This is a genomic window from Arthrobacter zhaoguopingii (genome assembly GCF_009828605.1).
Classification (GTDB): Bacteria; Actinomycetota; Actinomycetes; order Actinomycetales; family Micrococcaceae; genus Arthrobacter_D; species Arthrobacter_D zhaoguopingii.
In genome coordinates, this window is record NZ_WIAE01000009.1 from 57,672 (window position 1) to 147,201 (window position 89,530).

The following is an 89,530-nucleotide window of genomic DNA, read 5'->3' on the forward strand; positions in this document are numbered from 1 at the left end:
CCCCTACCTGGCGTTTGCGGCCCAGCTGATGGCGGGCCTCGACGGGATCAAGAACCGGATCGAACCGGCCGACCCCATCGACAAGGACCTCTACGAGCTGCCCGCCGAGGAGGCCAAGGACATCCAGAAGGCCCCCGGCTCCCTTGAGGAGGCGCTGCTCGCCCTCGAGGCGGACAACGAGTTCCTGCAGGCCGGCGGGGTCTTCACCCAGGACCTCATCGAGACCTGGATCGCGTACAAGCGCGAGGTGGAGATCTTCCCGCTGTCGCTGCGCCCGAACCCCTACGAGTTCGAGCTCTACTACGGCGTCTAGCCCGGCCCCAGGGACGCAGCGGGTGTTTACCCATAGACCGTCCTGACGACCTGGCACCGGCGCCTCACGCTGGCCGCCCGGAAGGCCCCTCCACCCGATCCGGGCGGAGGGGCCTTCTGCGTTCGCCCGCCGAAACTGCACCTCACCACGCTTCACCGCGTGCAGAACGTGGTGAGCTGCAGTTTCGAGGGGGTGAGGTGCGTTGAAGGGATTCCCCGGGATCGGCTGGGACCTGTTCAAACTTCCGGTTCGGCGCAACAATCGACCATGGAGAAAACTTATGAGGTCGAAGTTGAACTGGATCCCGGTGCTGAGGTTGAGGACAGCAAGGTCTTCGCGGTGGGGGCAGCGCAGATCCAGACGCTCGCCGCTGCCGACGGCCACACCCTGACCGATGAGGAGGTCCTTCAGGGCCTCCGCGCGGAGCGGGTCGCACCCGGCAGCAACAAATGCAGGGTCTCAAAGACCATCCAGATCTGACTCCGTCACCGCGCCGCAGCCCCGGTCCGCCCGCCGGGTAGACGGCGAAGCGGGCCGGCCCCCGGACTACCGGGCGCGAGCCCCCGCACCGGACACGGACACGCACACCCAAGCACGCAGGACACATGCGCGCGGCGGCACCAGCACGATGGCACACGGGCGCGGACAGGCCGGGATCAGCGCAGCACCGCGACACAAGATTCCCGCACTGAAGCGGCGCCCTGACACAGCGCGGCCGGGACCGCCACCAAAAACTGGGTCGCCACCGCGCGGTTCGCCGATGAAAAAATGGGCCGGTGCCCGTCGGCTGGACGGTGAATGTCCAGCGTCACCTAATTGGGGAAAATCCTCAGCACCCTTATAATTTCCCGAGCGCCGAAAAACGAACAGTTCGACGGATCGAGGTGTCAGAGAATGAGCAACGCCGTGCGCACGATGACGCCTCCACGCCGCGCCAGTACGCCGGCCAAAGAGGTCCGCAAGGATGTGCAGGGCCTCCGGGCCATCGCGGTGCTGCTCGTGGTGATCGCCCATCTCTGGCCTGCATGGCTGCCCGGTGGATATGTCGGAGTGGACGTGTTTTTCGTCATCTCGGGCTTCCTGATGACGAAGCACCTGCTCTCAGAGCTCGGTCGCACCGGCGGCGTCCGGCTTGGGGTCTTTTACCTCCGCCGCATCAAGCGTCTGTTGCCCGCCGCGCTCACCGTGGCCCTGGTTTCCCTCGCCGCGGCGTGGGCCTTCCTGCCCTTCCCGCGATGGGCCTCCCTCGCCTGGGAGACCATCGCCGCGACCGTCTATATCGAGAACTGGGTCCTTGCTGACAAGTCCCTTGACTACTCGGCGGACAACGCGGCGCCCTCGACCGTCCAGCACTACTGGTCGCTGTCGGTCGAGGAACAGTTCTACCTCGTCTGGCCGCTGTTCCTGCTGGGGCTCTTCCTGCTCGCCTCCCGGTGGAGGCTCCCCTCCGTTCAGGTGGTCCGCGGTGGCCTGGCCGCCGCCGGGGTGCTCTCCCTGTTCGTCTGCATTCACCTGACCTACACCAGCCCCAGCGAAGCCTACTTCGTGACACAGACAAGGGTCTGGGAATTTGCCGCCGGCGGACTCATCGCGACCGTCCTTACGCTCCCCCGCTCCCGCGCCGGGGCAGGGTTGCTGGTGAGCGGAGCCGCTCAGTGGGCCGGACTCGGCCTGATCCTGTTCGCCGCGGTCAGTTTCAACGACGAAACTCCCTTCCCCGGCGCGGCCGCGCTCGTGCCCGTGGTCGGCACCCTGCTCGTCCTGGTGTCGGGGCCGCACCACCCCAGGTGTTCCCCGAATACGCTCCTGGCGGCACCGCCGGCCCAGTTCATCGGAGACATCTCCTACTCCCTCTACCTGTGGCACTGGCCGCTGATCGTCCTGGCTCCCAGCATCCTGAACCGTGACCCCGCTCTCGGTGACGAGGTGCTGCTGCTCGCCGTTGCGGTGGCCCTGGCCGCGCTCACCAAGTCCCTGATTGAGGATCCGGGGCGCTCGGTCCTCTTGGCCGGTGCTTCATTCGGCCGGGTCCTCTCCGCAACGGCCGCTTCGATGGCCGTGGTCACCGCGGTGGCCGCTGCAATGATCATCAGCGTCGACAGCGCCGAGCGTAACCACAGCGCCGTCCTCAAGGATGCGTCGCGGAGCGCCTGCTTCGGCGCCGGCGGCCTCCAGCCCGACCGGCTCTGCCCGGATCCCCTTGGGCCGCCCGCCACGGAGGTAGTGACCGCCGCCGAATCCTACGACACCTCCCCTCCCGAATGCGGGCGGGCCGCCGACCCCCTCTGGATCAAGAAGGCGAACCGGCTGATCGAATGCGACTTCGCCAGCGGAGCCGATCCGGCAGCCACCGTATGGCTGGTTGGGGATTCCCACGCCGAGCAATGGCAGGCGGCAATCTTCGAACTTGCCCGGCAGAACCGCTGGATGGTCAAGAAGAGCGTCGTGGACGGTTGCCCGGTCGTCGACGTGCCCCGGGTGGCGTTCAAGGGCAAGCCGACCACCAGCGAGGCGTACCGGAAGAAGTGCCTGAAGTGGAGCGGCGCCGTCTCCGAGCGGATCACGGCCGAGAAACCCGAACTCGTCTTCGTCTCCTCCTTCGGCGTGGTGGAGAAAATCGACGACGGAAGCGGCCGCTCACAGCCCGAGCAGTACCGCGACGGATTCGCCCGCCGGGCCCTGCCCTGGGCCGAGGCAGGCATCGAGGTGTTCGTCCTGCGCGACACGCCCCTGACCATCGAACGTACCACCGCCGAGTGCCTGGCGCAGAACCCCACCGCGCCGCGCGCCTGTTCCAACGACGGCGCTGACGCGCTTCCCGCCGATCCCCTCGCCGAAGCCGCGAAGGCGGCGCGATCGGACCGGATCAAGGTCCTTGACCTGTCGGACCATTTCTGCCCGGACGGGCGGTGCTACGCCTCCATTGGCGGAGCAAACGTGTACTACGACGATAACCATGTGACCTCCACCTACATGCGCTCCCTCGCCCCGGCCCTGGCGGCCGATCTCGAGGCCAGCCGCGCAGGCTGAGCCCTCCACTTCGGATCCGGTGGACCGGCCCAGCTGCCGGGAAGCAACCAGTGCCCCCATAAAAACGCTGCCGCCCACCGGGAACGGTGGGCGGCAGCGTTCATACGCACCGAACGGTTCAGCAGCGGTTGCGCCGCTGTTCGGCCGTCGCGGGATTCTTGTAGCAGGTCTGGCCGGTGGTGCGGGTGTCGGTTGTGACGATCGGAGCACCCGGAGCCTCGGTCTCGACAACGAGAGGATCAATCTCCTCACGGGTCACCGTGACGGTGGGCTCCGCGGGGACCGTCGCCGTCTCCACGTCCTCCCTCGTGTCACCGTCGGCTCTGGTGATCACCGGAGCGGTCGGTGTGCAGACAACGTCCGATTCCGGCTCGCCGGGCCGGGTTCCGGTGGTGACGACCGGAGTACCCGGGACGTCCGCCGTGGTGATGATTGAGTCACCCGCGGCAGAGGAGGTCGATATCGCCGGAGTGCCGGTGGGGGTAGGTATGTCGGTGCCGCGCGGGAAGTTGAATGCGGTCTTCGTCGTGGTCGTCGTGCGTGTCGTCGGCTGGGTGGTGGTCGCCGTGCGCTCGGTCTGCTGCGTGGTCGCCGTCGCGATCTGCGTCTGGAAGGTCGTGGTGGTGCACGACTCCCGCGGCTGCGTGGTGGTGAACACCTCGGTGACCGGCGTGGTCGTGGTGACCAGCGTCTCCCGTGGCTGCGTGGTGGTGGTGACCCGCTCCTGGGGGGTGGTCGTCGTGGTGACGACCGTGGTGGGTGTCGTCCTGGTGGTCAGGACGGCGCGGTCGCACTTCTCGACGGGCTTTGCCGACCGCTCGTCATTGACCCTGCGGCAGTTGGTGGTCGTCGGCTGCTCGGTGGTCGTGGTCGTGCCGCGTTCGGTGCGGGTGGTGGACGTCGGGGCGCCGGCGACGACGACGTCCTCACTGGTGTCCTCACCGGCATCGCGCTCCTCCTCGGTGACGACGGGGGTGCCGGCGCGCTCGGTGCGGACGACGGTTGCCTCGCCGGTATCGCGTTCCTCAGTGGACATAGTGGGGTTCGGCTGGCGCACCGGCCGGGAGGTGTCCACGGTGACCGGATCGCCCACCGGGCGGTCCTCGCTGAAGGTGGTCGTCGCGGTGCCCGACGGAACATCGGGGCTAACGACCACCGTGGTGACGGTGCAGGTCTGATTGTTGCCGCTTCCGCTCAGCGTTCCGCCCAGCGCAGTGCAGTTGGCCTGCCGTTCGGCGGGCCCGGCGAGGACGGGTCCGGCTGGTGCCAGTGCGACGACGAGTCCAAGCGTCGTCGCGGCTACCAATGAAGAAAAACGCATAATGAACTCTCTGGTCGGGGCGCACCCGCGCGTGCGGGATGCCCCGACCGTAAGGCTACTGATCAATTCGCGGCAACGAAACCGGGCCCGACTTGGAAGGGTCGGGTAGCGCATGGACACGAAACAGGTAATTGCCTTGAGCACCGAGTGCCGAGGGGCGTGGTCCTACAGGCAGCCGGGCCCGCGGATGGGAGTAGCTGCCGGCGCCTCCGGACGGACCAGCAGAAGCAGGGCGGAACGTCAGGTTCCGTAGAAGTTGCGCTCGAAGATGGCCCGGCTCCGGCGGGTCAGACGGAGATAGTCCTCCTCCAGCTCTGCGCCCTTTCCGGGCCCGTAGCCGCACCAGCGGGCCACCGCCTCGAGGTCGCGTCGGGAGGAGGGCAGCAGGTCGGAGCTGCGCCCGCTCCAGATGACGTTGGCCGCACGGAGCCTGCTGGCCAGCAGCCAGCTGCGCCGCAGGGTTTCCACTTCGGCGGCCGGCAGCAGCCCGGCGGCCTCCACGGCGTCCATCGCCTCAAGCGTGGAGGCGCTGCGCAGTTCGGGCACCCGGGCGGCGTGGCGGAGCTGCAGCAGCTGGATCAGCCATTCGACGTCGCTGAGGGCGCCCCGGCCCAGCTTGAGGTGCCGGGAGGGGTCGGCCCCGCGCGGGAGGCGTTCGGCCTCCATCCGTGCCTTGATCCGGCGGATCTCCCGCTCGTCGGTCTCCGACAGTGAAGACGGGTAGCGGATCGGGTCGATGAGCTCGAGGAAGGCGGCCGCCAGGGCGTCGCTGCCCGCCATTGGCCGGGCCCTCAGCAGCGCCTGGGCCTCCCAGATCAGTGACCACCGCTTGTAGTACTCGCGGAATGAGTCAAGGGAGCGCACCATCGGCCCCTGCCTGCCCTCCGGACGCAGGGCGGCGTCGATCTCAAGGACCCGCTCCGCTCGAACCGGCGGCTTGGACGGCTGGGTGAGGTTGGCGGCCAGCTGTGACACGACCTTCTCCGCCTGCCGCTGGGCGGCGGCCGGATCGGCTCCGGGCAGCGGCCGGTGGACGTAGAGCACATCGGCGTCGGAGCCGTAGGTGATCTCCCGGCCGCCCTGACGTCCCATGGCGATCACGACGACGTCGGTGATGCGGGGCTCGGACGCATGGATGGAATTCTCCGCAACGTGGAGGGCGCCGAGCACGGCGGCCCGGTCGGCGTCGGCGAGCGCGTTTCCCACCGCGGGCTGTGTGAGGAGCCCGGCGCTGTCGGCGATGGCGATGCGGAGCAGTTCCCGGCGGCGGATGAGGCGGATCAGCCGCATCGCGTCCTGGGGCTGCGGGTGTCGCGACATCTTCGACCGGATTTCCTGCCACTGCGACTCGAAGGTGTCGGGGACCAGCTCGGGGTCCGAGCCCAGCCACTTCGTCGATTCCGGCGAGACTTCGAGCAGGTCGGTGATGAACCTGCTCGAAGAGAGCACGTTGCACAGCCGTTCCGCCGCGGCCTTCGAGTCCCGCAGCATCCCGAGGTACCAGTGGCTCTCCCCCAGCGACTCGCTGAGGCGGCGGAAGCCCAGCAGCCCGGCGTCGGGGTCAACTCCGTCGGCGAACCACGCCAGCAGGATCGGCAGGAGCTGACGCTGCAGCACAGCCCGGCGCCGGATGCCGCCGGTGAGGGCCTCGATGTGGCGCATCGCGCCTTTCGGGTCGGAGTAGCCAAGGGCCGCCAGCCGCGCCTGGGCCGCCTCCGGGGTGAGCTTGGCGTCTTCGAGGCTGAGGTTCGCCGCGGTGTTGAGCAGCGGCCGGTAGAAGATGCTCTCGTGGAGGCGCTCCACCAGCCGGCGGGTCCGCTGCCACTTCTCGACCATGCTTCGTGCGGTGGGGCGCACGCCGACCATCGCACCCTCGGTGGAGCGCGCCAGCGCGTGCCGGGCGGCGTCGCCGTCGGGCATCAGGTGGGTGCGGCGCAGCTGCGTCAGCTGGATGCGGTGCTCAAGGAGGCGCAGGTACCGGTAGGCGTAGTCGAGGTCAGCGGCGTCGGCCCGGCCGATGTACCCGGCGGCGCTGAGGGCCGCGATCGCCGAGACGGTGTCCCTGACCCTCAGGCTTTCATCGGCCCGCCCGTGCACCAGCTGCAGCAGCTGCACGGTGAACTCGACGTCGCGCAGCCCGCCGCTGCCGAGCTTGAGCTGTTTCGGCCCCTCGTGCCGCGGGATGTTCTCGGTGACCCGCCGGCGCATCGCCCGGACGGACTCCACGAAGCCCTCCCGCTCCGACGAGGTCCACACCAGCGGTGCCACCGCCTCCTCGTAGCGGCGCCCCAGCTCCGGGTCCCCGGCCACCGCCCGCGCCTTGAGCAGCGCCTGGAACTCCCAGGTGGAGGCCCACCGGGAGTAGTAGGTCAGGTGCGATTCGAGGGTGCGCACCAGCGGACCGTCGCGGCCCTCCGGCCGGAGGTTGGCGTCGACCTCCCAGAGCGCCGGTTCGGGCCCCGGGGAGTAGACCCCGCGGGAGATGCCGGTGGCCAGGGCGGTGCCGATGCGGCTCGCGAGGGCCTCGTCGAGGGACGGGGCGTCGATCACGTAGATGACATCGACGTCGGAGATGTAGTTCAGTTCCCTCGCTCCGCACTTGCCCATCCCGATGACGGCGAGCCGGACGGCGGCGATGTCGTCGGCGGAATAGCTTTCGGCGAGGTCCGCACGGGCCACGGCGAGGGAGGCCTCGAGCGCGGCCGCGGCCAGATCCGCCAGTTCGCGGGCCGCGGTGGGCAGGTAGTCGACGGGAGAGGGATGGGAGAGGTCGCGCACCGCCAGTTCGGTCAGGTGGCGGCGGTACGCCGCGCGCAGGCACTGGTGGGCGCCCGTCCCGGTCTTCCCGGCGACGGGGTTCTCCACCGCCGGGTCGGCGTCGACCGCGGCCAGCAGGGAGGCGCGGAGCTGCTCGGGAGCCACGGCGGGTGCCGCCCGAGCCGGGGGCCGGACCGCGTCGAGGTGCGCGGGGTGGCGCATGAGGAACTCCCCCAGCGCCTCGGAGGCACCGAGGAGGCGGAAGAGCGCCGTGGCCCGGTCCGGTTCCCGCGTGAACAGGTCCGCCACTGCCGGTTCGACGGCCAGCAGGCGCACGTACGACTGGAGGGCGAGGTCCGGGCTGGCGGCGTGGCCCAGGGCGGCGAAGAGCAGCTCCGCGTCAATGCCGGCCAGTTCGGGGGCCTCGAGGAACCGCGTGCTTTTCTCGAGGTCGGTGAAACCGGCGCTGATGAGCCGTCCCGCCAGGCTCATCGGGCACCAGCGGCCCGGCAGGTGCCGTTACAGGATGCCCAGGTTGCGGCGCAGCTCATAGGGGGTGACCTCGATACGGTAGTCGTGCCATTCGGCGCGCTTGTTGCGCAGGAAATTCTCGAAGACCTGCTCGCCGAGGATCTCGGCGACGAGTTCGGAGTCCTCCATGGCGCGGACCGCATCGTGGAGGCTCGCCGGCAGCGGATCGTGGCCCATGGCGCGCCGCTCTGCGGCGGTGAGGCTCCAGACGTCGTCCTCGGCTCCCAGGGGCAGTTCGTAGCCCTCCTCGACGCCCTTCAGCCCGGCGCCGAGCAGGACGGCGTAGGCGAGGTAGGGGTTCGCGGCGGAGTCGATGCCCCGGTATTCGATCCGGGCGGACTGGCCCTTGTTCGGCTTGTACAGGGGGATGCGCACCAGCGCCGAGCGGTTGTTGTGGCCCCAGGAGATGTAGCTGGGCGCCTCGCCCCCGCCCCAGAGCCGCTTGTACGAATTCACGAACTGGTTGGTCACCGCGGTGAACTCGGGGGCGTGCCGCAGGATGCCGGCGATGAACTGGCGGGCGGTCTTGGAGAGCTGGAACTCGGCGCCCGCTTCGAAGAACGCGTTCGAGTCACCCTCGAAGAGCGAGAAGTGTGTGTGCATGCCCGAGCCGGGGTGGTCGGAGAACGGCTTGGGCATGAACGTCGCGTAGCTGTCCTGGGTGAGCGCCACCTCCTTGATGACGGTCCGGAAAGTCATGATGTTGTCGGCGGTCTGCAGCGCGTCGGCGTAGCGCAGGTCGATCTCGTTCTGCCCCGGCCCGCCCTCGTGGTGGCTGAACTCGACGCTGATGCCCACCGACTCGAGCATGGCGACGGCGGTCCGCCGGAAGTCCTGGGCGACGCCGCCGGGCACGTGGTCGAAGTAGCCGGCCTGGTCCACGGGCACCGGGCGGCCGTCGGTGCCGAGTTCGGCGGACTTCAGCAGGTAGAACTCGATCTCGGGGTGCGTGTAGCAGGTGAAGCCCATGTCCGCGGCCTTGGCGAGGGTCCGCTTCAGCACGCTGCGCGGATCGGCGGCCGACGGCTGTCCGTCCGGGGTAAGGATGTCGCAGAACATCCGTGAGGTCTGCTCCTTGTCCCCACGCCAGGGCAGGATCTGGAACGTCGACGGGTCCGGCTGGGCGAGCATGTCGGATTCGAAGACCCGGGCCAGGCCCTCGATGGAGGAGCCGTCAAACCCGAGGCCCTCCTCGAAGGCCCCCTCCACCTCGGCCGGGGCCAGGGCGACGGACTTGAGCGAGCCGACGACGTCGGTGAACCACAGCCGGACGAAACGGACGTCACGCTCCTCGATCGTCCGCAGTACGAATTCCTGCTGCCGGTTCATTCCTACCCTCTTTCCTGCCGCGTCTGCGCTGCGCCGAGCCGTTCCCTGCCCGCGCCGGTTGGCCGGCTGAGCCGGAATCTCTCCATACTCTACTGACCCGGACGCCGGAATCGCGTCCGCCGGTGCCTGCCCAGTATGGCGCGGCGAAGTTACAGGCCGGTTACCGGGCGGCGGGGGCGCGGCTCAGGGAAGCCCGGGGCCGTGAAGTAGGCTCGGAACCATGACTTCCGCCGAAATGCCCGCCCCGTACGGCACCGGAGCTTCCACCCCGGAAGAACCCCGCCCGGCCCCGCGCCCGGCCAGGATTCGAACCCACCACCTGCAGCAGGCCAAGGCGGAGGGCCGGCGCTTCGCCATGCTGACGGCCTACGACCAGTACACGGCGCAGATCTTCGACGAGGCCGGCATCGAGGTGCTCCTGGTAGGCGACTCCGCCGCCAACAACGTGCTGGGGCACGCCACGACCCTGCCCATCACGCTCAATGAGATGGTGCTGTTCACCCGTGCCGTGAGCAGTGCGGCACGCCGTCCGCTCATCGTTGCCGATCTCCCCTTCGGCAGCTACGAGGTTTCGACCGCCCGGGCCGTTGAGTCCTCGGTGCGGCTCCTGAAGGAGGGCGGGGCACATGCGGTGAAGCTTGAAGGCGGCGCGCAGTTCGCCGACACCGTGCGCGCGCTGGTGCGGGCCGGGATCCCGGTGATGGCGCATGTCGGCTTCACCCCGCAGAGCGAACACGCCCTCGGCGGCTACCGGGTGCAGGGCCGTGGGGACACCGGCCGGAGGGTCATTGACGATGCCCTGGCCCTCGAGGCGGCGGGTGCATTCTGCGTCCTCATGGAGATGGTGCCGGCCGAGGTCGCGGCGAAGGTGGATGCCGCGGTGCAGGTGCCGACCATCGGCATCGGTGCCGGCGCCTCGACGACGGGCCAGGTGCTCGTCTGGCAGGACATGGCCGGCCTGCGCGGCGGGAAGCAGCCGAAGTTTGTCAAGCAGTTCGCCGAGGTCCGCTCGGTGCTGGCCGATGCCGCCACCCGTTACGCCGAAGAGGTCCGCAGCGGAAGCTTCCCCGGCCCGGAGCACTCCTTCTAGCCGGGGCGCGGGCGTTCAGTCCTCGTCCTCGGCGTCCCACGCCTTGTTGCGCTGCTGGACCTTCTCAAGGGCCCGCTCGGCCTCCGCGCGGGTCTCGTAGGGACCGATGAGCTGCTTCCAGTCGGACTGCGCGTCAACCTCGACCTCATGGGTCCGAACATTGAACCAGTACTGCGGCATCGTCTTCTCCTCCTGCGTCGTCGATGGCGGCCGCCTCCGGTGCCGGCCTTCCGGCAGCCGTCCGCGGCCTTCTGGGCGGCGCTTTCAGCTCTGAACCCCGCCGCCTATAAGATCAAGGGTATGCCCCACAATCCTGGCACCGCACCCGTTGGCACGCTCCAGCGCGGCATGGTCAGTCCCCGGCTCCCCGTCCCGTCCGGAATCGCCCGCCCCGAATACGTCGGCCGCAAGGCCCCGGCGCCCTTCACCGGCTCCGAGGTGAAGACCGCCGAAACCATCGAGAAAATCCGCAAGGCCGGCAGGCTGGCCGCCCAGGCCGTCGAGGAGGTGGGGCGCCACGCCCAGCCCGGCGTCACGACCGACGCCCTCGACCGGATCGGCCACGAATTCCTCATCGACCACGGCGCCTACCCGTCGACGCTCGGCTACCGCGGCTTCCCCAAATCGATCTGCTCCTCAGTCAATGAGGTGATCTGCCACGGCATCCCGGACAGCACCGTCCTCCAGGACGGGGACATCCTCAACATCGACATCACCGCCTACCTCGACGGCGTCCACGGCGACACGAACTCCACCTTCCTCGTCGGCGACGTCGACGAGGAATCCCGGCTGCTGGTGGAGCGGACGAAGGAGGCGCTGAGCCGCGCCATCCGGGCCGTCGCCCCAGGCCGGGAGATCAATGTGATCGGCCGCGCCATCGAGTCCTACGCCCGCCGCTTCGGCTACGGCGTGGTGCGCGACTTCACCGGCCACGGCGTGGGCGAGGCGTTCCACACCGGCCTGATCATCCCGCACTACGACGCCGCCCCCGCGTACAACCGGGTGATTGAAACCGGAATGGTGTTCACCATCGAACCGATGCTGACCCTTGGCACCATCGAGTGGGACATGTGGGCCGACGACTGGACCGTGGTGACCCGCGACGCCAAACGCACCGCGCAGTTCGAACACACCCTGGTCGTCACCGACACCGGCGCCGAGATCCTCACCCTGCCCTGACCCGCTGACCGGCGGTCAGGGAACACCGACCACCCCCTCGAAACGGCCCGGGACGGGCGAACCGCCCACCCGGCCACGAATATCACCTGGAGAATCATGCCCAAGGACGTCGACAAGAAGAAGCCCGGCCGGAAGCTGCCGGCCACCGTCATCGGTGTCGATATCGGCGGCACCGGAATCAAGGGCGGCATTGTCGACCTGGCCAAGGGCGAAATCGTCGGTGAGCGCTACCGGATTCCGACCCCCCAGCCCGCCACCCCGGAGGCGGTCGCCGGCGTCGTTGCCGAAATCGTCACTGAGCTCTCCTCGCGGCCGGGCGGTCCGGCCGCCGATGTGCCGGTGGGTGTGACCTTCCCGGCCATCATTCAGCACGGCGTCGCCCGCTCGGCGGCGAATGTCGACAAGAGCTGGGTCGACACCGACGTCGACGCCCTCTTCACGCGGGTGCTCGGGCGGAGCGTCCACGTCATCAACGACGCCGACGCCGCCGGCCTGGCCGAGGTCCGCTACGGCGCCGGCAAGGGCGTCGCCGGGACGGTCCTGGTGATCACCCTGGGCACCGGCATCGGTTCCGCGTTCATCTTTAACGGGCAGCTTGTGCCCAACGCTGAACTGGGGCACCTCGAGATCGACGGGCACGACGCCGAGTCCAAGGCGTCGGCGGTGGCACGTGAGCGGGACGGGATCGACTGGGACGAGTACGCGGTGCGGCTCCAGCGGTACTTCTCCCACGTCGAGTTCCTCTTCTCCCCCGAACTGTTCATCGTCGGCGGCGGGATCTCCAAACGCAGCGCCGAATACCTTCCCTCACTGAACCTGCGCACCCGAATCGTCCCGGCCCAGTTGAAGAACCAGGCGGGCATTGTCGGCGGGGCGCTGCAGGCGGCGCTTCTGCTGTCCCCCTCAAGCACCAAGTAGCCCACGCACCAAGCGGCCCAGGGACGGGCAGCGCACGAAAAAGACCCGTGCCTTCCGGCAGCACCGGAGGGCACGGGTCTTTTGTGCGTTGACCGAGGGAAGAGCCGGACATTCGATCCGGTGGAACGTGGTACCGGTGGTGGCGCCGGCTTCCCCTCCGCCGCCACCACCGGGGTCTCAAGGCGCACCTATTGCGCGGACAGGGGCCGCTGCGCCCCCGAGGGTACCTTCGCGTTCTCGGATGACTGCAGCCGAAGGGTGGCGATCGCCTCTTCGAAGTCCTCAAGGGATTCAAAGCCCTGGTACACGCTGGCGAAGCGCAGGTAGGCGATCTGGTCGAGCTTCCGCAGGGGGCCGAGGATCGCCAGTCCAACTTCGTGGGCGTCGATCTCGGCGACGCCGCTGGCGCGCACTGATTCTTCGACTTCCTGGGCCAGGAGGGCGAGGTCGTCCTCGGTCACGGGCCGGCCCTGGCAGGCCTTCCGCACACCGTTGATCACCTTGCCGCGGCTGAAGGGCTCACCCGCACCCGAGCGCTTGATGACGCTGAGGCTCGTCGTCTCCACCGTGGTGAACCTGCGCCCGCAGGCGTGGCACTGCCGGCGCCGGCGGATCGCCGAACCGTCGTCGGCCAGCCGGCTGTCAACGACCCGCGAGTCGGAGTTGCGGCAGTAGGGGCAGTGCACTGCGTACTCCTGTCTCCGCTCGGGCCGGATGGGCGGGTACCGGACCGCTGGGCGCTCCGAATGGTTCAAGTGTAGAACCAGATGTAGGGAAACTACAAGCGTGCAATTACCACATCTAGTGGTTATTGCCGGGGAAGCGCGCCCGGACGGCGTCGCCGTGGGCGGGCAGGTTCTCCGCCTCGGACAGCGCCAGGATGGGCGCGCTGACCTCCGAAAGCGCATCCCGTGAGTACTCCACCACCTGCTGCGCCCGCAGGAAGGTTGTCGTGTTGAGCCCGGATGCGAAGGAGGCGGTCCCCCCGGTGGGCAGGACGTGGTTGGAGCCGGCGCAGTAGTCGCCAAGGCTTACAGGGCTGTACGGCCCGACGAAGACCGCGCCCGCATTGCGGACCCGGGCGGCGGCGGCCGCGGCGTCGGCGGTGTGGATCTCGAGGTGCTCGGCGGCGTAGGCGTTGCAGACCTCAAGGCCGGAGTCGAGGTCGTCGACCAGGATCACCCCCGACTGCGGGCCGGACAGGGCCGTGAGGACCCGTTCGCGGTGCCGGGTGGCGTCCGCCTGCCGGCCGAGTTCGATGCGCACCGCGTCGGCGAGGGCGGGGGCATCCGTAATGAGCACCGAGGCGGCCTGCGGGTCGTGCTCGGCCTGGCTGACCAGGTCCGCGGCGACGAGGACGGGGTCGGCGCCGGCGTCGGCCAGCACCGCGATCTCGGTGGTGCCCGCCTCCGAGTCGATGCCGACGACGCCGCGGACGAGCCGTTTGGCCGTGGCAACGAAGACGTTCCCGGGCCCGGTGACGACGTCGACCGGCTCAAGGGAGGGGTGGCCGTCGGCCTCCTCGAGGCCGTAGGCGAAGGCGGCCACCGCCTGGGCGCCGCCAATCGCATACACCTCGGTGATTCCCAGCAGGGCCGCCGCCGCCAGGATGACCGGGTGCGGCCAGCCACCCTCCTCCTTCTGCGGCGGGGAGGCGAGGGCGATCGAGGCGACGCCGGCCGCCTGCGCGGGAACGACGTTCATCACCACCGACGAGGGGTAGACCGCCAGGCCGCCGGGCACGTAGAGGCCCACCCGGTCGACGGGAACCCACCGGGACACGAGCCGCGCCCCCGGGGCGGGTCGAACCTCCACCTCGGCCGGCACCTGCGCCGCGGCGAACAAGCGGGCGCGGGTGATCGCCTCGTCCAGGGCCTCACGGACCTGCGGATCGAGGTTCTCCAGGGCGCTGCGCAGGACACCGGCGGGCACCCGGGGGTGGTCCTGCTCGACGCCGTCGAAGCGGCGGGCGAGTTCCCTCAGGGCCGGCAGGCCCCGGTTCCGCACGTCCTCGAGGATCCGGCCGACCGCCTCTTCGGGCGGATGCTCCCCCACCAGCGGCCGGGGCAGTACGCGCTTCAGCTCACGCCGGCTGAGGGAGAGACCCCTGAGGTCGATGGTTCGGAAGCCCTCGCGGGCCGGGGCGGCAGCTGGATTTTCCACTCGATTAGTCTACCGGCGCCCGGGACACCGGCCCGCGGTCAGGGACGGCCGCGCCGCAGCCAGTCGAACAGGGCGGCGGCGAACACAATGAGGGCTGCGGCCGCCGGCCAGATGGCGGCGGCGCCCGGCGAGTGCAGCCCGAAGCCCGACCCGGGGATCTCGGGACTGCCGTGCGGGCCGATCCAGGCGCCGAGCGCGGTGCCGATCAGGACGGCGAGCAGGGACCCGAGGATTGAGCCGCCGACCGCGGCGAGGAGGCGCCTCAGCCCGCCGGGCCGCCCGAGGCGCCGCGCCAGCACCGTTCCCACGGCCACGCCCGCCACGAGTTCAAGCCCCGCGAGGGACAGGTCGCGCAGCAGCCAGGTGCCGGGGAGGCGTCCGTCACCGTAGAGGATTCCGCCCGGGGCGCCGAGCCACCAGAACACGCCCAGGACGATACCGAGCACCGCCGTCGAGCCCGCCCACCACAGCAGGCCCACGGGAGGGGCCGCCGCGCGGTTCGGGGCCGGGGCGTACACCGGGGGCGGGTAGGAGCCGGCGTCGTGCGGGCGGGAGGGGTGCATGACTTCTACATTAACAAAAGCACGCCCCCGCCGCCCGGCTCGCCTAGGGTTGAGGGATTGCCGGAGCCGCCGGCGGCCGCCCCCGCACGCGGGGTGCGGATCGCGATCGTTGAAGGAGGAGCCATGGAGGGAAACCTGGTGAAGGACAGTCCTGCCGCCGCCGATCCGGGCCCGGGATCGGCATTCCGCGGAGTTTTCCGGCGCCACGCGGCCGGGGTAGCCATCATTACCGCGTCGTACCAGGGCAGGCCCTTCGGGTTCACCGCCACGTCCGTGGCGTCCCTGTCGGCCGACCCGGCCCGTTTCACCTTCAATATGTCGCGGGGATCCTCCTCCTGGCCCGCGGTCGCCAACACCAGCTACGTTGGCGTTCACATGCTGGGCCTGAACAACCAGGCCCTCGCGGACCGGTTCGCCCGCACCTCGGACCGCTTCGGCGGGGACCACTGGAGCCCCGGCTCCCACGGGGTCCCGCTGCTGCACGGGGTGGCCGGCTGGCTGATCGGGCGCATCACTCTGAGGCTGTCCTTCGAGAACAATGCGGTGGTCGTCGCCGAGGTGACCGAGGGGGGCACCGGGGCCGACGGCGCGCCGCTGCTGTACCACGGGGGCGGCTATGCCGCGCCCACCGACTACATCATCTGAGGCATCAGCCGAGGAGTGCAGCCTGAAGTCTCACGCGCCCGGCAGTGCCACGCGCCCGGCAGTCCCACGCGCCCGGCAGTCCCACGCGCCCGGCAGTCCCACGCGCCCGGCAGTCCCACGCGCCCGGCAGTCCCACGCGCCCGGCAGTCCCACGCGCCCGGCAGTCCCACGCGCCCGGCAGTCTCACGCGTCAAGGCAGTCTCACGCGTCAAGGCAGGCGGGGCCGAGCAGCACCTTCAGGTCGCCGAACAGCGACGGGGTGGGGTTCACCCGCAGGTCCACGCCGAGCTTCATCACCTCGACCTTGCGGTTGCCGTTGAGCCGGATCTGCACCTCGCTGGTGCCCGGATGGGTGCGCAGCACCTCGCCCAGGGCCGTCACCGCCGCCTCGGTGGCCTTGTGCTGGGCCATGGAGATGACGACGGGCCCGGAGTGGCCCTCGCTGAGGTCGGGCACCGAGAGTTCCTGCGCGTTGAGCATCACCGCGCCGTCGTCCCGGCGCTGCAGCCGGCCGCGCACCACGACGATGAGGTCCTCGGCGAGCACCCCCGAGATCGGCCCGTACACCTGCCCGAAGAACATGACCTCCATCGATCCGGCGAGGTCCTCTACCTCCGCGCGGGCGTAGGCGTTGCCGCTGTTCTTGGCGATCCGCCGCTGCAGTGAGGTGATCATGCCCGCGATGGTGACGATGGCGCCGTCTGCCGGGCCCTCGTCGCTGATCACCGAGGGAATCGTCAGGTCGGCGTGCTGGCTGAGGATCCCCTCGAGGCCCTGGAGCGGGTGGTCCGAGACGTAGAGGCCCAGCATGTCGCGTTCGAAGGAGAGCTTGTCCTTCTTCTCCCATTCGGGCAGGTCCGGCACCTCGACCGAGAGGCTGCTGCCGGCGCCCGGGTCGTCGAAGGCGCTGAACAGGTCGAACTGGTTCGCGGCCTCGTTGCGCTTGAGCACGATGACCGAGTCGACGGCCTCCTCATGGATCATCGCCAGCGCCCGGCGGGGGTGCTTGAGCGAGTCGAAGGCCCCTGCCTTGATCAGGGATTCGATGGTGCGCTTGTTGCAGACGACGGCGGGGACCTTCTGCAGGAAGTCGCTGAAGGAGGTGAAGTCGCCCTTCTCCTCGCGGGCGGTGACCATCGCCCCGACGACGTTCGCGCCGACGTTGCGGATGGCGCCCATGCCGAAGCGGATGTCCTTGCCGACCGGGGTGAAGTTCACGCTCGACTCGTTGACGTCCGGCGGCAGGACGGTGATGCCCATCCGGCGGCACTCGTTGAGGTAGATGGCCAGCTTGTCCTTGTCGTCGCCGACGCTGGTGAGCAGGGCGGCCATGTATTCAGCCGGGTAGTGGGCCTTGAGGTAGGCCGTCCAGTAGGAGATCAGCCCGTACGCGGCGGTGTGGGCCTTGTTGAACGCGTAGTCCGAGAAGGATTCGAGGACGGTCCACAGCTTGTCCATGGCGGCCTGGGAGTAGCCGTTTTCCTTCATACCGGCGAAGAAGTCGGCCTGCTGCTTGTCCAGCTCCGACTTCTTCTTCTTGCCCATGGCGCGCCGGAGCATGTCCGCCTGGCCGAGGGTGAAGTTCGCCAGCTTCTGGGCCGCGGACATCACCTGCTCCTGGTAGACGATCAGGCCGTAGGTGCCGCCCAGGATCTCCTCGAGCGGGCCTTCGAGCTCGGGGTGGATCGGCTCGATCTCCTGGAGCCCGTTCTTGCGCAGGGCGTAGTTCGTGTGGGAGTTCACGCCCATCGGCCCGGGGCGGTAGAGCGCCAGCACCGCGGAAATGTCTTCGAAGTTGTCGGGGCGCATGAGCTTGAGCAGGGAGCGCATGGGCCCGCCGTCGAGCTGGAACACGCCCAGGGTGTCGCCGCGGGCCAGCAGCTCGTAGGAGGCCTTGTCGTCGAGCTCGAGGTCCTCGAGCACCAGGTCGATGCCCTGGTTCGCGGTGATGTTCTCCACGGCGTCGGTGATGATGGTGAGGTTCCGCAGCCCCAGAAAGTCCATCTTGATCAGTCCGAGCCCCTCGCAGGTGGGGTAGTCGAACTGGGTGATGATCTGGCCGTCCTGGTCGCGGCGCATGATCGGGATGATGTCGATCAGCGGGTCCGAGGACATGATGACGCCGGCGGCGTGGACGCCCCACTGGCGCTTCAGCCCCTCGAGGCCGAGCGCCGTCTCGAACACCTTGGCGGAGTCGGGGTCGGTCTTGAGCAGTTCACGCAGCTCGTCGGCCTCGGAGTAGCGCTTGGCGTCCTTGTTGTGCACGTCGGCCAGGGCCAGGCCCTTGCCCATGACGTCCGGCGGCATGGCCTTGGTAAGGCGCTCCCCCGTGGAGAACGGGTAGCCCATCACGCGCGAGGAGTCCTTCAGGGCCTGCTTGGCCTTGATGGTGCCGTAGGTGACGATCATGGCGACGCGCTCGTCGCCGTACTTTTCGGTGACGTAGCGGATCACCTCGGAGCGGCGCCGATCATCGAAGTCGACGTCGAAGTCGGGCATGGAGACGCGCTCGGGGTTCAGGAACCGCTCGAAGATCAGGCCGTGCTTGAGCGGGTCGAGGTCGGTGATGCGCATGGCGTAGGCCACCATGGAGCCGGCGCCGGAACCGCGGCCCGGGCCGACCCGGATGCCGTTGTTCTTGGCCCAGTTGATGAAGTCGGCCACCACGAGGAAGTACCCGGGGAAGCCCATCTGGGTGATGACGCCGACCTCGAACTCGGCCTGCTTGCGCACATCGTCGGGCACGCCGGCGGGGTAGCGGTAGGCCAGGCCGGTCTCGACCTCCTTGACGAACCAGGACTGCTCGTTCTCCCCCTCGGGCACCGGGAACCGGGGCATGTAGTTGGCCTTGGTGTTGAATTCGACGTCGCAGCGCTCGGCGATGAGCAGCGTGTTGTCGCAGGCCTCGGGGTAGTCGCGGAAGATGGCCCGCATCTCGGCGGGCGACTTGAGGTAGAACTCGTCGGCGTCGAACTTGAAGCGCTTGGGGTCCGCCAGGGTGGAGCCGGACTGGACGCACAGCAGGGCCGCGTGGGCCTTGGAGTCCTCGGCGTGGGTGTAGTGGAGGTCGTTGGTGGCGACCAGCGGCAGGCCCAGTTCCCGGGCGAGCTTGATCAGGTCGGCCTGGACATTGCGTTCGATGTCGAGCCCATGGTCCATCAGCTCGCAGAAGTAGTTTTCGGCGCCGAAGATGTCCCGGAAATCCGACGCCGCCTGCTTCGCCTCCTGGTAGAGCCCCAGCCGCAGCTTGGTCTGCACCTCGCCCGAGGGGCAGCCGGTGCTGGCGATCAGGCCCTTGCCGTAGGTCTGCAGCAGGTCCCGGTCCATGCGGGGTTTGTAGAGGTAGCCCTCGAGGGAGGCCAGCGAGGACATCCGGAACAGGTTGTGCATGCCCTCGGTGGACTCCGACCAGAGGGTCATGTGGGTGTAGGCGCCGGCGCCCGAGACGTCGTCGCGGCCTCCCCCGCCCCACTGGACGCGGGTGCGGTCGGAGCGGGCGGTGCCCGGGGTCAGGTACGCCTCCACCCCGATGATCGGCTTGATGCCGGCGCTGCGGGCTTTGCTCCAGAAGTCGAAGGCCCCGAACACGAACCCGTGGTCGGTGGTGGCCAGCGCATTCATGCCGAGCTCTTCGGTGTGGCTGAAGAGGTCGGTCAGCTTCGCGGCCCCGTCGAGCATCGAGTACTCGGTGTGATTGTGAAGGTGGACGAAGGACTCACGGGACGCTGCTGTTGAAACCACTCGACCATTCTAGGCCCGCCGTTCCGTCCCCGGGCCCCACCCCGGCGACCGCAGGCGTGTTAGGCCCGGTCCCCCGACAGGGCGCCCAGGGCGTACTCGAGGTCCAGCGGGTAGGGACTCACAGCTCGAACCGGCTCGCCGGTGCGCGGATTCTCGAAGCCCAGGCGGTGGGCGTGGAGCCACTGCCGGGTCAGGCCCAGCTCCGCCGCAAGCCGCGGGTCGGCCCCGTAGGTGAGATCGCCCACGCACGGGTGGCGCAGCGCCGAGAAGTGGACGCGGATCTGGTGGGTGCGGCCGGTTTCGAGGTGGACCTCGACGAGGCTGGCACGGCCGAACGCCTCGATGACCTCGTAGTGGGTCACGGAGGGCCGTCCGTCCTCCAGCACGGCGAACCGCCAGTCGTGGGCCGGGTGGCGCCCGATGGGCGCGTCGATGGTTCCCTCAAGCGGGTCGGGCAGGCCCTGCACGACGGCGTGGTACACCTTGTCCACGGTGCGCTCCTTGAAGGCCCGCTTCAGGGCCGTGTAGGCCCGTTCGGTCTTGGCGACGACCATGGCTCCGGAGGTGCCGACGTCGAGCCGGTGCACGATGCCGGCCCGTTCGGGGGCGCCGGAGGTGGAGATCCGGTAGCCGGCCGCGGCGAGGGCGCCCACCACGGTGGGGCCCACCCAGCCCGGGGAGGGATGGGCGGCGACGCCGACGGGCTTGTCGATGACCACGAAGTCCTCGTCATCGATGAGGATGCCCATGCCTTCGACGGCCTCGGGGATCACCCGCAGCGGGTCGGCGGCATCGGGGACCACCACGAGCAGTTCGGTGCCGGCCTGCACGCGGTCGGCCTTGGCCAGGACCGTGCCGCCGCGGCTGACCCTGCCGTCGGCGCACCAGGCGGCGGCCACCGACCGGGAGACCCCGGCCAGCTGCGCCAGCGCGGCGTCGGCGCGGGACCCGCCGAGGTCCTCGGGCACCGTGAAGGCGGTCGGGGTGCCCACCTTGGCGGCCCCGCTCACGAGGCGTTGCCCTCCGGCCGGGGCGTGTCCGGACCGGTTCCTGCGGCGCTTTCGCCGGGGGCGCTTTCCCCTGGGGCGCTTTCCCCGGCCGTACTTTCCTCGGCTGGACTGTCGCTGCTGCGCCGCCCATCCATGCCGATGCCGCGCAGGGTCATCAGGCACACGAGGATGACGCCGCTGACGACGGCGGAGTCGGCGATGTTGAAGATCGCGAAGTTGGGCAGGGCGATGAAGTCGACGACGTGACCCTGCCCGAAGGACGGTTCACGGAAGAGGCGGTCGGTGAGGTTGCCCAGCGCGCCGCCGAGCACGAGTCCCAGGGCGGCAGCCCAGCCCCAGGAGGCGACCTTGCGGATCTGGGTCAGGATGGCCAGGGAGACCAGCGCCTGGATGATGGTGAAGATCCACGTGACGTTGGTGCCGATCGAGAAGGCCGCCCCGGGGTTCCGGATGAAGTGCCAGTTCAGCAGCGGGGGCAGCACCGGCGTGACCTGGCCTTCGGTCATGGTGGAGACCACCCAGGCCTTGGTGACCTGGTCCAGGACGTAGGCGGCGAGCATGCAGACCAGCAGCAGGACGGCGTACCGCGCCCGGACCCGCTTGCTGTGACCGGGCCCGTCGGTCCGTTTCGTTTCCGCGGGGGTTTGCTCTGCCGGTGGATTCTCGCTCATAACGCTTTCATGCCGGGTGCATACGCTTCCGCACGGCGGCAGAGGTATGGAACAGGTGGATCGGACTGTCGTGGGGCGACTCCTCAAGGGTACGGCAAAGGCCGGCCCCTTTTCCGGGGCCGGCCTCAATCCGGTACTGCGCTGCGGTGCCCTGCCGGGCACCTCCGCGCGGTGCGCCCGAGGGGCTTTTAGGCGTCGGCAGTCTCCGAGGCGACCGACCCGCGGGAGTCGAGGTCGCGCAGCTGGCCCTCGATGTAGGCCTTGAGGCGTGAACGGTAGTCGCGCTCGAAGCTGCGGAGCTGTTCGACCTTGCGCTCCAGCACGCTCTTCTGCTGCTCGAGGGCGCCGAGGACCTTGCGGCTCTTGTCCTGGGCGTCGTTGACGAGGCTGCTTGCCTCGATCTGCGCTTCGGCGATGATCTTGTCGCGCTGCTCAACGCCCGCGTTGACGTACTCGTCGTGAAGCTTCTGGGCCATGGCGAGGACGCCGGCGGCGGACTCGGCGCTGGCAGCTGCGGGAACGGCGGCAGGCGAGACGGTCTCTACGCGGGGCTCGGGCTTTGCGGGCTCGGGCCGCTTCTCCTCCTCGCGGACCTCTTCGGTCTTGGTGCTGGCGGCAACCGGGGCGGGGACCGTGCCGGTCGAGGCGGTGCCTGCGGGAGCGTCCGAGAGCCGGCGGCGCAGCTCCTCGTTTTCCTGGTTCAGACGGCGCAGTTCGACGACGATCTCGTCGAGGAAGTCATCCACCTCGTCCTGGTCGTAGCCCTCGCGGAACTTCGTCGGCTGGAACCTCTTATTGACAACATCTTCTGGCGTCAGGGCCATCTGGTCACCTCGTAGTGTTAAAGACCTGCCTGCCCGGGGGCGGACCTGCCTGCGGTACCGAATTGTGGACGTGAAGAACTGGATTCACATCAGAATGGAATTCAGCTTATATCTATTGGGACTCGAAAACTAAACCGGACCTATGCCGTGGCGAAACCCCGTGACACACCCATCAGGATCACCACGGCGAAAAACAACACAAGAAAAGCCAGGTCGAGAGAAACTCCCCCAATTCGCAGCGGCGGAATCACGCGACGCAAAGCTTTGATCGGCGGATCGGTCACTGCATAAATACCGGAAGCAACGACCAGCGCAATTTTCTGGGGACGCCAGCTTCGGGCGAAAATCTGGACGGCGTCGTAAATAATCCTGATGATCAGCGCAAGCTGGAACAACATCAGAACGAGGTAAATCAGGGCAAATACCAAACTCACGGAGCGGTTCCAGTCCTTAGGGCCTTACAGGGGGCGGCAGGCACGGACAGCCGGCCGGCTTCAGCTCTGGTTGAAGAAGCTGGTCTGAGCTTCGCTGGCCTTCTGATCCTCACCCAGAACTTCAATATACGACGGCGAGAGCAGGAACACCTTATTGGTGACCCTTTCGATGCTTCCGTGCAGGCCGAAGACCAGCCCCGCGGAGAAGTCGACGAGGCGCTTGGCATCGGATTCGCCCATATCGGTGACGTTCATGATGACCGGGATGCCGTCGCGGAAACTCTCGCCGATCAGCTTCGCATCGTTGTAGGAGCGGGGGTGGACTGTGGTGATCTGCCGCAGCGCGGAGTCGTCGCGGGTCGACTGCACGCGCTTGATCGGTGTCACCGGGGCCCGGTACTCCTCGCTGGGGACGCTTCGTGGGACGGAGGCGGGTTCGGGACGGCGTTCGTCACGGTCATAATCCACTGCGTAATCCTCGTTCCTGCTGTGGGCGCTCTTCGCCTCGGGCTCGTAGTGCTCGTCACCATCGGCGAGCCCAAGGTAAATCATTGTCTTGCGCAGTGCGCCAGCCATGGTAACTCCTGTCATTGAGAGAGTGGATAGTTCGCTTCGTCCCGGTGCCGAAACCGCGCGCTGCGGGTCTCACTGCCGTCCCGGTGCAGACGCTACCGCAACGGTGGGCGGGGACCGAGCACATCTGAGCCAACCCGCAGGTGTGTCGCGCCCGCCTGGATGGCGGCCTCGAGGTCCCCGCTCATGCCGGCCGAGACGGCAGAGGCGCCGGGGTGGTCTGACCGCAGGTCGGCGGAGATGCCGGCCAGGCGCTGGAAGGCGGTCAGCGGGTCGGCGCCCAGCGGCGCCACCGCCATGACGCCCTCAAGGTGCAGTCCGTGCGCCCCGGCGAGCCGGGCGGCGATCTCCGGGACTTCCGCTGCCGCCGCCCCTCCCCGTCCGCCGGCGCGGGCGTTGGGGTCGAGGCTGACCTGGATGAAGCAGCGCAGGTCGGGCCGTTGGGGAAGGCCGGCACCGGACCGGCGTTCGGCCTCGGTGCCCGCGGCCTTCGCCAGGGCCTCCGCCGCCGAGGGCCGGTCCACGGAGTGCACCGCGGCGGCGTAGCGGAGCACCGAGCGGGCCTTGTTGCTCTGCAGCTGGCCGATGAAGTGCCAGCGCAGGTCGAGGTCGGCGCTCTCGGCGGCCTTGGCGGCGGCCTCCTGGTCGCGGTTCTCTCCCACGTCCCGCACGCCGAGCCCGGAGAGCAGCCGTACGTCCGCGGCGGGGAAAAACTTCGTCACCACGATCAGCGCGGGCGCGTCGGTCCGTCCAGCGGCGGCGCAGGCCGCCGCGATCCGCTCGCGTACCGCTCCCAGCCGTTCGGCGAGTTCCTGCCGGCGCGCGCCGGCGTCCGCCGTCAGGTCCGTGCCGTTCACGTGCGCCAGACCAGGCCGGCGAGCCGGCCGGCACCGGGTTCCCTGCGGTGCGAGAACAGCCGCGGGTTTTCGAGCGTGCACGCCGAAGATCCCGACGGCACCGCCGCCACGACGACACCGGCATCGCGCAGCTGCTGCCGCACGGCGGCCGGCAGGTCCAGCGCCGGGGTGCCCTGCCGTGTCTGCGCATAGGAGGCCGGCACGGCGGCGGCCACCTCGTCCCTCATTTCGGCCGGCACCTCGTAGCATCGCCCGCACACCGAGGGGCCGATCCAGGCGGTGAGCTCCCGGGCGCCGTGGGCGCGCAGGCCGGCGACGGCGTTGGGCACGATGCCGGTCAGCACACCCCTGCGTCCGGCATGGACGACACCGGTCGCCGGGCCGGAGCGGTCGGCCAGGACAATGGGGACGCAGTCCGCCACGAGCACGGCCAGCGCCTGGCTCCCGTCCGGGCTGAGCAGGGCGTCGGCCTCCGGCGGACTCCAGTGGGCGGACCCGGCCGGCACCTCGGCCACCGTACTCGAGTGCATCTGGGTCATAAACCGCAGGGAACCGGGGGCCACGCCCATCGCCGTCTCCACCCGTGCCCGGTTGCCGGCCGCCGTCGAGGGCCGCCCGAGGTTGAGTGCGAGGTTGCCGGCAGCGGAATCGGTAAAGGCGGCGTGCAGCCCGGGCTGCACGCCGCCTTGCCAGAAAAACATCCGCAGAAGATCCCGGTTACTTCAGGAAGTCGGGCACGTCGAGGTCGTCCGAGCGGCCCGAGGAGAGGTCCGGCTCCACCACGGCGGGCAGGTCGACGTCGAAGCCGGCGTCGGCCGGCACCGTGTTGGACTGGGAGAAGCGCTGCTGGGACCACGCACCGAGGCCCGCGGAGGCCGGAGCGGCGGCACGGGCGGTGTCCCCGCCGACCGTGGGTGCCGAGGCGGGCTTGACCGCAGGTACGGCAGGCTGCGAGGTCGCATCGACCTGGTCGAAGCCGGCGGCGATCACGGTGACGCGGGCCTCGTCGCCGAGGGCGTCGTCGATCACCGCACCGAAGATGATGTTGGCCTCCGGGTGGGCGACCTCCTGCACCAGCCGGGCCGCCTCGTTGATTTCGAAGAGGCCGAGGTCGGAGCCGCCCTGGATGGACAGCAGCACGCCGTGCGCGCCGTCGATCGATGCCTCGAGCAGCGGCGAGGCGATCGCGAGTTCGGCGGCCTTCACGGCCCGGTCCTCGCCGCGCGCGGAGCCGATGCCCATGAGGGCCGAGCCCGCACCCTGCATGACCGACTTGACGTCGGCGAAGTCGAGGTTGATCAGGCCGGGGGTGGTGATCAGGTCGGTGATGCCCTGCACACCGGAGAGGAGCACCTGGTCCGCGGACCGGAAGGCGTCGAGCATCGACACATTGCGGTCGCTGATCGAGAGCAGGCGGTCGTTCGGGATGACGATGAGGGTGTCGACCTCGTCGCGCAGGGTGTCGATGCCCGACTCGGCCTGGTTGGACCGGCGGCGGCCCTCGAAGGTGAACGGCCGGGTGACGACGCCGATGGTCAGCGCGCCGAGTGAACGGGCGATGCGTGCCACGACGGGCGCACCGCCGGTGCCCGTGCCGCCGCCCTCACCGGCGGTGACGAAGACCATGTCGGCCCCGCGCAGCACCTCTTCGATCTCCTCGGAGTGGTCCTCGGCCGCCCTGCGGCCGACCTCCGGGTCCGCGCCGGCGCCGAGCCCGCGCGTCAGTTCCCGTCCGACGTCGAGCTTCACGTCGGCGTCGCTCATCAGCAGCGCCTGCGCGTCGGTGTTGATGGCGATGAACTCCACCCCACGGAGCCCCACCTCGATCATCCGGTTGATGGCGTTTACGCCGCCCCCGCCGATGCCGACGACCTTGATGACGGCCAAGTAATTCTGCGGTGCTGCCACGTCCTGTGTCCCTTGTTCGAATCTGTGCGCTGTTGTCTGGGGTTACACCCGGCCGGAACCGGCTTCAACCTTCACCCGGCATAACGTTAACTCTCAGGTTGAGGGTTAATGTTATGTCAAGTAACTTCTATCTGAGACGCTATGGGCACCGGGAGTCTTCTGCAATGACCGGTGCCGCGTGTCGCCTTGTTTCTTTGAAATCCCGCTCACCGGGTAACCGGACGGTCGGGGGTGCTGACGTCATATTCCTTCACCGGTGGATCCGATGCCGGGACCTTCAGCAGGGCCGAGAGGACCTTCGCCTTGGCGGTGTTGCGCTCCGCGCTCCCCCAGAAGATTTTCTGGTTGCCGGTGAGCGAAAGCGAAACCGAGTCCACGCTTCGGGCGGAGGCGTGGTTGAGGCGGGACAGGATGTCCGGGGGCAGGTCGGCCAGCACCGCGGTGATCGAGCGGAAGACCTCCGAGTTGACCGCCTCCGTGCCGCCGTCGATCAGCGGAAGCTTCACCGCCTTCCGGTCCGCGACGGTCTTGAGCTGCCGGCCCTCCGAGTCGATCAGGATGAACTGCTTGTCCTTCTGCACGATGGCCACCGGCACCCGTTCGCGGATGGTGACCACGAGGGTTGACGGCGGCTCGGCCGCCACGCGCACCGACTCGATCGGCGCCTTGTCCCGCAGGAGGCCTTCGACCTTCTCGTCCGGGAGCCGGGTGAGCGAGGTGCCAAGGAGCGGCTTGAGCGCCGTGGTGACCTCCTCGGTGGAGACCAGCGTGTTGCCCTCGACCCGCAGGTGCTTCAGCGCCAGGACCGGAGAGAAGATCAGGTACGCGAGCAGGCCGCCCACCACCAGGACCAGACCCAGGAGGGTCCACAGCAGCACCCGCCGCCGGCGCCGGGACGGCGGTTCCGGGAATTCAAGGACCGTCGCTCCGGCCGGCTCCGCGTCCTCCCGGGGCAGCACGGAAACCTTGCCCGAGTTGGCCCGCGCACCGGCGGCGGCGCCGGTCCCGGCTCCGGCCAGACCGGTTGGCTTCCTAGGCTTCATCGTCCGCCGTTCCGGTGCTTTCCCGGCCGCGGAGGGCCTCAACCAGCCCGGAGGCAAGGTGCGTGACGTCCCCGGCACCGACGGTGAGGATGATGTCGCCGGCGGAGGCGCGGGCGGCCACCTCACGGACGGCGGCCTGCTGATCCTGGACGTATCCCCCGGGCCGGGTGAGCTTCGCGGCGATCAGGTCGCTGGTGACGCCCGGGATCGGGTCCTCGCGGGCCGGGTAGATGGGGAGCAGCGTCGCCGAGTCCGCGGAATCGAGGGCGCCGGCGAACCCGTCGGCGAACTCCCGCGTCCGGGAGAAGAGGTGGGGCTGGAACAGCACGTGCACCGCATGCCCGGCGGCGACGGTGCGGGCGGCCGCCAGGGCCGCAGCGACTTCCGTGGGGTGGTGTGCGTAGTCGTCGAAGACCCGTACCCCGGCGCCCTCGCCGCGGGCCTCGAAGCGCCGGGCTGCCCCGGAGAACGAGGCGAGGCCTTCGGCCGCGACCGCCGGGTCCACGCCGAGTTCGAGGCCGACGGTGAATGCGGCCGCGGCGTTGAGGATGTTGTGGGCCCCCGGCACGCTCAGCTGGAGTTCCTGCTGGGCGTCGAGTCCGTCGACGGCGAAGGAGAGCACGCTGTTGGAGGTGCTGCCCAGGGCACGGGTGGAGCCCAGCTGGATGTCGGCGGTCGGCGAGTACCCGTAGGTGCGCACCCGGCGGGTGGCGGCGGCAGCGGCGGCCAGGGCGGCCGCTCCGGGATCGTCGGCGCAGGCGACGAGCACGCCGTCCTCGGGCAGGAGCCCGACGAACTGCTCGAAAACCGCGGTGACGGCGGCCGCCGTGCCGTAGTGGTCGAGGTGGTCGGCTTCGACGTTGGTCACCACGGCGATCTGCGGGCTGTAGTTCAGGAATGAGCCGTCCGACTCGTCGGCTTCCGCAACGAACACGTTCCCGCCGGACCAGCGCGCGTTGACGCCGAGCGCCGCGACGTCCCCGCCGATGGCGAAGGAGGGCTCGCGCCCGGCCGCCTGCAGCAGTACGGTGATCATCGCCGTTGTCGTGGTCTTTCCGTGGGTTCCGGCGACGGCGATGACCAGCTGGCCGGCCATGGCCGCGGCGAGGGCCTCGGAGCGGTGCTGGATGGAGATCCCGCGGTGGCGTGCCTCGAGCAGTTCGGGGTTGTCGGGCCGGATGGCCGAGGAGATGACCACCTGGCCGGCGCCGGTGACGTTCTCGGCGCGGTGGCCGACGTGGACCTCGGCGCCGAGGGCGGCAAGGGCCTTCAGGGCCTTGGAGTCCGCGCCGTCCGAGCCGGAGACGGGGATGCCCTGGCCGAGCAGGACCCGGGCGACAGCCGACATGCCGGCGCCGCCGAGACCGATGAAGTGGACGCGCCCGGCGGTTGGGCCCCCCGGCTGACGCTCGGGGGCGGAGTCCTGTGGAATGCCGGTCATGAGGAGGCTCCTGCCGCGTCGAGGACGAGTTTGGCCATGGTCCGGTCGGCGTCGCGGATGCCCTGCGCCGCGGCGGCAGAGGCCATCCGGTCAAGGGCGGCGGGGTCCTTCAGCAGGGCGAGGGCCTCCGAGCGCAGCCGCGACGGGGTGAGGTCGGAATCTGAAATCAGCACCGCTCCCCCGTCGGCGGTGAGGGCTGCGGCGTTGAGGGCCTGCTCGCCGTTACCGTGGGCGAGCGGCACGAGGATCGAGGGCAGCCCGACGGCGCTGATCTCGCAGACGGTGGCGGCACCGGCCCGGGCCACGAGCAGGTCGGCCGCTGCGTACACGGCGTCCATGTCGTCGACGTACTCGAGCTGGTGGTAGCCCGGCAGCGAGAGCGGGGAGCCGTCTGCGGCGGTGATGGTCTTGCCCCGGCCGGTGATGTGGAGGATCTGGATCCCCTCGGCGCACAGGCCGGGAGCGGCCGCGGCGGCTGCGCGGTTGATGCTCAGGGCCCCGGAGGAGCCGCCGGTGATGATGAGGGTCGGGCGTGCCGGGTCGAGCCCCAGGGCCCGCCGGGCGGACTCCCGTGCGGTTGCCCGGTCCAGTCCGGCGATGGTGCGGCGCATGGGCATGCCCACCCACTGGGCCTTAGGCAGCCGGGTGTCCCGGAACGCCACGGCGACGGTCCCGGCGATGCGGGCGCCCAGCCGGTTGGCGATGCCGGGGCGGGCGTTGGCCTCGTGGATGACCAGGGGCACGCGCCGCAGGAACGCCGCGAGGTAGAGCGGCGCAGCGACGTAACCGCCCACGCCGACGACCACGGAGGGCTTGACCGTGTCAAGGATGCGCAGCGCCTGCCGGACGGCGGCGGCCAGGCGGTAGGGCAGCTTTAACAGGTCGGTGGAGGGCCGGCGCGGCAGCGGCACCCGGTCGATGGTCTCCAGGTCATAACCGGCGGCGGGGACCAGCCGGGTCTCCATCCCGGACTCCGTCCCGACGGCCGTGATCCGGGCGCCGGGGGCGAGGTCGGTGATGGCGTCGGCGATGGCCAGCAGTGGGCTGATGTGGCCGGCGGTACCGCCGCCGGCCAGGACGACGGACACGGGTGTCGGGGAGTTCATGACGCTGCGGTTTCGCTTTCGGTCTTGATGAAGGTCGCGGGCATGCGCCGGGCGAAGGAGAGCAGGACGCCCACCGCGGCGAGGGTGAAGGTCAGCGCCGACCCGCCGTAGGAAATGAAGGGCAGCGGGACGCCGATCACCGGCAGCAGGCCGGTCACCATGCCGACGTTGACGAAGGCCTGGCCGATCAGCCACACCAGGATGGACCCCATCAGGATACGCACGAAGGGGTCGCTGTAGCGCATGGCCACCTGGATGGTGGCCACCGCGAGAATCCCGAACAGGGCGACGACGACGATCGCGCCGACGAGGCCGAACTCCTCGCCGATGATGGCGAAGATGAAGTCGTTGTGCGCCTCGGGGATCCAGTTCCATTTCTGGCGGCTTTGGCCGATGCCCACGCCGAACCATCCGCCCGAGGCCATGGCGAACAGCCCGTTGTCGGACTGCAGGCACAGGTCGGCGCCGTCCTCGCAGTTCAACCGCAGCCACGCGCTGATGCGCCCGCCGCGGTTGGCGCTGGTGGCCACCATGAGGGTTCCGATGAGCGCAGAGCCGGCGCCGGCGAGGAGGAACATCTTCAGCGGTGCCCCGGCGAAGAACAGGGCCGCCGCGAGGATCATCATCAGGATCATGCCTGTGCCGAGGTCGCCTCCGAGCAGCACCAGGCCGATGGGCAGCCCACCCAGGGGCAGGGCGGGAATCAGGGCGTGCTTCCAGTCCCGGATCAGGCCCTTTTTGCGCTCCAGGACCGTGGCGCACCACAGGGCCAGGGCGAGTTTGGCCGGTTCGGAGGGCTGGAAGGACTGGCTGCCGATCATGATCCAGTTCTTGTTGCCGTTGATGCTGACCCCGATGACCAGCACGAGGATCAGGAGCACCACCGCAATGCCGAGCCCGGGCCAGGCCAGGGCCTTGTAGAGCCGCGGACCGACGCGGGAGAGGATGAACATGAGCACCACGCCACCGCCGGCCCACACGGCCTGCTTGAGGAAGAGGTCGAACTCCTCCTTGCCCTCGGAGATCGCCTCGACGGAGGACGCCGACAGCACCATGAGCAGGCCGATGGCCGTCAGGGCGAGGGCTGCGCCGAGGATCAGGTAGTAGCTCGAGCCGCTCGGGCTCCGGCCGGTTCCCTCGAGGAAGCGCCAGCCCCGCGCCGCGGCTGCCCTGAGCCCGCCGCGCGGCGCCGGGGCGGTGGAGCCCGGAGTCTGCGTGGTGCCGCTGGCACGCCCTGCCGGCGCTCCGGCGGTGCGGCCGGCCGCGCCGGCGGTGCGGGCGCCCGCGGGCCTGCGCCCGGGGTGCCGGGTGGGGGTGGTAACCATCTAGAGCTCCTTCGCGGTTGGTGCCTGCCCCTCCACCAGCGCTCGAACCGCCGTGGCAAAGGCATCACCCCGGTGGGCGTATGAGGAGAACTGATCCATTGAGGCGGCGGCCGGTGCGAGCAGGACAGTGTCGCCCTCCCCGGCGAGGCGGGCCGCCTCGGAGACCGCCCATTCCATCACCTGTGCACCCTCTTCCCCGCCCTCGGGGTGTCCGTTTCCAGTGTGACTGGTGTGCCAGCCGATGATCGGCACATCGGGAGCGTGTCGGTGCAGGGCCTCCTGCAGTGCCGTGCTGCCGGCTCCGATCAGCACCACGGCCCGCAGGCGGGCGGCGTGGGTGCGGACGAGGTCGTCGTACGCGACGCCCTTGGACAGGCCGCCCGCGATCCAGACCACCGAGGTGAAGGCGGCCAGCGAGGCCGAGGCGGCATGCGGATTGGTGGCCTTCGAGTCGTTGATCCAGAGCACTCCCCCGGCGGACGCGATGGCCTCGATGCGGTGCGCGCCCGGGGAGTAGGTGCGGATCCCCTCCCGGACGGCGGCCGGGGAGATGCCCGCTGCCCGCACCAGGGCGGCGGCCGCCAGCGCGTTGGCCACAAGGTGGCGCGGCACGACGTCCCCGAGTTCGCGGACCGACGCCAGTTCGGCGGCGGAGTCCCTGCGCTGTTCAATGAAGGCCCGGTCGACGAGGAGGTCCTCAACGACGCCCATCATGCTCACCGCGGGCGTGCCGGTGGTGAATCCGACCGCCCGGCAGCCTTCGATCACGTCGGCTTCCTCGACCATTACCTCGGTCTCGTGCTGTTCGGCGTTGTAGATGCAGGCGATGCGGGTGCGATCGTAGATCTTGGCCTTCGCCGCGGCGTAGGCCTCGTAGCTGCCGTGCCAGTCGACGTGGTCCTCGGCGATATTGAGGCACACGCTGGCCAGCGCCGAGATGGACTCGCTCCAGTGGAGCTGGAAGCTGGAGAGCTCCACGGCGAGGAAGTCGAACCCCTGCGGGTCGCGGATCACATCGAGGATGGGCGTGCCGACGTTCCCGGCGGCCACGGCGCGCTTCCCGGCGGCCAGCAGCATCGACTCGGTCAGGCCGACCGTGGTCGTCTTGCCGTTCGTGCCGGTGATGGTGAGCCATTCGGCGGTGGGCCGGCCCTCGCGGATGCGCACCCGCCAGGCCAGCTCGACGTCGCCCCAGATGGGGATGCCCGCCCCGGCGGCGGCCGCCAGCAGGGGCTGGGCCGGGCTCCAGCCGGGCGAGGCGATGATCAGCTCGGGCGCCTGTCCGTCGACCAGGGGGATGCCGGTGGTGGAGCCTGCGCCAAGGAGCACCTCGCGGACGCCGACGATCCGCAGCGTGTCGGCCTTGGCCCGGTTGTCCTCCGAGTCGGAGCCGTCGACGACGACGACGGCCGCGCCAAGCTCCACGAGGGTGTCGGCGGCGGAGAAACCCGAGGCGCCGATGCCGGCGACGACGACGCGCAGCCCCCGCCAGTCGGCGTCCCAGCTCGTGAGCCCCGCCAGCCGTCCGGCCGCATCCGATTCCGAAATGTCCGTCAACCCACTACCCAATCCGCATAGAAAATACCGAGTGCCACGGCCACGAAGAGGCCTCCGAGGATCCAGAACCGCACCACGACCGTGACCTCCTGCCAGCCCTTCAGCTCGAAGTGGTGCTGCAGCGGCGCCATCTTGAAGACGCGCTTTCCCCCGGTGGCCTTGAAGTAGCCGACCTGGATGATCACCGAGAGGGTGATCATCACGAACAGGCCCGCCATGACCACGAGCAGGAGCTGGGTCCGGGAGAGGATCGCGAAGCCGGCGATCGCGCCGCCGATCGCGAGGGAGCCGGTGTCGCCCATGAAGATCTTCGCCGGCGAGGTGTTCCACCAGAGGAAGCCCACCAGCGCGCCGGCCATCGATCCGGCGATGAGCGCCAGGTCCAGCGGGTCGCGCACCTCGTAACAGACGTTCACGGGGACCTGCAGGGAGCCGCAGCTCTGGTTGGACTGCCAGATGCCCATCAGCATGTACGCGGCGAAGACGAGGATGGAGGCGCCCGCGGCGAGCCCGTCGAGCCCGTCGGCGAGGTTCACGCCATTGGTGGCGGCGGTCATGATCAGGTTCGACCAGAGGACGAACAGGATCGCCCCGACCAGGGTGCCCGCGAAGGCAAGGTCCACCGAGGTGTCCCGAAGGAAGGAGATGGCCGTCGAGGCCGGTGTGCGGCCCCTCTCGTCCGGGAACTGGAGGGCCAGCACCGCGAAGAGGATGCCGACGAAACTCTGCCCGGCGATCTTCGCGCCGGCGCTGAGCCCGAGGCTGCGCTGCTTGGAGATCTTGATGTAGTCGTCGAAGAAGCCCACGGCGCCCATCCCGGTCGTCACCAGGAGCAGCAGCAGGCCCGAGACGCTCGGCCCGGTTGAGGCGCCGAGCAGCGCCATCACGCCGTGGGTGAGGAAGTAGGCGAGCAGCACCGAGCCGACGATCACCGCCCCGCCCATGGTGGGGGTGCCGCGCTTGGTGTGGTGCGCCGTCGGGCCGTCGTCGCGGATGAACTGGCCGTAGCTTTTCCGGACTAGGAGTCGAATGAACAGCGGAGTGCCGACAAGTGCGAAGAACAGCGCCGACGCCGAACCGATCAGGAGGGCGATCACGGCTGCGGGCTCCTTCGAGGGGCAGTGCCGTCCGGGCTGGCGGCAGGAGGCTGAATGGGGTTCGCGGGGTGCGGTGGCACTGAATCCGGCGAGCCGGCAGCATCAGGGGCCAATGCTATCCGATCCCCCAGGAACCTCAGGCCCGCCCCGTTGGAGGACTTGAACAGCACGATGTCACCGGGCCGCAGCTCGGACCGCAGCAACCGTTCGGCCGCCTCGGCATCGGGCACCTGCTGGATCTCGTCGCCCCAGGAGCCTTCGAGCAGGGCGCCGTTGAACAGGGCGCGGACGTTGTCGCCGCCGACGACGACGAGCTTGGAAATGTTCAGCCGGACGACGACGCGCCCGAGGAGGTCGTGCTCCTCGATGGAGGACTCCCCCAGTTCGAGCATTTCACCCAGCACCGCCCAGGTGCGGCGCCGGCCGGCTCCGAGTTCGGCCAGGGTGCGCAGGGCCGCCCGCATCGACTCCGGGTTGGCGTTGTAGGCGTCATTGATGACGGTGACTCCGTCGGCCCGTTCGGTGAGTTCCATCCGCCAGCGGCTCGCCGCGGCCTGCGTGCGCAGGGCGGAGGCGATGCGCTCTCCGGGCACGCCGAGGGCCCAGCCCACGGAGGCGGCCGCGAGCAGGTTGGCCGTGTGGTGGAGGCCCAGCAGCGGGGACACCACCGGGTGGGAGGTCCCGTCGGGGAGCCCGAGGTCGAAGGCGGGGTGGCCCTCGGGGGTGGTGGTGCTCCCGGCCGCGGTGAGGATGTCGCCGTCGGCGGCCTCGAAGTCGCCGGAGGAGGTGAAGTAGACGCGCCGGGCGCCGGTGCGTGAGCGCATGGCCAGCACCCGCTCGTCGTCGGCGTTGATCACGGCCGTCGCCCCGGGGCCCAGGGCGGCGAACAGTTCGCCCTTGGCGCGGGCAATGGCCTCCACCCCGCCGAACTCGCCCACGTGGGCGGACCCGACGCCGAGCACGACGCCGACGTCCGGCCGAACCATGTCCGCGAGGTAGGTGATGTTGCCGGCTTTGGTGGCGCCCATTTCGATGATGAGGTAGCGCGTTCCGTAGTCGGCACGGAACACCGTCAGCGGCACCCCGACCTCGCCGTTGTAGGACCCGGTGGGGGCCACGGTGGGGCCTTCTGCGCCCAGCATGCCGGCCAGGAGGTCCTTGGTGGTGGTCTTCCCTGCCGACCCGGTGATGCCCACGACGGTCAGCGGCCCGCTGGCGCGGAGCCGGCGCACGGCCTCGGCGGCGAGGACCCCCATGGCGAGCACCGCGTCGGGCACGATCACGGCGGGCAGGTCGGATCCGTCGGCTCCGCTGACCGGGCGCTCGGCGAGGGCCAGCACGGCGCCCGCGCCGAAGGCCTGGGCCGCAAAGTGGTGGCCGTCGGTGACCTCGCCGGGTTTGGCGATGAACAGGCCCCCCGGGAGGACCTCGCGCGAGTCGGTGGCCGCGGAGGTGACGGTGAGGGTGGGGTTTTGGCCGGCACCCTGTGAAAGGTGGCCGCCGGTGAGTGCCGCGATGTCGGCTGCGCTGAATTCAATCATGACGGTCTAGGACTCTATCGCCACAGGCGTGCGCACAGAGAATCCGTGCCTTGTCAACGAGGCGGCGAGCTCCACGCGGTCGTCGAGGGCGTGATTCACGCCCTTGATCTCCTGCCAGACCTCGTGGCCGCGGCCCGCGACCAGGACGGTGTCCCGCTCCCCCGCCATCGCCACGGCCGCCTCGATGGCCTCCGCCCGGGGGAACACCTCGAGCACCTCGCAGGCAAGGTTTTCGGCCCGCACCGCGGCCAGCGCGCCGTCAAGGACGCCGCGCCGGATCTGCGCCTCGTCCTCGTCGTGCGGGTCGTCATCGGTGACGATGACCACGTCGGCGAGCCGCGCCGCGGCCGCCCCCATGATGGGCCGTTTGGTCTCATCGCGCTGGCCGGTGGCGCCGAAGACGATGATGACCCGGGAGCCGGGATCGGGGCGCCGCACCGCGGCGAGGGTGCGCACCAGGGCGTCGGGGTTATGGGCGAAGTCCACAATGCCCGTCGGGGCGTCGCTGATGAGCTGCATCCGCCCCGGCACCTGCACCGTGAAGGGATCGTGTGCGGCGGCGGCCCGCTGCAGGTCCTCCGGGTCCACCCCCGAGGCGAGCACCATCACCGCGGCGAGGGCCGCGTTGGAGACGTTGAACGTGCCCGGAAGGCCCGTGGATAGCGCCAGGGCCGTCCCGCCGGGCCCGCGCAGGGTGAACCGGTGGCCCAGGCCCGCCGGTTCGATCGCCTCGACCGTCCAGTCCGCGGGCGCTTCCGGCGCATCCGGGTCGGTGCGCAGGGTGACCACCGGCCCGGTGGCGGCCGCGGCCATCCGCGTGCCCCACTCGTCGTCGACGGTGACGACGCCGACGCCGGAGCGTGCGGCGCCGAAGAGCGAGGCCTTGACGGCGAAGTAGGACTCCATGTCGCCGTGCAGGTCGAGGTGGTCCTGGGTCAGGTTGGTGAACCCGGCGACGTCGAACACCACGCCGTCGACCCGGCCGTATTCGAGGGCATGGGAGGAGACCTCCATGGCGGCCGCGCCGAGTCCGCGTTCGCGCATCAGGGCCAGAAGGGAGTGGACCTGCGGCGATTCGGGGGTGGTGAGGGTGCTTGGGATGGCTTCGGCTCCGGCGAGGATCTCGATGGTGCCGATCAGCCCCGTGGTGCGGCCCAGGGCCCGCAGGAGGGCGTTGATGAAGTAAGTGGTGGTGGTCTTGCCGTTGGTGCCGGTCACCCCGAAGAGCGCCGGCCGCGCCGCGTCGGCGGGCTGGCTGGCGAACACGGCGGCCGACAGCGGGCCGACGAGCAGCCGGGGCCGCTCCGCCACGAGGACGGGGAGCGCGGAGGGGTGGGGGCCCGCCCCGATCAGGGCGGCGCCGTCGGCGTCCGTCAGCACGGCGACGGCCCCGCCGGCGGCCGCCTGCGCGGTGAACTCGGCCCCGTGGCGCTGCGCTCCGGGCACGGCGATGTAGAGGTCGCCGGGCGCTGCGTCCCGGGAGTCCACGGCCACTCCGGTCACCTGCAGTGAGGCCACCGCTGAGTCCCCCACCGGCGCCCCGTCCACGGTGATGGCGGGCAGGGCGGCGTCGAGCCCGCCGAGGGCAGCGGCAAGGGACACCGGCTGGACACGGCGGGGCCTCATTCCAAGGCCTGCGGCGCTTGGAGGGGTGCGAATTGACACGGAGCTTTTACTTTCGGATCAGTACTCGACGGGGTAAGCCTCGGGCTTACCCGCCGACGGTGGAACGTTCGATGCGTTGAGGACCTGCTTCATCACCTTTTGGAACGACTCGCCCGGCACCAGGTAGTAGAGGTCGCCCTGCGGTCGCTGCAGGGTCACCACCACAACATATTCGGGGTCCTCGATCGGGGCGATCCCGGCATACGACAGAGTGTAGCCGTCGTATCCGCCGTTGGGCCCGGGCGCTTCGGCCGTGCCGGTCTTCGAACCGACCCGGTACTGCTCGAGGGCGCCGGACTTGCCCGAGCCTTCGACCGTGACCGTCTCAAGGAGCTTCTGCAGCTTTTTGGCCGTCGGTTCCGAGACGACTTCGGTGCCATCGCCCTGGGGCACCTTGTGCTCGGTGCCATCCGGGTCGATGTAGGCGTCGATCAGGCGGGGCGGGAGCCGGACGCCGTCATTGGCGACCGTCTGGAACACCATGGCGGTGTGGAGGGCGGTCTGGGCCAGACCCTGCCCGAAGAGGACCGTGTACTGCTGGCGGTCGTCCCAGGTTTCCGGCTGGGGCAGGAGCCCGCGGGTTTCGCCGTTGAGCCCCGTGTTCAGCTCCTCGCCGATCCCGAACTTCTTCAGCCAGTCGTAGCGCTGCTGCTTGGTGAGCTGCTCGCCGATCTTGACGGTGCCCGTGTTGAGCGACTTGGCGAAGATGCCGGCCACCGTGCGGAGCTCCTCGCCGTGCGCGTAGGCGTCCTTGAACGTCTGGTTCCCCACGGTGTACAGCGGGGGGATCTCGAACCGGGTGGTCGGCTCGATGATGCCTTCCTCGAGGCCGGCGGCGAGGGTGATCAGCTTGGTGGTCGAGCCGGGTTCGAAGGCCGCGGTCACCGACAGCGGGCTGCGGAATTCCGGCGGGGTGGCCCCGGGGTTGTTCGGGTCCGGCGTCGTCGATTCGGCGAGGGCCTTGATGGCCCCGGTCTTGGCCTCGACGACGACGATATTGCCCCACTCGGCGTTGTAGTCCTTCACCTGCGAGGCGATGGTCTGCTGGGCGAACCACTGGAGGTCCTGGTCGATGGTCAGCCGCACGGACTGGCCGTCCTTGGCGGGCACGTCCTCATTGGTGGCGTAGGGGATGCGGATCCCGTCGCCGCCGATCTCGTAGGTCTTGCTGCCGGCCTTGCCTGTCAGCTTGTCGGTCAGGGACAGCTCGAGGCCCTCGCGGGGCTCCCCGTCCGGGCCGACATAGCCGATGATCGACCCGGCCACCGAGCCGGCCGGGTAGGTGCGCACGCTCGTCTTGTCCGCGTACACGCCCGGCAGGCCGACGGCCAGGGCGCGGTTCTTGACCTCGGGGGTGACGGTGCGGGCCACGTAGTTGAAGCTCTTGTCCCCCTGGATGGAGGCGCGCAGGGTTTCCGCGTCGATGCCGAGCACGGCGGAGAGTTCCTGGAAGCCCTGCTCGATCGGCAGGTCGAGCTCCCGCTCACCCAGCTCCTCGTTGTACCGGTCGAAGGTTTCGCCGCCGCTGAGGCGCTGGTCGACGACGATGTCGAAGCGTTCGACGCTGCGGGCGAAGTACTTCCCGTTGGAGTCAACGATGGACCCACGCACCGGCTGCACCGCAGTGGTGGTGAGCCGCTTGGAAAGCCCAGCCTGGGCCAGCCCGTTCAGGTCGAGGGCCTGTAGCTGGAACAGCCGGACGCCGAGGACCAGCAGCAGGACCAGGACGAAGGCAAGCCCGACGCGCAGACGCCGTGATCCGAGCGCTACGCGGAGGGCGTCCTGGCTGCCGGGGTTGGGGTGTGCCACGTGGGGTCCTTGGTGATCGCGGGGAGTTTCTGGGCGAAGGCGGTGGCCCGGCGGGGCCGGGGTTGCTAGCGGGAGCTGGGGAGCTGTGCAGGGCCGGGGATGGTGCCGCCGGCGGGGCGCTCGGGTGCCGCACCCTGCCCGGGCGCACTGCGTGCCTGCTCCGGCAGCTCCACGGCCGCGCCGCGGGGCGCGGGCTCCTCGGCGGCCTGCCCTTCGGCGGCGTCGGCCGGCGCCGGGGCGGGCGCGGCCTCGGCGGGTGCCGGGGCGGGCGCGGCCTCGGCGGGTGCCGGGGCGGGCTGCGGCTCCGCGGCGGCCTCCGGTGCCGCGCGCGGGGCGGGAACAGGGGCGTCCTGGGCCGTGACGACCTCGGGTGCGGCAATGAGCGCCTCGGGGGCGCTGCCCTCCTTGGCCGGCTCGGGGGTGCCGGTGACCTTTCCAATCTCAAGGTCGATGGAGCCGAACGTCGGGGAGGACACCATGCCGAGCTTGGTCGCCGCGGCCGCCAGGTTCTGCGGCGCGCCGCGGTCTTCGAGCCGCTGGACGAGGGCTTCGTTCTCCTGGCTCAGCGCCACCTGCTGCCCGCGCAGCTGGACCAGCTCGTACTGGGTGCTCGAGACGGAGATGTTAAGGATCAGCACGGCCACCAGCGCGGCGACCAGCAGTGCGCAGCTGAACACGGCGAAGGGCACGCGGCGGCGCGAGGCGCGCGCCGGAACCACCGAGAGCGGTGTCCGGGGACGCTGGGGCGTTTCGGGCGAGGGCCTTCCACGGCGGACGGGATGAGAGGCAAGGGCGCTGCTGCCGGAAGTCGCGGGTGGCCGGGTGTGCGCACTCAATGCCTGGCTCATGATGTTTTCCTGTCCTTGGGACCTCGTGTGATTTTTTCGACAGCCCTGAGCTTCGCCGACGCCGCCCTGGGGTTTTCCTGTATCTCCTGTTCCGTCGGAGCCTCGGTGCCCCGGGTGAGAAGTCGGAGATATGGCTTGTGCTCCTCGAGTTCCACAGGGAACCCGACCGGAGCCGAAGACTTGCTTCCGGCCGCGAAGGCGCTCTTCACGATCCGGTCCTCGAGGGAGTGGTAGGACAGCGCGACGATCCGGCCATCGACATTCAGCGCATCAATCGCGGCCGGCACGGCCCGTTCGAGCACTGTCAGCTCTTCATTGACCTCGATCCGCAGCGCCTGGAAGGTGCGCTTCGCGGGATGGCCGCCGGTGCGGGCGGCCGAGGCCGGCACGACCGAGCGGATGACTTCGACGAGGCGGCCCGTGGTCGTGATGGGAGCGGCGGCGCGTGCCTCGACGATGGCGGAGGAGATCCGTCCGGCGAACTTCTCCTCGCCCCAGGAGCGGATGATCCGCAGGAGGTCCTCGCGGGAGTAGGTGTTGACGATCGTGGCGGCGGTGGGCCCCCGGCTGGTGTCCATCCGCATGTCGAGCGGCGCGTCGTAGGAGTAGGCGAATCCCCGCTCGCGTTCGTCGAGCTGCAGCGAGGAGACGCCGAGGTCGAAGAGGACGGCGTCGACTCCAGGAATCCCGAGATCGGCAAGGGCCTCACCGATCTCGTCGTAGACGGCGTGGACGAGGTCGAGCCGATCCTCGAACCGGCTGAGGCGGGCACCGGCGAGGCTCAGGGCCTGGGGGTCGCGGTCGATGCCGACGAGGTGCGCCGTCGGGAAGGCCTCGAGCATGGTTTCGGAGTGGCCGCCCATGCCGAGGGTCGCATCGACGATGACGGGCCGGCGGCCTGCCGCGGCGGCGGCCTCGACTGCGGGAGCCAGGAGGGTGACGGAGCGTTCGCGCAGAACCGGGATGTGCCGATCGCCGGTCGGGCGCTCATCGCTCATGCACTGACTCCTTCCTGAGTGTGGCTGTCCACCCGCACCACTTAAGCGGTGTTGGTGCGGTCGGTTGGTACGAATGGTCCACGCGTCGGGAGGTGTCCTTGAATCAGATCCCCATCCGGCCGGCCGTCCGTCCGCCTGGCTCCGGGGAAGTGAAGCCAGGTGATTCAGGGCGTCCGGCGGCTGGAGATCTCATCCAAGAAATTCACGCCGCAATGGTTTTGTGCAGTTGTTCCGGACCGGGCGGTCTGGTCTTTTCGGTGGTTCCGGCAGGGTCGCCGGTGCCGCCTAGAAGATTCCCGGCAGTCCCTCATCATCCGTTTCGGAGAAGGCTGTTTCCTTCTCTTCCAGATAGCTGTTCCAGGCTTCCGCGTCCCAGATCTCGGCCCGGCTTCCCGCGCCGATCACTGCGAGCTCTCGGTCCAATCCGGCATACGAGCGAAGCGCCGGCGGAATGGTTATCCGGCCCTGCTTATCCGGTACTTCATCCGAAGCCCCGGAGAGGAAAACCCGAATGTAATCCCGTGCCTGACGGGAAGAAATCGGAGCCGACCTCATTTGCTCGTGAACCTTTTCGAATTCGCTCTGGCTAAAAACGTAAATGCAACGTTCCTGCCCCCTGGTCAACACCAAACCGGACGAAAGTTCCTCCCGGAACTTCGCCGGCAGGATCAACCTGCCCTTCTCATCGAGACGGGGGGTATGGGTCCCGAGGAACATCCCCCACCGCCTGTTCTGACTCGGGCGAAGGCCGGTTCGTTACCGATTCGCTCTTATATTCCCCACTTTACTCCACAACGCTCCACAGTCAATCCACCGACACCACCAGTCCCTCCACTTTTATTTCAGGCGCGCCGGAAGCATTTTTGGTACGCATATGAAAGCGCCGCAGCACCCTGGCGGGGAGGGGCGGAAGGCAGGAAAGCTTCGGGGGGCGGCCCCCGGACGCACGCCGGCCGGGGCCTTAAACCACGAAAGACCCGCAGCTGCGGGTCTTTCGGAAAGTTCAGTTCGGGGCTGGTCCGCTCACCGGGGGCGGGCCGTCAACGGCGGGATCAGGGTTGATCCCGCTTCCGCTCCTCCCACTTATCTTCGAGGCTGCTCATGAAGCCGCTCCTGCCGGCGGAGGCAGGTTTGGAGGGAATCCCCGCGGTGTGCCCTGTCTCGACGGTCTTGGCCTTCGTCGTCGCGAAGTAGACGCCGGCGCCCATCACGATGAAGCCGGCCACCCCCACCACGATGAGCTGGGATCCGATGCCCGCAAGGAGGACCAGGATTCCGGCGATGGTGACAAGCGAGCCGATAACGAGCCTTCGGGTTGACATCGACCGGCGTGTACTTGACGCCATCGAGTGTGCGAATTTCGGATCGTCGGCGTGAAGCTGCTGTTCGAGCTGGTCGAGCAACCTCTGCTCGTGTTCCGAGAGTGCCATCACGGCCTCCTTGATGTAAGTGCCAACGTTCCTTCATCCAACCAACGAGTCCGGCCCCGGGATGGTTCCCGGCTGGGCCCGCCGTTCCGGTCTGCGCCGCGCGGCCGTGGGGGCTGCGTGGCGCGGGTGCCGGAGATCGATTGACCTACACCAAGAGTAGTTCTCACCACGGTAACTTGAAAGTCACAATGTAGCGTTACCGGGCGTATTTCCGCCCCGGGCCGTCCGGGGCGCCGGAGGGCCCAGCAGACCCGCCGGCCGCACGCCGGCGGCGCCGAATTTCCGGTTCACCGCATCAAGGGCAACCTCGGCCGTCCGCCAGTTGTCATCCTGCCTGTCGATCGTCAGTTGGTGCGCCCCTGCTCCCCCGGATCCAAGCTGGTCGGCCCGCAGCCCGATCAGCCGCACGGCCAGTGGACGCTCACCGAGCGCGGTCAGCAGGGCCGTCGCTGCGCCGTAGATCGCGTGAGCGCTGTCGACGGGCTCGGCCAGCTTTTTCGATCGGGTCAGGGTTGAGAAGTCGGCATAGCGGAGCTTGAGGGAGACGCCCTGCGCCGACAGGCCCGCCGCGCGCAGCCGGGTGGCGGTCCGGTGGGCGAGCCGCAGGAGTTCCCGGTGCAGGACGGCGGTGTCGGTGACATCCTGCGCGAAGGTCTCCTCCGCCCCGATGCTCTTCTCGGCGCGGGAGACGACAACCTTCCGTGGATCCCTGCCCCAGGCCAGTTCGTGGACGTGCCGGCCGGAGGTGCCGAGGAGCTTGGTGAGCGCCGAAACCGGAGTGGAGGCGAGGTCCTCCACCGTCCGGATGCCCAGGCGGGCAAGGGTCTCCTGGGTCTTGGCACCCACTCCCCACAGCACGGAGACCGGCTGGGCGTGGAGGAAGGCGACGGTGTCGCTGCCTGGCACCAGCAGGAGTCCATCGGGTTTGGACTGGGTCGAGGCGATCTTCGCGACGAATTTGGTGGTGGCGGCCCCCACGCTCGCCGTGATGCCGAGGCTCCTGCTGATCTCCGCGCGGATCTGCTCCCCGATCTCCCGGGGATGCCCCAGCCGGCGCGTGGCTCCGGCGACATCGAGGAAGGCCTCATCGACGCTGAGCTGTTCAACCAGCGGGGTGACCGATCGGAAGATTGCCATCACCGCCGCCGACACCTCCGCATAGCGGTCGTGGTGGGGCTCAAGGACCACCGCCACCGGGCAGCGCCGCATCGCCACGGCCATCGGCATGGCTGAGCGGACGCCGAACCGGCGGGCTTCGTAGGAGGCGGAGAGGACGACCGAGCGGCCCGACGGGCTGCCGACGATGACCGGCACGCCCCGGAGTTCGGGCCGGTTCATCAGTTCGACCGATACATAGAAGGCGTCCATGTCGATGTGCAGGATGGTGCACTCCGCGCCTACCGGCAGCTGGTCCCGAGTCCCGTTCACCACGGAGCCATCGTATCCGAGGTCCCCGACACCGCAGGCCGGGCCCGGACCCGGCTGGGGGCCCCGGCCGAGGGGGTTTAGAGTTGGATCCGTTCACGCCTGCCTAGCCGTACGGGGAATTCATGCAGTCCGCCACCCGACCCGCCGACCCGGACAACCGCCTCACTGACTCGGTCCGCCGGGACCAGGGCGCCTTCCTCTCGTCCATGTCCGAGGAGACCGGAGCGTTCCTCGCAGCGCAGGAGGAACTCCTCGCGGAGATCTCCCCCGAGTCGCTGTCACTGCTGTCCGCCATCCGCGGGCTGACTTCCGGGGGGAAACGGATCCGCGCCCTTCTCTGCTTCTGGGGCTGGCGTGCTGCCGGCGGAACGGGCGACCTGCAGCCGGTGGCACGGGCGGGAGCGGCGCTTGAGTTCTTTCAGGCCGCGGCGCTCATGCACGACGACGTCATCGACCGGTCGGAGACGCGCCGCGGGGCCCCCAGCATCCACCGGCAGTTCAGGCAGCAGCACCTGGACGCCGGGTGGCACCTCGACGCCGACCGCTTCGGCACGTCGTCGGCGATCCTCGCCGGAGATCTGTGCCTCGCTTTCAGCGAAGAGCTGTTCACCGGGGCGTGCGTCGGGGCCGGGGCGTCCTCCGCCCGGGCCATCTTCAACCGGATGCGTACCGAGGTGATGGCCGGCCAGTACCTCGATCTCCTGGAGGAGGCCGTGGGTCCGGACCTGCCGCCGGCCACCGCGGCCGATCGCGCCCTCAACATCCTCCGGTACAAGTCGGCGAAATACTCGATCGAGCGCCCGGTGATGCTCGGTGGCGCGCTGGCGGGCGCGGACGCGGCCACGCTGGCGCGGTTCTCAGCGTTTGCGCTGCCGCTCGGCGAGGCCTTCCAGCTGCGCGACGACGTCCTCGGGGTCTTCGGCGACCCGGCGGTGACCGGGAAGCCCGCCGGAGACGACCTCCGGGAAGGCAAGCGTACCTACCTCGTGGCCCGCACCCTGGCCGGCAGCAGCCCGCATGATCAGGGCGTGCTCAACTCGCTGCTGGGCGATCCGGCCCTGGACGACGAAGGAGTCTCCCGGCTGCGCGAGCTCATTACCGCCAGCGGGGCCCTGCGGGATACCGAAAAGCTGATCCAGGACCGCTCGGCCGAAGCCTTCGCCGCCCTTGGCGGCCTTGGGACCGATGAGGTGTCGGCGGTTGCCCTGGGCCTCCTGGCGGAAGCGGCAGTGACCCGGACCTTCTAAATCGTCCACACGCCGGGCGGACCCGCCTGCGCACGACGTGGGCGCCGGCGGGCGCCCGAAGGACGGCTGTCCACCAGCCACCCTCTACCCTGCTCTGGCTACCAGGCCGCAGCCTGCGCCCGGCGCCGAATCTCGGTCTTGCGGCCTCCGCGGAGGGCGTCGATAGGACGGCCCGGCAGCGAGTCGTCCTCGGTGTAGAGCCAGCGGATGATGTCCTCATCCCCGAACCCGGAGTCCGAGAGGACCACGACGGTGCCCTTGAGGCTGTCGAGGACCGCCCCGTCGACAAGGAATTCCTCGGGGACGCTCCGGATCTTTCGGTCGGTGATCCTCAGGGCGACCAGTGCGCGCTCATCGAGCAGCGCATGGACCTTCGTGATGGGGACGCCAAGCAGTTCGGCGACCTCCGGGAGATTTCTCCAGTGGGGCACAAGTTCTTCGATTTCAGTCACCTTCTAAGGGTGCCACGACCCGGCACACACGCTCTACACGCCGCCTGCAGGGGAACCGACACGCCGTACGGGCTCCTGATGTGGAGTTCCCACCTGTTGTGATACGCCCACCATCGTGTACATTCACTACAGTCACACATGTAACTGGAGTCACAGAAGACCCATTGCTTAACACTTACACCTTGGCTTGCCGGGACAGGAGAACGATTGCTCCCGGTGGTCCGACGACCGTGCGGCTCCGGCCGCCCATAGATGAGGAAATGCCCATGACTGCCCAGCCACCGTCTACACCCCTGAGCGGAGCCTCCCGGCGCGCCGCCGCAGGCACCTCCTCCTCCCGGCGGCGGAACCTGGCCGTGTCCACGGCCGCCATCCCGGCCGTCATCCTGTCCTCGGTGGCTCTGGCGGAATCGGCAGCCGCCCACCAGCCCTCCCCTGCCACCTCGGTGCGGCAACACGTGCCTACCGTGCAGGCCTCCCCTGCCCGCACCCTCATTCCGGCCGCCGAGGTCGCCGCCCGGGTTCCCGCCCTGAAGGTTCCAGCCGTGACAACGCCGGCGGCCTACACGATCAAGGCCGGCGAGACCATGGGCGCCATCGCCCGCAAGCACGGAATCGAGCTCGGCGCCCTGCTCAAGCTCAACCGGATGAGCGCCGCCACGGTGATCTACCCGGGACAGAAGATCCGGCTGGTGGCCGGATCATCCCCTGCACCCGCCGCTCCTGCGGCGGTCCGCGCCCAGACCACGGGCAGCTATGTCGTCAAGCCCGGTGACACCCTCGGCGCGATCGCCTCACGCCACGGCGTCAGCCTCGACAGCGTGCTCAAGGCCAACAACCTCTCGATGACCTCGATCATCTACCCGGGCCAGAAACTCGCCCTGGGCGGACAGGCCGCCGTCAAGCCGTCGGCTCCGGCCCCGGCCAAGCCCGCTCCCGCCGCCCCGGCCGCTCCGGCCGGCAGCTACGTCGTCAAGCCCGGAGACACCCTCGGCGCCATCGCCTCACGCCACGGCGTCAGCCTCGACAGCGTACTCAAGGCCAACAACCTTTCGATGAGTTCGGTCATCTACCCGGGCCAGAAGCTGGTCCTCGGTGGGAAGCCGGCAGCCCCTGCGGCTCCGTCTGCGCCGACCGCACCGTCCGCGCCCACCGCGCCCGCCGCCCCGGCGGGAAGCTACACGATCAAGGCCGGAGACACTTTGGGCGCCATCGCGGCCCGCCACGGTGTGAGCCTTGCCGCGCTGCTCCAGGCGAACAACCTGCAGGCGTCGACGGTGATCTACCCGGGCAAGAAGCTCACGATTCCCACCGGCAACGGCGGCTCCCCCACGACACCGCCCCCGACCAACCTCGTCCCCTCGACCTTCCTTGGGGTCACCTACCCCCAGGCGGTCGTCGCGGACGCGAACCGCAACAAGCAGATCCTCAACTCGCTGCCGGTCCCGAGCTCGGCCGAGATGCGTACGATCGTGGCAAACACCGCACGGTCGATGGGCGTCGATCCCAGCCTCGCCATGGCCTTCGCCTACCAGGAATCGGGCTTCAACCAGCGCGCGGTCTCCCCGGCCAACGCCATCGGCACCATGCAGGTCATCCCGATGTCCGGCCAGTGGGCCAGCGACCTGGTCGGGCGCAAGCTCAACCTCCTCAACCCGCAGGACAACGTGACGGCCGGCGTGGCGATCATCCGCTCGCTGCTCGCCACGAGCCCCTCGCAGGACATCGCGATCGCGTCCTACTACCAGGGCGCGTATTCCGTGAAGACCCATGGAATGTTCAGCGACACCAAGAACTACGTCGCCGCCATCAAGGCCCACCAGAAGAACTTCCGGTAGGAACGGTGGAGGGCGGGGCCGGGTGTTGATCCTGCCCTCCACCGCAGCCAGGACTTAGTATCAATAGGTGCACCAACGGCTGAACGACCCCCTGATCGGCGAACTTGTCGATGGGCGCTACCTCGTCGAGTCGCGCATCGCGCGCGGAGGAATGTCCACGGTCTACCTCGCCCTCGACCGCAGGCTGGACCGCAGGGTTGCGTTGAAGGTCCTGTTCACGCACCTCGCCGAAGACCGCACCTTCCTGGACCGGTTCGAGCAGGAAGCGAAATCGGCCGCCCGCCTCTCCCACCCGCACGTTGTGGGTGTCCTTGACCAGGGCGTCGACGAGACGGCCGAACGCAGCACCGCCTATCTCGTGATGGAGTACGTTCCCGGACGCACGCTTCGGGATCTGATCCGCGAACGCGGACGGCTCACCCCGCGGCTGGCCCTCGCCCTGATCGACCCCGTCATCGAGGGCCTCGCCGCCGCCCATGAGGCGGGGCTGGTGCACCGCGACGTCAAGCCGGAAAATGTGCTCCTGTCCAGCAGCGGGCAGATCAAGATCGCCGACTTCGGGCTCGCGCGCGCCGTCACCGCAACCACCGGCACCGCCACGCTTGTCGGCACCGCGGCCTACCTCCCGCCCGAACTTGTCACCGGCTCGCCGGCCGACGCCCGCAGCGACATCTACTCCGCGGGCATCATGCTCTTTGAACTCCTGACGGGGCGGCAGCCCTTCACCGGCGATGCCCCGGTCCAGATCGCCTTCCAGCACGCCTACGAGCATGTACCGGCGGCATCGGAGTTCCTGCCGGGGCTGGCCGAGGACATCGACGAACTGGTGCAGTGGTGCACCTCGCGGGATCCCGAGGACCGGCCCGTCGACGGCACCGCCCTGCTCGGCGAACTCCGCCATGTCCGCACGACGCTCACGGGCGCCGACCTCGATTACTGCCCGCCGTCGCCGGTGGGGCGCGTCGACCGCGGAGCCGGAAACGCCGGCTCACCGGGGACCGGCGGGATGCCGGAGGGCGGCGGTACGACCATGGTGCTGGGCGCCCCCGCAGGCAGCCCCACTGAAGTGATCGGCAGCCCCATCGATGGAATGGGCATCGGCAGCCCCACCGAAGTAATCGGCACCGGCATCCACGCAGCCAATCCCACCGAAGTGTTCGGTGAAGGGCGCTCGGGGGCGACCGCGCTTCCGCCCGGACCGGCGGACTCGCCAACGGTGGTCCTGCCGGCCCATTCGGGCAGCCCGAACGCCACGACCCGGATCTTTCCGCCGGAGCCCCAGGTCCGGCCGGCCGGTCCGGGCAGGGACAACGCCACCCGCGTCCTCGGCGAGGCGGTCCAGCGGAGCGCCGCTCCGCCTCCTGCCGTCCAGCCCCGCGCCCAGCCTCATCCCGCGCAGGTCCATCCGCCGCAGTCCCAGCCTCCGCATTCGGCGCAGCCCGCCCCCAAGGTGGGCCGGTCCCAGCAGCGCAAACAGGCACGCGCCGCGCAGCGGCCGGTCAAGCGGCTGCGCACCCGGCGCGCGGCGCAGTGGCAGGCCGTGCTGGTCCTGCTGCTGGTCCTGCTGGCCTTCCTGGCCGCGTCCGCGGGCTGGCTGCTGGGGATCAGCCAGCCCGGTGCCGGCGTTCCCGTGGGGGCCGGGCTGCCCAGCCCCGCGGCGTCCGGCTGCGAAGCGGATCAGTTCTTGGAGAGCGCCCCGGCCACGAGGAAGGCCATCTCGAGCGACTGCATGTGATTGAGCCGCGGGTCGCACACGGATTCGTAGCGCTCGAGGAAGGATTCCTGGTCCACCGGGTCAGCCCCGCCGAGGCACTCGGCGACGTCGTCGCCGGTCATCTCGACATGCAGCCCACCGGGGAACGTCCCGAGGGCCTTGTGGACCTCGAAGAATCCACGGACCTCGTCCATGACATCGTCGAAGTTCCGGGTTTTGTACCCGTTCGGCGAGGTCACAGTGTTCCCGTGCATCGGGTCGGTCACCCACAGAACCTGTGCGCCGGAGGCCGTAACCTTCGCGACGAGCTGCGGCAGCTTCTCGCGGATGTTCCGGGCACCCATCCGGGTGATGAACGTCAGGCGGCCGGGCTCGCGGTTGGGATCGAGCTTGTCGATGAGGGCGAGCGCGTCGTCACCGGAGGTGGTGGGGCCAAGCTTCACCCCGATGGGATTGCGGACCCGGGAGAGGAAGTCGACATGGGCGCCGTCGAGGTCGCGGGTACGCTCCCCGATCCAGAGGAAGTGCGCCGAGGTGTCGTAGGGCAGATTGGTGCGCGAGTCGATGCGGGTGAGCGCCCGCTCGTAGTCCAGGAGGAGCGCCTCGTGGCTGGCGAAGAACTCGACGCGCTTCAGCGCTTCGAAGTCGGCGCCGCAGGCGTCCATGAAGCGCACCGCCCGATCGATCTCCCGGGCGAGCGACTCGTAGCGTGAGTGCGCCGGATTGGCGGTGAAGCCCTTGTTCCAGTGGTGCACCAGGCGCAGGTCGGCGAACCCGCCCTGGGTGAACGCCCGGATCAGGTTCAGGGTGGAGGCCGAGGTGTGGTACGCCTTGACCATGCGGGAGGCGTCGTGGCCGCGGCTTTCGGGGGTGAAATCGTAGCCGTTGACCATGTCGCCGCGGTAGGCAGGGAGGGTGACGCCGTCGCGGGTCTCGTCGTTTGAGGAACGGGGTTTGGCGAACTGGCCGGCCATCCGGCCCATCTTGATCACCGGCAGGGACGCACCATAGGTGAGGACGACGGCCATCTGGAGGATCGTCTTGACCCGGGCGCTGATCCGGTCGGCGGTCGCGCCCTCGAAGGTTTCGGCGCAGTCGCCGCCCTGGAGCAGGAATGCCTTGCCCTGGGCCGCCGCGGCCAGCCGTTCCCTCAGGACATCCACTTCACCGGCGAACACCAGCGGCGGAAGCGACGAGAGTTCCTTGATGGAGGAGGTGTGGACCGCGGGGTCCTGCCACTGGGGCTGCTGCGAAATGGGAAGGCTCCGCCAGTGGTCGAGCCCTGCTGTACCGGCGGCGGGGAGCGGAAAAGGAGGCAATAACGCTGAGGCTGCAGTATCGGTCACCCCTCAAGCCTAATGGCTTCGACACCGCGGTTCGTCGCCGCCCGTCACGTAGCCGCCCGGCTGTGTCACATAGGCCACATCAAGCCCACCACCCCGCCGGCGGGCCGGAAAAACACCTCAGGCGGTGTCCTTCTTCCGCCCCTTGGGCGGCTGGGCCTTGCCCACTTCGGTCACGGCCCCCGGTGCCGGTGCCGGTGCCTGCGGAACCTCCGGCGGCGGCATCCGCACCGCGGCCCTGCGGGTGTCGGCACCGGGGCGGTGGTGCTTCCTGCCGGCGGCTTTCTCCGCTGCCAGCTTTTCCTTGACGCTGCTGGCGTAGGCGTCGACGTACTCCTGACCCGAAAGGCGCATCAGTTCGTACATGATCTCGTCGGTGACCGAGCGCTGGATGAACCGGTCATCGGCCATGCCCTCGTACCGACTGAAGTCGAGGGGCTCCCCCACGATGATGCCGACCCTGCGGATGTTCGGGATCCGCCGCCCGATGGGCTGGACCTTGTCGGTGCCGATCATGGCGACGGGAATGACGGGAACCCCCGTGGCCAGGACCAGCTTGGCGACGCCGGTCTTACCGCGGTAGAGGCGTCCGTCGGGGCTGCGGGTGCCCTCGGGGTAGATGCCCAGGAGGCCTCCGCCGTTGAGGATGTCCATGCCGGCCGTCAGCGAGGAGGAGGACGCGGCGCCGCCGGAGCGGTCCATCGGCAGCTGGTTCGAGAGCCGGAAGAACATGGCCGTCAGCCTGCCCTTGAGGCCCTTGCCGTTGAAGTACTCCGATTTGGCCAGGAACACCACGGGCCGGGGCGCCGCCACGGGGAGGAAGATCGAGTCCGAAAAGGAAAGGTGGTTGCTGACGAGGACGGCCGGCCCCTCCGCGGGAATGTTGTCGAGGCCCTTGACCCAGGGCCGGAAGAGCACTCTCAGAATCGGACCGACGATGATCCTCTTCATGACCCAATAGAACACGCTGCCAGCCTTCCCTGCAGGGACCGTCCGGCTCCCGCCGGACGGCACGCTTTTTCCTTTTGTGACATTACTCTAAGGATCCCGCCGGCTGGTACGGCGCGGTGAACGGGTGCGACCATTGACCCATGACATCGATTCCCGGGGCGGTTGCCTTCTCCCACGACGGCACCGGAGAGGCGGGCCGGACCGGCGTGCTGCTCAGCCATGGATTCACCAGTTCGCCGGCGAGCGTCCGGGCGTGGGCGGAACACCTTTCGGGGCAGGGGTTCTCGGTGCGGCTGCCGCTGCTGCCCGGGCACGGCACCTCCTGGGAGGAGCTGGCGCGCACGCCCTGGCGGGCCTGGTACGGCGAGTACGAGCAGGCCTACGAGGACCTGGCACGAAACACCGACAGGATTGTCGCCGCCGGGCTCTCGATGGGAGGTGCGCTGGCGCTGCGCCTTGCCGCCCAGCACGACGTCGCGGGGGTGGTCGTCGTCAATCCCGGACTGACCTTCGGGGATCCGCGCGCCCGGTACGCGGGGTTCCTTAAGTACGTGATGCGCTCGGTTCCGGCGATCGGCAACAGCATCCGGCTCGAGGGCCAGGACGAGGGCGCCTACCTGCGGACTCCGGTCGCCGCCGTGCACCAGCTGGCCGGGCTGTTCCGCGATACGACGGCCCTGCTGCCACGGGTCACGGCACCGACCCTCGTCTTCCGGTCAGACACCGACCCGGTGGTTCCCGAAACCAGCATCGAGGTCCTGCGGCAGCACCTGGGCAGCGCCGACCTGGAGATTATCCGGTTGACGAACAGCTACCATGTGGCCACGATGGACCATGATGCACCCTTCATTTTTGACCGGTCCGCGGACTTCATCAGGCACGTGAGCGCAGGTACCAGCGTATGACCCCCCGAGAGCCGAATGAGTCCACCGACGACGCCGTCTGGCGGGACCTCGTGGCACGGTTGGAAAGCACCCCCGGCGGCCCGGAGGCCGAGGCATCCGACGACCCGGAGCTCAGCGACCGGGACCGCGTCGAGGCGATTTTCAGGAACCAGCCGCTGCGTCCGGCCGGCCCGAGGGACTACGAGGAACCCGAGGACGACGAGGGCTTCGACGGCGGGGCGGGATACGAGCCCCCCGAACCTCCTCCGCTCGGCATGGGAGACCCCCTGGTGGTGCTGGCCTGGCTCGGCGCTGCGGGCGGGCCCGTCCTCCTGCTGCTCTTCGCCATGTTCTGGCGGGACGCGCCGACGGCGGTGACCCTGGGTGTACTCGCCGGGTTCCTGGCCGGCGTGGCGTTCCTGGTGCTGCGCCTGCCGCGTCAGCGCGACGACGACGGCGCGGAGGTCTGATCCTGCTCCCCCCGGCGCGGGAGGCTTCCTAGCGGCCGCGCGGCAGCGAGCGGGAAAGGTCCGCCGCCCCGATCAGGCCGGCCGACGGTCCCAGGGCAGCCGCCTCGATGGCGGCGGCCGGCCGGAAACCCCTCCCGGTGAGGTTGCGGGCGAAAGCCCGGCGGGCCGGTCCGAGGAGGAGCCCGCCGGCCTCGCTCAGTCCGCCGCCGATGACGAAGGTGCCCGGGTCCAGTGCCGCCGCGAGGTTGGCAAGTCCCAGCCCGAGCCACTGCCCCACCTCCTCGACCAGCTCCTGGCAGGCAGGATCCCCGTCGAGGGCAAGCCGCGTCACCAGCGCCCCGGTGATAGCCTGGACATCCCCACCGACTGCCGCTCGGAGCGACTGCGCCACGGGCGAGTTCGCCGCCGCCAGCTCCCGTGCCTCCCGGCCCAGCGCGTTGCCCGACGCGTACTGCTCCCAGCAGCCCCGGTTGCCGCACTCGCAGCGGTGGCCGCCCGGCACTATGACCTGGTGACCGAACTCCCCGGCCACGCCGTGACGGCCGCGCTCCACCCGCCCGTCAAGGATCATGGCCCCGCCGATGCCGGTCCCAAGCGTCACGCACACCAGCCGGGGCTCGCCGCGGCCGGCGCCGAACCGCCATTCCGCCCACGCGGCAGCGTCGGCGTCGTTGACAACGGTCACGCGCCGCCGGAGCAGTTCCTCGAGATTGCTGCGCAGCGGCTCGTTGCGCCACGCCAGGTGGGGACTGAAAAGCACGGTCCCGTTCGAGAGGTCCATCCAGCCGGCGGCGCCGATGCCGATCGAGCGGATCCGGTGCCCCCGGCCCAGTTCAGCCACGAGGTCGACGATGACGGCCTCCACCTCGCGGGCATCGCTTCCCGGTGTGGACCGGCGGGCCTGCGCGAGGAGGCGTCCGGAGCCGTCGACGACGCCCGCGGCGACCTTGGTCCCACCGACGTCAATGCCGATGGCGAGTCCGCGCCGGGCCGCGGGAAGCCCGGCGCGTCCGGCCCGGCCGGGCAGTCCGGCCCGGCGGACCGACCGCGGCTGCCCTGCCGCCCAGGGCGGTGCGCCGCGGCGCCGCGGGTAGGACGACGCCGGCTCCGCTCCAGCTGCCATCTCGTCCTCCTTCAGGATCCCGCGGCGGGAGCCGGTGCGCATTTTCCTCCACCGTTATCAATTCGTACATTACTGGACAGTAACGGGGACTGCGGCACCCTATAGTCTATGAAAATGCCTGTAGTCGTCGGCGATATCAAAGGAGCTATTGTGCGCGAAATCAGCGTTCCCGTCCTAGTGGACGTCCCCCGCAACAGCAACACTACCGACCTCGTGGTGCGGCAGGCGGAAAAGGCGTCGAACCCGGCCCTGTTCTCCGTCCAGGACGCAGCAGGCCAGTGGCGGGACATTCGCGCCACCGAGTTCCGCGAGCAGGTCGAGGCCGTCGCCAAGGGCCTGATCGCCTCGAACGTCAATCCGGGTGACCGGGTGGCAATCATGGCCCGCACCCGCTACGAGTGGGCCCTTGCCGACTTCGCCATCTGGTTCGCCGGCGCCGTCCCGGTTCCGGTCTACGAGACCTCCTCGCCGGCACAGGTCGCGTGGATCCTCTCCGACTCGGGCGCCGTGGCCGCCTTCGTTGAGTCGGCCCGGCACGAGAACGTCGTCCGTGAAGCCGCCGCCTCCGAGAGCACGACCGCCCTGACCCACGTGTGGCAGTTCGACGGCAACGGACTCGAAACCCTCCGGACCGCGGGAACCCTCGTCGAGGACTCGACCCTCGCGGACCGCCGGTCGCTGGCGAACCTCGACGACATCGCGACCATCATCTACACATCCGGCACCACGGGGCGCCCCAAGGGGTGCGAGCTTACCCACGCCAACTTCGTCGAGCTCTCCGAAAACGCCGCCGCCGCGCTGTCCGAGGTCGCCCACGAGGGTGCGCGCACCATCATGTTCCTGCCGCTGGCGCACGTCTTCGCCCGGTTCATCTCGGTGCTGTGCGTCGCTGCCGGAGCGACGGTCGCCCACACGGCGGACGTCAAGAACCTGCTGCCGGACCTGCAGAGCTACCAGCCAAGCTTCATCCTGGCCGTGCCCCGGGTCTTCGAGAAGGTGTATAACAACTCGATGCTCAAGGCCGAGGACGGCGGCAAGGGCAAGATCTTCCACGCCGGCGCCGACGTCGCCATCGCCTGGTCGAAGGCCGACCAGGCCGGGAAGGTCCCGCTGGCGCTGCGCGCCAAGCACGCCCTGTTCGACCGGCTGCTCTACCGCAAGATCCGGGCTGCCATGGGCGGGAAGGTCGAATACGCCGTCTCTGGCGGGGCGCCGCTGGGCGACCGGCTGGGCCACTTCTTCCACGGCATCGGCCTGCTGGTCCTTGAGGGCTACGGGCTCACCGAGACCACGGCGCCGCTCACGGTGAACACCCCGCGCAAGGTCAAGATCGGCACGGTCGGCGCTCCGCTGCCGGGCAACGCCGTCAAGATCGCCGACGACGGCGAGATCCTCGCGAAGGGCGTCGCGGTGCTTCGGGGCTACTTCAACCGGCCGGACCTCACGGCGGAGAACTTCATCGACGGCTGGTTCCGCACCGGTGACATCGGCGAACTCGACGCCGACGGGTACCTGAGCATCACGGGCCGCAAAAAGGAAATCATCGTCACGGCCGGCGGCAAGAACGTGGTGCCCGCGATGCTTGAGGACACCATCCGCGCCAACGCCATCGTGTCGCAGTGCGTGGTGGTCGGCGACCAGCGGCCGTTCATCTCGGCACTGATCACCCTCGACGAGGAGGCCCTGCCGGGCTGGCTCGAGCGCCACCAGCTGCCGGCCGGCACCACCATGGAGGAGGCTGTCAGCCACCCGGCCGTGCTGGCCGAGATCCAGACCATTGTCGACGAGGCGAACAAGACGGTCTCCCAGGCCGAGGCCATCAAGGTGTTCCGGATCGTCCCCTCCGACTTCACGGAGACCAGCGGCCACCTCACGCCGTCCCTGAAGATCAAGCGCTCCCAGGTCCTCACCGACTACTCCGACATCGTCGAAGGGATCTACGCCACCCCCCGCGTGTAGGGAGCCGAGCGCCGTCGAAAACGACCGGCGGACCTCATAACGACGAACGCACCCGAATTATCGGGTGCGTTTGTCGTTTTCGGTGCGTGCGTCAGTTTCCGGCGGCGGCCGCAGGCCTCAGTCGTGCAGTTCGTCGACGACGAGCGCGGCCAGTTCGATCACCGCGTTGCGGGTGGCCGGCTGCAGCTTCGCCAGGTCGATGCGTGAGCCTTCGGCCAGATGCCGGTCGTACGGGATGCGCACCACGGTGCCGACCCGGGAGAGGAAGTGCTCCTCGATCTCCCCGACCCTCACCTGCGTTCCGTTGCCCGAGGAAAGATTGATCACGACGATGGCCTTGGCCACCAGGTCGTGCCGGCCGTGGGCCTCGAGCCAGGACAGGGTCTCCGAGGCAAGCCTCGCCTCGTCGACGCTTCCGCCGGAGACGAGCACCACCGTGTCCGCCTTCTCGAGGGTTCCCTTCATCACCGAGTGCACCATTCCCGTGCCGGAATCGGTGAGCACGATGGAGTAGTACCGGCCGAGGATGTCGGTGACGGCGCGGTAGTCGGCATCGTCGAAGGCCTGCGCCACCGCGGGGTCGGTGTCCGAGGCCAGGACGTGCAGCCGGGAGCCGTCGCGGGTGACGTAGTGGGCAAGCTGAGCGAAGGAGTCGACCATGAACCGGTTTTGCACCAACTGGCGGGCGGTGAAGTCGGCGCGTCCCGGGGAACGGTCGGACAGCGTTCCCCGGTCGGGGTTGGCGTCCATCGCGATGATGCGGTCCTCGCGCATATCGGCGAGCGCCATGCCGAGGAGGGTGGTGACGGTGGTCTTGCCGACGCCTCCCTTGCGGGAGAGGACCGGCACATAGCGGGTGTGCCCGCCGAGGCGGACGGCGATCCGGTGTTCGGTCGCCCTGCGGATCCGCACCGCGTCGGAGTCGCCGAGGTTCACGTAACCCAGCGTCGCCGAGTAGAGCCAGCGCCGCCAGCCGCCGGAGGGAGGCCGCTCGGTGCCGGTCAGCAGGCGGTCGGCGGTCAGGGCGGACGCCGGTTCCGGCCCGGTTTCGCGCACGCGGCGGGCGCTGGGCGGCTCCTCGGCGGCGGAATCTCTGGTCCCTGGGGCGGCACTGCCGGCCGGCTCCCCCGCGGAAGGCTCGGCGGACCCGCTGGGGCGCCACCCGGTGGGCTCGGCGGACACCGGGATGGAGAGGAGGTTCGGCGCGGAGGTGGCCCCGATCTCCGGAATGAGCGTGGGCGGCAGCGGTGCCTGGATGACCGGGACCGGGCCGACCTGCACCCCGCCGTTCCACAGGGCAGCGGTCGAGGCCTCCGGAACCGCCGGCAGCGCATCCGTTCCGTTTCCCGGCTCGGCGCCGGGCCCGGCGTCCTGCCCGGACGCGGCCGGGAGGGCCGGGGACTGCGGAGGCGCGGCCGGGGCCCCGCCCGGGGAGGGCGCTCCGACGGCGGGATCCTGGCCCGAGGCAGGGAACCCATCAGAGGGGCCCTCGTCACTGGAGGGCACACCGGTGGAGGGCACGTCGGTGGAGGTTGCGGCGCCGGCGGCGGGGACCGTACCGGCGGGGGTTTCCCCGCGGGCCGATGATCCCGCGCCGGAAACTGTGTCCACGTCTGATGCCTTCGCCGCGTCCGAGGCCTTCGCCTTGGTCTTGCCGGCCGGGGCCGGACCGGCTGTCCCCCTGGCCGCCGTCCCGGATCCCTCTGCCTCCCCTGCGCCCTGCCCCGGCTCGGCGGCGGCGTCCGGTTGTGCCGGGTCGGGTGGTGTGGGACTTGAGGGGGATTTCGAGACCATGGTTCCTCACGGGGTTGGGTACGGGCCGGGCGCGCCGGGAGGCGCGGGGCATCAACGATGAACTCTAGCGCAGCGCCTCCGGACCGGGACGGGCCGCGTCCCGGTCCGGAGGCCGAACGCTCAGGCGGGGCTGATGACGACGAGCAGGTCTCCGCCCTGGACCTGCTGGGCGCCGTCGGCCGTGATGCGCTGGACGGTGCCGGCCGTCGGAGTGGTGATGTTCGCTTCCATCTTCATCGCCTCGATGGTGGCGACGGTGTCACCGGCGCTCACCGTCGCACCCTCCGCAACGGTCACCGTGACCGCGCCGGCGAAGGGTGCCGCGATGTGGCCGGCATTGGACGGGTCGGCCTTTTCCGCGGCCTTGACGTCGCTCTGGACGCTGAGGTCGCGCACCGAAACGGGCCGCATCTGGCCGTTGAGGGTGCACATCACCGTGCGCAGTCCCTTCTCATCGGCGTCCGAGACGGCCTCGAGGGTCGCGATCAGCCTCACGCCCTTCTCGAGCTCGATGACGTGCTCGCCGCCCTGCTGCAGTCCGTACAGGTAGTCGGCAGTGTTCAGCACCGACACGTCGCCGTAGGTCTCCCGCGTCCGGGTGAAGTCCGCGGCCGGCCCGGGGAACAGCAGGCGGTTCAGCGTGGCCCGCCGCTGGGCGGAATCCCCGGCCAGTGCCTGCTCGTCGGCGGACTCCAGGTCAACGATGCGCGGCTTCACGGCCCGGCCCTGCAGCGCCTTGGAGCGGAACGGTTCGGGCCAGCCCCCCGGCGGGTCGCCGAGTTCGCCGTTGAGGAACCCGATCACCGAGTCGGGGATGTCGTAGTTCTGCGGGTTCTCCTGGAAGTCGGCCGGGTCGGCGTTCGCGCCGACCAGCTGGAGCGCCAGGTCGCCGACCACCTTGGAGGACGGGGTGACCTTGACCAGCCGGCCGAGGATCCGGTCCGCCGCGGTGTACATGTCCTCGATCGCCTCGAAGCGTTCGCCGAGGCCCAGGGCGATGGCCTGCTGCTTGAGGTTTGACAGCTGTCCGCCCGGGATCTCGTGCCGGTACACCCGTCCGGTCGGGCCCGGCAGCCCGGACTCGAACGGCGAGTACGTCCGCCGCACGGCCTCCCAGTAGGGTTCGAGGGAGCTGACCGCGTCAAGGTCGATCCCCGTATCCCGCGGAGTGTGGGCGAGCGCTGCCACGAGTGCCGACGCGGAGGGCTGGCTGGTGGTGCCGGCCAGCGGGGCGCTGGCGGTGTCGACGGCGTCCACCCCGGCGTCGATGGCGGCAAGGAGCGTCGCGAGCTGCCCGCCGGCGGTGTCGTGGGTGTGGAGGTGGACCGGCAGGTCGAAACGCTCGCGGAGGGCGGTCACGAGCTTCGCGGCCGCGGCGGGACGGAGCAGCCCCGCCATGTCCTTGATGGCCAGGATGTGCGCGCCTGCGGCGACCATCCGCTCGGCCAGCCCCAGGTAGTACTCGAGGGTGTAGAGGGTTTCCTTCGGGTCGAGCATGTCCGCGGTGTAGCACAGGGCCACCTCGGCCACCGCCGTGCCGGTGGCCCGGACGGCGCGGATCGCCGGTTCCATCTGGGACACGTCGTTGAGCGCGTCGAAAATCCGGAAGATGTCGATGCCCGAGGCGGCGGCCTCCTTGACGAAGGCCTCGGTCACGGCCTCCGGGTACGGGGTGTAGCCGACGGTGTTTCGCCCGCGCAGGAGCATCTGCAGGCAGATGTTGGGAATCTCCCGCCGCAGCGTATCGAGGCGGTCCCACGGATCCTCCCCGAGGAAGCGCAGGCCGACGTCGTAGGTGGCACCGCCCCAGGCCTCAACCGACAGCAGCTGCGGGGTCAGGCGTGAGACCGACCCGCCGGCGGCCGCGAGGTCGCGGGTGCGCACCCGGGTGGCGAGCAGTGACTGGTGGGCGTCCCGGAACGTGGTGTCGGTGACGGCGACGGCCTCCTGGGCGCGCAGCCGGGCGGCGAATCCCTCCGGGCCGAGCTCCTGCAGCAGCTGGCGGGACCCGGGCGGCAGGTCCTGCCCGCCCTCGGGCGCCGTGGGCAGCTTTTCCCGCGGGTCGAGGTGGGCCGGGCGCTCTCCATTGGGCTTGTTGACCGTGACGTCGGCCAGCCAGGTCAGCAGCTTGGTCCCCCGGTCCGCCGGGACCCTCGCGGTGAGCAGCTCGGGGCGTTCGTCGATGAAGGAGGTGGCAACGTTCCCGGAGATGAAGTCAGGGTCGTCGAGCACGGCCTGCAGGAAGGAGATGTTCGTTGAGACCCCGCGCACCCGGAACTCCGCCAGCGCCCGGCGGGCACGGGTGACCGCCGTGGGGTAGTCCCTGCCCCGGCAGGTCAGCTTTACGAGCATGGAGTCGAAGTGCGGGCTGATCTCCGCGCCCGCGTACACGGTGCCGCCGTCGAGGCGCACGCCCGCGCCGCCGGCTGAACGGTAGGCGGTGATCCTTCCGACGTCGGGGCGGAACCCGTTGGCCGGATCCTCGGTGGTGATCCGGCTCTGCAGGGCGGCCCCGCGGAGCTGGACCGTCTCCTGGCTCAGGCCGAGGTCGGCCAGGGTCTCCCCTGCCGCGATCCGCAGCTGGGACTGGACGAGGTCGACGTCGGTGACCTCCTCGGTCACCGTGTGCTCGACCTGGATGCGGGGGTTCATCTCAATGAACACGTGCTGGCCGGCGCGCTCACCCACGGTGTCGACGAGGAATTCGACCGTACCGGCGTTGACGTACTTCAGGGCCTTGGCGAAGGCGACGGCGTCGCGGTACAGCGCCTGGCGGATGGAGTCGTCGAGGTTCGGCGCCGGTGCGATCTCGATGACCTTCTGGTGGCGGCGCTGGAGGGAGCAATCGCGCTCGAAGAGGTGCATCACGTTGCCCTCGGCATCCGCCAGGATCTGCACCTCGATGTGGCGGGGGCGCAGCACCGCCTGCTCGAGGAACATCGTCGGATCGCCGAAGGCCGATTCGGCCTCGCGCATTGCCGCCTCAAGCGCTCCCGGGAGGGCCTCGCGGGTGTCAACCCGGCGCATCCCGCGTCCTCCGCCGCCGGCGACTGCCTTGGCGAAGACCGGGAAGCCGATTTCGTCCGCCGCCGCGGTCAATTCGTCGAGGTCCGCGCTCGGCCTCGAGGATTTCAGGACCGGGATGCCGGCCTGCCGGGCGGCGTCAAGGGCCTTGACCTTGTTGCCCGCGAGTTCGAGCACGTCGGCGGGCGGCCCGACGAAGGTGATGCCCGCCTCGGCCGCGGCCCGTGCGAGGTCCGGGTTCTCGGAGAGGAAACCGTACCCGGGGTAGATGGCGTCGCATCCTGATTCCTTCGCGACGCGCACCACCTCGGCGACGTCGAGGTAGGCGCGCACCGGGTGGCCCTGCTCCCCGATCAGGTAGGCCTCATCGGCCTTCTGCCGGTGGATGGAGTTGCGGTCCTCGTATGGGAACACGGCGACGGTCTTGGCTCCCGCCTCATGCCCTGCCCGGAAGGCCCTGATGGCGATTTCGCCGCGGTTTGCTACAAGAATCTTGGAGAACATGCCGCTCCTGCTTATTTACGATGAATATGCTGGGGAATGTGCCGATAATTCGGTGGTACGCCGTGCGGGGAAGGATTGCGTGGTTTCAGCACGAGCCTACAGTCGGTTGACCACACCCGCTCAAATTGCGTCCGAATACTGGCCGCAGGACGCGGCGCGGCATGCCGGACGGAATTACCTCCCGCGGGACCATACAATAGGGAAGCGCATCAGTGCCGCTGTGCCCGCAGCCGGAATTCCCGCGATTTAAGGTAGAGGTCCAACCAGTGCAAGTAGTGAGTATCAGCAGCCTCAAAGGCGGCGTGGGGAAAACCTCCGTGACCCTGGGGCTGGCATCGGCGGCACTCGCAGCTGGCATCTCGACCCTCGTGGTCGATCTTGACCCGCATGCCGATGCGACAACGGGCCTCGGCGTCCGCGCCGGTGGGCAGCTGGACATCGGCCGGCTCCTGAAGAACGCCCGCCGCGCCGACCTCGCGGCCAACACCGTGCCCAGTGGGTGGGTCGGGACGGCGATCGAGCAGAACCTGGCCGGCTCCGGCGTGAAGCCGGTCCTCGACGTCGCCATGGGCTCGGCCTTCTCGGGCATCTACGACCGCCCGGACCTTGGGCGCCGCGACCTGCGCCGCCTCTCTACGCTGCTCTCCCGGGTGACCGGCTACGGCCTGGTCCTCATCGACTGCCCGCCCTCGCTCAACGGACTCACCCGGATGGCCTGGACGGCGAGCAACAGGGTGCTGCTGGTGGCCGAGCCGGGCCTGTTTTCGGTGGCTGGCACCGAACGCACAATGCGCGCGATCGAACTGTTCAAGGCCGAGTACGCGCCGGGCCTGCAGACCGCCGGGATCGTGGCGAACCGGGTGCGTTCCTCCTCGAACGAGCACACCTTCCGTCTGGCGGAGATGAAGCAGATGTTCAATGACCTGCTGCTCAGCCCCACGATTGCCGAACAGGCCAACTGGCAGCAGATCCAGGGCGCGGCGCACGCGGTCCATCACTGGCCCGGCGAGTCGGCCCGGCAGGCCTCGGAATACTTCGACGAACTGCTGCGCTCCCTGGTGGGCGCCGGCCGCCTGCGCAGCCGCGTCGCCCGCCGCTGACCGCGCCGCGGAGCAAACACAGGCTAAAAAGAACAACCGCTAAGCAGAACAACCGCTGAGTCAGGCCGCTGACTTACGTCACCTCTCCGGGAAACGGCTGACCCGGGAAAACACCTCGAACAGGGCGATACCCGCTGTCTGATGCTCTACGGGGAGGGCGCTGTCAACGCGAGCCCACCGATGCGCGGGTGAGGGGAAGAGGATGCAGCCCGGCGGAGGCCGGTAAATCCGGCCGCTCGCCGAGGAAGGCCGGGGGCGGCCCTAGCCGATCCGGCGGGCCGTGCGGCGCTTGCTGAGCTCGTCGTCAGGGAAATCCTGGTCGGCCGCGTGCTCGCTCGGGAGCGCGGCGAGGCTTCCTTCGACCTCACGCCACACCCGGCCGACCGCGATGCCGAAGACGCCCTGCCCGCCCTGGACCAGGTCGATGACCTCGTCGGCGGAGGTGCACTCGTAGACGCTGGCGCCGTCGCTCATGAGCGTGATCTGGGCGAGGTCCTCAACGCCGCGTTCGCGCAGGTGTTCGACGGCGGTGCGGATCTGCTGGAGTGAAACCCCGGTGTCGAGGAGCCGTTTGACGACCTTGAGGACGAGGATGTCGCGGAAACCGTAGAGCCGCTGCGTGCCGGATCCTGAGGCTCCGCGGACGGCCGGTTCGACGAGTCCGGTGCGGGCCCAGTAGTCGAGCTGGCGGTAGGTGATGCCGGCGGCCTTGCACGCGGTGGGGCCGCGGTATCCGGCGTCTTCGTCGAGCACGGGGAGATCTTCGGTGAACAGGAGGCCCTGGGCGCTCGAGGGTATGCCAGTGCCCGCCGCTGCCGGGCTTTTCAGCTTACCGGCGTCACCCTTCGGACTCACGCGTGCCTCCTCATTGGGTTCCCGGGGAAGTAGCCTCTGGAGGCCGGATCTCAGGGCTCTGTTACAGTGTGCCCCGAGTTCCTCTCCGTTGCAATGGGAACCGTATGCTTTGACGTTAGATCGCGCGGGACACAAGGTCAAAGATGCGGGCCTCGAAGATTTGCGTGTCGGGCGGTCAGGGCTCGAAATCCTCGGGCTCGACGTCGGCGAGGAATTCGCGGAACTGCTTGAGTTCCTTCTCGGCCGTTTCCTGATCGCCGGTTTCCTCGTCGTCGGCCTCGGGGTCGGCGATCTCCACACCGGCTGCATCGAGGACCTGCTCCGCGCAGTAGATGCTGCAGGGGACGCGCAGGGCGACGGCCAGGGCGTCGGAGGCACGGGAGCTGACCCGGGTACCGTCGTCGAGCACGAGTTCCGCGTGGAAGACGGTGTCCTGCACTGCGACGATGCGAACCTCGGTGATGGCACGCCCCGCGGCGGCGACAACGCTGACGAGAAGGTCGTGGGTCATCGGCCGGGGCGGGACGATGCCCTGCTGGACGAACGCAATGGCACTGGCCTCAGGTGCCCCGATCCAGATGGGGATGTGCCGCTCCCCCGTCAGTTCCTTCAGCAGCACAAGGGGCTGGTTGGAGGGCAGCTCAATTCGAACTCCGACAACTTCGACTTCGATCATGGCCGGCCTAACTGTCCATTCTGGCTATCTGAGAGTAAACCAGGGCGCTGTGAAGGTTGAGGCACAATTCGCTGATCTCGCGGGCGGTTTCGGCCGCCCGGGCCTTCGAGGCCACGTCGCGGCGGGAGGCCACCGGGGCGACGACGCGTTCGACCAGTCCGAGCTCGCGGTCGGCGGCGGCCCGGAAGGGGCGCAGGTGGCGGGGTTCGATGCCGTGGCTCTCGAGCTGGACGCAGGCCTGGGTGACCTTCAGGGCATGCTCGTCGAACCGGCCCTCCACCGGGGCGATCAGCCCGAAGCTGACCAGGTCGTCGACCAGGCGGCGGGGGGCCTTGGCCTCGGCCGCGAGGGTCTCCGCGGTGAGCCTGCGGGCGTGGGAGCTGAGCTCGCGGGCCAGCTGGTCCGAGACCATCCGCGGGGACAGGCTCATTCCCCCGGGCAGCGACTCGGGCCGTTCACCGCGGTCGATGGCGTCGACGTAATCCTTGATCACCTTCAGCGGCAGGTACTGATCGCGCTGAAGGGCAAGGACGAACCGCAGGCGCTCGACGTCGGTGGGAGCGTATTTGCGGTACCCGGCACGGGTGCGCTGCGGGCTGATCAGTCCCTTTTCCTCAAGGAACCGGATCTTGGACGCCGTGACCTGCGGAAACTCCGCCGCCAGCTCCCGCAGCACTTCCCCGATATTGAGGACTCCGGGGCCGGGATGGGCCGGGGCGATGCCGACGCTGCGCCGGCTGGGCTGGGGTGTCGGCATGAAGTGGATCAGGCCTGTGCCGCGGGCTGGGAGGGCGTCTGGCCGGCCATGGTGGCGCGGGCGGCGTAGAAGGTAAGCCGGAACTTGCCAATCTGGACCTCGTTGCCGCTGCGCAGCACCACGCTGTCCACGCGGTCGTTGTTCACGTAGGTGCCGTTGAGGCTCCGGGTGTCGACGACCATGAACCCGTGGGGGGTGCGGCGGAACTCGGCGTGCTGCCGGGAGACGGTGACGTCGTCAAGGAAGATGTCGGCATTGGGGTGGCGCCCGGCCTTGGTGACGTCCTCATCCAGGAGGAACCGCGCTCCGGCGTTGGGGCCGGAATGGGCCACAAGGAGGGCGGAGCCTGCCGGCAGCGCTGCCACCGAGGCCTGTTCCTCCTTGGTGAGGTGCCGCTCAACCTCCGCGAAGGCTGCCTGCGGAGGCAGGCCGATCGTCGTAGTTTCCGGGGACTCCTCGTGGTGCCCTCCGACGTTTACGGCTGCGCTATCGTCGCCAACCATTGGTGTTTCCTCCCACATTAGGCGGCCAACCGGACAATGCCGGTTGGCCGTGAAGTACTGCCAGAGCCGGTGTGTCTAGCCTACCTGCTGTGAGTATTCCGTTGAACTCAGCAAGTCCTCGACAACCGATGCACTCTCGACCTTGATCTCCATCAGCCAGCCCTCGCCGTAGGGATCGGAGTTGATGAGGGCGGGATCGTCGTCGAGCCCCTCATTGCGTGAAACAACCTCGCCGGTGACGGGAGCGTAGATGTCGCTGACGCTCTTCGTCGACTCGACCTCCCCCACAACGTCCGCACCGGTCACCGAAGTACCGACCTCGGGCATCTGGACGTACACCACGTCGCCCAGGGCGTCCTGGGCGAAGTCGGTGATGCCCACCCGGACGATGCCGGCCGCATTGGGCTCGGTGACCCACTCGTGTTCGGCGGTGTAGTAGAGGCCTTCGGGGACGTTGCTCATGATTGCCTTTCGTCGTTCTTCGGGGGGAGGAGAGGGGCAGCGCTGCCCGAGCCGATCCTGATCGAGTATAGGCATAAATCATCGGCGGGTAGCGTGCCGTCCGGTTCGAATGAAGGCCTTATACGCTCCCCCGCGAACCTGAGGAAGTTATCCGTGCGGTACCGGATTTATTGCCCATGCGGTTTATCCCTGCCTAGGGTTAACCGCGCGATCAGGGCGGGAGGTGATCAATATGATCTCCACAAAATTGAAGACTCTCCCGGCGGCGCTGGGTGTGAGTGCGCTGCTTCTCGTTGGTTGTGGCGGGACCGGCGGTCCCGGCCCGGAGAACCCCGTCGAGGAGGTGACCCAGGACCCGACTGTGCCGGCCGCTGAGTCCGCGACAGCCGAGGCGTCCTGCGAGCCGCGCGGCGGGGAAGGAGGAGGGACCGGCGGAACCGGGACCGAAACCGAAGGCACTGGGGCCACGGATCCCGAGAGCGTTCAACCCTCGATCGGAGCCACCGGCACCGGCGCAACCGAAACCGGCGCGGCCGGAGGCGGCGAAACCGGACCCGCCGGCACCGGAGCGACCGGCACCGCAGCCACCGGCACCGATGGCACCGAAACCGGAGGCACGGGCACCGATGGCACCGAAACCGGAGGCACGGGCACCGAAACCGAGGCGGCCGATGGAACCGGCACGGGCCGGGGTACCGACGCCTGTGAGCCGACAACCGGGGCTACGGACGCCGGCGCAACCGGGACCGACAACACCGGCGGCGGGGGCACCGGGACCGAAGGCGAAGGGACCGGGCCGGAAACCGCGGGACCCGATGGCGAGGAGGAGGGCACCGGCGGCGGTTAGCCGCGGAGCGGATTTCCGGCGGCGGCCAGCGCCGGGCGGAACGGACGGCGGTCGTGAGCACACCGCTCAACACGCCGGATAACGCAGCAGGGGCCGCTTCCGGTTGTTCCGGAAACGGCCCCTGCTGTGTTTTCTCTGTCGGGATGACAGGATTTGAACCTGCGACCCCTTGACCCCCAGTCAAGTGCGCTACCAAGCTGCGCCACATCCCGATCGGTTCAACCAGCCGGTCAAACCACCTCAATTACTGTACAGCATTTTCCGGGTGGCTCCGGACAATGCTCAGCGTTTGCGTCCCCGCTTTTCCCTCACGCGCATGCTGACCTCGATGGGTGTCCCCTCGAAACCGAAGGTTTCCCGCAGGCGGCGGGTGATGAAGCGTCGGTACCCCGGGTCGAGGAAACCTGTGGTGAAGAGCACGAACTTGGGCGGACGGCTTGAGGCCTGGGTGCCGAAGAGGATGCGTGGCTGCTTGCCCCCGCGCACCGGGTGCGGGTGGGCGGCCACGAGCTCGCCGAGGAACGCATTGAGCCGCCCCGTGGGGATACGGCGGTCCCAGGACTCGAGGGCGGTGTCAAGGGCCGGTACCAGTCGGTCCTTGTGCCAGCCGGTCAGTGCGGAGATGTTGACCCGCGGCGCCCAGTCGACGTGCGCGAGGTCCTGCTCGATCTCGCGCTCAAGGTACCGGCGGCGCTCGTCGTCGAGCAGGTCCCACTTGTTGAAGGCGAGGACCAGGGCCCGGCCGGATTCGATCGCCATGTTCAGGACGCGCACGTCCTGCTCGCTGAGGACCTCATCGACGGCCAGCAGCACAACGGCGACCTCGGCCTTCTCCAGCGCCGACTGCGTGCGCAGGGAGGCGTAGAAGTCGGCGCCCTGCTGCATGTGCACGCGGCGCCGGATGCCGGCGGTGTCGACGAAGCGCCAGGTGCGCCCGCCGAGTTCGATCATTTCGTCGACCGGGTCGCGGGTGGTGCCGGCCAGCGGGTCGACAACGACGCGGTCCGAGCCGGCGAGCTTGTTCAGGAGGGATGACTTGCCGACATTGGGCCGGCCGATCAGGGCCACCCTGCGGGGGCCGCCGGTGCGTTCGATGCCGCCGTGTTCGGAGAATTCGGGCAGGATCTCAATGACCTGGTCGAGCATGTCGGCCGTGCCCCTGCCGTGCAGGGCGGAGACCGGCCAGGGCTGGCCGAAACCGAGCCCCCACAGGAAGGAGGCGTCCGCCTCGTTCTGGATGTCGTCGACCTTATTGGCTACGAGGATGACCGGCTTCTTCTTCCGGCGGAGCATCTTCACGACCGCCTCGTCGGTCGCCGTGGCGCCCACGGTGGCGTCGACGACGAGGAGGACGGCGTCGGCCATGTCGACGGCGATCTCGGCCTGGTCGGCGACGCGCGCCGCGATGCCCTTGGCGTCGACCTCCCACCCGCCGGTGTCGACGAGGGTGAAGTTCCGCCCGTTCCACTGAGCCGGGTACGACACCCGGTCGCGGGTCACCCCGGGGGTGTCCTCAACGACCGCCTCACGGCGGCCGAGGATGCGGTTGACCAGCGTCGACTTTCCGACGTTGGGCCGGCCGACGATCGCGAGCACCGGATTGAGGCGCTGTTCGGCCTCTTCGTCGTACTCCTCGTCCCCCTGGGCGAGCAGCGCGGCGTCCTCTTCGTCGAGCTCGTAATCGGCCAGCCCGGCGCGCAGCGAGGCCGCGCGCACCTCGGCTTCGGCGTCATCGAGCGCGTCGAGGTGTTCGGCGATCTGGTCGTCGCCGGTCGGTTCAAAATCAGTGTCGGGCCCGGTGGGGTCCTGGGGCGAGAGGTTCCCGCTCATGAGTGTTTTCCTTAATTCAGTCGAAACTGCTAGTGGGCGACGGTGTGGACGACGTCCAGGACGGCTTCGACCGTCTGCTCGAAGTCGAGCTCGGACGAGTCGACGGTAACGACCCCGTCGGCGGCCTGCTGGAAATTGACGACCGTCGAATCCTTGGCGTCCCGTTCGAGCACCTGCTGCTGCAGCTGGGACGAAGACTGGGTTCCGCCGAGCTGGTCACCGCGCCGCCGCAGGCGTGCCGATTCGCTGGCGGTGAGCAGGATCCGGACCTCGGCGTCGGGGGCGACGACGGTGGTGATGTCCCTGCCCTCGGCGACGATCCGGTGCCCGGCACCGGCGATCAGCGCCCGCTGGCGCCGGATCAGTTCGGCCCGTGCGCCGAGTGTCGTCGCCACGGCACTGACGGCTTCGGAGACCCGGGGTTCGCGGATCGCCGTGGTGACATCCACGCCGGCCAAGGTGACCAGCTCGCGGTCGGGGCTCGTGCTGATGTACAGCTCGATGGCCCGTGCTGCGTGCTCGACGGCGGCGGCGTCCTTGAGGTCGATCCCGGTTGAGAGGCAGTGAAGCGTCACCGCGCGGTACATGGCCCCGGTGTCGAGGTAGGCGGCGTGGAGCCGGCGTGCGGCCTCCCGGCTGACGCTTGACTTGCCGGAACCGGACGGACCGTCGATGGCCACCACCAGCGACTTCCCGAGCCGGAAGTGGGAGTGGATCGTGGATTCGCTCATTGAACGACCTTCCAGCCGCGGCCGGTAAGTGACTCCGCCAGCTCGTTTCGACGGCCGGGGACAACCCAGACCTCTGCCATGCCGACCTGGCGGCCGGGTGAATGCTCAAGGCGCAGGTCCTCGATGTTGACCCCAATGTCGCCGATTTCGGTGAGGAGGCTGGCGATCTGGCCCGGCACGTCCTCGACGAGCACCGTGAGCCGGGCGAAGGATCCCGGCGGCGTGCCGTGCTTGCCCGGGATGCGTGCCTGGCCGGCGTTTCCCTCGGCCATCAGCTGCGCCATGTCGAGACGCGCGCCGGCGGCCACGGGATTTTCGAGGGTGCCGATCAGCCGGTTGAGGTCCTCCCGCACGCCGTACAGGATCCGCACGAGCTTCTCGGCGTTCGCCGAGAGGATCTGTACCCACAGGCGGGGGTCGCTGGCGGCGATGCGCGTCACGTCCCGGAGCCCGTTGCCTGCGAGGGCGAGGGAGTGTGCGGGGGTGTCGGCGAGCCGGCTGGCAACGAGGGAGGAAAGCACCTGCGGAAGGTGGGAGATCAGCGCGACCGTCTCGTCGTGCTCCTCCGGGGACATGCGCGCCGGCACGGCTCCGAGATCCACTGCGAGGGCTTCGGCGCAGCGGACCGCGGCGGGCGAACTGGCAGGGCCCGGGCACAGGACCCAAGGCATTCCGGTGAACAGTTCGGCGGTGGCAGCCACGGGGCCGGACCGTTCCCGGCCGGCCATGGGGTGGGTGCCGACGTAGCGCTCAAGGATCGCCGGATCCCTTACCGCTGCCTCGACCCCCTGCAGGACGGCCGACTTGACGCTCGCAATATCGATGACGACGGCGCCGGGGTAGTCGGCGAGGGCCGAGGCGGCGAGCGCCGCGGCCACGTCGGGCGGGGCCGCCACGACGACGAGTTCGGGCGCGAACCCGGAGGCATCCCCGAGGGCGCGCCCGGCGCCGATATCAACGGCGACCGCCTGGGTCGACGGCGAGATGTCCGAGAGTGCGACGTCGACTCCGCGGGCGCGCAGCCCCAGGCCGATGCTCGCGCCGAGCAGGCCCGTGCCGATCACCAGCACCGGACCGGCAAGATGCGTTCCGTTGTCCCTTGCAGGTTCCATCCGCTAGAGGCCTACCGATGCAAGGAGGTGGCCGACCTCCTGGCGGCCCAGAACACGGATGCTTCCCTGCCGCTGGTCGTTCAGGCGGATCGGGCCGATCTGGGTGCGGACAAGACGCTCCACGGGGTGCCCGACTGCGTCGAACAGGCGGCGTACCACGCGGTTCTTCCCCGAGTGCAGCACCACCTCGACGAGGATGTGTCCGGGCGTGGAGTCGATGAGCTTGAAGGAATCGACCTTGGAGATGCCGTCCTCGAGCTCGATGCCTTCCTTCATCTGGGCGCCGATGCCCGGGCCCATCGGGCCGCGGACCTGCACGTAGTACGTTTTGGGCACTTCGTATGACGGGTGGGTGAGCCGGTTGGTGAGCTCGCCGTCGTTGGTGAGGAGCAGGAGTCCCTCGGTTTCGGCGTCGAGCCGGCCGACGTGGAACAGCCGCTCGTTCTTGTTCTTGTTCTTGAGGAAGTTCCCGATGCTCGGACGGCCCTCGGGGTCCTCCATGGTGGAGATGACGCCGCGCGGCTTGTTGAAGACGTAGTACTTCAGGTCCTCGTTGAGCTGGAGGCGCATGCCGTCGACGTGGATTGACACCTCGGACGGGACCACCCGGACACCGAGTTCGCGCACGATGGTGCCGTCCACCTCGACCCTGCCGTCGAGGATCATCTCCTCGCAGACGCGGCGGGAGGCGACCCCTGCCGAGGCCATGACCTTCTGGAGCCGCACGCCGTCGGGGTTGTGCATGTCGAGTTCGTCGGCGGGACGGGTGGTGCGGGCGGCCTTGGGACGGCGTACCGGACCCAGGTCCTTGCCGAAGCGCTCTCCGCCAAAGGCGCGGGGGCCCGATGGCTTCTGTCGAGGCTTCCCGCCGCCTGACTTCTTGGCCGCGTATCGGTCGGCGGCGGGGTTTCCGGTGCCACGGTAGCCGGAATCGCGCCGCGCCTCCCCCGGACGGCCAGCACCGCGTGCGTCACCGGCGGGACGGCCCGAACGCTCGCCCGTGGGACGGCCCGCACCGCGTGCATCACCGGCGGGACGGCCCGAACGCTCGCCCGTGGGACGGCCCGCACCGCGTGGATCACCGGCGGGACGGCCCGAACGCTCGCCCGTGGGACGGCCCGCACCGCGTGCGTCACCGGCGGGACGGCCCTGGGCGGGACGGCCCTGGGCGGGACGCCCTGCGGCGTGGCGGCCCTCGGTGGAGCGTCCGCGCCCGGCTCCAGCTCCCGCGCGCTGGGGGCGGTCATCACGCTGAGGGCGCTCGGCCCGCTCGTCGCGCTGGGGGCGGTCATCACGCTGGGGACGTGCGGCGCCTCCGGAGCGCTCGTAACCGCCGCCGGAGCGTCCACGGCCCGTACCACCTGTTGGCCTACCAGTGGACCTGCCGCCACCTCGAGCGTCGTTCCGTCCGGAGCCGGATCCTGGCGCCTGTGTCATTAAGAGTCCTTCTGGTCAGCGTTTTCAGTAAGTTGTGTCTTCATAGTCCCCAAGGTTTTCGAGGCCGGGCAGGTGGGGCGAGAGCCGCGGCAGCTCGGCTACGCTGCCGAGTCCTAATCTTTCCAGAAAATGCGGGGTGGTCCCATAGAGGACTGCCCCGGTCTCCGGGTCGGTTCCGACGGCGGCGATCAACGCCCGCTGGGTCAACGTGCGCACCACCGAATCGACGTTCACCGCACGGATTGCCGATACCCGTGCCCGCGATACGGGCTGGCGGTAGGCAATGACCGCCAGGGTCTCCAGCGCGGCCTGGGAAAGCCGTGATGACTGGCCGCCCAAAACGAAGGCCGAAACCACCGGAGCGAACCAGCTCCGGGAGTAGATGCGCCACCCGCCGCCGACGTTGCGCAGCTCAAAACCACGGGGTTGAGGATCATCGGCACTCTTTGGGCCCTTCACAGTATAACCGTCGTACTCCTGCTGGAGGTTCACGAGCATCGCCCGAACCTCCTCGGCGCCCACGGCGAGTGCCTGCGCAAGTTCCTGCTCGGTCACCGGATTCTCAACGACCATGAGCACCGCTTCGAGGGCCGCCTTCAGTCCACCGGGCTGTTCGGCGGCGGAAAAGGCCTCGGCCGCAGCAGCTTCTGCTCCGGTGGGGGCGGCCTCGTCGAGATCGGTACCGGTCACTGGATGTCCTTTCGTGTTGTGCTCTCCCCCGCGCTGGGCAGCTGCTGAGCCGCCGCGGGCGCGGGATCCGATGGGGCCGCCGGCTCGCGGCCGAGGGCATCCAGGCCTGGTGGCTCCAGGCCCAGCGGCTCCTGGTCCCCTGTCGGGACCAGGCTCACTGCTGCGTCGACTCCACGGTACCGGGCCCCACTGACTCCGGACCGTAACCCGCACCGAAGTCAGCACCGTAGTCAGCGCCGATGCTGTCAGCCGGGAAGGGCTCATCGCCGCCCGACCAGCGGATGCGCAGCTCCCCGAGCGGCTCGTCCTGGTCGAAGGAAACCACCCCGTCGCGGAACATCTCCAGGAGGGCGAGGAACCGCACCACGACCACCAGGGTCTCCGCGGCGTCGGCGGTGAGCTCCCCGAAGGACAGCGATCCGGCGTTCCGCAGGTGGGCCTCGAGCAGGCCTGCCTCCTCCCGGATGCTGACCGCCGATCCGTGGAGGTGGTCTACCCGCACGCCCTCCGGAACGGCCTCCCGGGGCTGCAGCGCAGCAGCAGCCAACGCCGCGAGGTCCTCCGCCGTGGTGGTCCAGACCAGGTCGGGAAGCAGCGCCGTGAAGGCCGGCTCCAGCGGGGTGTCCCGGGGGTACCTGTCCCCTTCGGTCTCGAACCGTTCGGCGAGCTGGCGCGAAATCTCCTTGAACGCCCGGTACTGCAGCAGGCGCGCGAACAGCAGGTCGCGGGCCTCAAGCAGCGCAATGTCCTCGTCATCCTCCACCTCGCCGCGCGGCAGGAGCCGTGCCGCCTTGAGGTCGAGGAGCGTCGCGGCGACAACGAGGAACTCGCTGGCCTCGTCGAGCGCCCAGGAACCGTGCTCGGCCTGCATCCTGCGGATATGGGAGATGAACTCGTCGGTGACCTCGGCGAGGGCGATCTCCGTGATGTCCAGCTCCCGTTTGCTGATCAGACCCAGCAGGAGGTCGAAGGGGCCGGAGAAGTTGGTCAGGCGGACCTCGAAGACCGCCTTGCCTGCCGCTGGCGGATTCTCCGGCAGCCCCGCCGTCAGCGGCGGAGGGTGCGCGCCCTCAGCCGTGCTGCCCATGGCGGGGGGTCATCAGGGCGCGCCGCCCCTGGCGATCAGTTCCTTGGCGAGCCTGCGGTAGGCGTCGGCCCCCGGGTGGTTGCCCGCGTAGGTGGTGATCGGCTCGGCGGCCACCGTGGCATCGGCGAACTTGATGGTGCGTTTGATCACCGTCTCGAAGACCTTCTCGCCGAAGGCCTCCACGAGCCGCGCGATGACCTCCCGGCTGTGGAGGGTCCGGGCGTCGTACATAGTCGCGAGCACACCGTCGACCTGCAGCCGCGGGTTGAGCCGGTCCTGGACCTTCTCGATGGTCTCAACGAGCAGGGCGACAGCGCGCAGGGCGAAGAATTCGCAGATCAGCGGAATGATGACGCCATGGGCGGCGGTCAGCGCATTGACCGTGAGCAGTCCCAGCGAGGGCTGGCAGTCGATCAGGATGACGTCGTAATCGTCGGAGACCTTGCGCAGTGCCCGGTCGAGCACCTGTTCGCGGGCGACCTCGTTGACCAGTTGGACCTCGGCCGCGGACAGGTCGATGTTCGCCGGCAGCAGGTCGACATTCTCGAAGGCCGTCGTGTGGATGGCGTCCCGGATGTCGACCTTGCGGTCCATGAGGACGTTGTACACCGTGACGTCGAGCTCATGGGGGTTGGTGCCGAGCCCGGCGGACAGCGCGCCCTGCGGGTCGAAATCAACAAGGAGCACGCGCCGCCCGGCCTCGGCGAGCGCGGCCCCGAGGTTGATGGTGGACGTCGTCTTGCCGACACCGCCCTTCTGGTTCACCATGGCGATGATGCGGGCTGGGCCGTGGGAATCGAGGACTGCCGGCTCGGGAAATAAGGTCACCGGACGTCCGGTCGGCCCTAGTTCAGGGGTGGCGTTCTGCAGAGTTGTGGAACCCTGTTCGCTACTCACGTATTTCTCCACGCTTCCGTTTGTATCTCTACATTGCTTTTTGAGCTAATCCTTTGGTCAACGTTACAACCGGCCGGCACGCCCCCGGTGCACGAGGACCCCGGCGGGGCGCGAGCCTTGAGGTTCAACCTGAGGTCGAAAGTTGCGGGTGGATGACCACTGTCCGGCGTGGCTCGGACTCTGGATCTGTCGGGAGTGACCGCCCGCCGGTACCTCGAGTACCTCGCCGACGGTCAGCCCGAGCGGCACGGCTCCCGGTACGAATCCCCGGTCGGCCGGAATTCGAGGACCGGTGGGCGCGATGAGGGCACTTTGTATACACAGATGCCTCGCTAAACCGTTGCGTGCCCGTGTTCTTGCGGACCACCACGTTCAGTGTATACATTGAGCGGAGGGCTGCGATCAGCACCCCCAAGCCTTCCGGGAGGACTCCGATGCGCGCAAGTGACAGGGCATACGGGTCGCTGCGCGCGGACATCCTCGAGTGGCGCCTTCCCCCGGGGACGCTCCTGGCCGAGGTTGAGCAGGCCCGCCGGTTGGGCATTTCCCGCACGCCGCTTCGGGAGGCCCTCTCGCGGCTTGTGGCCGAGGGGCTGGCGGCCGCGCATTCCGGCCGCGGCGTGGTCGTGACCGGGGTGTCCCTGGCCGGTGTCGCCGACCTCTTCGAGGTCCGCCTTCCCCTCGAATGTGCAGCGGCCCGCCTCGCCGCGGCCCGGCGCGACCCGGCGGCCTTCGATGACCTGGCCGAACGCTTCGAGGCCGCGGGCGCCCTGATCTCCTCCGGCGGCACCGACCAGCACGCCTACTACGGGCTGGTCGCCGAGCTCGACGCCGCCATCGACGAAGCCGCCGCCAACCCGTACCTGGTGCAGGCCCAGCGCCAGCTCCGGACCCACCTCGTGCGCGCCCGCCGCCTGGCCCGCGACAACCCGGACCGGCTGCTCGCCTCCGCCGGCGAACACCGCCAGATCGCCGAGGCGGTCGCCCGGGGGAACGCCGAACTCGCCGCGGCCGCCGTGACCATCCACCTTTCCAACAGCCTCCACCACCTCCAGGCTTCGGTCCCCGGACCGCTCGGCGCCTGAACCCCGAAAGGAAGCACCATGGAGCTCCACCCCGTTCGAGTCCACCGCAGCGAGGATAACCTGCCCAAGGAGGGCCAGCTGGCGTACCGCATCGCGCAGGTCGCAGCCGATCCGGTCGCCGTCACCCCTGAGGCCGCCGACATGGTGATCAACCGGATCATCGACAACGCCTCGGTGGCACTCGCCTCGCTCACCCGGGCGCCGGTGAGCGCTGCCCGTGCGCAGGCGGCGAGCCACAGCGCTCCCGCCTCGGGCCGCGGGGCATCTGTGTTCGGCGTTGACACCCCCTCCTCCCCCGAATGGGCTGCCTGGGCCAACGGGGTGGCGGTGCGCGAGCTCGACTACCACGACACGTTCCTCGCCGCCGACTACTCCCACCCCGGCGACAACATCCCTCCCCTGCTGGCCGCGGCCCAGCACACCGGGGCCTCCGGGGAGGCGCTGCTGCGCGGCATCGTGACCGGCTATGAGGTCCAGGTCGATCTCGTGAAGGCCATCAGCCTTCACAAGCACAAGATCGACCACGTGGCCCACCTCGGCCCCTCGGCCGCCGCGGGGCTCGGCACCCTCCTCGGCCTCGATCCGGACACCATCTTCCACGCCGTCGGGCAGGCCCTTCACACCACCACCGCCACCCGGCAGTCCCGCAAGGGCGAAATCTCAACCTGGAAGGCCTACGCACCGGCCTTCGCCGGGAAGATGGCCATCGAGGCCGTGGACCGGGCCATGCGCGGCCAGACCTCCCCCACCCCCATCTACGAGGGTGAGGACGGCGTGATCGCGTGGCTCCTCGACGGGCCCGAGGCCCGCTACGAGGTGCCCCTGCCCGCGCCGGGCGAGCCGAAGCGGGCCATCCTCGACACCTACACCAAGGAACATTCGGCCGAATACCAGGCCCAGGCCTGGATCGACCTGGCACGGCGCCTTCACGCGGCCCACCCGGAGCTTCGGGACCCCGCCAATGTGCGCGGGATTCTGCTCTCCACCTCCCACCACACCCACTACGTCATTGGCTCGGGGGCCAACGACCCGCAGAAGTACGACCCCGCGGCTTCCCGGGAGACGCTCGATCACTCCATCCCGTACATCTTCGCCGTGGCGCTGCAGGACGGCGCCTGGCACCACGAGCGCTCCTACGCCCCGGAGCGCGCCAACCGTCCCGACACCGTCGAGCTGTGGCGGAAGGTCGAGACGACCGAAGACCCCGAGTGGACCCGCCGCTACCACTCCCTCGACATCACGGAGAAGGCCTTCGGCGGCCGCGTTGACATCACGCTGGCCGACGGGCGGGTGGTCTCCGACGAGATCGCCGTCGCCGATGCCCACCCGCTCGGGGCGCGCCCGTTCGGCCGGGCCCAGTACATCGAGAAGTTCCGCACCCTGGCGGCCGGTGTCGCCGAAGACTCCGAGGTCGAGCGGTTCCTGGACGTCGTCGGGCGCCTGCCCGAGCTTCCCGCCGGCTCGCTCTCCTCGCTGAACCTCCGGGCCCGCCCCGGCCTGATCGACACCGCCGCGGCCCGCGGCGGCCTGTTCTAGGAAGGACGCCATGCTGTATTCAGCCACCACCCCCGAATCGAAGCGAGCCGCGCTGCGTGCGGGGCTCGCCTCCGGCACCCTGCAGCAGTTCCCCGGTGCCTTCAACCCCCTCTCCGCCCGCCTGATCGAGGACAAGGGATTCGACGGCGTCTACATCTCCGGGGCGGTGCTCGCCGCCGAGCTCGGCCTGCCCGATATCGGCCTCACCACCCTCACCGAAGTGGCGCAGCGGGCCGGGCAGATCGCCCGGATGACCGACCTCCCCTCGATCGTCGACGCCGACACCGGCTTCGGGGAGCCGATGAACGTCGCACGCACGGTGCAGGAACTCGAGAACGCCGGCCTGGCCGGCTGCCACATCGAGGACCAGTTCAACCCCAAGCGGTGCGGACACCTCGACGGGAAGCAGGTCGTGGATCTCGACACCGCCGCGAAGCGGATCCGCGCGGCGGTCGACGCGCGCCGCGACCCGAACTTCCTGGTCATGGCCCGCACCGACATCCGCGGCACCGACTCGCTGCGCGCCGCCCAGGACCGCGCGCGGGCGCTCGTCGACGCCGGCGCCGACGCGATCTTCCCGGAGGCCATGCGCGACCTCGAGGAGTTTCGAGCCATCCGGGCGGCCGTGGATGTGCCGATCCTCGCCAACATGACCGAGTTCGGCAAGAGCGAGCTGTTCACCACCAACCAGCTCCACGACGCGGGGGTCAATATTGTTATCTATCCGGTCACCTTGCTGCGCAGTGCCATGGGCGCCGCGGAGCGTACGCTGGACTCCATCCGGGCCAACGGCACCCAGCAGCAGGCGGTCCCGGAGATGCAGACCCGGGCCCGCCTGTACGAACTGGTGGACTACGAGGGCTACAACAGGTTCGATACGTCAGTCTTCAATTTCCAGGTTCCCGACGGGCGCTAGCGGACCTTCCGCCGGCACCGTGTTTCCACCGAAGGAGTTCGATTTGACCAGCACCCAGCCAGCTCCCCCGGCCGCACCCGAGATCCACAAGGGCCTGGCAGGGGTGACTGTCGACTACACCTCCGTCTCGAAGGTGAACCCGGAGACCAACTCCCTGCTGTACCGCGGATACCCGGTCCAGGAGCTCGCCGCTCGATGCTCCTTCGAGGAGGTGGCGTGGCTGCTGTGGCACGGCGAACTGCCCGGCACGGAGGAACTGGCTGAATTCACGGCGTTCGAGCGCGCCGGCCGGGCCCTGCCCGGAAACGTCCGGCAGGTCATCGACCTGCTGCCCCTGACGAGCCACCCGATGGATGTCGGGCGGACCGCGGTGTCGGTGCTCGGCGCCGGGCACCCGCTGGCCGGGGACAACTCCCGCCAGGCGAACCTCGAGAAGGCCGCCGCGCTCTTCGCCGCCTTCCCCGCCGTCGTCGCCTATGACCAGCGGCGCCGCCGGGGCCTTGACGTGGTGGAGCCGCGGGAGGATCTCGGGTACGCCGCGAACTTCCTGTGGATGACCTTCGGCGAGGAGGCACCGCCCGAGGTCGTCGAGGCCTTCAACATCTCGATGGTGCTCTACGCCGAGCACTCCTTCAACGCCTCGACGTTCACCGCGCGGGTCATCACCTCGACCCTGTCCGACCTGCACTCCGCGGTCACCGGGGCGATCGGCGCCTTGAAGGGCCCGCTGCACGGCGGCGCGAACGAGGCGGTGATGCATACCTTCGAGGAGATCGGGATCCGCGAGGACGAGCCGGCGGAGGACGCCGCGGCCAGGGCCAAGGCCTGGATGGAGGACGCCCTGGCGCAGAAGAAGAAGGTCATGGGCTTTGGGCACCGGGTCTACAAGAACGGTGACTCGCGCGTCCCCACCATGAAGGCGGCGCTGGATGCCATGATCCGCTACTACGGCCGGGACGAGATCCTGGGCCTCTACAGCGGGCTTGAGACCGCCATGGAGGAGGCCAAGGGAATCAAGCCGAACCTCGACTACCCGGCCGGGCCCACCTACCACCTGATGGGATTCGACACGGAGATGTTCACTCCGCTGTTCATCGCCGCCCGCATCACGGGGTGGACCGCCCACATCATGGAGCAGCTCGAGTCCAACTCACTGATCCGGCCGCTGAGCGCCTACAACGGGCCGGAGGAACGTCACGTCCCCTGAGCGATCGGCCGCTCCGGCGTCCCGTCGGTCCCGCCCGCCCGGGCGGGACTCACGGAGGCGGAAGCCACACCGACGCTGTGGGCGTCAAGGACGATGTCGGCGCTGAAGGGCTCCCGCGCGAGCACACGCGGCAGCCAGTGGGCGGCGTCCTCCCACATGCCGTCCCAGGGCGGCGCCGTCACCGGGAACCACTCCGGGGTGATTTCGTCGCTGAGACCGGCATCCCCGGTGAAACGGTCGGCCGTGAAGATCCAGGCCCGCATGTTCCACGCCGGGTTGGCCGGAAAGTCCCAGGTCACTTCGCCGAGGAACCCCAGGTCGGCCTCCTCCACGAGCAGGCCGGACTCCTCGGCCACCTCGCGCACGGCGGCCTGGGCGGGGGTCTCCCCCGGCTCGAGCTTCCCGCCGAGGGCGACGATCCGCCCGGTGCCGAAGCCCTGGTGCTTGAGGCCCAGCAGCACCTCCCGGCGACCGGCGGCGGAACGGAACAGGAAGCACAGCACCACCGGACGGAACGCCCCGGCGGGCAGGGGCTCGCCGGGCGCCGGCACCTCAGGGGCGGACGCTGATGGCATGCGGTCAGATAGCAGGGGGTCGGGTGGCAGAGCGGCGGAGCCGCCGCTTGAAGGCATCAGCTGCCCGCTCAGCCGAAGGCCCGGGGGTGGGAGGCCGCATACACTTCGCGCAGCGTCTCGGCCGTCACCAGTGTGTAGACCTGCGTCGTGGTCACCGAGGCGTGTCCGAGCAGTTCCTGGACGACGCGGACGTCGGCGCCGCCTTCGAGCAGGTGGGTGGCAAAGGAGTGCCGCAGGGTGTGCGGTGAAACCTCACGGGTAACCTGTGCCTTCCCGGCCGCAGCCTTCAGGATGGTCCAGGCGCTCTGGCGGCTCAGCCGCCCGCCGCGCATGTTGAGGAACAGGCCCGGCCCGCCCTTGCCCTTGCCCTTGCCGGAGAGTGCCGGCCGGCCGCGCACCAGGTAGGAGTCGATGGCCTTCGCGGCGTAGGAGCCCAGCGGCACGAGCCGTTCCTTGGAGCCCTTGCCGAACAGCCGGACGACGGCGGGGCCGCTGAGCGCCTCGTCGACCGACACGTCGTCGACGTCGAGCCCGACGGCCTCGCTGATCCGCGCCCCGGTCGAGTAGAGGAATTCGAGCAGGGCACGGTCCCGCTGGCCCGAGGGGGTCGAAGTGTCGACGGCTTCGAGGATGCGGAAAACCTCGTCCACGGAGATTGCCTTGGGAAGGCGCTGGCCGGCGGCCGGCGGATGGACGTCCCGGGCCGGGTCTGTCTCGCTCATCCCCTCAAGCGCCCAGAAGCGGTGGAGTCCGCGGACGGCCACTACGGTGCGGGCCGCCGACCTCGGGCTCAGCGGCGACTGGCCGTCCGAGCCGGTTGCGACGGCCTGCGCGAAGCCTGTCACGTCACGACGGGTGATCCTTGAGATGTCGTCGATGCCGCTGGCCTGCAGGAAGCGGTGGTAGCGCAGCAGGTCGCGCCGGTAGGCCGCAAGGGTGTTCGCGGACAGGCCCCGTTCCACGGCCATATGCTGAAGGTATTCATTGATCAGCCGGCCCGGCCGGGTGGCCTGGAACTCGTCCCCTGCGGTTTTTTCCGCTGCTGCCGGCACGATCAGTCCCGCAGGACCGCGCCGTGCGGCCACGTGCCGTGCTGGCTTGGGTGTTCCGGCCAGGGCGTGTCCGCGGGGCGCAGGCGCGCATAGCCGTCGGCGCGGGCGGCATGGGCCGCCAGGACGGCTGCCGCAGCGGACGGGCTGTGCATCCGGCCCTCAAGGACCGCCGTGACGGCTTCGTTCAGGGGCACCCACAGCAGTTCGATCTCCGCTTCCTCGTGGGTGCGGGTGTGCAGGTCCGCCTCGGGCACGGAGCCGATGCCGCGCGCGAGGTAGATCCGCAGGGCCTCGCTTGAGGATCCCGGGGAGAGGAACAGGTCGGCCAGCACGTTCCACTCCCCCGCAGTCAGGTCGGCTTCCTCGGCCAGTTCGCGCGCGGCCGCCTCCACGAAGTCCTCGCCGGGCTCGTCCAGCAGCCCGGCCGGGATCTCCCAGAGCACCATCCGGGCGGGGTGGCGGTACTGGCGGATGAGCAGGATCCGATCCTGCTCATCCATCGCCAGCACTGCCACCGCGCCAGGGTGGTCGATGTACTCCCGGGTGATTTCCTCTCCGCCGTCGTCGAGGCTGAAGGTCTCCTCGACGACGTTCCACACGTACCCGCGGTGGATCACCGCAGAACGGTGGAGCCGGCGCGGGCTCTGTTCATCGGAGAAGCGGTCGGCCGCGGGAGTCTCGCTCATCTCAGACCTTGGCGCCCCTGAGATCAAGGGCGGCCTTCACGAGTCCCGCGAAGAGCGGGTGCGGCCGCGTGGGGCGCGAACTCAGTTCGGGGTGGGCCTGGGTGGAGACGTAGTACGGGTGGACGTCCCGGGGGAGCTCCGCGAACTCCACCAGCTTGCCGTCCGGCGAGGTGCCCGAGAAGACGAGCCCGGCCTCGGCGATCTGGGCGCGGTACTCGTTGTTCACCTCGTAGCGGTGGCGGTGGCGCTCGGTGACGGTGGTCTTGCCGTAGGTGCCGGCGACGACGGAGCCTTCATCAAGGCGCGCCTCCCAGAGGCCAAGGCGCATGGTTCCGCCCATGTCCCCCTCCCCGGCGACGATGGAGAGCTGCTCGGCCATCGTGGCGATCACGGGGAACTTGGTGTCGGGTTCGAATTCGCTCGAGGACGCGTTCTCGAGGCCGACCACGTTCCGGGCGTATTCGATGACCATGCACTGCAGTCCAAGGCACAGGCCCAGGGTGGGGATCTTGTTTTCGCGGGCGAACAGCAGGGCGCCCAGCTTGCCTTCGAGGCCGCGGATGCCGAAGCCGCCCGGAACGCAGATGGCGTCGACGCCGGCGAGGGCCTTACGGGCGCCCTCCGGGGTGTCGCATTCGTCCGAGGGCACCCAGCGGATGTTGACCTTGGCCTTGTTGGCGAAACCGCCGGCCCGCAGCGCCTCGGTGACCGAGAGGTAGGCGTCGGGCAGGTCGATGTACTTACCGACCAACGCCACCTCGACCTGGTGCTTCGGGTTGTGCACCGCGTCGAGGAGCTTGTTCCACTTGGTCCAGTTGACGTCCTTGAATTTCAGGTCGAGGGACTGGACGATGTACGCATCGAGGCCCTGCCTGTGAAGGGTCTTGGGGATGTCGTAGATGCTGGGGGCGTCGGCCGCATTCACGACGGCGTCGATGTCGACGTCGCACATGCGTCCGATCTTCTCCCGCATCGCCAGGGGGACCTCGCGGTCGGAGCGGATCACGATGGCGTCGGGCTGGATGCCGATGGAGCGGAGCATCGCGACCGAGTGCTGCGTCGGCTTGGTCTTCAGTTCCTGGGAGGGCCCGATGTAGGGAACCAGCGACACGTGGAGAAAGAAGACGTTGTTGCGTCCGATGTCCTGGCGGACCTGGCGGGCCGATTCGAGGAACGGCTGGGATTCGATGTCGCCGACGGTTCCACCGATTTCGGTGATGATGACGTCGGGAACCTTCTTCAAGGCCACCGGCTCGGCCGGCAGGCGCATGCGCCGCTTGATCTCGTCGGTGATGTGCGGGATGACCTGGACGGTGTCGCCGAGGTACTCCCCGCGGCGTTCCTTGGCGATGACGGTCGAGTACACCTGGCCGGTCGTCACGTTTGCCGAGCCGTCGAGGTTCTCGTCGAGGAACCGCTCGTAGTGGCCGATGTCGAGGTCTGTTTCGGCGCCGTCCTCGGTGACGAAGACCTCACCGTGCTGGAACGGGTTCATCGTGCCGGGATCGACATTGAGGTAGGGATCAAGCTTCTGCATGGTGACCGAGAGTCCCCGTGCCCGAAGCAGGTGACCGAGGCTTGACGCCGTCAATCCCTTGCCGAGGGAGGAGGCCACGCCACCAGTCACGAAGATGTGCTTGGTCGTCTTTGCGGACTTTGGGAACCGGGAGTTTGTTTGCTGCACCACGGAGTTCGAGCCTATCATCTGGAAGTGGTCCGCGCCGCATCCGCGAGGAGTTCCTCGGCATGGGCGCGGGCGGAGGCTGAGTCCTCCTGGCCCGCAAGCATTCGGGCAAGTTCGCGCACGCGCTCCGCCTCGGGCAGCACCTGAACATCACTGGCTGTGAATCCGCTGTCCTCCCCGTCCCCACCGGTGGAATGCACGTTCTTTGTGACACGGACATGGCGCGCCGCGAAGGCCGCCACCTGCGGCAGGTGGGTCACCACGATCACCTGGACGTGCTGGGCGAGCATGGCCAGCCGCCGGCCGATCTCGACGGCGGCCTTTCCGCCCACCCCGGCGTCAACTTCGTCGAAGACGAACGTGGGAACCGGGTCGACGGCGGCGAGCACCACCTCGATGGCGAGCATCACCCGGGAGAGTTCGCCGCCGGAGGCCCCCTTCCCGAGCGGCCGGGGGGCGGACCCGGGGTGCGGGCACAGGTTGAAGCTGATGTCGTCGCCGCCGTGGATCGTCAGGGACTCCGCGGGGGTGACCTCGATGAGCAGCGTGGCGTCGGGCATGGCGAGGGCGCTCAGTTCGTCGCTGACCCGCTCGGCGAGGTGCCGGGCGGCCTCCTGCCGCAGGGCCGACACCGCGGCCGCACCGGTGCGCACCACGGCGTCGAGCTCCTCGATCTCCGCTTCGAGCTCCTCGACGCGGGAGGAGTCCCCGGTGAGCTCCTCAAGGCGCAGGGCGCTCTCCTCGCGCCACTGCAGGACCTCGTCGATGCTGGGGGCGTACTTGCGCACCAGCACCGCAAGCGCGGCGCGCCGGGCCTCGACCTCGGCGAGGCGCGCCGGACCTTCTCCCTCAAGGGCCGTTCCGTAGGCGGCGAGCTCTCCGGAGATGTCGGCGAGCAGGTACCCGACCTCGGCCAGCCGGCCGGCGAGCGTCTCGAGCTCCTGGTCGTGCTCGGCCACCCCCTCGAGCTGTCGCTTGGCCTCGTCAACGAGGGAGACGGCGTCGACCGCGGCGCCGAAGTCCTCGGACACCAGTGCGGAATGGGCGGTCAGGGCCGCGGTCCGCAGCTCTTCGACGTTGCCCAGGCGCATCGAGTCGGCCTTCAGCGTGACGTCCTCCCCCGGCTGGGGGTCGACCTCGTCGATTTCCGCGAGGGCCGCCGTCAGGCTTTCGGCTTCCCGCGCCCGCTCCCTCGCCTCGCTCTGGAGCCGGTTGCGTTCGGCGATCGCGCCGCGCCACCGCTGGTAGCTGCCGGCGTAGGCCTCGAGTTCGGCCGCGAGCTTCGGTCCGCCGAACTTGTCGAGGGCCCCGCGCTGGGCGGCGGCGCCCTTGAGCCGCAGCTGGTCCGACTGCCCGTGCACGACGACGAGGTGCTCGCCGAGTTCCGAGAGCACCCCAACGGGCGCCGTCCTGCCGCCCACGTAGGCCCTGCTGCGGCCTTCGCTGGTCACGGTGCGCGCCAGGATCAGTTCGGCCGTGCCGTCGAACTCCTCGAGGACCGCACCGGCCTCCACTGCGCGCTCGGCGACGGCGCTGCCGTGCTCGAGGCGCACGATGGCCTCCGCCGAGGCCGACTTCGCCCCAAGGCGGACCGAACCGGCGTCCGACCGCGCGCCGAGCAGGAGGCCGAGGGCGGTGATCACCATGGTCTTTCCCGCGCCGGTTTCGCCGGTGACGACGGTCAGGCCGGGGCCCAGGGTGAGGGTCGCATCGCTGATGACGCCGAGGTCGCGGATCCGCATCTCCTCGATCATTGGAGGTGCCTTCCGGTGGAGGCGACCGGCCCGCGCCAGCCCTGGACGGGAAGCTGGAACTTCTGGACGAGCCGCTCGGAGAAGGGAGTCTGGCGGGTCCGGGCCAACCGGACCGGATTATCGGAACGCCGGACCTCCACCCGGGCGCCGGGCGGAAGGTCGATGCTGCGGCGCCCATCGCACCACAGCACGCCCCAGGCGTCCGTGCGGGTGAGGATCTCCACGGCCAGCACGGAGGTCGGAGCGACAACGAGCGGTTTCGCGAAGAGCGCGTGGGCGCTGATGGGGGCCATCAGCAGGGCTTCCACCTCCGGCCACACGATGGGGCCGCCGGAGGAGAAGGCGTAGGCGGTTGACCCGGTGGGGGTGGCAAGCACGATGCCGTCGCATCCGAAGGAGCTGACGGGCAGACCGTCGACCTCGATGACCACTTCGATCATGCGTTCCCGGTTGGCCTTTTCGATGGCCGCTTCGTTGAGTGCCCACGTTTCCCCAAGCAGGGTATCGCCCTGCCAGGCGGAGACCTCGATGGTCATCCGTTCCTCGACGCTGTAGTCGCGTTCGGCGACCCACCGGACCGCCTCGTCGAGGTCGGCGCGTTCGCTTTCGGCAAGGAAGCCGACGTGGCCGAGGTTCACCCCGAGGAGCGGGATTTCGCGGCTGCGCACCAGTTCCGCGGCGCGGAGGATGGTGCCGTCGCCGCCGAGGACCATGACCAGTTCGATGCCGTCGAGGGTGACGTCCTCCCCCAGCGTTTCGGTCGGTGCCGCGAGGGCGCCGTACGCCGCCTGGAGCCCGGAGGCCTCCTCCGGCCGCATGACGGGCGTGAGCCCGAGGGCGGAGAGCCGCGTACACGCCTGCTGGGCGGCCGCAATCGCGTCCTGCCTGCCGGTGTGCGCAAGCACCAGAATTTTCCTAGTCATTCAGCTCCGTCGTTGTCTTTCGCCCGGCCGCCGAATGCGGCGCTCGTGGAGAGCAGCCCGTCGGTCAGGCGGTCCAGGTCCTCTTCGATCCTAGGGTCCATTGTCCGATGCGGCACCCTCACCCACAGGAAGTACTCAAGATTTCCGTCCTGGCCGGGCAGGGAGCTCTGCTCCAGGCCTCGTACTTCCAGCCCAGCCGCGAGTGTCTCCCGGACCACTCCGTGCACGCCCCGCCTGCGGGCGGCCTCGGAGGTCACGACGCCCTGGCCGTTCAGGGCACCGCGTCCCACTTCGAACTGCGGCTTGATCATCAGCACGAGGTCCCCGCCCGGCACCGTGGCCGCGGCGAGGGACCGGATCACGAGCTTCAGGGAGATGAAGGACAGGTCGGCCACGGTGAGCTCGGCGGGTCCCCCGATCTCCCCCGGGTCGAGGTAGCGCACGTTGAGCCCCTCAAAGACGTGCACTCGGGGATCCTGGCGCAGCACCTGCACCAACTGGCCGTGGCCGACGTCCACCGCCGCCACCTCGCGGGCGCCGGCCCGCAGCAGCACGTCGGTAAAGCCGCCGGTGGAGGCTCCGGCGTCAAGGCAGCGCCGCCCGGCGACCGCGACGCCGGGGAAGGCGGAGAGCGCGCCGGCGAGCTTGTGTCCGGCCCGGCTCACGAACTCGGGCCCGGCGTCGGCGACCGCCAGCTCCTGGTCGCCGCTGACCGGTGCGGAGGCCTTGAGCATCACCTCGCCGGCTCGGAACACCCGCCGGGCCGTGATGAGCTGGGCCGCATGGGACCGCGAGCGTGCCAGGCCACGGGAGACAAGTTCCTGGTCCAGGCGCGCCACTGATCAGTCCTCCGCGTTGAGTTCGGTGAGCAGGGCATCGTGGAGGGTCGCGTAGAAGTCCGCGTGCTCGCCCACCGGGTGTCCGCCGAGGTCCGCGAGCCTCCCGAGGACGGCGTCGACCGAGGAATCCCCTGTGGGCGGTACCTCTCCGGGCCCGGAAAACTCCGCGGCGGCACCGGCTTCGCCGTCCGGGCCCGGCATGCCACCGTCCCGGGCAGCCTCGGATGCATCAGCGGGAACGCGGCCGTCGTCGTCGCGCACGATTTCCCCCTTCGTCGGTCCTGCCATTGTCGGTTCTGCCATTGTTGCAGCGTCCCGGATTCAGGCCGCTGCGCCGGTGAAGCGGAGATCCGGCATCCGGGCCGTCTCCAGCGCGGGCGCAGCCGCCCACCACGCAGCGCAGGCCGCCCGCCAGGCGTTGAGGCTGCTTTCGCTGCCCTCCACTCGAACGGCTCCTGCCTCGACCCGGGCCGAATCGGTTCCGCAGCGGTATGCGCCGTCGTCGGCAGTCACCGGCGGGTAGGGCTCGTACAGGCCCCCAAGGTCCGGGAGCAGGTAGGTGGGACGCTCGGCGGCCACCGCAGCCAGTGCGGTGCGCACCGTGTCGACCCCGGTCAGGATCAGCGCGGTGTCCATGCCGGCCCGGTTCCCGCCGAGAATGTCGGTGTCCAGGCGGTCGCCGACGACAAGCGGGCGTTCCGACCCCAGATGGCGCGCCGCCGTGGTGAACAGCGGTGCCTCCGGCTTCCCGGCGACCACAGGACGGGTCCCTGTGGCGGCTGCGACGGCCGCCACGAGCGACCCGTTGCCGGGGGCGATCCCGCGTGCCTGCGGGATCGACATGTCGGTGTTCGTGGCAACCCAGACGGCGCCGGCCGCGATCGCATAGGACGCCTCGGCGAGGTCCCTCCAGCCGAGTTCGGGTGAGAAGCCCTGGATGACCGCGTCGGGGCCGTCCTCGGCCGAGTCGACCGGGATCAGCCGGTGGCTGCGCACCGCGTCGGCCAGGGTCCTGCTTCCGGTTACCAGCACCTTGGAGCCTGCCGGAACCAACCCGGCCAGGAGTTCGGCACCGGCGAGGGCGGACCCGAAGACCTGGTCCCCCCGGGCCGGCACGCCAAGGCTCCTCAGGTGCGCCGCGACCTCATCGGCCGAACGCGACGCATTGTTGGTGATGTAGGCCAGCTTCACCCCCACCTCCAAGAGCTTCGTCAGCGCCTCGATGGCTCCCGCAATGGCGTGCGGGCCAGCATAAACGACGCCGTCGAGGTCCGAAAGGACCGCGTCATAGGCGCCGATCAGGGCACCCTCAGCCTCCAACGGAATCCTCGGCCGCCTTGATCGGAGCACCACCGCCGGGCGCGGTCCCGGAAGGGGCATCCCCATCCCCCGCGCCGGGGGTGCTGTCTGTGTCGTTATCCGCGGCTGGAAGGAGGGTCCCTTCGGTGCTGTCGGTCCCGGTGCCTTCCTCAACGTCGGCGCTCCCACCATCAGCGCTTGCACCATCGGTGTCGGGCCCGGCGCCCTCAGACTCGTTCGAATCACCATCGGAGTCGATAACGGAGGCGGGTGCTTCGGCTGTCAAGTCCTCGGCGGCGTCCTTTTTCGCCCCGCCCAGAACCTCGGCCACCGTCGGTACCGCACGCGCTGCACCTTCCTCGTCATCGCCCAAAAGGTCGATGATGTCGGGCTCAGCTGGGTCCTCGACCCCCAGTGCGGACTCGGCCACCTTGGCCTGCTTGCGCCACTTCTCCGACTCCCCGGTGCGTCCGGCGGCATCGAGTGCATCCGCGTACGCCCGGAACAGCCGGGGGCTGAAGGAGAAGGCACGGTGCAGATCCAGCTGTGGGATCTCGAGGGCGGCCACGGCTGCCTCAAGCTGGCCGAGATCGGTCCGTGCGCCGGAGACGACCATGGCGAGCTCGGCCTTGCCTGCCGCATCGAGGGTCTCGGCCTCCTCACTGCGGGCAAGGTCGAGCGCCCGGTCCGGCCGTCCCAGTCCGCGTTCACAGTCGGCCATGACCGGCAGGTGCGCATTGGAGCCACTGATCCGGCGGAAGGTCCTGAACTCCCGCAGGGCCTCGCCGTAATGGCCGGCGGCATACGCTGTAAGGCCGACCGCTTCACGGACGGCCGCGAGCCGTCCGCCGCGCCTGCTCGCGGCGAGGGCATGCTGGAACGCGAGCTCGGGATCGTCCTCGAGGAGGCGTCCGGCCATCACCAGGTGACGCGACACCCACAGTGCGCTGCGCTCCTCGAGGTTGCGGATCTGGGCACGGGTGACCCGGTCCAGCTCGTCGCCCTTCACGTCCTCGTCGATCTCCGGTGAACGTTCCCGGTCCGGCCGGTTGGAGCTGCGCAGGTCACGCGCGTTGTGCTGGCGGGGCGCGGCCGGCGGACCACTTCGGGGACCGTCCCCGGCCCCGAAGTTGCGGCGCGGCGCGGTGCCGTGCTGCCCGGCGCCCCGGCCACCGGCGCGGGGACCCCCGCCGCGTTCGTCTCGGCGACCGTCGCGCCGGTCATCACGCCGGTCATCACGCCGGTCATCGAAGCGGGAGCCGGTCCGGCCCTCACCGCGTGGGTGCTCCCCCGATCCGCCGGGACGCCGGTCGGCACCCTGATCCGGGCGCTTGGCCCAGGCGGGCCGGTCGGCCGGGCCGCCGCTGCGTCCTCCAGCAGCACCACCGGCGCGCGGCCGGTCGGAAGCGTTACCCGAGAACGACCCGCCCCTCGAGGCGGAGCCCCTCAGCTGTGCGCCGCGGGAATCGCCACCCCGGTAGCCCCCGCCGGAGCGATGATCGCCTGCGCCGCGCCCTCCTGCACTTCGGTCCGAAGAAGTGCGGCCCTCAGTGCCGCGGCCTTCACCGGCGCGGTCAGGGCGAAGCCCGGGGCGGTCCGCATAGCGGCCACCAGCCGACGGGGCACCGGCATCCCGGCCGGCACCGGATTCACCCCGGCCCTGGTACCCGCCGCGCCCGTCGGAGCTGCGCTGTCCATCACGGGCGCCGTCGCGGCCGCGGGAGGCGCCGCCGAAACGGTTGCCTGATGTACCCGAGGAGGAGCCCGGTCCCCGCCGCTGCGGCGCAGCACCCCGGGCTCCCCCGGGCTCACCGTCGCGGCCGCCGGAATCTGCGGCCGACCTCGCCGCCCCCTTCGATCCCCACGAGTGGCGCTTCCCGGCGGCCTCGGTTTGATTCGAGTTTCCTCCGCCTGCCGGCTTTCCGTTGTCCGGGGAGTCCCCGTGCGTGCGTTCCTGCTCAGCCATGGCGGCGAAGTTCCTCTCATTTACAGCAGCCGCATCTCGCGTTCCGCTGTTCTCTATTGTTCTATAAGTCGTTTGCATCAATGCAATCACGTCCTGCCCCGGCCGCGCGATCCTGTGCGGGGTGGCACCTGCCAGGCACGCCGGCCAGCCCGGCCGGATGGCCGTGGCCGGGGCCCGCCAAACGTCCGCCATCCCGCCGCGACATACCGTCGCTCCGGATGCGAACCACGGCGGCCCGCGGCGGCCCAGGTGCGACCGGCGAGGGGCAGCGGGCCGGCGGTAGTGCCGGCCGGGTCTGCGGCCCAGGTGGGTGCCGGTGCTGGGGTGCGTGCAGCCGTGGCGGTGGGCGGCCCCGGTGGGTGCCGGTGCCGGTTGTGGGCCCTGCCGGTGCCGGTTGGGGGCCCTGCCGGTGGGGTCCGGGGTGGGGTGGGGGGTGGGCCCGGTCTTGTGGTGGTGGGTGGTTAAAGGGGTGCAGGCCCCACCGGTGGTGGGGCCTGCATTTTAAGGGTGGTCCGGCGGTGTCCTACTCTCCCACACTCTCTCGGGTGCAGTACCATCGGCGCTGTGGGTCTTAGC

General features: G+C 69.5%; 78 protein-coding genes and 1 tRNA gene (1 of these 79 running past the window's edge). 20 read left to right on the forward strand and 59 right to left on the reverse strand.

Features of this window, described 5'->3' with window-relative positions:
* From glnA (GVV77_RS12835) to GVV77_RS12845, 3 genes are all read left to right on the forward strand, one after another.
* Positions 1-313: the 3' end of a type I glutamate--ammonia ligase gene (gene glnA, locus GVV77_RS12835; protein WP_159618965.1), read on the forward strand. The gene continues 1,112 nt to the left of window position 1, outside the view; 313 of the gene's 1,425 nt are visible here — the last part of the coding sequence; its start codon lies beyond the left edge, outside the window; its stop codon occupies positions 311-313.
* Positions 314-580: 267 nt separating this feature from the next.
* Complete coding sequence (locus GVV77_RS12840) at positions 581-793, forward strand: hypothetical protein (protein ID WP_159618967.1); 213 nt, start codon at positions 581-583, stop codon at positions 791-793.
* A gap of 414 nt (positions 794-1,207) precedes the next feature.
* A complete protein-coding gene (locus tag GVV77_RS12845; protein WP_159618969.1) occupies positions 1,208-3,343 on the forward strand; it encodes an acyltransferase family protein in 2,136 nt (711 codons plus the stop codon).
* 118 nt (positions 3,344-3,461) lie between these two features.
* On the opposite strand, the gene GVV77_RS12850 is transcribed toward GVV77_RS12845, so the two are convergent.
* The 3 genes from GVV77_RS12850 to glnA (GVV77_RS12860) form a co-directional block, all read right to left on the reverse strand.
* Positions 3,462-4,664 carry a hypothetical protein gene (locus GVV77_RS12850; protein WP_159618971.1) on the reverse strand — a complete coding sequence of 401 codons (1,203 nt, stop codon included), beginning with the start codon at positions 4,662-4,664 and terminating at the stop codon, positions 3,462-3,464.
* A gap of 240 nt (positions 4,665-4,904) precedes the next feature.
* Entirely contained in the window at positions 4,905-7,913 is a 3,009-nt protein-coding gene (locus tag GVV77_RS12855) for a bifunctional [glutamine synthetase] adenylyltransferase/[glutamine synthetase]-adenylyl-L-tyrosine phosphorylase (protein ID WP_159618973.1), read from the reverse strand.
* A 27-nt stretch (positions 7,914-7,940) separates the two neighbouring features.
* Positions 7,941-9,281, reverse strand: a complete 1,341-nt coding sequence (gene glnA, locus GVV77_RS12860) for a type I glutamate--ammonia ligase (RefSeq protein WP_159618975.1) — start codon at positions 9,279-9,281, stop codon at positions 7,941-7,943.
* 220 nt (positions 9,282-9,501) lie between these two features.
* Here glnA (GVV77_RS12860) and panB point away from each other — a divergent pair, with 220 nt between their 5' ends.
* Positions 9,502-10,371, forward strand: coding sequence for a 3-methyl-2-oxobutanoate hydroxymethyltransferase (gene panB, locus GVV77_RS12865; protein WP_159618977.1), 870 nt, complete (start codon positions 9,502-9,504; stop codon positions 10,369-10,371).
* Between the two features lie 15 nt (positions 10,372-10,386).
* Here the strand turns inward: panB and GVV77_RS12870 are convergent, their stop codons facing one another.
* Positions 10,387-10,551, reverse strand: a complete 165-nt coding sequence (locus GVV77_RS12870) for an SPOR domain-containing protein (RefSeq protein WP_133404849.1) — start codon at positions 10,549-10,551, stop codon at positions 10,387-10,389.
* Between the two features lie 120 nt (positions 10,552-10,671).
* Here GVV77_RS12870 and map point away from each other — a divergent pair, with 120 nt between their 5' ends.
* Both map and ppgK read left to right on the forward strand, forming a co-directional pair.
* Complete coding sequence (gene map, locus GVV77_RS12875; RefSeq protein WP_159618979.1) at positions 10,672-11,550, forward strand: type I methionyl aminopeptidase; 879 nt, start codon at positions 10,672-10,674, stop codon at positions 11,548-11,550.
* 96 nt (positions 11,551-11,646) lie between these two features.
* Positions 11,647-12,468 (forward strand): polyphosphate--glucose phosphotransferase, encoded by an 822-nt coding sequence (gene ppgK / locus GVV77_RS12880; RefSeq protein ID WP_159618981.1) that lies wholly within the window; start codon positions 11,647-11,649, stop codon positions 12,466-12,468.
* A gap of 188 nt (positions 12,469-12,656) precedes the next feature.
* On the opposite strand, the gene nrdR is transcribed toward ppgK, so the two are convergent.
* The 3 genes from nrdR to GVV77_RS12895 all read right to left on the reverse strand — a co-directional run bounded on the left by nrdR (position 12,657) and on the right by GVV77_RS12895 (position 15,194).
* Entirely contained in the window at positions 12,657-13,154 is a 498-nt protein-coding gene (nrdR, locus tag GVV77_RS12885; protein WP_159618983.1) for a transcriptional regulator NrdR, read from the reverse strand.
* A gap of 115 nt (positions 13,155-13,269) precedes the next feature.
* Entirely contained in the window at positions 13,270-14,631 is a 1,362-nt protein-coding gene (hisD, locus tag GVV77_RS12890; protein WP_159618985.1) for a histidinol dehydrogenase, read from the reverse strand.
* A gap of 38 nt (positions 14,632-14,669) precedes the next feature.
* Entirely contained in the window at positions 14,670-15,194 is a 525-nt protein-coding gene (locus GVV77_RS12895; RefSeq protein WP_159618987.1) for a hypothetical protein, read from the reverse strand.
* Positions 15,195-15,317: 123 nt separating this feature from the next.
* Here GVV77_RS12895 and GVV77_RS12900 point away from each other — a divergent pair, with 123 nt between their 5' ends.
* Entirely contained in the window at positions 15,318-15,839 is a 522-nt protein-coding gene (locus GVV77_RS12900; RefSeq protein WP_159618989.1) for a flavin reductase family protein, read from the forward strand.
* A gap of 201 nt (positions 15,840-16,040) precedes the next feature.
* Here the strand turns inward: GVV77_RS12900 and dnaE are convergent, their stop codons facing one another.
* From dnaE to dinB, 23 genes are all read right to left on the reverse strand, one after another.
* Complete coding sequence (dnaE, locus tag GVV77_RS12905; RefSeq protein WP_281350593.1) at positions 16,041-19,580, reverse strand: DNA polymerase III subunit alpha; 3,540 nt, start codon at positions 19,578-19,580, stop codon at positions 16,041-16,043.
* A 59-nt stretch (positions 19,581-19,639) separates the two neighbouring features.
* A complete protein-coding gene (locus tag GVV77_RS12910) occupies positions 19,640-20,590 on the reverse strand; it encodes an RluA family pseudouridine synthase (RefSeq protein WP_246199802.1) in 951 nt (316 codons plus the stop codon).
* On the reverse strand, positions 20,587-21,261 hold the full coding sequence (lspA, locus tag GVV77_RS12915; protein ID WP_159618991.1) for a signal peptidase II: 675 nt from the start codon (positions 21,259-21,261) through the stop codon (positions 20,587-20,589). Before lspA ends, GVV77_RS12910 begins: the two co-directional genes overlap by 4 nt.
* 188 nt (positions 21,262-21,449) lie before the next feature.
* Positions 21,450-22,085, reverse strand: coding sequence for a DivIVA domain-containing protein (locus GVV77_RS12920; RefSeq protein WP_159618993.1), 636 nt, complete (start codon positions 22,083-22,085; stop codon positions 21,450-21,452).
* 140 nt (positions 22,086-22,225) lie between these two features.
* The gene (locus GVV77_RS12925; RefSeq protein WP_120169683.1) at positions 22,226-22,519 is read right to left on the reverse strand and encodes a YggT family protein; all 294 of its coding nucleotides are present in this window, start codon (positions 22,517-22,519) and stop codon (positions 22,226-22,228) included.
* A gap of 60 nt (positions 22,520-22,579) precedes the next feature.
* Positions 22,580-23,095, reverse strand: coding sequence for a cell division protein SepF (locus GVV77_RS12930; protein WP_159618995.1), 516 nt, complete (start codon positions 23,093-23,095; stop codon positions 22,580-22,582).
* Positions 23,096-23,187: 92 nt separating this feature from the next.
* Positions 23,188-23,958, reverse strand: a complete 771-nt coding sequence (locus GVV77_RS12935) for a YggS family pyridoxal phosphate-dependent enzyme (RefSeq protein WP_425483369.1) — start codon at positions 23,956-23,958, stop codon at positions 23,188-23,190.
* Complete coding sequence (locus GVV77_RS18385) at positions 23,946-24,650, reverse strand: purine nucleoside phosphorylase YfiH/LACC1 family protein (RefSeq protein ID WP_246199804.1); 705 nt, start codon at positions 24,648-24,650, stop codon at positions 23,946-23,948. Before GVV77_RS18385 ends, GVV77_RS12935 begins: the two co-directional genes overlap by 13 nt.
* A 16-nt stretch (positions 24,651-24,666) precedes the next feature.
* The gene (gene ftsZ, locus GVV77_RS12940; RefSeq protein WP_159618999.1) at positions 24,667-25,857 is read right to left on the reverse strand and encodes a cell division protein FtsZ; all 1,191 of its coding nucleotides are present in this window, start codon (positions 25,855-25,857) and stop codon (positions 24,667-24,669) included.
* 206 nt (positions 25,858-26,063) lie between these two features.
* Positions 26,064-26,900: a cell division protein FtsQ/DivIB gene (locus GVV77_RS12945; RefSeq protein WP_159619000.1), complete on the reverse strand. Its 837-nt coding sequence runs from the start codon at positions 26,898-26,900 to the stop codon at positions 26,064-26,066.
* Positions 26,890-28,341, reverse strand: a complete 1,452-nt coding sequence (murC, locus tag GVV77_RS12950) for a UDP-N-acetylmuramate--L-alanine ligase (protein ID WP_159619002.1) — start codon at positions 28,339-28,341, stop codon at positions 26,890-26,892. The genes GVV77_RS12945 and murC overlap by 11 nt, the downstream gene beginning before the upstream one ends.
* Entirely contained in the window at positions 28,338-29,447 is a 1,110-nt protein-coding gene (gene murG, locus GVV77_RS12955; protein ID WP_159619004.1) for an undecaprenyldiphospho-muramoylpentapeptide beta-N-acetylglucosaminyltransferase, read from the reverse strand. Before murG ends, murC begins: the two co-directional genes overlap by 4 nt.
* A complete protein-coding gene (gene ftsW, locus GVV77_RS12960; protein WP_159619006.1) occupies positions 29,444-30,772 on the reverse strand; it encodes a putative lipid II flippase FtsW in 1,329 nt (442 codons plus the stop codon). Before ftsW ends, murG begins: the two co-directional genes overlap by 4 nt.
* A complete protein-coding gene (gene murD / locus GVV77_RS12965; protein WP_246199805.1) occupies positions 30,773-32,329 on the reverse strand; it encodes a UDP-N-acetylmuramoyl-L-alanine--D-glutamate ligase in 1,557 nt (518 codons plus the stop codon).
* The gene (gene mraY / locus GVV77_RS12970; RefSeq protein WP_159619008.1) at positions 32,326-33,426 is read right to left on the reverse strand and encodes a phospho-N-acetylmuramoyl-pentapeptide-transferase; all 1,101 of its coding nucleotides are present in this window, start codon (positions 33,424-33,426) and stop codon (positions 32,326-32,328) included. The genes murD and mraY overlap by 4 nt, the downstream gene beginning before the upstream one ends.
* Complete coding sequence (locus GVV77_RS12975) at positions 33,423-34,967, reverse strand: UDP-N-acetylmuramoyl-tripeptide--D-alanyl-D-alanine ligase (RefSeq protein ID WP_159619010.1); 1,545 nt, start codon at positions 34,965-34,967, stop codon at positions 33,423-33,425. The genes mraY and GVV77_RS12975 overlap by 4 nt, the downstream gene beginning before the upstream one ends.
* Positions 34,968-34,973: 6 nt before the next feature.
* Positions 34,974-36,593: a UDP-N-acetylmuramoyl-L-alanyl-D-glutamate--2,6-diaminopimelate ligase gene (locus tag GVV77_RS12980; protein WP_159619088.1), complete on the reverse strand. Its 1,620-nt coding sequence runs from the start codon at positions 36,591-36,593 to the stop codon at positions 34,974-34,976.
* A 57-nt stretch (positions 36,594-36,650) separates the two neighbouring features.
* Positions 36,651-38,441, reverse strand: a complete 1,791-nt coding sequence (locus tag GVV77_RS12985) for a peptidoglycan D,D-transpeptidase FtsI family protein (RefSeq protein WP_159619012.1) — start codon at positions 38,439-38,441, stop codon at positions 36,651-36,653.
* Positions 38,442-38,506: 65 nt separating this feature from the next.
* Positions 38,507-39,289 (reverse strand): cell division protein FtsL, encoded by a 783-nt coding sequence (ftsL, locus tag GVV77_RS12990; protein WP_201291458.1) that lies wholly within the window; start codon positions 39,287-39,289, stop codon positions 38,507-38,509.
* The gene (rsmH, locus tag GVV77_RS12995; RefSeq protein ID WP_159619013.1) at positions 39,286-40,287 is read right to left on the reverse strand and encodes a 16S rRNA (cytosine(1402)-N(4))-methyltransferase RsmH; all 1,002 of its coding nucleotides are present in this window, start codon (positions 40,285-40,287) and stop codon (positions 39,286-39,288) included. Before rsmH ends, ftsL begins: the two co-directional genes overlap by 4 nt.
* A gap of 285 nt (positions 40,288-40,572) precedes the next feature.
* Complete coding sequence (mraZ, locus tag GVV77_RS13000) at positions 40,573-41,004, reverse strand: division/cell wall cluster transcriptional repressor MraZ (protein ID WP_133404868.1); 432 nt, start codon at positions 41,002-41,004, stop codon at positions 40,573-40,575.
* 335 nt (positions 41,005-41,339) lie between these two features.
* Positions 41,340-41,717, reverse strand: a complete 378-nt coding sequence (locus tag GVV77_RS13005; RefSeq protein WP_159619014.1) for a DUF3040 domain-containing protein — start codon at positions 41,715-41,717, stop codon at positions 41,340-41,342.
* Positions 41,718-41,900: 183 nt separating this feature from the next.
* A complete protein-coding gene (gene dinB, locus GVV77_RS13010) occupies positions 41,901-43,148 on the reverse strand; it encodes a DNA polymerase IV (RefSeq protein ID WP_281350594.1) in 1,248 nt (415 codons plus the stop codon).
* Between the two features lie 119 nt (positions 43,149-43,267).
* Here dinB and GVV77_RS13015 point away from each other — a divergent pair, with 119 nt between their 5' ends.
* Positions 43,268-44,392 (forward strand): polyprenyl synthetase family protein, encoded by a 1,125-nt coding sequence (locus GVV77_RS13015; RefSeq protein WP_159619015.1) that lies wholly within the window; start codon positions 43,268-43,270, stop codon positions 44,390-44,392.
* 98 nt (positions 44,393-44,490) lie between these two features.
* Here the strand turns inward: GVV77_RS13015 and GVV77_RS13020 are convergent, their stop codons facing one another.
* Positions 44,491-44,844, reverse strand: a complete 354-nt coding sequence (locus GVV77_RS13020) for an Rv2175c family DNA-binding protein (protein ID WP_159619016.1) — start codon at positions 44,842-44,844, stop codon at positions 44,491-44,493.
* A gap of 266 nt (positions 44,845-45,110) precedes the next feature.
* Here GVV77_RS13020 and GVV77_RS13025 point away from each other — a divergent pair, with 266 nt between their 5' ends.
* Entirely contained in the window at positions 45,111-46,682 is a 1,572-nt protein-coding gene (locus GVV77_RS13025; RefSeq protein WP_159619017.1) for a lytic transglycosylase domain-containing protein, read from the forward strand.
* Positions 46,683-46,749: 67 nt separating this feature from the next.
* Positions 46,750-48,417 carry a protein kinase domain-containing protein gene (locus tag GVV77_RS13030; RefSeq protein WP_201293234.1) on the forward strand — a complete coding sequence of 556 codons (1,668 nt, stop codon included), beginning with the start codon at positions 46,750-46,752 and terminating at the stop codon, positions 48,415-48,417.
* Here GVV77_RS13030 and GVV77_RS13035 read toward each other — a convergent pair.
* Together GVV77_RS13035 and GVV77_RS13040 are read right to left on the reverse strand one after the other, a co-directional pair.
* Complete coding sequence (locus tag GVV77_RS13035; protein WP_425483365.1) at positions 48,360-49,742, reverse strand: class II 3-deoxy-7-phosphoheptulonate synthase; 1,383 nt, start codon at positions 49,740-49,742, stop codon at positions 48,360-48,362. The genes GVV77_RS13030 and GVV77_RS13035 overlap by 58 nt on opposite strands.
* A 117-nt stretch (positions 49,743-49,859) precedes the next feature.
* Positions 49,860-50,705 (reverse strand): lysophospholipid acyltransferase family protein, encoded by an 846-nt coding sequence (locus GVV77_RS13040; protein WP_159619018.1) that lies wholly within the window; start codon positions 50,703-50,705, stop codon positions 49,860-49,862.
* Positions 50,706-50,830: 125 nt separating this feature from the next.
* Between GVV77_RS13040 and GVV77_RS13045 the strand changes: the two genes are divergently transcribed.
* Together GVV77_RS13045 and GVV77_RS13050 are read left to right on the forward strand one after the other, a co-directional pair.
* Entirely contained in the window at positions 50,831-51,595 is a 765-nt protein-coding gene (locus GVV77_RS13045; protein WP_159619019.1) for an alpha/beta hydrolase, read from the forward strand.
* Positions 51,592-52,044 (forward strand): hypothetical protein, encoded by a 453-nt coding sequence (locus GVV77_RS13050; protein WP_159619020.1) that lies wholly within the window; start codon positions 51,592-51,594, stop codon positions 52,042-52,044. The genes GVV77_RS13045 and GVV77_RS13050 overlap by 4 nt, the downstream gene beginning before the upstream one ends.
* A gap of 28 nt (positions 52,045-52,072) precedes the next feature.
* Here GVV77_RS13050 and GVV77_RS13055 read toward each other — a convergent pair whose 3' ends face one another.
* Positions 52,073-53,167, reverse strand: a complete 1,095-nt coding sequence (locus tag GVV77_RS13055; protein ID WP_159619022.1) for an ROK family glucokinase — start codon at positions 53,165-53,167, stop codon at positions 52,073-52,075.
* 114 nt (positions 53,168-53,281) lie between these two features.
* Here GVV77_RS13055 and GVV77_RS13060 point away from each other — a divergent pair, with 114 nt between their 5' ends.
* Positions 53,282-55,126 (forward strand): AMP-dependent synthetase/ligase, encoded by a 1,845-nt coding sequence (locus tag GVV77_RS13060; protein ID WP_246199806.1) that lies wholly within the window; start codon positions 53,282-53,284, stop codon positions 55,124-55,126.
* 117 nt (positions 55,127-55,243) lie between these two features.
* On the opposite strand, the gene GVV77_RS18505 is transcribed toward GVV77_RS13060, so the two are convergent.
* The gene (locus tag GVV77_RS18505) at positions 55,244-56,920 is read right to left on the reverse strand and encodes a nucleotide-binding protein (RefSeq protein WP_159619024.1); all 1,677 of its coding nucleotides are present in this window, start codon (positions 56,918-56,920) and stop codon (positions 55,244-55,246) included.
* 120 nt (positions 56,921-57,040) lie between these two features.
* Positions 57,041-60,448 (reverse strand): pyruvate carboxylase, encoded by a 3,408-nt coding sequence (locus GVV77_RS13070; protein ID WP_159619026.1) that lies wholly within the window; start codon positions 60,446-60,448, stop codon positions 57,041-57,043.
* A gap of 266 nt (positions 60,449-60,714) precedes the next feature.
* Here GVV77_RS13070 and GVV77_RS13075 point away from each other — a divergent pair, with 266 nt between their 5' ends.
* Positions 60,715-61,548, forward strand: a complete 834-nt coding sequence (locus GVV77_RS13075; RefSeq protein ID WP_159619028.1) for a ParA family protein — start codon at positions 60,715-60,717, stop codon at positions 61,546-61,548.
* Between the two features lie 261 nt (positions 61,549-61,809).
* Here GVV77_RS13075 and GVV77_RS13080 read toward each other — a convergent pair whose 3' ends face one another.
* From GVV77_RS13080 to gcvH, 5 genes are all read right to left on the reverse strand, one after another.
* Positions 61,810-62,403 (reverse strand): MerR family transcriptional regulator, encoded by a 594-nt coding sequence (locus tag GVV77_RS13080; RefSeq protein ID WP_120169733.1) that lies wholly within the window; start codon positions 62,401-62,403, stop codon positions 61,810-61,812.
* A 175-nt stretch (positions 62,404-62,578) separates the two neighbouring features.
* Complete coding sequence (locus GVV77_RS13085) at positions 62,579-63,079, reverse strand: bifunctional nuclease family protein (RefSeq protein WP_159619030.1); 501 nt, start codon at positions 63,077-63,079, stop codon at positions 62,579-62,581.
* 7 nt (positions 63,080-63,086) lie between these two features.
* Positions 63,087-63,836 (reverse strand): transcriptional regulator FtsR, encoded by a 750-nt coding sequence (gene ftsR, locus GVV77_RS13090; RefSeq protein ID WP_159619032.1) that lies wholly within the window; start codon positions 63,834-63,836, stop codon positions 63,087-63,089.
* 8 nt (positions 63,837-63,844) lie between these two features.
* A complete protein-coding gene (locus GVV77_RS13095; protein ID WP_159619034.1) occupies positions 63,845-64,339 on the reverse strand; it encodes an FHA domain-containing protein in 495 nt (164 codons plus the stop codon).
* A gap of 75 nt (positions 64,340-64,414) precedes the next feature.
* Positions 64,415-64,801, reverse strand: coding sequence for a glycine cleavage system protein GcvH (gcvH, locus tag GVV77_RS13100; protein ID WP_120169741.1), 387 nt, complete (start codon positions 64,799-64,801; stop codon positions 64,415-64,417).
* Positions 64,802-65,033: 232 nt separating this feature from the next.
* Between gcvH and GVV77_RS13105 the strand changes: the two genes are divergently transcribed.
* Positions 65,034-65,648, forward strand: coding sequence for a hypothetical protein (locus GVV77_RS13105; protein ID WP_159619036.1), 615 nt, complete (start codon positions 65,034-65,036; stop codon positions 65,646-65,648).
* 138 nt (positions 65,649-65,786) lie between these two features.
* On the opposite strand, the gene GVV77_RS13110 is transcribed toward GVV77_RS13105, so the two are convergent.
* From GVV77_RS13110 to GVV77_RS13145, 8 genes are all read right to left on the reverse strand, one after another.
* Positions 65,787-65,860, reverse strand: a tRNA-Pro gene (locus tag GVV77_RS13110).
* 70 nt (positions 65,861-65,930) lie between these two features.
* A complete protein-coding gene (der, locus tag GVV77_RS13115; RefSeq protein ID WP_159619038.1) occupies positions 65,931-67,478 on the reverse strand; it encodes a ribosome biogenesis GTPase Der in 1,548 nt (515 codons plus the stop codon).
* Positions 67,479-67,507: 29 nt separating this feature from the next.
* Complete coding sequence (gene cmk, locus GVV77_RS13120) at positions 67,508-68,209, reverse strand: (d)CMP kinase (RefSeq protein WP_133404884.1); 702 nt, start codon at positions 68,207-68,209, stop codon at positions 67,508-67,510.
* Positions 68,206-69,321, reverse strand: coding sequence for a prephenate dehydrogenase (locus GVV77_RS13125; protein WP_159619040.1), 1,116 nt, complete (start codon positions 69,319-69,321; stop codon positions 68,206-68,208). The genes cmk and GVV77_RS13125 overlap by 4 nt, the downstream gene beginning before the upstream one ends.
* Positions 69,322-69,324: 3 nt before the next feature.
* Entirely contained in the window at positions 69,325-70,758 is a 1,434-nt protein-coding gene (locus tag GVV77_RS18395) for a pseudouridine synthase (protein WP_159619042.1), read from the reverse strand.
* A 24-nt stretch (positions 70,759-70,782) separates the two neighbouring features.
* Positions 70,783-71,448: an SMC-Scp complex subunit ScpB gene (gene scpB, locus GVV77_RS18400; protein ID WP_425483366.1), complete on the reverse strand. Its 666-nt coding sequence runs from the start codon at positions 71,446-71,448 to the stop codon at positions 70,783-70,785.
* A 154-nt stretch (positions 71,449-71,602) separates the two neighbouring features.
* The gene (locus GVV77_RS13140; RefSeq protein ID WP_159619046.1) at positions 71,603-72,535 is read right to left on the reverse strand and encodes a segregation and condensation protein A; all 933 of its coding nucleotides are present in this window, start codon (positions 72,533-72,535) and stop codon (positions 71,603-71,605) included.
* A 12-nt stretch (positions 72,536-72,547) separates the two neighbouring features.
* Complete coding sequence (locus GVV77_RS13145) at positions 72,548-73,432, reverse strand: ParA family protein (protein WP_159619048.1); 885 nt, start codon at positions 73,430-73,432, stop codon at positions 72,548-72,550.
* A gap of 434 nt (positions 73,433-73,866) precedes the next feature.
* Between GVV77_RS13145 and GVV77_RS13150 the strand changes: the two genes are divergently transcribed.
* Genes GVV77_RS13150 through GVV77_RS13165 form a run of 4 tightly spaced genes read left to right on the forward strand, consistent with a single transcriptional unit; the run spans position 73,867 to position 78,176 of the window.
* Complete coding sequence (locus GVV77_RS13150) at positions 73,867-74,517, forward strand: GntR family transcriptional regulator (RefSeq protein WP_159619050.1); 651 nt, start codon at positions 73,867-73,869, stop codon at positions 74,515-74,517.
* Positions 74,518-74,535: 18 nt separating this feature from the next.
* A complete protein-coding gene (locus GVV77_RS13155) occupies positions 74,536-76,053 on the forward strand; it encodes an MmgE/PrpD family protein (RefSeq protein WP_159619052.1) in 1,518 nt (505 codons plus the stop codon).
* 10 nt (positions 76,054-76,063) lie between these two features.
* Positions 76,064-76,969, forward strand: a complete 906-nt coding sequence (gene prpB, locus GVV77_RS13160) for a methylisocitrate lyase (RefSeq protein WP_159619054.1) — start codon at positions 76,064-76,066, stop codon at positions 76,967-76,969.
* Between the two features lie 43 nt (positions 76,970-77,012).
* Positions 77,013-78,176 carry a bifunctional 2-methylcitrate synthase/citrate synthase gene (locus tag GVV77_RS13165; RefSeq protein ID WP_159619056.1) on the forward strand — a complete coding sequence of 388 codons (1,164 nt, stop codon included), beginning with the start codon at positions 77,013-77,015 and terminating at the stop codon, positions 78,174-78,176.
* On the opposite strand, the gene GVV77_RS13170 is transcribed toward GVV77_RS13165, so the two are convergent.
* The 10 genes from GVV77_RS13170 to GVV77_RS18150 form a co-directional block, all read right to left on the reverse strand.
* Positions 78,164-78,751 (reverse strand): 8-oxo-dGTP diphosphatase, encoded by a 588-nt coding sequence (locus tag GVV77_RS13170; RefSeq protein WP_159619058.1) that lies wholly within the window; start codon positions 78,749-78,751, stop codon positions 78,164-78,166. The two genes, GVV77_RS13165 and GVV77_RS13170, sit on opposite strands and share 13 nt — an antisense overlap.
* A 68-nt stretch (positions 78,752-78,819) precedes the next feature.
* Entirely contained in the window at positions 78,820-79,836 is a 1,017-nt protein-coding gene (gene xerD / locus GVV77_RS13175; protein ID WP_425483367.1) for a site-specific tyrosine recombinase XerD, read from the reverse strand.
* A complete protein-coding gene (locus tag GVV77_RS13180) occupies positions 79,806-80,489 on the reverse strand; it encodes an NUDIX domain-containing protein (protein WP_159619060.1) in 684 nt (227 codons plus the stop codon). The genes xerD and GVV77_RS13180 overlap by 31 nt, the downstream gene beginning before the upstream one ends.
* Before the next feature lies 1 nt (position 80,490).
* On the reverse strand, positions 80,491-82,194 hold the full coding sequence (pyrG, locus tag GVV77_RS13185; RefSeq protein WP_159619062.1) for a CTP synthase: 1,704 nt from the start codon (positions 82,192-82,194) through the stop codon (positions 80,491-80,493).
* On the reverse strand, positions 82,191-83,927 hold the full coding sequence (recN, locus tag GVV77_RS13190; RefSeq protein ID WP_159619064.1) for a DNA repair protein RecN: 1,737 nt from the start codon (positions 83,925-83,927) through the stop codon (positions 82,191-82,193). The genes pyrG and recN overlap by 4 nt, the downstream gene beginning before the upstream one ends.
* Positions 83,924-84,850 (reverse strand): NAD kinase, encoded by a 927-nt coding sequence (locus GVV77_RS13195; RefSeq protein WP_159619066.1) that lies wholly within the window; start codon positions 84,848-84,850, stop codon positions 83,924-83,926. The genes recN and GVV77_RS13195 overlap by 4 nt, the downstream gene beginning before the upstream one ends.
* Positions 84,847-85,689, reverse strand: a complete 843-nt coding sequence (locus GVV77_RS13200) for a TlyA family RNA methyltransferase (protein WP_159619068.1) — start codon at positions 85,687-85,689, stop codon at positions 84,847-84,849. Before GVV77_RS13200 ends, GVV77_RS13195 begins: the two co-directional genes overlap by 4 nt.
* Before the next feature lie 3 nt (positions 85,690-85,692).
* Positions 85,693-85,992 carry a hypothetical protein gene (locus tag GVV77_RS13205; protein WP_159619070.1) on the reverse strand — a complete coding sequence of 100 codons (300 nt, stop codon included), beginning with the start codon at positions 85,990-85,992 and terminating at the stop codon, positions 85,693-85,695.
* 18 nt (positions 85,993-86,010) lie between these two features.
* Positions 86,011-87,009, reverse strand: a complete 999-nt coding sequence (locus tag GVV77_RS13210; protein WP_246199807.1) for an HAD-IIA family hydrolase — start codon at positions 87,007-87,009, stop codon at positions 86,011-86,013.
* Complete coding sequence (locus GVV77_RS18150) at positions 86,999-87,997, reverse strand: hypothetical protein (protein WP_201293235.1); 999 nt, start codon at positions 87,995-87,997, stop codon at positions 86,999-87,001. The genes GVV77_RS13210 and GVV77_RS18150 overlap by 11 nt, the downstream gene beginning before the upstream one ends.
* Positions 87,998-88,063: 66 nt before the next feature.
* Here GVV77_RS18150 and GVV77_RS13220 point away from each other — a divergent pair, with 66 nt between their 5' ends.
* Positions 88,064-88,735, forward strand: coding sequence for a hypothetical protein (locus GVV77_RS13220; RefSeq protein ID WP_159619074.1), 672 nt, complete (start codon positions 88,064-88,066; stop codon positions 88,733-88,735).
* Positions 88,736-89,530 lie beyond the last annotated feature (795 nt).

What these genes read in the sequence shown, in the direction of transcription:
- GVV77_RS12840 (WP_159618967.1), top strand. Translation starts at nt 581, where the DNA reads ATGGAGAAAACTTATGAGGTCGAAGTTGAACTGGATCCCGGTGCTGAG.
- GVV77_RS12845 (WP_159618969.1), top strand. Translation starts at nt 1,208, where the DNA reads ATGAGCAACGCCGTGCGCACGATGACGCCTCCACGCCGCGCCAGTACG.
- GVV77_RS12850 (WP_159618971.1), bottom strand. Translation starts at nt 4,664, where the DNA reads ATGCGTTTTTCTTCATTGGTAGCCGCGACGACGCTTGGACTCGTCGTC.
- GVV77_RS12855 (WP_159618973.1), bottom strand. Translation starts at nt 7,913, where the DNA reads ATGAGCCTGGCGGGACGGCTCATCAGCGCCGGTTTCACCGACCTCGAG.
- glnA (WP_159618975.1), bottom strand. Translation starts at nt 9,281, where the DNA reads ATGAACCGGCAGCAGGAATTCGTACTGCGGACGATCGAGGAGCGTGAC.
- panB (WP_159618977.1), top strand. Translation starts at nt 9,502, where the DNA reads ATGACTTCCGCCGAAATGCCCGCCCCGTACGGCACCGGAGCTTCCACC.
- GVV77_RS12870 (WP_133404849.1), bottom strand. Translation starts at nt 10,551, where the DNA reads ATGCCGCAGTACTGGTTCAATGTTCGGACCCATGAGGTCGAGGTTGAC.
- map (WP_159618979.1), top strand. Translation starts at nt 10,672, where the DNA reads ATGCCCCACAATCCTGGCACCGCACCCGTTGGCACGCTCCAGCGCGGC.
- ppgK (WP_159618981.1), top strand. Translation starts at nt 11,647, where the DNA reads ATGCCCAAGGACGTCGACAAGAAGAAGCCCGGCCGGAAGCTGCCGGCC.
- GVV77_RS12895 (WP_159618987.1), bottom strand. Translation starts at nt 15,194, where the DNA reads ATGCACCCCTCCCGCCCGCACGACGCCGGCTCCTACCCGCCCCCGGTG.
- GVV77_RS12900 (WP_159618989.1), top strand. Translation starts at nt 15,318, where the DNA reads ATGGAGGGAAACCTGGTGAAGGACAGTCCTGCCGCCGCCGATCCGGGC.
- lspA (WP_159618991.1), bottom strand. Translation starts at nt 21,261, where the DNA reads ATGAGCGAGAATCCACCGGCAGAGCAAACCCCCGCGGAAACGAAACGG.
- GVV77_RS12920 (WP_159618993.1), bottom strand. Translation starts at nt 22,085, where the DNA reads ATGGCCCTGACGCCAGAAGATGTTGTCAATAAGAGGTTCCAGCCGACG.
- GVV77_RS12930 (WP_159618995.1), bottom strand. Translation starts at nt 23,095, where the DNA reads ATGGCTGGCGCACTGCGCAAGACAATGATTTACCTTGGGCTCGCCGAT.
- GVV77_RS18385 (WP_246199804.1), bottom strand. Translation starts at nt 24,650, where the DNA reads ATGTTTTTCTGGCAAGGCGGCGTGCAGCCCGGGCTGCACGCCGCCTTT.
- GVV77_RS12945 (WP_159619000.1), bottom strand. Translation starts at nt 26,900, where the DNA reads ATGAAGCCTAGGAAGCCAACCGGTCTGGCCGGAGCCGGGACCGGCGCC.
- murC (WP_159619002.1), bottom strand. Translation starts at nt 28,341, where the DNA reads ATGACCGGCATTCCACAGGACTCCGCCCCCGAGCGTCAGCCGGGGGGC.
- murG (WP_159619004.1), bottom strand. Translation starts at nt 29,447, where the DNA reads ATGAACTCCCCGACACCCGTGTCCGTCGTCCTGGCCGGCGGCGGTACC.
- ftsW (WP_159619006.1), bottom strand. Translation starts at nt 30,772, where the DNA reads ATGGTTACCACCCCCACCCGGCACCCCGGGCGCAGGCCCGCGGGCGCC.
- GVV77_RS12975 (WP_159619010.1), bottom strand. Translation starts at nt 34,967, where the DNA reads ATGATTGAATTCAGCGCAGCCGACATCGCGGCACTCACCGGCGGCCAC.
- GVV77_RS12980 (WP_159619088.1), bottom strand. Translation starts at nt 36,593, where the DNA reads ATGAGGCCCCGCCGTGTCCAGCCGGTGTCCCTTGCCGCTGCCCTCGGC.
- ftsL (WP_201291458.1), bottom strand. Translation starts at nt 39,289, where the DNA reads ATGAGCCAGGCATTGAGTGCGCACACCCGGCCACCCGCGACTTCCGGC.
- rsmH (WP_159619013.1), bottom strand. Translation starts at nt 40,287, where the DNA reads ATGAGCGATGAGCGCCCGACCGGCGATCGGCACATCCCGGTTCTGCGC.
- mraZ (WP_133404868.1), bottom strand. Translation starts at nt 41,004, where the DNA reads ATGTTCCTCGGGACCCATACCCCCCGTCTCGATGAGAAGGGCAGGTTG.
- GVV77_RS13005 (WP_159619014.1), bottom strand. Translation starts at nt 41,717, where the DNA reads ATGGCACTCTCGGAACACGAGCAGAGGTTGCTCGACCAGCTCGAACAG.
- GVV77_RS13015 (WP_159619015.1), top strand. Translation starts at nt 43,268, where the DNA reads ATGCAGTCCGCCACCCGACCCGCCGACCCGGACAACCGCCTCACTGAC.
- GVV77_RS13025 (WP_159619017.1), top strand. Translation starts at nt 45,111, where the DNA reads ATGACTGCCCAGCCACCGTCTACACCCCTGAGCGGAGCCTCCCGGCGC.
- GVV77_RS13045 (WP_159619019.1), top strand. Translation starts at nt 50,831, where the DNA reads ATGACATCGATTCCCGGGGCGGTTGCCTTCTCCCACGACGGCACCGGA.
- GVV77_RS13050 (WP_159619020.1), top strand. Translation starts at nt 51,592, where the DNA reads ATGACCCCCCGAGAGCCGAATGAGTCCACCGACGACGCCGTCTGGCGG.
- GVV77_RS13055 (WP_159619022.1), bottom strand. Translation starts at nt 53,167, where the DNA reads ATGGCAGCTGGAGCGGAGCCGGCGTCGTCCTACCCGCGGCGCCGCGGC.
- GVV77_RS13060 (WP_246199806.1), top strand. Translation starts at nt 53,282, where the DNA reads ATGCCTGTAGTCGTCGGCGATATCAAAGGAGCTATTGTGCGCGAAATC.
- GVV77_RS18505 (WP_159619024.1), bottom strand. Translation starts at nt 56,920, where the DNA reads ATGGTCTCGAAATCCCCCTCAAGTCCCACACCACCCGACCCGGCACAA.
- GVV77_RS13070 (WP_159619026.1), bottom strand. Translation starts at nt 60,448, where the DNA reads ATGTTCTCCAAGATTCTTGTAGCAAACCGCGGCGAAATCGCCATCAGG.
- GVV77_RS13085 (WP_159619030.1), bottom strand. Translation starts at nt 63,079, where the DNA reads ATGATCGAAGTCGAAGTTGTCGGAGTTCGAATTGAGCTGCCCTCCAAC.
- ftsR (WP_159619032.1), bottom strand. Translation starts at nt 63,836, where the DNA reads ATGCCGACACCCCAGCCCAGCCGGCGCAGCGTCGGCATCGCCCCGGCC.
- GVV77_RS13095 (WP_159619034.1), bottom strand. Translation starts at nt 64,339, where the DNA reads ATGGTTGGCGACGATAGCGCAGCCGTAAACGTCGGAGGGCACCACGAG.
- gcvH (WP_120169741.1), bottom strand. Translation starts at nt 64,801, where the DNA reads ATGAGCAACGTCCCCGAAGGCCTCTACTACACCGCCGAACACGAGTGG.
- GVV77_RS13105 (WP_159619036.1), top strand. Translation starts at nt 65,034, where the DNA reads ATGATCTCCACAAAATTGAAGACTCTCCCGGCGGCGCTGGGTGTGAGT.
- der (WP_159619038.1), bottom strand. Translation starts at nt 67,478, where the DNA reads ATGAGCGGGAACCTCTCGCCCCAGGACCCCACCGGGCCCGACACTGAT.
- cmk (WP_133404884.1), bottom strand. Translation starts at nt 68,209, where the DNA reads ATGAGCGAATCCACGATCCACTCCCACTTCCGGCTCGGGAAGTCGCTG.
- GVV77_RS13125 (WP_159619040.1), bottom strand. Translation starts at nt 69,321, where the DNA reads ATGGAACCTGCAAGGGACAACGGAACGCATCTTGCCGGTCCGGTGCTG.
- GVV77_RS18395 (WP_159619042.1), bottom strand. Translation starts at nt 70,758, where the DNA reads ATGACACAGGCGCCAGGATCCGGCTCCGGACGGAACGACGCTCGAGGT.
- GVV77_RS13140 (WP_159619046.1), bottom strand. Translation starts at nt 72,535, where the DNA reads ATGGGCAGCACGGCTGAGGGCGCGCACCCTCCGCCGCTGACGGCGGGG.
- GVV77_RS13150 (WP_159619050.1), top strand. Translation starts at nt 73,867, where the DNA reads ATGCGCGCAAGTGACAGGGCATACGGGTCGCTGCGCGCGGACATCCTC.
- GVV77_RS13155 (WP_159619052.1), top strand. Translation starts at nt 74,536, where the DNA reads ATGGAGCTCCACCCCGTTCGAGTCCACCGCAGCGAGGATAACCTGCCC.
- prpB (WP_159619054.1), top strand. Translation starts at nt 76,064, where the DNA reads ATGCTGTATTCAGCCACCACCCCCGAATCGAAGCGAGCCGCGCTGCGT.
- GVV77_RS13170 (WP_159619058.1), bottom strand. Translation starts at nt 78,751, where the DNA reads ATGCCATCAGCGTCCGCCCCTGAGGTGCCGGCGCCCGGCGAGCCCCTG.
- GVV77_RS13180 (WP_159619060.1), bottom strand. Translation starts at nt 80,489, where the DNA reads ATGAGCGAGACTCCCGCGGCCGACCGCTTCTCCGATGAACAGAGCCCG.
- pyrG (WP_159619062.1), bottom strand. Translation starts at nt 82,194, where the DNA reads ATGATAGGCTCGAACTCCGTGGTGCAGCAAACAAACTCCCGGTTCCCA.
- recN (WP_159619064.1), bottom strand. Translation starts at nt 83,927, where the DNA reads ATGATCGAGGAGATGCGGATCCGCGACCTCGGCGTCATCAGCGATGCG.
- GVV77_RS13195 (WP_159619066.1), bottom strand. Translation starts at nt 84,850, where the DNA reads ATGACTAGGAAAATTCTGGTGCTTGCGCACACCGGCAGGCAGGACGCG.
- GVV77_RS13205 (WP_159619070.1), bottom strand. Translation starts at nt 85,992, where the DNA reads ATGGCAGAACCGACAATGGCAGGACCGACGAAGGGGGAAATCGTGCGC.